This window comes from Pilosibacter rotomagensis, from assembly GCF_045062245.2.
Lineage (GTDB): Bacteria > Bacillota > Clostridia > Lachnospirales > Lachnospiraceae > Pilosibacter.
In genome coordinates this window covers 15,001-130,343 of record NZ_CM170323.1, presented here as the reverse complement: position 1 = coordinate 130,343, position 115,343 = coordinate 15,001, and the positions used below count along the sequence as shown (strand labels likewise).

At 49.7% G+C, this 115,343-nt stretch carries 94 protein-coding genes, 7 tRNA genes, 1 rRNA gene and 2 other annotated features (2 of these 104 only partly in view); of the genes, 15 read left to right on the top strand and 87 right to left on the bottom strand.

Annotation, left to right across the window (positions count from 1 at the left end; genetic code table 11):
- The 16 genes from ACI3EW_RS00575 to ACI3EW_RS00500 all read right to left on the bottom strand — a co-directional run.
- On the bottom strand, nt 1-1,361 hold the 5' portion of the coding sequence (locus ACI3EW_RS00575; protein WP_463668444.1) for an LPD25 domain-containing protein. 5,032 nt of this gene lie to the left of the window's left edge; the window shows 1,361 of its 6,393 coding nt (coding positions 1-1,361); its start codon is at nt 1,359-1,361; the stop codon falls past the left edge of the window.
- 13 nt (nt 1,362-1,374) lie between these two features.
- The gene (locus tag ACI3EW_RS00570; RefSeq protein ID WP_405580531.1) at nt 1,375-1,833 is read right to left on the bottom strand and encodes a hypothetical protein; all 459 of its coding nucleotides are present in this window, start codon (nt 1,831-1,833) and stop codon (nt 1,375-1,377) included.
- Nucleotides 1,830-2,036, bottom strand: coding sequence for a hypothetical protein (locus ACI3EW_RS00565; RefSeq protein ID WP_066578318.1), 207 nt, complete (start codon nt 2,034-2,036; stop codon nt 1,830-1,832). The genes ACI3EW_RS00570 and ACI3EW_RS00565 overlap by 4 nt, the downstream gene beginning before the upstream one ends.
- A 14-nt stretch (nt 2,037-2,050) precedes the next feature.
- Nucleotides 2,051-2,743 (bottom strand): hypothetical protein, encoded by a 693-nt coding sequence (locus ACI3EW_RS00560; protein WP_405580534.1) that lies wholly within the window; start codon nt 2,741-2,743, stop codon nt 2,051-2,053.
- A 1-nt stretch (nt 2,744) separates the two neighbouring features.
- Nucleotides 2,745-3,353 carry a hypothetical protein gene (locus tag ACI3EW_RS00555; protein ID WP_405580537.1) on the bottom strand — a complete coding sequence of 203 codons (609 nt, stop codon included), beginning with the start codon at nt 3,351-3,353 and terminating at the stop codon, nt 2,745-2,747.
- 143 nt (nt 3,354-3,496) lie between these two features.
- Nucleotides 3,497-3,772: a hypothetical protein gene (locus ACI3EW_RS00550; RefSeq protein WP_405580540.1), complete on the bottom strand. Its 276-nt coding sequence runs from the start codon at nt 3,770-3,772 to the stop codon at nt 3,497-3,499.
- Nucleotides 3,773-3,781: 9 nt separating this feature from the next.
- The gene (locus ACI3EW_RS00545) at nt 3,782-4,084 is read right to left on the bottom strand and encodes a hypothetical protein (RefSeq protein ID WP_405580543.1); all 303 of its coding nucleotides are present in this window, start codon (nt 4,082-4,084) and stop codon (nt 3,782-3,784) included.
- 270 nt (nt 4,085-4,354) lie between these two features.
- On the bottom strand, nt 4,355-8,503 hold the full coding sequence (locus tag ACI3EW_RS00540; RefSeq protein WP_405580546.1) for a SpaA isopeptide-forming pilin-related protein: 4,149 nt from the start codon (nt 8,501-8,503) through the stop codon (nt 4,355-4,357).
- Between the two features lie 185 nt (nt 8,504-8,688).
- Entirely contained in the window at nt 8,689-9,636 is a 948-nt protein-coding gene (locus tag ACI3EW_RS00535) for a ParB/RepB/Spo0J family partition protein (RefSeq protein ID WP_405580549.1), read from the bottom strand.
- Nucleotides 9,590-10,417 carry a ParA family protein gene (locus tag ACI3EW_RS00530; RefSeq protein WP_405580553.1) on the bottom strand — a complete coding sequence of 276 codons (828 nt, stop codon included), beginning with the start codon at nt 10,415-10,417 and terminating at the stop codon, nt 9,590-9,592. The genes ACI3EW_RS00535 and ACI3EW_RS00530 overlap by 47 nt, the downstream gene beginning before the upstream one ends.
- A gap of 119 nt (nt 10,418-10,536) precedes the next feature.
- The gene (locus ACI3EW_RS00525) at nt 10,537-10,875 is read right to left on the bottom strand and encodes a hypothetical protein (RefSeq protein WP_405580556.1); all 339 of its coding nucleotides are present in this window, start codon (nt 10,873-10,875) and stop codon (nt 10,537-10,539) included.
- Between the two features lie 11 nt (nt 10,876-10,886).
- The gene (locus tag ACI3EW_RS00520; protein WP_066578341.1) at nt 10,887-11,066 is read right to left on the bottom strand and encodes a hypothetical protein; all 180 of its coding nucleotides are present in this window, start codon (nt 11,064-11,066) and stop codon (nt 10,887-10,889) included.
- Between the two features lie 333 nt (nt 11,067-11,399).
- Nucleotides 11,400-12,818, bottom strand: a complete 1,419-nt coding sequence (gene rlmD, locus ACI3EW_RS00515) for a 23S rRNA (uracil(1939)-C(5))-methyltransferase RlmD (RefSeq protein WP_485663248.1) — start codon at nt 12,816-12,818, stop codon at nt 11,400-11,402.
- A 471-nt stretch (nt 12,819-13,289) separates the two neighbouring features.
- Complete coding sequence (locus tag ACI3EW_RS00510) at nt 13,290-14,990, bottom strand: carbon starvation CstA family protein (protein WP_405580562.1); 1,701 nt, start codon at nt 14,988-14,990, stop codon at nt 13,290-13,292.
- Between the two features lie 162 nt (nt 14,991-15,152).
- Nucleotides 15,153-15,424 (bottom strand) — a binding site (T-box leader).
- 261 nt (nt 15,425-15,685) lie between these two features.
- Complete coding sequence (locus ACI3EW_RS00505) at nt 15,686-16,630, bottom strand: 3'-5' exoribonuclease YhaM family protein (RefSeq protein WP_118321794.1); 945 nt, start codon at nt 16,628-16,630, stop codon at nt 15,686-15,688.
- A 56-nt stretch (nt 16,631-16,686) separates the two neighbouring features.
- Nucleotides 16,687-18,012 (bottom strand): S1C family serine protease, encoded by a 1,326-nt coding sequence (locus tag ACI3EW_RS00500; RefSeq protein WP_215702017.1) that lies wholly within the window; start codon nt 18,010-18,012, stop codon nt 16,687-16,689.
- A 391-nt stretch (nt 18,013-18,403) separates the two neighbouring features.
- Between ACI3EW_RS00500 and ACI3EW_RS00495 the strand changes: the two genes are divergently transcribed.
- From ACI3EW_RS00495 to ACI3EW_RS00485, 3 genes are all read left to right on the top strand, one after another.
- Complete coding sequence (locus tag ACI3EW_RS00495; protein WP_405580567.1) at nt 18,404-20,800, top strand: endonuclease MutS2; 2,397 nt, start codon at nt 18,404-18,406, stop codon at nt 20,798-20,800.
- A 168-nt stretch (nt 20,801-20,968) separates the two neighbouring features.
- Nucleotides 20,969-21,679, top strand: coding sequence for a response regulator transcription factor (locus ACI3EW_RS00490; RefSeq protein ID WP_118298216.1), 711 nt, complete (start codon nt 20,969-20,971; stop codon nt 21,677-21,679).
- A complete protein-coding gene (locus ACI3EW_RS00485) occupies nt 21,676-23,082 on the top strand; it encodes a HAMP domain-containing sensor histidine kinase (RefSeq protein WP_405580570.1) in 1,407 nt (468 codons plus the stop codon). The genes ACI3EW_RS00490 and ACI3EW_RS00485 overlap by 4 nt, the downstream gene beginning before the upstream one ends.
- Nucleotides 23,083-23,321: 239 nt before the next feature.
- Here ACI3EW_RS00485 and ACI3EW_RS00480 read toward each other — a convergent pair whose 3' ends face one another.
- Nucleotides 23,322-24,464 (bottom strand): M20 family metallopeptidase, encoded by a 1,143-nt coding sequence (locus tag ACI3EW_RS00480; RefSeq protein ID WP_485663247.1) that lies wholly within the window; start codon nt 24,462-24,464, stop codon nt 23,322-23,324.
- A gap of 202 nt (nt 24,465-24,666) precedes the next feature.
- Between ACI3EW_RS00480 and ACI3EW_RS00475 the strand changes: the two genes are divergently transcribed.
- From ACI3EW_RS00475 to ACI3EW_RS00455, 5 genes are all read left to right on the top strand, one after another.
- Nucleotides 24,667-25,287 (top strand): MBL fold metallo-hydrolase, encoded by a 621-nt coding sequence (locus ACI3EW_RS00475; RefSeq protein ID WP_405580579.1) that lies wholly within the window; start codon nt 24,667-24,669, stop codon nt 25,285-25,287.
- Nucleotides 25,288-25,602: 315 nt separating this feature from the next.
- Nucleotides 25,603-26,085 carry a LeuD/DmdB family oxidoreductase small subunit gene (locus tag ACI3EW_RS00470; protein ID WP_405580582.1) on the top strand — a complete coding sequence of 161 codons (483 nt, stop codon included), beginning with the start codon at nt 25,603-25,605 and terminating at the stop codon, nt 26,083-26,085.
- Nucleotides 26,086-26,089: 4 nt separating this feature from the next.
- A complete protein-coding gene (locus tag ACI3EW_RS00465; RefSeq protein WP_405580585.1) occupies nt 26,090-27,340 on the top strand; it encodes a 3-isopropylmalate dehydratase large subunit in 1,251 nt (416 codons plus the stop codon).
- 325 nt (nt 27,341-27,665) lie between these two features.
- On the top strand, nt 27,666-28,157 hold the full coding sequence (locus ACI3EW_RS00460) for a LeuD/DmdB family oxidoreductase small subunit (protein WP_405580588.1): 492 nt from the start codon (nt 27,666-27,668) through the stop codon (nt 28,155-28,157).
- Nucleotides 28,158-28,173: 16 nt separating this feature from the next.
- Nucleotides 28,174-29,418 carry a 3-isopropylmalate dehydratase large subunit gene (locus tag ACI3EW_RS00455; protein ID WP_405580591.1) on the top strand — a complete coding sequence of 415 codons (1,245 nt, stop codon included), beginning with the start codon at nt 28,174-28,176 and terminating at the stop codon, nt 29,416-29,418.
- A 143-nt stretch (nt 29,419-29,561) separates the two neighbouring features.
- On the opposite strand, the gene ACI3EW_RS00450 is transcribed toward ACI3EW_RS00455, so the two are convergent.
- From ACI3EW_RS00450 to metG, 16 genes are all read right to left on the bottom strand, one after another.
- A complete protein-coding gene (locus tag ACI3EW_RS00450; protein WP_405580594.1) occupies nt 29,562-30,926 on the bottom strand; it encodes an MATE family efflux transporter in 1,365 nt (454 codons plus the stop codon).
- Nucleotides 30,913-31,359 carry a MarR family winged helix-turn-helix transcriptional regulator gene (locus ACI3EW_RS00445; protein ID WP_021903993.1) on the bottom strand — a complete coding sequence of 149 codons (447 nt, stop codon included), beginning with the start codon at nt 31,357-31,359 and terminating at the stop codon, nt 30,913-30,915. Before ACI3EW_RS00445 ends, ACI3EW_RS00450 begins: the two co-directional genes overlap by 14 nt.
- Before the next feature lie 319 nt (nt 31,360-31,678).
- Nucleotides 31,679-32,230, bottom strand: coding sequence for an anaerobic ribonucleoside-triphosphate reductase activating protein (gene nrdG / locus ACI3EW_RS00440; protein ID WP_118532219.1), 552 nt, complete (start codon nt 32,228-32,230; stop codon nt 31,679-31,681).
- The gene (gene nrdD / locus ACI3EW_RS00435) at nt 32,230-34,419 is read right to left on the bottom strand and encodes an anaerobic ribonucleoside-triphosphate reductase (protein WP_117503797.1); all 2,190 of its coding nucleotides are present in this window, start codon (nt 34,417-34,419) and stop codon (nt 32,230-32,232) included. Before nrdD ends, nrdG begins: the two co-directional genes overlap by 1 nt.
- A gap of 581 nt (nt 34,420-35,000) precedes the next feature.
- Nucleotides 35,001-35,873 carry a B12-binding domain-containing radical SAM protein gene (locus ACI3EW_RS00430; RefSeq protein WP_117469974.1) on the bottom strand — a complete coding sequence of 291 codons (873 nt, stop codon included), beginning with the start codon at nt 35,871-35,873 and terminating at the stop codon, nt 35,001-35,003.
- Nucleotides 35,874-35,995: 122 nt separating this feature from the next.
- The gene (locus ACI3EW_RS00425; RefSeq protein ID WP_329752232.1) at nt 35,996-37,543 is read right to left on the bottom strand and encodes an ATP-binding protein; all 1,548 of its coding nucleotides are present in this window, start codon (nt 37,541-37,543) and stop codon (nt 35,996-35,998) included.
- A 195-nt stretch (nt 37,544-37,738) separates the two neighbouring features.
- Nucleotides 37,739-39,103, bottom strand: a complete 1,365-nt coding sequence (locus ACI3EW_RS00420) for a vWA domain-containing protein (RefSeq protein ID WP_405580600.1) — start codon at nt 39,101-39,103, stop codon at nt 37,739-37,741.
- Nucleotides 39,104-39,120: 17 nt separating this feature from the next.
- Complete coding sequence (locus ACI3EW_RS00415; RefSeq protein ID WP_405580603.1) at nt 39,121-40,056, bottom strand: leucine-rich repeat protein; 936 nt, start codon at nt 40,054-40,056, stop codon at nt 39,121-39,123.
- A gap of 118 nt (nt 40,057-40,174) precedes the next feature.
- On the bottom strand, nt 40,175-41,551 hold the full coding sequence (locus ACI3EW_RS00410; protein ID WP_405580605.1) for an MATE family efflux transporter: 1,377 nt from the start codon (nt 41,549-41,551) through the stop codon (nt 40,175-40,177).
- Nucleotides 41,552-41,718: 167 nt separating this feature from the next.
- Nucleotides 41,719-42,705, bottom strand: coding sequence for a diaminopimelate dehydrogenase (locus ACI3EW_RS00405; RefSeq protein ID WP_405580608.1), 987 nt, complete (start codon nt 42,703-42,705; stop codon nt 41,719-41,721).
- Nucleotides 42,706-43,082: 377 nt separating this feature from the next.
- A complete protein-coding gene (locus tag ACI3EW_RS00400; protein WP_117503785.1) occupies nt 43,083-44,396 on the bottom strand; it encodes an MATE family efflux transporter in 1,314 nt (437 codons plus the stop codon).
- Nucleotides 44,397-44,627: 231 nt separating this feature from the next.
- Nucleotides 44,628-45,332 carry an L-2-amino-thiazoline-4-carboxylic acid hydrolase gene (locus ACI3EW_RS00395; RefSeq protein WP_405580612.1) on the bottom strand — a complete coding sequence of 235 codons (705 nt, stop codon included), beginning with the start codon at nt 45,330-45,332 and terminating at the stop codon, nt 44,628-44,630.
- Between the two features lie 149 nt (nt 45,333-45,481).
- Nucleotides 45,482-46,348 (bottom strand): 16S rRNA (adenine(1518)-N(6)/adenine(1519)-N(6))-dimethyltransferase RsmA, encoded by an 867-nt coding sequence (rsmA, locus tag ACI3EW_RS00390; protein ID WP_405580615.1) that lies wholly within the window; start codon nt 46,346-46,348, stop codon nt 45,482-45,484.
- 123 nt (nt 46,349-46,471) lie between these two features.
- Complete coding sequence (locus tag ACI3EW_RS00385) at nt 46,472-47,248, bottom strand: TatD family hydrolase (RefSeq protein ID WP_405580618.1); 777 nt, start codon at nt 47,246-47,248, stop codon at nt 46,472-46,474.
- A gap of 81 nt (nt 47,249-47,329) precedes the next feature.
- A complete protein-coding gene (locus ACI3EW_RS00380) occupies nt 47,330-48,118 on the bottom strand; it encodes a TraX family protein (RefSeq protein ID WP_405580621.1) in 789 nt (262 codons plus the stop codon).
- Nucleotides 48,119-50,083 (bottom strand): methionine--tRNA ligase, encoded by a 1,965-nt coding sequence (gene metG, locus ACI3EW_RS00375; RefSeq protein WP_405580624.1) that lies wholly within the window; start codon nt 50,081-50,083, stop codon nt 48,119-48,121.
- 213 nt (nt 50,084-50,296) lie between these two features.
- Nucleotides 50,297-50,539, bottom strand: a binding site (T-box leader).
- A gap of 167 nt (nt 50,540-50,706) precedes the next feature.
- Here metG and ACI3EW_RS00370 point away from each other — a divergent pair.
- Both ACI3EW_RS00370 and ACI3EW_RS00365 read left to right on the top strand, forming a co-directional pair.
- A complete protein-coding gene (locus ACI3EW_RS00370) occupies nt 50,707-52,425 on the top strand; it encodes a bifunctional lysylphosphatidylglycerol flippase/synthetase MprF (protein ID WP_405580627.1) in 1,719 nt (572 codons plus the stop codon).
- Entirely contained in the window at nt 52,413-53,288 is an 876-nt protein-coding gene (locus tag ACI3EW_RS00365; protein ID WP_405580630.1) for an alpha/beta fold hydrolase, read from the top strand. Before ACI3EW_RS00370 ends, ACI3EW_RS00365 begins: the two co-directional genes overlap by 13 nt.
- 72 nt (nt 53,289-53,360) lie before the next feature.
- Here ACI3EW_RS00365 and ACI3EW_RS00360 read toward each other — a convergent pair whose 3' ends face one another.
- Nucleotides 53,361-53,840, bottom strand: coding sequence for an acyl-CoA thioesterase (locus tag ACI3EW_RS00360; RefSeq protein WP_118298237.1), 480 nt, complete (start codon nt 53,838-53,840; stop codon nt 53,361-53,363).
- A 285-nt stretch (nt 53,841-54,125) separates the two neighbouring features.
- Between ACI3EW_RS00360 and ACI3EW_RS00355 the strand changes: the two genes are divergently transcribed.
- Entirely contained in the window at nt 54,126-55,958 is a 1,833-nt protein-coding gene (locus ACI3EW_RS00355; protein WP_405580633.1) for a DUF885 domain-containing protein, read from the top strand.
- Nucleotides 55,959-56,030: 72 nt separating this feature from the next.
- Here the strand turns inward: ACI3EW_RS00355 and ACI3EW_RS00350 are convergent, their stop codons facing one another.
- The 5 genes from ACI3EW_RS00350 to ACI3EW_RS00330 all read right to left on the bottom strand — a co-directional run bounded on the left by ACI3EW_RS00350 (nt 56,031) and on the right by ACI3EW_RS00330 (nt 60,385).
- Nucleotides 56,031-56,387: a DUF1667 domain-containing protein gene (locus tag ACI3EW_RS00350; protein ID WP_405580636.1), complete on the bottom strand. Its 357-nt coding sequence runs from the start codon at nt 56,385-56,387 to the stop codon at nt 56,031-56,033.
- A gap of 16 nt (nt 56,388-56,403) precedes the next feature.
- Nucleotides 56,404-57,330 (bottom strand): NAD(P)/FAD-dependent oxidoreductase, encoded by a 927-nt coding sequence (locus ACI3EW_RS00345; protein ID WP_405580639.1) that lies wholly within the window; start codon nt 57,328-57,330, stop codon nt 56,404-56,406.
- Nucleotides 57,331-57,341: 11 nt separating this feature from the next.
- Nucleotides 57,342-57,860 (bottom strand): (2Fe-2S)-binding protein, encoded by a 519-nt coding sequence (locus tag ACI3EW_RS00340; protein ID WP_405580642.1) that lies wholly within the window; start codon nt 57,858-57,860, stop codon nt 57,342-57,344.
- Entirely contained in the window at nt 57,802-58,923 is a 1,122-nt protein-coding gene (locus tag ACI3EW_RS00335; protein WP_405580645.1) for a gamma-glutamyltransferase family protein, read from the bottom strand. Before ACI3EW_RS00335 ends, ACI3EW_RS00340 begins: the two co-directional genes overlap by 59 nt.
- An 85-nt stretch (nt 58,924-59,008) precedes the next feature.
- A complete protein-coding gene (locus ACI3EW_RS00330) occupies nt 59,009-60,385 on the bottom strand; it encodes a sodium:solute symporter family protein (protein WP_405580648.1) in 1,377 nt (458 codons plus the stop codon).
- Nucleotides 60,386-60,617: 232 nt separating this feature from the next.
- On the opposite strand from ACI3EW_RS00330, the gene ACI3EW_RS00325 reads away from it, so the two are divergent.
- The gene (locus tag ACI3EW_RS00325; RefSeq protein ID WP_118532180.1) at nt 60,618-61,139 is read left to right on the top strand and encodes a nitroreductase family protein; all 522 of its coding nucleotides are present in this window, start codon (nt 60,618-60,620) and stop codon (nt 61,137-61,139) included.
- Nucleotides 61,140-61,273: 134 nt separating this feature from the next.
- Here ACI3EW_RS00325 and ACI3EW_RS00320 read toward each other — a convergent pair whose 3' ends face one another.
- The 4 genes from ACI3EW_RS00320 to ACI3EW_RS00305 all read right to left on the bottom strand — a co-directional run bounded on the left by ACI3EW_RS00320 (nt 61,274) and on the right by ACI3EW_RS00305 (nt 63,447).
- The gene (locus ACI3EW_RS00320; protein WP_405580652.1) at nt 61,274-61,567 is read right to left on the bottom strand and encodes a hypothetical protein; all 294 of its coding nucleotides are present in this window, start codon (nt 61,565-61,567) and stop codon (nt 61,274-61,276) included.
- 30 nt (nt 61,568-61,597) lie between these two features.
- Complete coding sequence (locus ACI3EW_RS00315; RefSeq protein WP_405580655.1) at nt 61,598-62,062, bottom strand: ABC transporter substrate-binding protein; 465 nt, start codon at nt 62,060-62,062, stop codon at nt 61,598-61,600.
- 160 nt (nt 62,063-62,222) lie between these two features.
- A complete protein-coding gene (locus ACI3EW_RS00310; protein WP_346011198.1) occupies nt 62,223-62,684 on the bottom strand; it encodes a MarR family winged helix-turn-helix transcriptional regulator in 462 nt (153 codons plus the stop codon).
- 229 nt (nt 62,685-62,913) lie between these two features.
- Entirely contained in the window at nt 62,914-63,447 is a 534-nt protein-coding gene (locus tag ACI3EW_RS00305) for a spore maturation protein (RefSeq protein WP_118532174.1), read from the bottom strand.
- Nucleotides 63,448-63,536: 89 nt separating this feature from the next.
- Here ACI3EW_RS00305 and ACI3EW_RS00300 point away from each other — a divergent pair, with 89 nt between their 5' ends.
- Nucleotides 63,537-63,893, top strand: coding sequence for an arsenate reductase family protein (locus ACI3EW_RS00300; protein ID WP_118298251.1), 357 nt, complete (start codon nt 63,537-63,539; stop codon nt 63,891-63,893).
- On the opposite strand, the gene ACI3EW_RS00295 is transcribed toward ACI3EW_RS00300, so the two are convergent.
- The 27 genes from ACI3EW_RS00295 to ACI3EW_RS00165 form a co-directional block, all read right to left on the bottom strand.
- Nucleotides 63,885-64,943, bottom strand: a complete 1,059-nt coding sequence (locus ACI3EW_RS00295; RefSeq protein ID WP_185911826.1) for a hypothetical protein — start codon at nt 64,941-64,943, stop codon at nt 63,885-63,887. The genes ACI3EW_RS00300 and ACI3EW_RS00295 overlap by 9 nt on opposite strands.
- Complete coding sequence (locus ACI3EW_RS00290; protein ID WP_485663246.1) at nt 64,927-75,021, bottom strand: MSCRAMM family protein; 10,095 nt, start codon at nt 75,019-75,021, stop codon at nt 64,927-64,929. Before ACI3EW_RS00290 ends, ACI3EW_RS00295 begins: the two co-directional genes overlap by 17 nt.
- 15 nt (nt 75,022-75,036) lie before the next feature.
- Nucleotides 75,037-78,732 (bottom strand): N-acetylmuramoyl-L-alanine amidase family protein, encoded by a 3,696-nt coding sequence (locus ACI3EW_RS00285; protein WP_405582411.1) that lies wholly within the window; start codon nt 78,730-78,732, stop codon nt 75,037-75,039.
- Between the two features lie 12 nt (nt 78,733-78,744).
- On the bottom strand, nt 78,745-79,809 hold the full coding sequence (locus tag ACI3EW_RS00280; RefSeq protein WP_215701995.1) for a DUF6273 domain-containing protein: 1,065 nt from the start codon (nt 79,807-79,809) through the stop codon (nt 78,745-78,747).
- 421 nt (nt 79,810-80,230) lie between these two features.
- Nucleotides 80,231-81,463, bottom strand: coding sequence for a GspE/PulE family protein (locus ACI3EW_RS00275; protein WP_405582408.1), 1,233 nt, complete (start codon nt 81,461-81,463; stop codon nt 80,231-80,233).
- A gap of 90 nt (nt 81,464-81,553) precedes the next feature.
- Nucleotides 81,554-81,940, bottom strand: a complete 387-nt coding sequence (locus ACI3EW_RS00270; RefSeq protein ID WP_329752215.1) for a type II secretion system protein — start codon at nt 81,938-81,940, stop codon at nt 81,554-81,556.
- Entirely contained in the window at nt 81,930-82,283 is a 354-nt protein-coding gene (locus tag ACI3EW_RS00265) for a type II secretion system protein (RefSeq protein WP_118298258.1), read from the bottom strand. The genes ACI3EW_RS00270 and ACI3EW_RS00265 overlap by 11 nt, the downstream gene beginning before the upstream one ends.
- Nucleotides 82,280-82,747 carry a type II secretion system protein gene (locus ACI3EW_RS00260; RefSeq protein WP_329752213.1) on the bottom strand — a complete coding sequence of 156 codons (468 nt, stop codon included), beginning with the start codon at nt 82,745-82,747 and terminating at the stop codon, nt 82,280-82,282. Before ACI3EW_RS00260 ends, ACI3EW_RS00265 begins: the two co-directional genes overlap by 4 nt.
- Before the next feature lie 14 nt (nt 82,748-82,761).
- Nucleotides 82,762-83,805 (bottom strand): type II secretion system F family protein, encoded by a 1,044-nt coding sequence (locus ACI3EW_RS00255; RefSeq protein ID WP_329752211.1) that lies wholly within the window; start codon nt 83,803-83,805, stop codon nt 82,762-82,764.
- A gap of 32 nt (nt 83,806-83,837) precedes the next feature.
- Nucleotides 83,838-84,308 carry a prepilin peptidase gene (locus ACI3EW_RS00250; RefSeq protein ID WP_182426825.1) on the bottom strand — a complete coding sequence of 157 codons (471 nt, stop codon included), beginning with the start codon at nt 84,306-84,308 and terminating at the stop codon, nt 83,838-83,840.
- A 164-nt stretch (nt 84,309-84,472) separates the two neighbouring features.
- Complete coding sequence (locus ACI3EW_RS00245) at nt 84,473-85,111, bottom strand: ABC transporter ATP-binding protein (protein ID WP_118651121.1); 639 nt, start codon at nt 85,109-85,111, stop codon at nt 84,473-84,475.
- Nucleotides 85,108-85,947 carry an ATP-binding cassette domain-containing protein gene (locus ACI3EW_RS00240; RefSeq protein ID WP_485663245.1) on the bottom strand — a complete coding sequence of 280 codons (840 nt, stop codon included), beginning with the start codon at nt 85,945-85,947 and terminating at the stop codon, nt 85,108-85,110. The genes ACI3EW_RS00245 and ACI3EW_RS00240 overlap by 4 nt, the downstream gene beginning before the upstream one ends.
- A 12-nt stretch (nt 85,948-85,959) precedes the next feature.
- Entirely contained in the window at nt 85,960-86,781 is an 822-nt protein-coding gene (locus tag ACI3EW_RS00235; RefSeq protein ID WP_405582011.1) for an ABC transporter permease, read from the bottom strand.
- Nucleotides 86,778-87,776, bottom strand: coding sequence for an ABC transporter permease (locus ACI3EW_RS00230; protein ID WP_405582008.1), 999 nt, complete (start codon nt 87,774-87,776; stop codon nt 86,778-86,780). Before ACI3EW_RS00230 ends, ACI3EW_RS00235 begins: the two co-directional genes overlap by 4 nt.
- Entirely contained in the window at nt 87,767-89,428 is a 1,662-nt protein-coding gene (locus tag ACI3EW_RS00225; protein WP_215701986.1) for an ABC transporter substrate-binding protein, read from the bottom strand. Before ACI3EW_RS00225 ends, ACI3EW_RS00230 begins: the two co-directional genes overlap by 10 nt.
- A gap of 278 nt (nt 89,429-89,706) precedes the next feature.
- Complete coding sequence (locus ACI3EW_RS00220; protein ID WP_405582002.1) at nt 89,707-90,423, bottom strand: nucleoside recognition protein; 717 nt, start codon at nt 90,421-90,423, stop codon at nt 89,707-89,709.
- A 155-nt stretch (nt 90,424-90,578) separates the two neighbouring features.
- Nucleotides 90,579-91,718 (bottom strand): nitronate monooxygenase family protein, encoded by a 1,140-nt coding sequence (locus tag ACI3EW_RS00215; protein ID WP_329752204.1) that lies wholly within the window; start codon nt 91,716-91,718, stop codon nt 90,579-90,581.
- Between the two features lie 8 nt (nt 91,719-91,726).
- Nucleotides 91,727-93,502, bottom strand: coding sequence for an acetyl-CoA carboxylase carboxyltransferase subunit alpha (locus tag ACI3EW_RS00210; RefSeq protein WP_118321832.1), 1,776 nt, complete (start codon nt 93,500-93,502; stop codon nt 91,727-91,729).
- A 38-nt stretch (nt 93,503-93,540) separates the two neighbouring features.
- On the bottom strand, nt 93,541-94,896 hold the full coding sequence (locus tag ACI3EW_RS00205; RefSeq protein ID WP_405581999.1) for an acetyl-CoA carboxylase biotin carboxylase subunit: 1,356 nt from the start codon (nt 94,894-94,896) through the stop codon (nt 93,541-93,543).
- Nucleotides 94,897-94,909: 13 nt separating this feature from the next.
- Entirely contained in the window at nt 94,910-95,332 is a 423-nt protein-coding gene (gene fabZ / locus ACI3EW_RS00200) for a 3-hydroxyacyl-ACP dehydratase FabZ (protein WP_117513024.1), read from the bottom strand.
- A gap of 104 nt (nt 95,333-95,436) precedes the next feature.
- Nucleotides 95,437-95,913, bottom strand: a complete 477-nt coding sequence (gene accB / locus ACI3EW_RS00195) for an acetyl-CoA carboxylase biotin carboxyl carrier protein (protein WP_118298271.1) — start codon at nt 95,911-95,913, stop codon at nt 95,437-95,439.
- A gap of 11 nt (nt 95,914-95,924) precedes the next feature.
- On the bottom strand, nt 95,925-97,160 hold the full coding sequence (gene fabF, locus ACI3EW_RS00190; protein WP_405581994.1) for a beta-ketoacyl-ACP synthase II: 1,236 nt from the start codon (nt 97,158-97,160) through the stop codon (nt 95,925-95,927).
- A gap of 113 nt (nt 97,161-97,273) precedes the next feature.
- The gene (fabG, locus tag ACI3EW_RS00185) at nt 97,274-98,017 is read right to left on the bottom strand and encodes a 3-oxoacyl-[acyl-carrier-protein] reductase (RefSeq protein WP_405581991.1); all 744 of its coding nucleotides are present in this window, start codon (nt 98,015-98,017) and stop codon (nt 97,274-97,276) included.
- An 80-nt stretch (nt 98,018-98,097) separates the two neighbouring features.
- Nucleotides 98,098-99,006: an ACP S-malonyltransferase gene (fabD, locus tag ACI3EW_RS00180; RefSeq protein WP_405581988.1), complete on the bottom strand. Its 909-nt coding sequence runs from the start codon at nt 99,004-99,006 to the stop codon at nt 98,098-98,100.
- Between the two features lie 8 nt (nt 99,007-99,014).
- Nucleotides 99,015-99,962, bottom strand: coding sequence for an enoyl-[acyl-carrier-protein] reductase FabK (gene fabK / locus ACI3EW_RS00175; RefSeq protein WP_405581986.1), 948 nt, complete (start codon nt 99,960-99,962; stop codon nt 99,015-99,017).
- A gap of 95 nt (nt 99,963-100,057) precedes the next feature.
- Nucleotides 100,058-100,291 (bottom strand): acyl carrier protein, encoded by a 234-nt coding sequence (gene acpP / locus ACI3EW_RS00170; RefSeq protein WP_015553932.1) that lies wholly within the window; start codon nt 100,289-100,291, stop codon nt 100,058-100,060.
- A gap of 122 nt (nt 100,292-100,413) precedes the next feature.
- A complete protein-coding gene (locus ACI3EW_RS00165; RefSeq protein WP_405581982.1) occupies nt 100,414-101,379 on the bottom strand; it encodes a beta-ketoacyl-ACP synthase III in 966 nt (321 codons plus the stop codon).
- Nucleotides 101,380-101,462: 83 nt separating this feature from the next.
- Between ACI3EW_RS00165 and ACI3EW_RS00160 the strand changes: the two genes are divergently transcribed.
- Nucleotides 101,463-102,038: an ECF transporter S component gene (locus ACI3EW_RS00160; RefSeq protein ID WP_405581979.1), complete on the top strand. Its 576-nt coding sequence runs from the start codon at nt 101,463-101,465 to the stop codon at nt 102,036-102,038.
- Nucleotides 102,039-102,131: 93 nt separating this feature from the next.
- On the opposite strand, the gene ACI3EW_RS00155 is transcribed toward ACI3EW_RS00160, so the two are convergent.
- The 9 genes from ACI3EW_RS00155 to ACI3EW_RS00115 all read right to left on the bottom strand — a co-directional run bounded on the left by ACI3EW_RS00155 (nt 102,132) and on the right by ACI3EW_RS00115 (nt 111,023).
- Nucleotides 102,132-102,407, bottom strand: a complete 276-nt coding sequence (locus ACI3EW_RS00155) for a hypothetical protein (protein ID WP_142410767.1) — start codon at nt 102,405-102,407, stop codon at nt 102,132-102,134.
- Nucleotides 102,408-102,622: 215 nt separating this feature from the next.
- Nucleotides 102,623-103,471: a 16S rRNA (cytidine(1402)-2'-O)-methyltransferase gene (gene rsmI, locus ACI3EW_RS00150; protein WP_405581976.1), complete on the bottom strand. Its 849-nt coding sequence runs from the start codon at nt 103,469-103,471 to the stop codon at nt 102,623-102,625.
- Between the two features lie 197 nt (nt 103,472-103,668).
- Nucleotides 103,669-104,406, bottom strand: a complete 738-nt coding sequence (locus ACI3EW_RS00145; RefSeq protein WP_118321839.1) for a tRNA1(Val) (adenine(37)-N6)-methyltransferase — start codon at nt 104,404-104,406, stop codon at nt 103,669-103,671.
- Complete coding sequence (locus ACI3EW_RS00140) at nt 104,396-105,307, bottom strand: PSP1 domain-containing protein (protein ID WP_117483866.1); 912 nt, start codon at nt 105,305-105,307, stop codon at nt 104,396-104,398. The genes ACI3EW_RS00145 and ACI3EW_RS00140 overlap by 11 nt, the downstream gene beginning before the upstream one ends.
- Before the next feature lie 10 nt (nt 105,308-105,317).
- Nucleotides 105,318-106,325 carry a DNA polymerase III subunit delta' gene (gene holB, locus ACI3EW_RS00135; protein ID WP_252197347.1) on the bottom strand — a complete coding sequence of 336 codons (1,008 nt, stop codon included), beginning with the start codon at nt 106,323-106,325 and terminating at the stop codon, nt 105,318-105,320.
- Nucleotides 106,326-106,461: 136 nt separating this feature from the next.
- Nucleotides 106,462-107,043, bottom strand: a complete 582-nt coding sequence (locus tag ACI3EW_RS00130) for a nucleoside/nucleotide kinase family protein (protein WP_405581972.1) — start codon at nt 107,041-107,043, stop codon at nt 106,462-106,464.
- A 272-nt stretch (nt 107,044-107,315) separates the two neighbouring features.
- Nucleotides 107,316-108,908 carry an aminotransferase class I/II-fold pyridoxal phosphate-dependent enzyme gene (locus ACI3EW_RS00125; RefSeq protein ID WP_405581969.1) on the bottom strand — a complete coding sequence of 531 codons (1,593 nt, stop codon included), beginning with the start codon at nt 108,906-108,908 and terminating at the stop codon, nt 107,316-107,318.
- Nucleotides 108,909-108,982: 74 nt separating this feature from the next.
- Nucleotides 108,983-109,489, bottom strand: a complete 507-nt coding sequence (locus ACI3EW_RS00120; RefSeq protein ID WP_142410761.1) for a DUF1003 domain-containing protein — start codon at nt 109,487-109,489, stop codon at nt 108,983-108,985.
- A gap of 250 nt (nt 109,490-109,739) precedes the next feature.
- A complete protein-coding gene (locus tag ACI3EW_RS00115) occupies nt 109,740-111,023 on the bottom strand; it encodes a hypothetical protein (RefSeq protein ID WP_405581966.1) in 1,284 nt (427 codons plus the stop codon).
- A gap of 296 nt (nt 111,024-111,319) precedes the next feature.
- Here ACI3EW_RS00115 and ACI3EW_RS00110 point away from each other — a divergent pair, with 296 nt between their 5' ends.
- Nucleotides 111,320-112,006, top strand: coding sequence for a TIGR00266 family protein (locus ACI3EW_RS00110; RefSeq protein ID WP_118532130.1), 687 nt, complete (start codon nt 111,320-111,322; stop codon nt 112,004-112,006).
- 126 nt (nt 112,007-112,132) lie between these two features.
- On the opposite strand, the gene ACI3EW_RS00105 is transcribed toward ACI3EW_RS00110, so the two are convergent.
- The 8 genes from ACI3EW_RS00105 to ACI3EW_RS00070 all read right to left on the bottom strand — a co-directional run.
- A tRNA-Lys gene (locus ACI3EW_RS00105) sits at nt 112,133-112,205 on the bottom strand.
- 20 nt (nt 112,206-112,225) lie between these two features.
- Nucleotides 112,226-112,298: transfer RNA gene (locus tag ACI3EW_RS00100), tRNA-Phe, on the bottom strand.
- A gap of 4 nt (nt 112,299-112,302) precedes the next feature.
- Nucleotides 112,303-112,376, bottom strand: a tRNA-Met gene (locus tag ACI3EW_RS00095).
- 51 nt (nt 112,377-112,427) lie between these two features.
- A tRNA-Tyr gene (locus ACI3EW_RS00090) sits at nt 112,428-112,509 on the bottom strand.
- Between the two features lie 29 nt (nt 112,510-112,538).
- Nucleotides 112,539-112,611: transfer RNA gene (locus tag ACI3EW_RS00085), tRNA-Thr, on the bottom strand.
- Between the two features lie 13 nt (nt 112,612-112,624).
- Nucleotides 112,625-112,697: transfer RNA gene (locus ACI3EW_RS00080), tRNA-Val, on the bottom strand.
- 37 nt (nt 112,698-112,734) lie between these two features.
- Nucleotides 112,735-112,808: transfer RNA gene (locus ACI3EW_RS00075), tRNA-Asp, on the bottom strand.
- Between the two features lie 73 nt (nt 112,809-112,881).
- Nucleotides 112,882-115,343, bottom strand: a 23S ribosomal RNA gene (locus ACI3EW_RS00070); it runs 426 nt beyond the window's last position.

Here is a 115,343-nt window from a genome sequence, read left to right as displayed (position 1 = left end):
ACAGCGTCAATATCTTCCTGAGAAACGGAAAAAGCAGAGGATTTTTCGTCCTCTGCTTCTGCTATCATTTCTATCTGTTCCTCTACGGTAGGAAGATTGGCTGTAACTTCTTCCTCGGTGGCAACGCTGCTTTTTTCTTCAGCAGGCTGTGGCTCGGATTCTTTGGATGTCAGTTGTAAATCAGTTCGCTCAGGATGACTTCCTCCGCTTGGCTGCGGATATTGTTCATCAGACCTACCCACTGCATCGGAGCCTTCTCTTTCAGCTCCTCCGTCACGCCCTGTTCCCTTAAAAGCTGCTTCGTCAGAAGCTCTAACCTCTGTAACGCCGCCTGCTCTGTCTGGTGCAGATGTTCGTTCAGCCTGCCTGTTGTCAGCAGGTTGAGATAGGTCACTCTCTTGTACTGTTCCAGATAATCCCTGTGCATCATAGCGTATCTGCCAAGCGGAATATCTGGCTCCGTCGGTAATGTGAGGTCGGGAATAAGATAATCTCCCTGTTTCGTGTAAGTGATTTCGCTCATTATCTTCGCTCCTTTCGGGTTGTTCTCTGCCTACATCATAGCGGTTTGCAGGTTGCTGTGCAAAGGTGCGTTTTTGTGCTTTTTCCGCCATTTGCACATTTCGTATGGAAAAAGAGATTTCCCTTAACGCCATCTCCGCAATATCGCTTGTGGCAATACCGATAGCGTTCAAGGTCTGCGGCGTATTAAAATTGATAATATCCGCAAAGTCCTCACGCTCAAAATGGGCTTGTGCTTCTATCCCACATCGGCTCATCAGCATGAAGGCTACGCTGTTTACGGCAAGCCGCTTATACATGACTTCGATATTCAAGTCATCCAGTTCCTCTAAGAAACTGTCCTTGATACAATCTTTAAGCTGTGTGGTATAGTCCTGCAAATTATCCTCCACAGCGTTTTTTGCCGTTTCCATAAGCACATCGGCAAGCCCGCCATTTCCCACCTCGCCAAACCTGTCCAAAAGCCGTTCCGTAACTGCCTGCTCGTATCGCTCGCTCATCTGCCATATCGGAACGGGTTGGCTGCCATAGTAGCCTTCGTGGGTATCCGACACATCAAAGTAATATTTGAGTGTGTTCCTGCGCCCTTTCATATCAAAGACGGCAATCCCCTTGCTGTCTTTATTGACCCAACGCTTAAACCGCTTATTCCAAGTTTCAAGCCTTGCCACGGCAACCGCATCGGGTCGTTGGGCGTAAATCAAAATCTGTTCGTCAAAGCGGCATTTATAATTTCGGCAGGCAGAGGCTAAAAAGCCCTGCCACGCCTGCGGGTTTTTCGTGACCGCCCTGCCTGTCCGCTGATACAGCTCTGTGATTAGCTGATACTTCGCAGCCATTTTCCTGCACCTCCTATCGTTCTAAATCTCGTTTTTTATGCTTTCTGTCATACTCGCCGCACCTTGCGGAAATTTCTCCATACATCCTATCCCGCATCTCACGTTCATAAATGCGGTATGCTTCTGCCTGCTCGGTAGGCTGATACCATACACTCTTTTTATCCGCTTCCCCCAGACTTTCATAGCGTTCATTTATCAGGTCTATATATTTCTGGTAAATTGCACGGGCTTCGGGGAAATTCATCGCATAGCGATAACGGGCGAGGCTCTTATGGGAGCCACGAAGTTGTGCGTATTCATAAAGCATACGGATAATTTCTCGGTCAAGCCCTGACCGACCTTCAGCAGCGTAAATTTCTGACAGCCCCTCACATCTCCATGAGTGGAACGGAGCTGCGTCATTGGAGCTGTGGGAAGATACATATACACCGTCTTTCTTCACAGTGATACGGTTAATAAGCTCCGTACTCATTCCCCACCCCCGCCTAAAAAGGAAATAACCTTATTTGCTTTAATACTCTTTTGCAGGTCGTTGATAAGTGCAATATCCGCCACCGTAACCCCCTGTAAAGAAAGAATATCGTCCATCGTCATAGCAGCAATCGCTTTTTCATCGGTAAAGCCTGCGTCCAGAATCTTGTTGATGACTTTGATTGCTTTCTGGTTCACTGCCATATCCAAACTCCTCCTTATCGTTCATAATCTTTATGCTTTGCCGCCTTTTGGGGCGGCTCTGCGGGTTTCGGTTCATAGGTGTGTCCATTTCTCTCCATCAGCTCGGCAAATTGGCAGATATGATAAAGGTCATTCCCAATCTCCGTATGGTACTCGTCAATAAAACGGCAGGAGCGTTCCATCTTTTCTCCCCACGCATAGTGGATGACGATTTTCCCGCCGTCTGGGATACGGAATAGTTCTCTATAATTAGAGTCGATAAAGCGGATGCCTTTTTGGGCATTCCCGATATGCCTGTCAAGCCATTCCTTTACATAGCAGTAACAGTAAAAGTTATAGTCGCCCCTTGTGGGATTGCATCGGAACAGAAAAGCGTGTTTCTCTGTATCTGCCCGAAACCCATATTCCATACAATAATTCCCCTGAAAAGCACTCTCAGGATAACGCCTTGCAAGAGCCTTCATATCATAACGGTTATGCAAAAGTCCCTTATCTTCCCGCAATACGTTGATAACCTCGTCCAGTTCCGTCTTAAATTCTTCCGTTTTCCACTGCGCTCTGGTATCAAACCAAGTCGTGTAAAAGCCATAGCCTGAGTCGGCAAAATCTCCACGCAGATGCCCGATGCTGCCAGTCTGCCCCTCAAGCTGCGTACTTGCGGCATAGGTGTATTTCTGTTCTTCGGGCAGTAAAGGTCGCATTTCCATATCAGCGTTCCTCCCTGTTTCTTTGTTTTTTCTCTTTTTCCTGTGCCTTGATTTTTATAAGGGCTTCCTTCGCCCATTGGGGCATTTTCTCTGGCTTGATTTCTCCCAGAACATCGTACCTTTCCCATCTGTGACGTTCTCCCGTAGCAAGACAAATACCAAACACCGCCTGACCTCTGCCGCCAACTGCACCGTTCCCGCCGTCCGCCAGTATGAGCTGATAGGCGGCGTGCTGATATTCGTATCTTTTCGGCTCTGCATTGATGACCACAACCTTACCGACAATGTTTTTCCCCCTGTCGTCTGGGATACAGTCAGCAACGGTAAACGGCGTTTTATCAAAACGGTACTGTTCCTGTTCCTTTCGCACAAGCTCTGCCTGTGCCTGCGCTCGGTCAAGAAATACCTGCATGGCTTCCAGATAATCATCCGTACCAACAGCATCCGCCGCCCACGGGATTCCTAACGGATTATCATAGGAACAGTAGCAGACCATAAACCGATGCTCCTGTGTATGCTGCTCGTCAACGCCCAACAGCACCTCCTTGCTGCCTACAAAAATACTCTGTTCCACGGTATAATCACAAAATATTCTTTTTTCTTCACTCACTTGGCTGCTCCTTTCTCTGCTTTTTCTTTTCCTTTAAAATCTTCTGCATACACACATCGCAGAAAATGATGTGACCGCACCTGTATCGGGGATAAGGGCAGGTCATACAGTCATATTTTTTCTCGCCGCCAACGGCGGCTTTCCTACCGTTCACGGTCATCACCAGTTTTCTGTTTCGGGACAGGGAGATTGTTATAGGGCATACGGCACTCCCTTTGGTATCTCTCACTGAGATTTTCCCTTGCCGCTTCTATCGTATTGCAGTAAGTTCCCCAGAAATAATTGTCGCCGCCCTTACAATACCAACACACATAAGGATTTACGGCTTTCGGGTTGTGACCGATGACAAGTTCCGTACTCCCGACAGTACAGCTCTCTATGATTTCATAGCCCTGATTCGAGCGTTTCTCATTTTCCATAAGCACCTCTCATTCTTTGGCATACTTCCGATATGCCTTTTCTCCAGTCGCCCGCCGCTTCTGTGCAGGGCGGCTTCCCGCCAGTTCTGGATGCTTCGCCTGTAACTTGCGGCGTGTCCTGCTGACACTCTCATAGCTCGGCAAACCGAGATATTTATGCTGTGTCATTATCTCCGCAAGGGGCATCGCCCCCGCATCTTTTAAGCAGGCATTACAAAGGGCAAGGTACAACACCATATCGTCGTTTCTGGCGTCTTTATCCTTTTCCAGAATAGCTTTGACTTTCTTTTCAATGGTTTTTAAATTTCGCATATCTTCCTCCAGAAATGGAAAGAGGGCGGCACGTCGTCGCAAACTTCATATCACTCGCTTCGCCACAAGCAGCAAAGCTCGTTCATTCCGTTGCTCCTCCTTTCCCCACGAAGTCCATATGACTTCGTGGGATTCCCCGACATAAATCGCCCTCTGTTCCCAAGACTTCATGGGTTACTTATTCTTTTTATTGCGGATATTCAGCCAGAGTGCCGCACCGCCGATAAACACGACAAGCACAATGGCGATAATTGTTTTCACATCCATCCTTTAGTCCTCCTTTTTCTTTTTTCTGCCCTTATAGGCAGCCACGCCGAGAATACCTGCACCAATCGCACACGCTGCCGCAAGTCCTCCCCAGAAGTCAGGGTTGAAGTCGTCGCCTGTTTTCGGGGTGTCACGCAGCTCATTGTGCATGGTTACGGTCACGCTTTCTCCCGTCCTGACCGTTACTTTCTGGTCGGCAGGCAGGACATATCCTGAGGACGCCTTATCGCTGACCTCCGATACGGTATATTCCCCGATACGCAATCCCTCAATAAAGATTTCTCCGTTTTTATCGGTGGTAAAGGTCTGGTCGTAGCCATTGTTTCCAATGACACGGAAAGAGAAGCCCTCCACCTTACCGTCAGAGGAAGTCTTAACGATTTTAAGGCTGCCTTTCTGCACTTCGTTCAAGAAGCCTTTGCCCACTTCATTTTCCACCACACAGGTCTTGCCGTTTTCCTCAATGGATACGGGATAAACATTCCCGTCTAAAACAAATCCTTCTGGGGCTTTCTTTTCACGGACAAAATATTTCCCGTAACGAAGCTCTTTCATCTGATAGATACCACCGTCAAGCTCGGTCATTTCGCCAAGCAGCTCATCCTCCTTATCAAACTCGCCGTTCCCGTTGGTATCGGCAAATACTTCAAAGACAGCTCCTGAGAGCTTATTGTCTGGATAATCCTTATCCGCCTTAGTCAGCTCGATATTTCCCTTAATGAAGTAGTTGACAAGCTCGATTTCCACAACTTCCTCTGCCCTGCCGATAGTTACAGGGATTTCTTCTTTGGAGAGTACAAAACCTTTCGGGCTTTCAATCTCACGGATAACCCAAGTTCCATACGGCACTTTGGCAAAAGAAAAACTACCGTCATCTTTCGATGTGGTAGTCTGGATAGCATTTTCCTTTGTAAATTCCTCTGTCCCTGTTTTAAAGATACCGATGACTGCGCCGCCTAATGCCTTGCCGTCCTCATCAGATTTCTTACCGCTGACAGAACCGTAGATGATTTTATTTTTAATCGCTTCGCCGTCATTCGCTGTGATGTGGACAGTTGCGGTATCCTGTCCTGCATATTCAAAAATTACGGGATATTTCTGGTTGCTGACGATATATGCCGAGTTCGTAGCGACTTCCCTGACATAATAGCTGCCAAACGGTAAATCGGCTGCCGCTTTGCCATAGCCATTCTCGTCAAGAGAGAGAATCTCAATCAGACCGTCGGCAGGGAGTACCGTACCGTCTGCGGCAGTCAAATCCTCTGCGGCATACAAGCCAAAGGTTACATCAAAGATTTCCCCATTGTTGCCGATACCGTACTCTTTATCCACACCAAGGCTCTTTTTCAGGTCAATTTCCACATGCTGTCTTTCATTGTAAAAGCTTGTTGCGGTTTCGGTCACAGACACCTCCTGACCTGCATACACAAGCTCGACAGCGTGGGATTCCCCATTCAGCACCATTCCAGACGGCGCTTTGATTTCCCTGACCTCATATTTCCCCAGATACAGCTCTTTGGATTTTGCCGTACCGTCCGCACCTGTGGTAACGGTATCTACGACCTCGCCTTTTTCGGCTCTCAGTGTACCATCCAGAGTGTAAATATCCTCGGCTGCGGTAATTTCATAAACCGCACCCTCAAGACCGCTGACATCATAAACAGGCTGATACAGACCGTTGTTCTCAGATACGGAGCTGAACACCTCCCCAGACTTGGAAACGGTAATCGTACCTTTCTGCGCCATATTCTCACGCACGACCTCAATCAAGGTAATTCCGCTTTCTTCCTCGGAGTTTTCCTGCGCCACATCAAAATAGACAGGCTTGGAATCTAACACATAACCATAAGGGGCTTGCACCTCAACAAGAGAATAACCCTTGCCGTATTCCAACGCCTGCGGTGTGATAAGTTCGCCGTCCGCCGTAGTGTAGAAAGTATCAATCGTCGTCACTTCTGGATAAGTGTAGGTCATTGTTACAAGTTCGCCGTTCGGGTCATAAATCTGGAATCCTGCACCTGCATACGGAATGGTCTTACCCGTTTCCGCATCTTTTTTCACGATTTTGATATAGCTCTCAAAATTAGCGTTATTGATAAGATAGCGGTAGGTCTGACCATCCTTGTTGATGAATACATCAAAAGGCTTCATCAGTTCACGCCCCTCCCATCCAGAAGTCTGCTTCACGGTATAAATGCCGTAAGGCATATCCTTTGTCTGTGCAAAGCCGTCTTCGTCACAGGTCAGCATATCCCTCTCCGTTTCTTTTGCGTTTTCATAGCTGCCTGCAGATTTTAGGAATACCTCAAATACTGCGCCTTCTTCGGGTGTTTCAATCTGGGTGTCTCCATTATCGGTATGCTTGATGATGGCGATATTTCCCTTGATGACCTGCTCGTTTACATCATTTTTTGTAGAATTGTATTCCACTGTATAAAGTTCTGGCTCCGCCCCTACATAGTGGATGGTTTCATCAAGCAGATAGCCCTCGGACGGACTGATTTCACGGATGCTCCAGTCATCGCCGCAAACATAATACTTGGTCGTAAACTGACCATTCTCGTCTGTGGTATAGGTGTCAATGAGTTCTTCCCCTTTGTAAATGCCGTAAACCGCACCTGCAAGGGAAGCGTCGCCCTGTGCCGTTCCTGTTTCTGCATCGGATTTCGTTACGGTCACATTGAATTTCTTTAAGATATTGGAAAAGCTGCGGTTTGTGACCTTGTTCCATTCAATCGGGGCGGTCTGGCTTTCGGGAACGACATAGCGGTCTGCCGTATCCACCTCCTCAAGCACATACGGGGTGTTGCCGCTGATAAGGACATTTTCAAACCTTGCCACGCCTTTTTCGTCCGTTACAGCATACTCGTCAACAGGCAAACCACTGAGAGAAGTTCCGTAAAGGTGGAATTTCACACCCTCCACCAGATTATCCTCGGAAGTCTTAACCACCTCCAGACTGCCACGTTTTAAAGTATTATTGAAATTGACCGTCGTCGTCTTTCCCCCGATGAGCGTGACCGTCTGGGTCTGCTGCGGCTCATAGCGGTCAATGGACTGCTCTGTAATCGTGTAGGTCGCAGGGAATAAGCCCTCCACGGTAATGTTGCCGTTTTCATCAGTCTTTACGGTCTTGTCAAAGCCATCGCCCTTGATGTGGAAGGAAATCCCCGCCACAACACCGTCCTCGGAAGTCTTTTTCAGGGCAATCGTACCTGTGGGCGTTTCCACATTGATATATGCCTTTACGCTGTCAGCGTTCTCCACACCCGTTACCACATCCTGTAAATTCGGGTCGCCGTAAGCAATTATCTTTGCGCTGCTGCTGACTGTCGGCACATTGTTCCTCGTTGCCGTGATACGGACAGAACCGTTAACCGCCTTTGCAGAACTGATGGTCAGCTTATTCCCATTTTTTGAAACGGATACGTTGGCGTCGGAGCTTGTAAAGGAATATTCGGAAAGAACATTATTTTTATCCGTAAGCGTCATACTGTATTTCCCGTCCTTATAAACAAGCTCCTTTGTAATATCGCCCGCACCGCCTGACATAAAGCTCGGTATGGTATTGTGCTTACTTATCAAAGAAACAATCTGGTTATAAACCTCCACTGAGCCGCTGTTGGGATAATTTGAACCAAAATTGACATTGTAAATCTTCTTGCTTGTCTGCCTGTAAGAGCCTGTGGCTTCCCTGCATCCCGTAACAAACTCCCACACAAGCGTCTGAGTGGCAACCCATTTTTCATCATCGCTTCCAGACAGGTTACCTCTGTTACCCTGATACCCATAGAGCAGGGCAAGCCCTACCGCCTTTTTCTGGTTAGCGGAAAGGGCGTTCCATGTTTCCGATGAATTTTTCTTCAGCGTATTTCCTGTCTTTAAAGGAACCCCTGGCTGAATACAAAACGCAGTATCGCCGTCCACATACATACGGTAGTGGTACTTTCCTGCGCCGCCTGCGGTATATCCGTTGAATACATCACTGGAATTGTATCGTATGGCATTCCCGTTCCTGTCATAAGTGTGGGTAAAGCTGATTGTGCCGATGTCGCCTGCGGCAAATGCCGTTGTTGCGGGCATGACCGAAAATGCCGTCACCGCAGCCATCAATAGAGCCGCAGCCTTTTTAAATAATTTAGGGATTTTCATAAATACCTCCTGTAATCTAAATAACTCTTGCCTGACTGACCGAAAAAAGCCGCCCACTATCGGCAGCTTATAATGTTTCTTTTTTCGGATAGTTACTGGCAGTAATCAGGGGGTGAGGTGTGGAGAGGGGGAGCAAAAAAATGTGGCTATCCCCCAATGGACAGACCTCGCCCTTAATGTGTGGCTTACCGTTCGTGAGCTTTATTCCGCTGTAAATGGCGGTTGTAAAACTCTAACGCCTTTACCACAAAATCTGTTTCCCTGCCTCTGGGAACAGACTTTGGTATGAGCTTGGTTATCCGTTCATCACGGAAAGCGGGCTTTTCCTTCTGGTTTGGCTTTTCCTCCTCCATAATGCTCTGGATAACCTCGTCTGTGAGTTTTCCGTCTTGGTTAAACTTTTTCATCTTAATCGCCTGCGCCAGTGACGGAGTAGCGTCATTGTACTGCATGGCTTCAAGCAGGGTGTATTGCTGTTCTTCGGATAGATAGGAAATTTCCACCGCAGGGCGGAAAGCAATCTGCCTGTCATCTACCATTTGCAGGATTTCGGGTACAAGTTCGGTCAGACGGATATAGCGACGGATTTGGTCTTTACTTTCTCCAACAAGTTCGCCTAATTCAGTATCAGACCGTCCTTTTGATAAATTAGTCGCCAATGGCGACGCATTTTCTTTCGGGGGTCTGCCTGCTTGTCGCTTCATCGCTTCAAGCCGCATTTTGTAGGCAAAGGCTTTTTCACTCGGCAGAATGACTGACCTCTGCAAGTTGCTCTCCACCATGACAATAATCGCTTCGTCACGGGTCAGCTCCTTGACCTCGCATTTCAGCGTTTCCAATCCTGCAAGCTCACAAGCCTTCTTTCTCCTGTGACCGCTGATAAGCTCATACCGCCCGTCCTCTTTGAAACGAACAGTAGCAGGCGTCATTACGCCGTTTCGCTTAATGCTATCGACAAGCTGCTCCATATCCCCGTCCATGAGAACCTTGAATGGATGGTCTGGAAACTCGTCAATTTCAGACAGGGGAATATCCCGTATCTTACTTAGCTTTGCTTCTTCACGGCTTTCGTCCGTCTGGAACAGGTCATCGTAAGCGGTCAGCTCGATTTTGTTTCCTCTGCTTCTCGCCAAGCTCTGCCACCTCCTTTCCAAACTGCTCATAAGCAGCGGCGACCTTGCCGCTTTTGTCATAGGCAAAAATGCTCTTACCCTCTGCGGTGGCTTCCACCGCACGGATAGAAAATGGTATCTGCGTATCAAATATCCTGATATTGCGACCATAGGCATTTTTCACGGTTGAGATTACCGTCTGCGTAATTTTTGTACGGGGCATTACCATCGTCATCAGAATACCGTCAATCCGCAGATTAGGGTTGATTTGCCGCTTTACCTTTGATACAGAGCGCAGCAACTGCTCCAGACCTTTAATGGAAAAGTAGTGCGGCTGATTCGGGATAATCACGCTGTCTGCCGCCGCCAATCCGTTAATCGTCAGCATACCGAGCGCAGGCATACAATCAATCAGAACATAGTCGTAATTCTTTTTGATTTTACTGATACAGGCTTTCAAAACACTCTCCCGATTTCTTGTATCAATCAAAGTCGTTTCTACACCTGCTAATTCCACGCAAGAGGGAAGTAAATCAACACCCTCATCGGTATGCAGGATACTGCTTGGAACATCCGCAGATTTTCCCTCTATGATGTCGTACATCACATCGGAAAGGGTGTTCGGCAGGCTGTCGGGTTTTGTATATCCCAACGCCATTGTGAGATTTGCCTGTGCATCGGCATCGACAAGCAATACCGTCTTACCTTGTTTTATCAAGCTAATCCCCAGATTGACCGCTGTTGTAGTCTTGCCGACGCCGCCTTTCTGGTTCGTCAGAGCAATCACTTTGCAATTTGACATAGTAGCGTCCTCCTTTCTCATAAATTTAGCCACCTTGTCAGAGTGGCTATGTAACGTCCTTTAAAACGTAAAAAACCGACTGGCTGTGATACCAATCGGCTATGTAAAATTTTCTTTATTCAGTTGTCCTTTTGTAAAGCAGGCAGCTCCCATATCTCATCCATATCCCATTTATCAGGAAATAATACCGCCATAATACGGAAAGCATCATACAGTCCTGCGATATATGCGTAGGCGGCATACTCTGTATTCTGCTTATCCCTGCATGAAAGCAGACAGTCGCAGACCTTTCTTTGTCTATCTGTTAAATCCAGTTGGAGATATTTCGTTTCTGCAATCCCTTCCTTTTCAATATCCGCCTGATAATCTTTATCTGCTTCAAGCAGTTCATAGATAGTTTTTTCCCTTATTCTATCTATGCTTATCTTAAACAGTTCTTTTAATTCCGTACCGTCCATTATCCTCTCCCTCAATTACACTGTACTTTCAGCTTTTTTATCGGTGCGCTCATAACTTTGATAATCAGCTCATCCACACAATCCGCATATCTGCCTTGCTGTATAAGCTGATTTTTTAATTCAACAAGGCTATGCAGCAACAGACTTCTTTCTTGGCTATCCAGATATAAATGGGTTTTCTTCTCTCTCATATTCAGCACCATCCTTTCTTGGCTTCATTATATATAAGGTAGGAAAATAGCTCAAAGGTACAAAAGGGGCAAAAAAATAAGCGTACCACTATTTCTAATGATACGCCTATCCGCTATTCATTTTCTAATGGCTGTCGTCTGCATTACATTGGCAGGGTGGACGCTACATAGATAAGTGAAGTCCAAAAAACCTTTAATTTCCGTTTGTGTTCCCACACCCGATATCTACCACCACAGAAACGTCAAAGTAATTTTTCAGGCTCTTATTTCGCATTTTTTTACCCTCAGACATAAACACAAAATGCTTCGCAAAGTGCCTAAAATTAAGGATTTCTACGAGTTTTTCCTTTGTAGCAACACAATAGTCTCCACATGCCCCGACATTCCAAACATGTCAACTGTCCGGACTCGCTTCACCTCGTATCCATGTTCCCCAAGATACTTCACATCCCGCGCCAGAGTCGAGGAATCGCAGCTCACATAGACAACTTTCTCTGGTGCCATTTTTACGATCGTCTCGAGGCAGAGTTCGTCGCAGCCTTTTCTCGGCGGATCGACAACGATGACATCGGCTTTAATGTGGTTCTTTTCATACTGTTCCGGGAGAACTTCCTCGGCTTTTCCGACGAAGAATTCTACGTTATCCAGGCCGTTGCGCTTCGCATTTTCTCTTGCGTCCTCGATGGCTGCCGGAATAATCTCGACTCCGCAGACTTTTCCCGCTTTCTGGGCGAGGAATGAGGAGATCGTTCCGATCCCGCAGTAGAGATCCCAGACAGTCTCACCGCCGTTCAGGTCAGCAAATTCCAGCGCTGTTCCGTAGAGGCGTTCCGTCTGTACCGGATTTACCTGGTAGAAGGATAACGGAGAAATCCGGTATTCGATGTTTCCGATTTTATCTCTGATGTAGCCAGGTCCGTAGAGATTTTTGATCTCCGTTCCGAGGATCACGTTCGTCTTTTCCATATTAAAGGAGAGAGAAATACTGTCCGCGCCAACTTCCCGCATCCGCTCGATGAACTCTTTCTCGTGCGGCAGTTTCTTTCCGTTGATCACAAGGCATACCATGTGCTCGCCGCTGGCGAATCCTTTTCTCAGGAGAACATGGCGGACAAGACCTTTATGCCCCGTCTCATCATACGGCTCAACGCCGAAATCTTCCATAAATTTCAGTACTGCCGCCAGATAATCCTTATTTTCTCCGCAGCCAAGCAGGCAGTCCAGCTCCGGTACCGAGATCAGGGAGTGGGTCCGTCCGGCAAAGAATCCGGCCGTCGGTTTTCCGTCCTTTCCGCGTCCGATCGGATACTGCGCTTTGTTGCGGTATCTCCACGGGTCTTCCATTCCGATGATCGGTTCCATGATGACTGCGTCCGGCACTCCTGCTGCCTGGTCCGCCTCTTCCGGCAGGAACAGGTTTTCCATGCCGCCGATGCGTTTTAAATGATTGTATACTTTCTTTTCCTTGAATTTTAACTGTTCTTTATAGTCCAGTTCCTGAAGCTGGCATCCGCCGCAAGCTCTCGCCACCGGACATTTCGCCTCCACGCGGCCTTTTGCCGGGGTGATGACGCGCACGAGGCGGGCAAAGCCGTAATTTTTTTTCATTTTCATGGCTGACGCCTCGATCGTATCCCCGATCAGGGCGTCCTTCACGAACCAGATATATCCGTCCACGCGGCCGATCCCTGCACCGTCCTCTCCCATGTCCTCGATGGTCACTGTAAATTTATCGTTCTTCTTGATTTCCATATTGCGTTCCTTCTATATAAATATTCTTGTTGTACATTTTTATCGCTGAGCCCACTCTGTCCTTTTACCTCACTAAGCCAAACTAATAGCGTACATCCCGTACTGAGAATATACCGAATACACAAAATACAGAACAGACCTAAAAATGAGTCTCAATGCTCAGTTTTTCTTAAGTATACAAGAACTACTCCCGCATTTGCAACCCCCATCATATAAACGAATGTGAAAATCTCTGCTCTATACCGCATACAGGCAAAACGACAGCGAAAAATGAATCCGATCCGCACTTTCAAATGAGTCACATTTTTGCGTCAATACAAAAACCGGCTCCCCGCGCCCCGAAAACTCCCATTCAGAAGTCCCCAGAACCGGAAAACCGGTCTTAACATATCAACTCTATACGTTAAACATTATGTAAATCGCAATGTCCAGTGGGTATTCGCAATCCACTTTGCTGCTTACCTGATTCGATTATGCTCTTGCCTCAGAACCTGCCTTCTTGCTTAACAGCTCCTTACCGGATGTAACAACGATGATCACACCGAGAACCATAAGAAGGATCGCAACGATCAGCTGAAGTCCTTCAACCATAAATACTGCGGTACCTGCGCTGAATGCGTTTACAAGAGCAAGCGTTCTCTGAACCAGTGCTGTGAAGGTTACGCAGAGCATGATCACGCACGGTACGATCAGGGTCTTGTTCTGTCTGCCTGTTACTTTTAAGAATACGCAGAGAGTGATCAGAACAAGTGCGCTTAACAGCTGGTTTGCGCTTCCGAATAACGGCCAGATGTTGGAGTAGCCAACTCTTGTAAGGATGTAGCCGAATGCAAGTGTGATGATCGTGGATACATACTTGTTGCAGAGGAATTTTCTCCAGCCCTCTGCGTGCTCCATATCGTCTACGGAGAAGAGTTCCTGGAAGGACATACGACCGATACGTGCTACTGCATCAAGGCTTGTAAGAGCAAGTGCAGATACACACATAGTCATGAAGCACTGTGCGATGTAGATCGGAAGACCGAACATCTCAAGAAGTCCTGCAACACCTGCAGAGAAGATCTGGAACGGAGTTCCTGCAGCTGCAGTACCGTCAGCAGCTGCGGCGGCGCCTGCTACGCAGAGTGCAAGTACGGCTAAGAGGCTCTCAAGAACCATTGCGCCGTAACCAACTTTTAACATATCCTTCTCGTTCTCAACGGTCTTGGAGGAAGTACCGGAAGAGACGAGGCTGTGGAAACCGGAAACGGCTCCGCAGGCTACGGTTACGAAAAGGATCGGGAACATGTTTCCGAGCTTCTCATTTGTGAAGCCTGTGTACATCGGAAGGTTCATGTTCGGATGCGCAACAACAATACCGACAACAGCGCCGAGGATCATTCCTGCAAACATGAATGTTGTCATGTAGTCACGCGGCTGCTTTAAGAGCCACATCGGAAGAACAGATGCAAAGAAGATATACGCAAATGTGAATCCTGTCCATGCGTCCTTACCGCCGATCAACGGAAATGCCATACCGATCGCAAGAGATGCAACTGTGCAGGCAAGTCCTACAAAGAACTCGCTCTTTCCTTCCAGGTTGAGCTTCTTCTGAAGAACGCCGAAGAACATTGCAAATACGATGAATGCGATGGAGATGGAACCTGCAGCTCCGTTTGTCTGGGCTGCTGCCGCAAGCTCTGTAACGCCGTCCTTAACGGTGTAAGCGTTGAATGTGCCTGCAACCATATCTGCGAAAGCAGCGATTACGATCAAAGTGAAGAGCCAGCAGAAGATCAGGAATAATCTCTTACCTGTCTTACCGATGTACTTTTCGATCAGAAGTCCCATGGACTTACCTTCGTTCTTTACACTTGCGTAAAGAGCTCCGAAGTCTGTGACAGCTCCGAAGAAGATACCGCCGACAAGGATCCAGAGAAGAACCGGAACCCAGCCGAATGCAGCCGCCTGGATGGCACCCGTTACAGGGCCGGCACCTGCGATAGAAGAAAACTGGTGTGAGAAAACGATCCAGCCGTTTGTCGGTACATAGTCCTGTCCATCTTCATGTGTATAGGCAGGTGTTTTTGCCTTCGGGTCGATGCCCCAGGTCTTTGCCAGCCAGCGTCCGTATACCATATATCCGCATAACAGACACACAGCTGCGATGAGAACGATTACTAATGTGTTCATGTCATTTCGCTCCTTTGTAAATTCATTTTGTCATACCGGAATGTCGCAAGTTCCGGTCCCTGTAGTCCATCCATATTCAAACGATCCTGAAAATACGGCAGAAATCGCTGTGGAATCTACGTACAAAACAAAAAATCCCTCGTCTCCACAGGGATCGCTCCCTTAGAAGACGAAGGATCTAACATTCTCCGCGTTACCACTTCTGTTGCCGGAAAACCGGCCTCTCAGTCCCATCCTCCTCAAGTATCTGCAGTACTTTCAGATGAATCGGTCCCCTTTTAACGGTGAGGTTTCCGTCCGGGATTACTAAAACGTTTTGTTCACCCCGGCTGCTTGCAGGTGATAACTTCCACCCTTCTTACCTGCCTCGCACCATCCGGCAGTTCTCTGAATAAGATTTCGATTGAAAGTCCTGTCCCGTTCATCGCATTTGAATATGAACAACAATCATTTTAGTCAGAAAATTGATTTTGTCAACCGCTTCTTTTTTATCTTTGCACGTTCTTATCGCTTTCCAGCGCACATAAGTCTTTGTATAGCGGACATACTTTCTTATGTGTCCGTCTCTAGCAAATTCACAGTGAAATTTTGCACGATTTATCGAATTGGACGGACCAATTTTTCTACAACTTACAAAACCTGCCGTCTGCATCTTTTTCAGTGCATAACGGCAGGTTCTCTCTATTCTCTATCTTCTATTCTTCGCTCGTACGGCGAACATTTGTCTCCATGAAGCGGTTATAACCGAGCCATCCCATGTTGTCACCGGCTCCTCTTAACACCTCTGTCATCGTCTCCATTCTCGCGTCCGCATTGTCCGCAAGGTTCAGCGCCATCGCCTCGATCAGCGCCGGTTTCTTCGGAGAACCGTATTCCAGCTCGCCATGGTGGGCAAGAATGCAGTGGATCAACTCACTCTCCAGTTTTTTCGGGAATCCCGGCATCGCATCGATCCGTTCCTTTACCATCTGGGAACCAATGATGATATGTCCGAGAAGCTGTCCGTCATCCGTATAATCATTGGCCGGGAATGCAGAAAGTTCCTTTGTCTTTCCGATATCATGGAACATCGCTGCTGTTAGAAGAAGATCGCGGTTGATCAGCGGATACTGTTTGCTGAAATAGTCGCACATCTTCACGACACTTAACGTATGCTCTAAAAGTCCGCCGACAAAACCGTGGTGAACACTCTTTGCCGCTGAGTGGAAGGAAAATGCCTTCATAAATTCCGGATCATTAAAATAACCGGATGCAAGTTTTCTCAGATATTCATTTTTGATCGTCGTAATGTACTGAATCAGTTCATGCTGCATCGCAGGGATATCCTTCGTCGTCACCGGAAGATAATCTGCCGGATGGTACTCACCTTCGTCTGCCTTGCGGATCCTCTTTACGTTTAACTGGTTCTGTCCCTGGAACAGGGTCACATCCGCATCGACATATACATAATCCAAAGCGGAAAACTCATTGATCCCCGGAGAACTCAGCTCCCAGATCTTCGCGTCAACGGTTCCCGTCTTATCCTGAAGTACAAGAGATCCGTACTCTTTTCCATTTTTTGTAAGTGCGATCTGTTTTGTTTTGCACAGATATACATCCGAAATGTGATTTCCTTCCCGGAATGTTTCAATAAATCTCATAATTTCTCCTTTTCTGATCGGTCATACTTCTCACACAATCGCTGAGCCAGGTATGTTTACCTGGCTCCGATCGTTACCTGATACTCTATTTCTTTATATTCATCAATAGACTTCCGTTTTACTGTAACTTTCACGGTATCCCCGGTCTTTGTCTCCTCCAGCCGGTTCTGGAAGTCCCGGATCGTCTGGATCTCCAGATCATCAAACTTTGTCAGGATATCCCCGTTCTGGATTCCCACATTATAAGCCGGCCCATCTGCAATGGAATCTGTAATATACACACCGCTCGGGATCCCGCTCTCCATCATCGCGGAGGTCACATCCTGGCCGCGGATTCCAAAATACGGAGCGGACTGTCCGTTTGTGAGTTTCTGGAGCACGCCCTTGTACTCCGAGATCGGCATTGCCATCGTCCTATCTTCCGCCTGTGTGTTGTCCCCGGCCTGATAAATGGACGTCGCCCAACCCACAAGCTGACCGGAAAGATTTATAAGGAATGTTCCCTCATCCGCATGACTCTCAAATTCTGTATACAGGATACGGGTCTGACCGTCCACTGCCTGGACACCTTTCGCCACATAGGAGATCAGTCCCTGTTTGACGGAATGGACATGTCCGGACGGACTTCCCACTGCGAGGACCATGTCCCCGGTGCGGACGGAATAGGAATTTCCAAGCTCCACCGCCTTCATCCAGTTTACCGTCTGTTCTTCAATATCAGCGATCTTCGCACTGACAACCGCCATCCCGGCTGTTGAATCCTGGGATTTTAATTCCACTGCCGCTATTGATCCATCCCCGAAGGTCACACGCAGGGAATCAGCTCCCGCCACTGCGCTCTGTTCTGTTAAGATCAGCGCTTCGCTTGGGTTTACCGCGATAATGATCCCGGCGTACTGTCCCGTCGTCTCGATAGGGTTGTCAAACCAGTCCACATCGTTTTTCACCGCCGAGACTGTCACGATGCTTTTTTCTGATTCCAGGTAGATGTTCCGGAACGCATCGTTGAACTCGGTCAGGTTTTTCGTCGTCCAGGGGAATTTTTCCATGGCATCCCCAACGATCTTTTCCACCTCGTCCTTCAGGTCTTCCGAGCGGATCCCCTCTCCTGTGGTCTCCGCCATCGTCTCCACCGGTGTCGGCTCGCCGGACGGATCCTGATCGCGCTCGATCGTGATCGGCGCGGATGTTGCCGGCTGGTCTTTTCCCAGGATTTTTTTTGCTGTCGGAAGGGATACCACAAAGCTTACCGCCGCAACGCCGCCGAAAACAACCGCAAAAAGAACATAGCACAGGATCCGGCCTGCGGCCCTGCGCTTATCGATCGGGGGTTTTACGATCTTTTCTCTCATAAAATTTTTTTCGTTAGGTGTATCTGACATGAAAAAATCTCCTTTTCATATCTCGCAGCAATCCGGAATTCTTTCTGCTGCGGGCAAATATCCATCAAGATCCTGTCACATTTGCGGATTCTTTGCTTTTAGCCTATCTTTTTTCCATTATAATTTTTTTCTACTTATTATGCAAGAAAAACTTGGCATCCACGGGTCCTGAGTGAGAGCATCCCTGTTACTTTTCACAGGAAAAAATCCCTATGATATTTGAACTGTTTGTGTTATACTTTTTCTGTGCAGACAGGCATCTTCGCCTGAAATCTCTGCATATTCCATAAAAAGGAATCTTGTTACCGGACACGGGCGTCCCTGCCCGCGCACTGTAACTGGCAGTGAATGAAATCAAATATCTGCCATTGAAAGGAAAAAGGATCGACCTATGAATCAGAAAGTATTAAAAACACTTGAATATTATAAAATCATTGAACGCCTGACTGACTGTGCGGCGTCTGAACCCGGAAAGAAGATGTGCCGGGAACTGACCCCGTCCTCAGATTTCAACGAGATCGTTCAGGCGCAGACCGAGACTGCGGACGCTGTGACCCGTGTCCGCCAGAAAGGAAGTCTCTCACTGGCCGGAGTCCGGGATGTGAGAGATTCTTTAAAACGCCTGGAGATCGGCAGTTCCTTAAGCATTATGGAACTCCTCTCCGTCAGCGGACTTCTGACATGCGCGGCGCGTGCGAAAAACTACGGCCGTCACCCGGAAAATACAGAGCTGCCTGACGATTCTCTTGATGAGATGTTCCGGACACTGGAACCGCTGACAAATATCAACAGTGAGATCACCCGCTGTATTCTCGGAGAAGATGAGATCGCCGATGACGCAAGTCCGGGACTCCACCATGTCCGCCGCCAGATGAAGATCACCGCGGACAAAGTCCACACTCAGCTGAACGCGATCTTAAATTCCAGCCGGACCATGCTGCAGGACGCCGTAATTACGATGCGCGACGGGCGTTACTGTCTCCCGGTCCGCGCGGAGTACAAGAGCCAGTTTGCCGGAATGGTCCACGACCAGTCCTCCACCGGTTCCACACTCTTTATCGAGCCGATGGCGATCATCAAATTGAACAATGAGCTGCGTGAACTGGAATTAAAAGAGCAGAAAGAGATCGAGATGATCCTGGCTGCCCTGAGTACCGAACTTGTTCCGTATATCGAGCCGATCACAACAGATTTTGAGATCCTGACAAAGCTGGATTTCATCTTCGCGAAGGCGGCCCTGGCCAGGATCTACAACTGTTCCATGCCGAAATTCAACCGGAAAGGTTACATCCATATCAAAGACGGCCGTCATCCGCTCCTCGACCCGAAAAAGGTCGTTCCGATCAATATCTGGATGGGAAGAGATTTCGACCTGCTGATCGTGACCGGACCGAATACCGGCGGTAAGACCGTCTCCCTAAAGACGGTCGGCCTGTTTACCCTGATGGGACAGTCCGGACTTCAGATCCCGGCTTTTGACGGATCAGAACTTTCCGTCTTCGATGAAGTCTTCGCGGATATCGGCGACGAGCAGAGCATCGAGCAGAGTTTAAGTACCTTCTCCGCCCATATGACGAATATCGTGAAGATCTTAAATCAGGCAGACAGCCACTCTCTCTGTCTTTTCGATGAGCTGTGTGCCGGAACAGACCCGACGGAAGGTGCCGCACTGGCGATCTCCATCCTGTCCTTCCTTCACAATATGAAGTGCCGGACCATGGCGACCACCCACTACAGTGAGTTAAAGGTATTTGCCCTGTCTACTCCGGGTGTCGAAAATGCATGCTGCGAGTTCAATGTCGAGACACTTCGTCCGACCTACAAGCTCCTCATCGGAATTCCGGGAAAGAGCAACGCGTTCGCGATCTCCAAGCAGCTCGGTCTGCCGGATTATATTATCGACGACGCGAAAACACACCTCGAATCCAATGATGAGGCATTTGAGGATCTTCTCGCGAACCTCGAACAGAGCCGCGTGACGATCGAGAAAGAGCGTGAAGAGATTGCAAGCTATAAAGAAGAAATCTCCCGCTTAAAGAAGAATATCGAGCAGAAGGAAGAGCGTCTTGACGAGCGGAAAGAAAAGCTCTTAAAGAATGCCAACGAGGAAGCACAGCGGATCCTGCGCGAAGCAAAGGAGACCGCTGACCAGACGATCCGGAATATCAACAAGCTCGCCGCAAGTTCCGGTGTCGGAAAAGAACTGGAAGCCGAACGGACAAAGCTCCGCGAAAAGTTGGACAAAGTCGATAAAAACTTAAGTCTCAAGAACAATAAGGGACCGAAAAAGACGATCTCGCCGAAGAAATTAAAGATCGGCGACGGTGTCAAAGTTCTCACGATGAACTTAAAGGGAACTGTCAGCACACTGCCGAACGCAAAAGGCGATCTCTATGTGCAGATGGGGATCCTGCGCTCCCTTGTGAATATCAAAGATCTGGAACTTTTAGACGAGGCATCCGTATCCGGACCGGGACTCGATCCGGCTGCCATGAAGCGGAACAACACGGGAAGCGGAAAGATCAAGATGGCGAAGTCCTTCTCTGTCTCCCCGGAAGTCAATCTGATCGGAATGACCACGGACGAGGCGATGCCTGTCCTCGACAAATATCTGGATGACGCTTACCTCGCCCATCTTCCGCAGGTCCGCGTTGTACACGGACGGGGAACCGGTGCTCTGAGAGCTGCGGTCCATAAGCATCTGAAAAAGCTCAAATATGTGAAAGAATTCCGGCTCGGTGAGTTCGGAGAAGGTGATACGGGAGTTACTATTGTGACCTTCAAGTAACTTTTAATCGAAACTACCTTGGATTTTGCCAGAGCGATGCTGCTTTGAAGTTATGTCAACCGCAAAGGTTTCGATTTTACCTGAAATCATATAGGAAATGGAAACCTGCCCTGCTTTACAGGCAAAAATCTCAATCTTTACGATAAACTTTAGAAGGAGGAGACCTCCATGGTCGATAAACAGAGAATTCTCATCGTTGATGATGACGAGAATATTGCAGAGTTAATTTCCCTCTACCTGATGAAAGAATGTTATGATACAAAGATCGTCGGGGACGGAGAATCCGCCCTGAAGGAGGTTCCGGTCTTTAAGCCGAACCTGATCCTTCTCGACCTGATGCTGCCGGGCATGGATGGCTATCAGGTCTGCCGGGAGATCCGAACGACCTCCCAGGTACCGATCATCATGCTGTCCGCAAAGGGCGAGGTCTTCGACAAAGTTTTAGGTCTGGAGCTCGGTGCTGACGACTATATGATCAAGCCCTTCGATTCAAAAGAACTTGTCGCCAGAGTCAAGGCTGTTCTCCGCCGTTATCAGGCGGCTCCGGTCAGCATATCCGCTGCGACAAAACAGCAGGGCGAATATGTGGAGTATCCGAACCTGATCGTCAACCTGACGAACTATTCAGTCCTCTATAAAGGCCATTCGGTCGACATGCCGCCAAAGGAGCTGGAACTCTTATATTTCCTTGCTTCCTCCCCGAATCAGGTCTTCACCCGTGAGCAGCTGCTGGACCATATCTGGGGATATGAGTATATCGGCGATACCCGGACCGTAGACGTCCACATCAAACGCCTTCGCGAGAAGATCCGCGACGATGAAAACTGGGCGCTGTCCACCGTCTGGGGGATCGGTTATAAATTCGAGGTAAGACGATGACCCGTTCTCTTTACAGTAAATTCCTTCTGGGATATCTCGTCTTCGGTCTTCTGGGATTCATTTTTATCGCGACCATGTCCTCCGAGATCACTTACCGGTATCTTCTGGAGGAACGATCCGAATCCCTCTATGATGAGGCAAATCTTCTCGCCTCCACCTACAGCGATATCTATCAGGGAAAAAATATCAGTCTTTCGACAGCCAACCCGCAGCTACAGGCTGTCGCCACTTACTTAAAGGCCCAGGCCTGGGTCATCAACCAGAAAGGCAGCGTCGTTGCGGAGACATCTCCTGCCTCCCACATCGGCACCTCCATCGATGGTTTTGACCCCACAGCGGCGGGAAACCGCTCGTACATGACCGGCAGATTTTTCGGCATGTTTGATGAGGACATGCTGTCTGTCATCGCACCGATCACAGGAAATTTTAACACGTATGGATACGTGATGATCCACATGCCTATCGAACAGATCGTTCATGGGGAAGACCGTATTCTGAACATTGTATACATTACGGCACTGGTCATCTTCATCCTGTCCCTGATTATTCTCCTCGTCTTCACAAAAACCGTTTTCTTCCCTTTAAAGAAGATCACGGAAGGCGCAAAAGAATATGCGGCCGGGAACTTAAATCACACGATCAAGGTAACTTCCGCCGACGAGATGGGATATCTTGCTAATACTTTAAATTATATGTCCAGTGAGTTAAATAAAATGGAGGAATACCAACACTCCTTCATCGCGAACGTCTCCCATGACTTCCGCTCCCCGCTGACCTCGATCAAAGGATACCTCGAGGCGATCAAGGACGGAACGATCCCGCCGGAACTTTACGACAAATACCTCGGCATTCTGATCTCTGAAACCGAGCGTCTGAACAAGCTCACGCAGGGCATGCTGACGTTAAACTCTCTCGACAGCAAAGGATTCCTGACCCGCAGCAACTTCGACATCAACCGCGTTATTAAAGATACTGCGGCAACCTTTGAAGGAACCTGCAATGCAAAGGATATCGTTCTCGATCTCACCTTCGCTGCGGATATCCAGATGGTGTATGCAGACCTCGGTAAGATCCAGCAGGTGCTCTACAATCTGATCGACAACGCCATCAAATTCAGCCGTGAGAACTCTGTAATCTATATCCAGACTTCGCTGAAGTACGAGAAAGTCTTTGTTTCCGTGAAGGATACGGGAATCGGTATTCCGAAAGAGAGTATCAAGAAGATCTGGGACCGTTTCTATAAGTCGGATCTCTCCAGAGGTAAGGATAAGAAGGGAACAGGACTCGGTCTGGCAATCGTAAAAGAGATCATACAGGCACATGGGGAAAATATTGATGTGATCAGCACCCAGGGGGTCGGATCGGAATTTATCTTTACGCTGCCGAAGGCGACGGCACTGTAATACAGCCAAACATCCGGACACAGAAATATCTATTCTGTGTCCGTTTTTTGTTACTCGCATCTCGCGCGGTCGTTTGCGACAATCTATATTTTCGCACAGTGCACAAAAAATCTCTGTCTGGACACACCTCGACGTGTCCGGGCAGAGATTTTTATTTCTGTCAATTTCTTTAGTTTCCTTAGATTTCTTTCATCTTCGTCCTGGTCGCATGAACAACCACCTTCATGCTTTGTTATTTTTTATGATCGGCCGGACATCATATCAAGTCCTGTCATTGCCAGCACCTTTACTGCGGCAGTGAGAGCACGTCTTCCTGCTTCGCCTCCTGCAGCGTCCGCAAATGCTGCTGTATGGGTTCCTAATCCTTCGCCCACACCGATATAGAACTGGGCTGCAGGGAGTGCCTGAGTTACATTGCCGACATCCGTGGATCCGATTCCCTGAGTCAGATCCCGCGGAATGTGGTGTTCTCCGATCAGATCCATATTTTTCTCCACTGCCGTCACAAGTTCCCGGTTGTTGCGCACATCCTTAATGAGATAACCGTCCTGTTTGATCTCAACCTCTACACCAGCGCAAATCGCCGCACCCTTTGCACAGCGGTCAATGACTGCAATCACTTCTTCTAAATAGCCTGCGTCTAATGCCCGGATATTAAACCGGCATACAGCTTTCTCCGGAACAATATTCACAACGGTTCCGCCCTCCAGGATAATTCCATGAACCCTCGTGTAATCCTTAAAATGAAGTCTCTGGGAATCTACCGCATGGAACATCTGGAGAACTCCGTTTAATGCACTGGCCCCCATCCACGGGCACGCTGCGGTATGTGCCGGTTTTCCGGTGAAGGTATATGTCTTATTTACGGCTGCAAATGAGATATCATCTGCCATGGACATATCACTCGGATGCATGATCAGCGCCATATCCACACCATCGAAGATTCCTTCGTCCAGCATCGTGATCTTTCCGCTTCCGTTTTCCTCTGCCGGTGTTCCAAGAACCTTCAGGGTTCCGCCGATCCCGTATTTTTCCATGATCTCTTTTAATATCACACCGGCGCCGGCTCCGCTGGTGCCGATCAGATTGTGTCCGCATGCATGTCCAATTTCAGGGAGTGCGTCGTACTCGCACATAAACGCAAAGGTCATTCCCGGCTTTCCGCTCCGGTATTCTGCCACAAATGCGGTCTCCAGAGAGCCGGCTCCCCGCTGTACTTTAAAACCATGCTTTTCCAACAGCCCGCATAGCTGATCCTGCGCCAGCGTTTCATGGTATGCCAGCTCCGGATGAGCAAATATGTATGCACTGACCGTCTCAAACTCATCCCGGTGTTTCTCCGCCAATGTTTCGATCTCGTGCTTTACCTGTGTAAGCTCCATCGTCATTTCCTCCTGTTATTCCCGATATTATATCCACTATTATACCGCGGCTGCTCTTGATTTCTCAAGCACTGATCACATAAATTTCCCACTCTGGCACAGATGGGACCTTGCTTTTCGTCCATTGAATCTCCTTGCGTTTCATGATAAAATATAGTCATCTGCTCAATCATTTCTAACTGCTCGAGAGGAGGACATAATTATGAATTCTATTTCTATCACCTGGAATGGTCATTCCTGTTTTACCGTTGAAAAAGATGGGTTTTCCATTGTTTTTGATCCATATGGCCCAAATACGGTACCGGGACTCGCGCCGCTTTCCCTCACCGCAGACATGGTACTCTGCAGCCACGAACATAGTGACCACGGGTACACGGACGCAGTGACCTTAAAGCACAGCGGGACAAAGAACCCGTTTTCCATCACGAAAATTGACACCTGGCATGACCCGGAACAGGGAGCCCTCCGTGGACCGAACCGGATCCACATTTTAGAATCAGATGGACTTAAAATTGCCCATATGGGTGACATCGGATGTCCTCTTACCAGAGAACAAAAGGATCTGTTAAAGCATCTCGACGCGATCCTGATCCCAGTCGGCGGCTACTACACCATCGACGCGGCGCAGGCGAAGGCTGTGGTGGATGACCTCGCTCCCCGCGTTGTGATCCCGATGCATTACCGCTCCGACCACTTTGGCTATCCGGTGATCGGACGGCTGGAGGAATTTACGGGACTCTGCCGGAATGTAGTGGAGTACGATTCCAATGCACTGCTCCTGACGGCTGAGACAAGACCGCAGACAGCGGTTTTAAAGCTGTAATAAACCGATAAGTTCCATTTTTGCTGCAGTTTTCCGTGATGATCCGACCGGCAGTGTAAAAATACAGCTGTCATGTCCGTTCAAATACAGAGTTTAACTGCAGCAATTTTTATGGCCTTTTCCCGGCGTTGGAAAGCATCATAATTTTATAACTTTAAGTTATGTGCCATATCAATACGCGCCATTTTATTTATGCCTAATCCTATGCTATAATGAGGAAACGAAAGAATTCATGAACTGTTAAGGCGGCTGACGGTCTGGATTTTTGCAGCTGTCTTTTAATATTTCTTAGATAAGAAAGGAACATATAAAGTCATGGCAGAAGGAACGATCTTTAAATTTCATAATGACCTTGATACCGATCAGATCATTGCATCCCAGTATCTGCTCTTACCAAATCTGGAAGAGATGAAAGAGCACACATTCGAGTCTCTTGACCCGGATTTCCCGAAAAAAGTAAGACCTGGTGATTTTGTTGTCGGCGGCGAGAACTTCGGCTGCGGTTCTTCCAGAGAACAGGCACCGGGCGTCTTAAAAGCTCTCGGCGTACAGGCTGTTGTTGCGAAATCCTTCGCGAGGATCTTCTACAGAAATGCCATCAACATCGGACTTCCGGTCATCGTCTGTAAAGACCTGCCGGATGATGTAAAGACCGGTGACACCATGGAACTTTCCATGTCTGACGGAACTGCCCACGCAAACGGAAAGACATATTCCTGCACAAAGCTGCCGGAATACATGCAGAACATCTTAAATCAGGGCGGACTGATCGCTTCTTTAAACCGTGAGGAGGACTAAGACAATGGGAATGACGATTGCAGAAAAGATCATTGCGGCGGCAGCCGGAGTTGACTACGTAAAACCGGGAGATATCCATACTGTAACATTAGACCGTATGATGAGTAACGACGGAACTACCCATCTGACCGTTGACATGTACCGCAATAAATTAAAACATCCGCATATCGCGGACACAAAGAAGATGGTATTCATTGTAGACCACAATGTTCCGTCCGACTGCCCGAAGACAGCGGCATCCCAGAAGAAGATGCGCGACTTCGCGAAGGAAAACAACATTGATTTCTGGGAGGGAAAAGGCGTCTGCCACCAGGTTATGATGGAACATTATGTCTGCCCGGGCGAGCTGATCTTCGGTGCTGACAGCCACACCTGCTCTTACGGCGCTCTCGGTGCCTTCGGTACCGGCGTTGGCTGTACCGACCTTCTCTACGGCATGGTGACAGGCAAATCCTGGGTTCTCGTTCCGGAGACTGTAAAATTCAACCTCGTCGGAAAGCTGCCGGAAGGCGTTTACGCGAGAGACCTGATCTTGACCATCATCGGCACCATCGGCGCAAACGGCTGCAACTACCAGGTTATGGAGTTCACCGGTGACGGTGCAAAGAGCTTAAGCATCAGTGAGCGTATGGTCCTCTGCAACATGGCTGTCGAGGCAGGTGCAAAGACCGGTATCTTTGAGCCGGACGAGAAAGCCATCGAATATCTGGAAGCTCACGGAAGAAAGCCGAAGGCACTCTTCACAAGCGACCCGGACGCAGTCTACGCAAGAGAATATACCTTTGACCTCTCCAAGATCCGTCCGGTAGTGGCGAAACCAGACTTCGTTGATAATCTGGTTCCGGCTGAGGAAGTCCGCGGCGTGAAGATCGACGAGGCATTCTTAGGTTCCTGCAACAACGGACGTATCGAGGATCTGAGAGTCGGCGCTTCCATCTTAAAGGGCAGACATGTTGCAGAAAAGGTTCGTTTTCTTGTCGTTCCGGCAAGTCAGACCGTTTATCTTCAGGCATTGAAGGAAGGGCTGATCGACACCTTTATTGAGGGCGGCGCGATCGTCATGAACCCGAACTGCAGCGTATGCTGGGGCAGCTGCCAGGGTGTGATCGGCGAGAACGAAGTCCTGATCAGCACCGGTACGAGAAACTTCAAGGGCCGCGCAGGTCATCCGAGCTCCAAGGTATATCTTGGATCCGCTGCGACGGTTACGGCATCTGCTATTAAAGGCGAAATTGCATTAGCGAGTGATTTATAATCTGCACCGATTTGTAAAGACTATTTTCACTTCTGCCTGTACTTTTATACAGGCAGAAGTGTCGTTCCACCAGTAATGCCCCTATACATAGAATAAATGTAACTATTCAGTACCTTCATAGTTACGTGCAAAAATCCATTCCAGATCAGCTTCGCTGATGGGATTTTTGCCTTCCAGCCTATGTTTTCTTACGGTCAGCGCAGCAAGTGCGCAGACCTACTGAACAGTTACGGATAAATTACTTATTGGTATTTGCCAGAATGATACGGCAATATGCATTTTTGAATATGATCACTATATTTGTATAGAAATCGAGGATATTTACATGGAAAAAATGACTGGAAAGGTCTGGGTTCTGGGCGATGACATCGACACCGATATCATCATCCCGACCGAGTACCTTGCATTAAAGACCATTGACGATATGAAACAGTATGGATTTTCCCCGCTCCGCCCGGAGCTGGCTGCCCAGATCAAGCCCGGTGACATCATCGTTGCTGGAAAAAACTTCGGCTGCGGTTCTTCCAGAGAACAGGCACCGGAGATCATCAAAGCGTTGGGAATCCAGTGCGTGATCGCGAAATCCTTCGCGAGGATCTTCTTCCGCAACTCCATCAACAACGGCCTGCTCCTCATCGAACAGCCGACACTCTACGATGACATCAAAGAGGGCGATACCGTATCCGTTGTGATGAACGAGCACATCGACTACAACGGAAACGAGTACCCGATTGCGTCTCTTCCTGAGAATCTGATGGACATTATCCGCGCAGGCGGCCTTGTCAAGGCCATGCGCAAGCTGAATGGTTTGGACTGAACGGGAGGAAAACGAAATGGGAAAGACTGTAATTGAGAAGATCGTTGAACATAACACCGGCAGGTCCGTAAAGCCGGGTGATATCGTGACCGTAAATGTTGACCGCGTCATGATCCACGACATTTTTATTCCGTTCGTGGCAGAGAAATTTAAAGAGATGGGCTTTGAAAAACTGTGGGATCCGGATAAGGTCGTTCTGATCTACGACCACCTTGTTCCGGCAAGCCAGCTTGACGATACAAGACATTTCCATGTCGGCGATGCGTTTGCCGCAAAATACGGCATGACCCACGTCCACAGAAGCGACGGAATCTGCCACCAGTTGATGACAGAAGCCGGATATGTAAAACCGGGCGATGTTTCCTTCGGTACAGACAGCCACACAACGACCTACGGCTGTGTCGGCGCATTCTCCTCCGGAATCGGATATACGGAGATGGCCAGCATCCTGGGAACCGGAACCATGTGGATCCGTGTGCCGGAGACCATCAAAGTCGTCATCAACGGAAAACTGCCGGAGAATGTTATGTCCAAGGACGTAATTCTCCGTCTCATCGGTGATCTCGGTGCGGACGGCGCTACTTATAAGGCTCTGGAGTTCTCCGGAAGCGCAGTGGAGAGCATGACAGTCGCAAGCCGTATGACGATCTCCAACATGGCCATTGAGGCCGGCGCAAAGTGCGCTCTGTTCACACCGGACAAGAAGACGGCGGAATACTGCAATGTTACCTTAAATGACTACCAGAAGAGTCTTTTCGGCGACGCAGACGCAAATTACTGCCGCGTGATGGAATACAACGCCGAGGACTTCGTTCCGGTTATGGCATGTCCGTCCCAGGTCGACAAGATCCGCAATGTCAGCGAACTTGAGGGCACAGAGATCGATCAGGTATTTATCGGTTCCTGCACAAACGGACGTCTTGAGGATCTGGCTGCGGCTGCGGAAGTTTTAAAGGGCAGACAGGTTGCAAAATTTGTAAAGCTCATCGTGACTCCGGCAAGCCGCAAGATCTACAAACAGGCTGCTGATCTCGGAATCCTCGAGACTCTGGCCGAGGCAGGCGCTATGATCACCCACCCGGGCTGCGGCCTCTGCTGCGGACGCGCGGGCGGTATCCTGACTGACGGTGAACGTGTTGTCGCTACCAACAACCGCAACTTCCTTGGACGTATGGGAACATCCAAAGTCCAGATCTATCTCGCCTCCCCGAGAACGGCTGCGGCATGCGCGGTGGCCGGTAAGATCGTTTGTCCGGAATAGGAAAAAACGCGTCGGCAACTGTAAGCAAATCGAGCATCTGTCGGTATCATCCCATTGAAATACAAAAATCCGGTAATCAGAATATCACGCAGCCATACATTGCGGTTATCTCTGATTACCGGATTTTTATTATATAATTTTTATCACGCTTTCTCCAGCTTTCTGAGTGCTTTCCTGAACTGGATCGAGAACAAAATCGCCGTGAATGTCACTGCAATCGCATCTGCGATCGGCTCCGCCATGTAGACGCCCATGGTCTTGTTGCTGACAAACATCGGAACGATGAAGATTAACGGAAGCAGAAGCACGAATTTACGCACAACCGCCACAATAATTGAGCATACCGCATATCCGATGGCAACGAAGGTCATCTGGCAGGCGAGCTGGATTCCAAAGAGGAACATCGCACCGCAGTAGATCCGCAGAGCGCCTGCGGTGAAGGAAACGAGTTCTGGATCGGAGCTGAAGATTCCCGCGAAGGTTGCCGGGAAAAGCTGAACAAAGAGCCAGAACAACGTGGAATAGATCAGGGAGATCACGAGATGGAGCTTGAATGTCTTCTTCATACGGTCGATATTTCTCGCTCCGTAGTTATAGCTCATGATCGGCTGTGCGCCCTGTCCGATTCCCTGAAGCGGCAGCATTGCAAACTGCATCGTACTTGTAAGGATCGTCATGGCACCGACTGCCAGATCTCCGCCGTACTTTAACAGGGAAGAGTTAAAGCATACCGAGATAACACTCTCACTGGACTGCATCACAAATGTGGAAAGTCCCAGCGCAAGACACGGAAAAACGATAGACGGAACCGGCTTTAAATACTCCTTTTTGATCCGTAAGAAGGTCTTCTTTCCGGTCAGGAACGCGAGAACCCATCCGCAGGATACCGCCTGAGAGATGATCGTCGCAAGAGCCGCACCCTTTACGCCCATGCCAAACCCGAAGATAAAGATCGGGTCCAGAATGATGTTGCAGACAGCTCCGATGGTAACCGTCAGCATACTGGTCTTTGAAAATCCCTGGGCCGTGATGAACATGTTCATGCCTAACGTCATCTGGACAAAGATCGTTCCGACAGCGTAAATACTCATGTAATCAGCGGCATAGTCGATGGTGTTTTCACTGGCTCCAAAAGTCAAGAGCATGGAGCGGCCAAACAACAGTAAGACTGCTGTCAGGATCGCAGAAATGATGATCTGAACCGTAAAACAGCCGCTGAGAATCTTTTCCGCGGAATCCATATCGTCTTTTCCCATAAAGATCGACGCTCTCGGTGCACCGCCGGAGCCGACGAGAGCCGCAAAGGCGGAGACCACCATGATGATCGGCAGGCAGACACCGACACCGGTCAGGGCGAGACTTCCACTTCCCGGGATATGTCCAATGTAGATCCGGTCAACGATATTGTACAGCATGTTGACGATCTGTGCGATGACAGATGGAACGGCAAGCTTAAAGAGGAGTTTTCCGATCGGCTCTGTCCCAAGAAATTCTTTACTGTTGTTCATGCAGTTTTCCTTCTTTCCTGTAATCTGAGATGTTTGAATTGATCCGGTTCATAAGTTCGAACAGCATCCGGTGCTCTTCCGGGGTGAATCCTCGGCAGATGATCTCGGCGGCCCGTTTCTGGACGTTTTTCCCGTCAGAGACCATCGGCGCAGCAGCGTCCGTGAGTTTCAGATGGATCGTCCGCCGGTCCGTCCCATAATATTCCCCGGTGAGCAGTCCGCGCTCTTCCAATGAGCGGACAGACATGGAGACATGGGACTTTGTGAACGCCCGCTTCTTGATGATCTGGGCGGCGGTGTCGCACTCCGGATTGTTGGCGAGAAACAGCAGGATATTGAATTCCATCTGGGTCAGCCCGTATTTTTTGCAGACCGGATCAATGAGCCCCGTATAGAAATCCCGGCTGTCCGCCATAAAATCAACAAATTTCATGTGTATCACCTCTGGTTCAAAAGTGAACTGTTCTATTTAGAACTATATTAGTATACAGGACTATTCTTAAAAAGTCAAGATCAGCGGCAGTTCTAAGCCTATCCAGATGCCATAGCCAGACTTCATTTTTCACATGATGTCCTTACCTGTACTACAGATTTTATAAAAAAAGAAGTGCCTTTTGTGAGACAGGGAATTTCTCGGAATTTCCTATTACATCAAAAAAATCCGGCAGTCAAGTTGTCTTACAGAATCAAAAATCCCTGTAAAACAACCCAACTGCCGGATCTTTCCTTTATATTCGATCTGTCTTCATATTTTAATTAAACTTCATCGAGATCCCCCGGCTCATCAGAGCATGCCAGACGATCTCCCCTGTTTCCAGAGACTTTTTCACGTCGATGATCCTCTGGTTCTCCGAACCGCGGAATGCCAGTGCCACGCTGTAGAGCTCCTGAACAAACTCGCCGTCCACGAGGACATCGATCAGGCTTAACATCTCATCCGTACACTCACATCTCGCCCGGCTCTCACCGAGAAGCTCTTTATCGAAAAGATAACCGGTATAGCACCAGATATTTTTCTTCGGGAATCTCTCGCGCACTTTCTTTAAGAACGGGAGAAGTGCCCGCTGGTTCTCCGGCTCAAAGGGTTCTCCACCGAGAAGCGATAATCCATCCACAAAATCCGGCTCCAGCGCCTTTAATAACATTTCTTCCGTCTCTTCCGTAAACGGCTTTCCATATCCGAAATCCCACGCCACATCATTAAAGCAATTTTTACAGTGATGTGTACAGCCGGACACGAAGAGAGATACGCGTACTCCCTCACCGTTTGCAATATCACATGTTTTGATCTCTCCGTAATTCATTACAGGTGCAGTACCCTTTCCTTAATTTCCTGTGTTCTGCCCTGATTCCAGAACTGTGTTCCGATGTATCCGCAGGTACGTCTTGCAACGTTGAGCTTGCTCTGGTCACGGTTTCCGCAATGCGGGCATTCCCATACGAGCTTTCCGTCATCCTCGATGATCTTGATCTCGCCGTCGTAGCCGCATACCTGACAGTAATCGCTCTTCGTATTTAACTCCGCGTACATGATATTGTCATAGATGTAGCGGATGACCTGAAGAACAGCCGGGATATTATCCTGCATGTTCGGAACTTCCACGTAGCTGATCGCTCCGCCCGGGGACAGTGCCTGAAATTCAGACTCTAATTTTAACTTACTGAAGGCGTCGATCGGTTCCGTTACATGCACATGGTAGCTGTTCGTGATGTAGTTTCTGTCGGTTACGCCCTTTACGATGCCGAAACGTCTCTGGAGACTCTTCGCAAAAGAGTAGGTTGTGGATTCCAGCGGGGTTCCGTAGATGCTGTAATCGATATTCTCCGCCTCTTTCCACTTCGTGCAGTAGTCATTTAACTTCTGCATGATCTCAAGACCAAGTTTCTTTCCTTCCGGCTCAGTTAATTTCTTCTCAATTAAGCTGTATACACATTCCCACAGGCCTGCATATCCCAGAGAAAGTGTGGAATATCCGTCATAGAGGAGCTTGTCGATGGTCTCACCTTTCTTTAAGCGGGCAAGCGCGCCATACTGCCAGAGGATCGGAGCCGCGTCGGATAAGGTTCCTTTTAATCTCTCGTGGCGGCAGCGCATTGCGCGGTGGCAGAGTTCCATTCTCTCATCAAAGATCTCCCAGAACCTGTTCATGTCTTTTCTTGCGCTGAGTCCGATATCAACAAGGTTTACCGTCACAACGCCCTGATTGAAGCGCCCATAATACTTGCGCTCGCCTTCCCGGTAGTTTCCTGCATTCGCAAGGTTTCCTTTTACGTAGGAACGGTCCGGAGTCAGGAAGGAACGGCAGCCCATGCATGTATACACATCGCCCTTTAATTCCCGCATCTTCTTCGCGGAGATGTAGTCCGGAACCATGCGCTTTGCGGTACATTTTGCCGCAAGCTCTGTTAAATAGTAATACGGCGCATCCGGAGTGATATTGTCCTCATCGAGAACATAGATCAGCTTCGGGAATGCCGGTGTGATCCATACGCCGGCTTCATTTTTAACGCCGAGATATCTCTGTTTTAAGGTCTCCTCGATGATCATCGCAAGGTCTTTTTTCTCCTGCGGATTCTTTGCCTCGTCGAGGTACATGTAAACGGTAACGAACGGTGCCTGTCCGTTTGTGGTAAGGAGTGTTACGACCTGATACTGGATCGTCTGGATTCCCTTCGTGATCTCTCTGCGGAGACGCTCCTCCGTGAGCTTATCGATCTGATCCTCTGTCACAGCAATTCCAAGATCCTTCATCTCGCCAATCACTTCCTGACGGATCTTCACTCTCGATACCTGAACGAACGGAGCGAGATGCGCAAGGCTGATGCTCTGTCCGCCGTACTGGTTGCTGGCAACCTGCGCGATGATCTGGGTCGCAATGTTGCAGGCTGTGGAGAAGCTATGCGGGCGCTCGATCAGTGTCTCGCTGATCACGGTGCCGTTCTGCAACATATCCTCCAGATTTACAAGATCGCAGTTGTGCATATGCTGTGCAAAATAGTCGGAGTCATGGAAGTGGATGATTCCCTGCTTATCCGCCTCTACAATATCTTCCGGAAGAAGAAGTCTTCTCGTGAGATCCTTGCTGACCTCTCCGGCCATATAGTCACGCTGTACGCTGTTGACCGTCGGATTCTTGTTGGAATTTTCCTGCATAACCTCTTCGTTGTTGCACTCGATCAGGGACAGGATCCGGTTGTCCGTCGTGTTTGCTTTCCGCACCAGAGAGCGGTCATAGCGGTAGCGCACATAGTTTTTTGCGATCGCAAAAGCACCGATGGCCATCAACTGGTTCTCGACCATATCCTGAATCTCCTCTACAGACACAGCACGTCCCAGCTTATTGCACTTGTACTCTACATAATCTGCGATATCCGTAAGCTGTTCCGGTGCCAGATAGGCATTTTCTGTGGCGTTGCACGCCTTCTGGACCGCATTTACGATCTTGAGCGTGTCAAAACTTTCCTCCGCTCCGTTTCTTTTGATGATCTTCATCCCTGATTCCCCGTTTCATTTCATTGTGTTGGCAGAATTGTCCGCTTTACGCACAACTGCCGTTGCCTGTTTTTCTCTTCTGTCTATTCTGCTAAAAAACACAGCTGACCTACAGGTCCGCGCATTTACCGGCCGACCTCAGGCATGTACATTTCAATTGCTGATAGTTTTCTTGGTTGTATATACAGTTTGTTTTTTTCAGAATTATACAGAAATTTTATCTGATTTAGATATTTTATGATTGATCTGTCGGACCTGCCGCCACGAGTCTCCTAAGGCGGTCATGTCATATTCCCGCCATGTTATTTTTAGTCACTCACGCGAGAACGATTCTATTATAACTGTATTGTTCCCGGATTGCAAGGAGTACTGCTATATAAATATGATATACCAAAACCATATATATGGTGAAAAATTCATGATTCAAAACTATATATTGTTGTTTTTTGAATACAATCTACAAGAAGAGTCCCCTCCGGGATCGTCCCGGAAAGCCCTGAAAAGGCATATCCCGCGAGCCATTTTTCTGCCGTTTTAAGCGTCCAGAAAGCCCGCGGGACTGTTTTCTCTGCTCTTCTTACTTAAATATGTCTGCGCCATTCTTCAAGGCGGTAACGCTGTCTTTTCTTTGCGTCCTCCAGTTGTGCCAGCATTTTCGGAATATCTTCGTTAAAAGTTCCCGCAAGCACTACATAGTTGGACGCGTGGTTTGTCCGGAAGATCGTTCCGGGAGAATCAATGTGTGTTAAAAACAGCTCCATTTCCTCCACGATCTCGTCCGGGGTGATAAGCTCCATCTCCCCGCGTTTTACTTCCTCATTCATCTGGGTTCCCTCATAGAGGCGCAATGTCAGGAAGGAGGCATACTCCGGATTCATCTGATTGATCAGCTCCGCCGACTTGATGGCATGTTCCCGGATCCCTTTTCTTCCGCCGAGGCCGGAGATCAGCGTCACAGAGGTCTTGATGCCGCAGCGCTTCAATTTCTGTCCCGCCGCCGCAATCTGGGCCGCCGTCACATCCTTATGGATATGCTCCAGAACACGGTCATCACCGGATTCCGCTCCGATATAGACCATCTCGAGTCCTGCTGCCGCTAAGGCTTTTAAATCTTCCTCAGACTTTGCCAGAACATCCTTTGCAGTCCCGTAAGAGGTGATCCGCTCCACATACGGGAAATTTTTGTGGACATAGGCTAAAAGCTCTAAAAGAAGTTCTGTCTTTACCACCAGTGCATCACCGTCCGCAAAGAATACACGGCTGACATACGGTCCGTAATAATCGCGGCATTCGTCCAGATCCTTCATGATCTCTTCTTTTGTCCGCACTCGGAATTTTTTCACCCGGTACATGTTGCAGAAGGTGCACCGGTTATGGGCACAGCCCACAGTCACCTGAATAATTAAGCTTCTCGCCTCGCTCGGCGGGCGGTATACGGTTCCTTCGTATTCCATATGATAATTTTCCTTTCCAATTTCTCTTTAACACATGCTCACATGATTCCGTAAGCACAACCCTATTTTATATACTTATTTTGCAAATCCTGTCTTTAAGGATTTTTCAGCTCCACATTTCTTTAAAAGAATGCTCCCAATCTGTCCAACCGGCTCAAAATATCTGCCCGTTTTTCATCAAACAATAGATTTTTATTGTATTCATAATACCGTTCGCACTCATTCTCCTGTAAGAACCGCACTGCCGAGGCACTGGAGTTGAGTTCCGTGATAAACACCACCATCTCCTGACTGCTGCCGAACGTTCCTTCCATGAAATCAAAGGCATACTCCAGTGTCTGTCCGGCATGAGCGCACAGATCCTCAAGTTCTGTCCGTTCGTCACCAAACATCTCCCGGAACCGGTCAAATATCTCACCGCCATCAAATAACAGTTCTGCTTTCACAGTCTGTAGATACCGGTTCATGGCCGCTGTGACATCGGCACAGCGATATTTTTCCGACCTCGTGAGGAGTCCGGCTTTCTGTTTCTGCTCGGATACCGCAGTGAATGCCTCGATCTGCTGGGAAAAGATGGCGATCGGAGTCTGCGGCACTGTCTCTATCGTTTCTCCGGCCTCCGCTTTACCTTCCAAGCTTCTCTTGAATGCTTTCAGCTCTCCAAACAGCACTTCCAGATAATCCTCTTTCTGCGCATAAGCCTTGAACTCCACATCGAGCTTCGCTAAAATCAGGCTGATGATGGAAAGCTTCTCATCAAACGGCGCTTTCGCCGCCTGTTCCATCAGGTGCTCGTCCCGCTTTCCTTCCAGGATCTCGTCGATCTGGTATCTCGCCTGATACTTCTTATATAATTCCAGATAGTTCGCAAAATCTTTCGCGATCCGCGGGTGCTCGATATACTGTACCACAACCTCCCGGTCGCAGGTAAGCCCCACCTTCTCGCAGACCTTCAAAAATCCGGAGAGGTCTTCCCATCCACGAGGTGTCGCGAACACTTTTCCGTCCACGGTGGTCTCCACCTGGTAAAAATACTGCGGCTTTGCGGTGAGGAACGACAGGATCGCCGGATGGATATCCGCCTGTTTCGCGTATTCCTTCCAGACCTCAAAATCCGCCTCCACATCGATCTTTTTGATGCGGTCTAAGGTCGCGATATCGAATTCCCGCACGGATTTATTGTATTCCGGCGGGTTTCCTGCTGCCACGATGATCCAGCCATCCGGGATCTTATGATTTCCGAAAGTCTTATACTGCAAAAACTGCAGCATGGCCGGGGCCAGCGTCTCGGAAACGCAGTTGATCTCATCGATGAAGAGAAGTCCCTCGGAGAGTCCTGTGTCTTCGATCTTATTGTAGATCGCCGCGACGATCTCACTCATGGTATATTCCGTCACATGGACATTCTTCCCACTGTAAGTCTTCTCCGAGATAAACGGGAGACCGATGGCACTCTGTCTCGTATGGTGTGTGATCGTGTAGGAGACGAGACCGATCCCACACTCCCGCGCCACCTGCTCCATGATCTGGGTCTTTCCGATTCCTGGCGGACCGATGAGCAGCACCGGGCGCTGCCGCATGGACGGGATCTCGTATTCCCCGTGTTCGTTCTTCGTCAGATACACCTGTATCGTATTTTTAATTTCCTGTTTTGCACGCTTGATGTTCATATCTTTTTACTCCGGTATAATTTTTACAGTCCGTGAACCAGCCTATCAAACCTTTTACTTTCCGTAACTGTTCAGCACCCCCACAGTTACGCGCAAAAATCCATTCCAAATCGGCTATGCCGATAGGATTTTTGCCTTCCATTCTAAGTTTTCTTACGGTCAGCGCAGTAAATGCGCAGACCTACTGAACAGTTACTATTTTCCATCTAATATTTTCCCCACGTCCTCCATCGACTCCGGGTCCAGAATCACCTTCATCGCCCAAGGCGGAACGTCCGCGTCAGTATAATTATCCCGCATAAACACGAAGGCCGTGTCATATGGCGGCATTTTCACCGGAAATGTCCCATATCCGTCCGTAAAATAGAGAAGTCCCCGCAGCCTGCTGAACTTTCCCGCCTTGATCATCTGGTCCACATGCAGGAATGCCGGGCGGAAATCAGTCCCGCCCATGCCATGGAGCTCCATGTGGTCCATGTAATTCCGAAGGTCCTCCTCGCTCTCGATCTTCACATCCTGCCGTACTTTATCGTCGCACTGCAAAATGTGGATATTGACCTTCTTAAAGAAGCTCTCCGACTGAGCCAGCACCCCGTAGGTCTCTTCCAGGAATTTCTTCACCAGCTCCCCGGAACATGACATCGAAGTGTCGATAACGACCACAAAATCCTCGATCCGCCGGACTTCCTTCGTCTCAAGGGGCTCGATCAACGGCATATTTCCGTATAACTGCATGCCATAATTGTAGAATACATAGTCGAACGCATCCGGATCGATCTGGACTGTCTCCTTCAGCACCGAAAATTTCTGCAAAAATTCCCGGTAATCGTACCGCTCCCGGTTCTCCACCGCCAGCTGATCCATCAGCTCCCTGGAGTCATCCGCCGCCTCGTTGGAAAACGCCTCCATCTCCGCCTGCATCTTCTCCCGCTTGTCATCCCAATCGTTTTTTCGGTTCCGGTTGGGATTCGGAGATTTCTTCTCGTCCTCTTTCTCCCATCTGGAATGATCGTCCCGGCAGAATTCCCGGCAGAGCCGCTCATATTCGATCTCCGAAAGCTCCATCTCCTGCATAGTGTGATAGATGCTCTCCGCGTTCAGTACCTTGATCTTTTTCCTCAGACGTCCGTAAAATTCCGCCCGCACCGGGGACATCGGCAGATGGACGCACGGCTTGTGGATCCCGTCGATCAAGGACTCCACAGCGATATCGCATGCCAGATTCCAGTATTCCTCTGTCCGCTTTTTTCTCGACCATGGGTGGACAAAGAGACAGTGGAAAGTCTCGTGCAGGATCATGCGGTTTACATAAACAGGATTTCTCCGGTACCAGCCGCAGATGTATCCTGTCTCAAATGATAATAAGGTTCCGTCCGTTCCGATTCCCTTGATGCTGTTGTCCGCCACCGGGAACAGACCATTTAAGACCACGTCGAGAAACCGCATGGAAAGATACAGCTCATTCCTCGCGTTCCGTATGATCTCAACGCCGATCGCCGCCAGTTCTTCCAGCGCGCCCTGCTCTCTCAGGATCGGCGACCATGCCGCATCTTCTCTCATGACGATTTCTGACCTCCTCACAAATCAAAATCAAACTTTTTCTTCTTTACGCCAAACTTCTTCCTCTGGATCTCCATAAACATCCCCAAAAGCTCCGGCAGATGCTTTTTCGAGATCTCCGTGATCAGCCCCGACATCTTATCCGCCGTCAGCGGATTCTTTTCCGGTGTTAAATACTGTCCCGCAATCCATTTTATGGTCTCCGGGTCCTCAAGAGTTCCAAGAAGTACCTCATAAAGATTCTCCATAAGAAACTTTTCATATTCCTTTTTCGCACTCTCCCACAGTCCTTTCGGATACTGCAGCCGGGTCACCGCGATCTTCGATGCCATGAGAACCGATTCCTCTGCTTTTTCATACACAAACATTTTATCATACCTGTCAAATCGGAATTTTCGTCCCTCAAAACAGTAGCGATACTTCTGCCCTGCACCGTGGATATTGGATACCGTGATCCTGGCGGGCGTATTTTCCACCGCCTCGTCGTAGTATTCTGGGAAGATCACACGCGCAGTCTCTGTCTCCCCGTTCTCTTCCTCAAAAGTACTTGAAGCCAGCGATATTCGTGCAGAGTCCGTGTCTCTCTCGTCCTGCATTCGATTTTGTCCGCCCTGTATAAATACATGCACTGTGACTCTCTCATTGATCTCCGTCACAAAATCCCCGAGTGCCGACTCTTCATCCACCCCCATATGCACAGTCAGACTCCTGATATTCCGGCAGCCCGTAAACACACCGCCGCCGACTTCCCGGAGCGCCCCGTAAAAATGGATCTCTTGAAGCTTCTCACATCCATAAAATTCATATCTTCCGATCCGGGTGAGTGTCCGCGGTAGATAGACTTTCTCCACCGTGCTCCCCGAAAATACCTTGTCTGCCAGCTCTGTCACCGGAAGTCCGCCCAGACTTTCCGGTACCACGCAGACGGCGCCTGGTGCCAAAAGCTTTGTCACACAAGCGCCCCCATTTTTCTCTTTAAATTCAAATTCAACATCCATATTCCAGTTACACTTATTATAATTGTTCAGCAGACCAGAACAATTAGTTCACAGACCTGCCGAACAGTTATGCTTATTCTTCAATCAGTTTATTTAACTTTCTCATCGCACTAAACCGGTAATAGTATACCAGGAATGCCAGCGAAGTGATAGTCCAGCTTAACGGATAACTCGTCAGCGTTGTATACAGCCCCGGATGAACCGCGCCCGCGCCGAATACCCAGAGCACACGCAGGATACAGGTTCCAACACAGATGATCAGCATTGGGATCAGGGCATCGCCCACGCCGCGCAGCGTACACGGATATACGTTGACGCAGATGTAGCAGAACCAGAACGGCACCAGGAAGCGGATAATACTCATGCTCTCCGCCATGACATCCGCATCATTCGTAAAGAGACTGATGAGTACCGGACCTGCCGTAAACATAAACAGACCGAGTGCCGCCGTGATGATCGTCGACATGAGAAGTCCCACGTAGGTTCCCTTCTTTAAACGTCTGATCTTGCCCGCACCGAAGTTCTGACCCGCAAAGGTCGTCACGGAGATTCCCATGGCATCCATGGTCATCCAGAAGATACCGTCAATCTTTCCATAAACTGCCCAGGACGCGATCGTATTCGTTCCGTATCCATTGATGTTTGCCTGAATCAGGATATTGGAGATCGAGTACATCATGGACTGGAGTCCCGCCGGAAGACCGATCTTTATGATCCTCTTTAATAATACCGGCTCCACACGGAGTTCCTTCGGGATAAAACGGTAAGATTCTTTTGTCCGGATCAGCGTTATCATAACGAGTACTGCCGATAAAAGCTGGGACATGATCGTCGCAAGCGCCGCCCCGGCAACTTCCATATGAAAACAGACTACAAACAGGAGATCCAGAGCAATATTGGTCAGGCAGCTCGCCACAAGGAAATAGAGCGGTCTCTTCGAATCTCCCACAGCTCTCAGGATCGCAGCGCCCATGTTATAGACCAGATTTCCTATGATGCCCAGAAAATAGATCCTGAGATATGTCACAGAATATCCAAGGATCTCTTCGGGAGCACCCATGGCCCGGATTGCAGCCGGAGTGAAAATCTCACCGATCACTAAGAGTGCCACACCGCCGGCCAGCGCCAGACAGAACGATGTGTGGACCGATTTCTGCACCTGCTGGTCTTCCTTTGCCCCATAGAACTGGGATACAACAACGGCCGCGCCGGAGGACATTCCGACGAAGAAACCAACTAACAGGTTGATCAACGTTCCTGTCGTACCCCCTACCGCGGAAAGTGCCTCTTTTCCCACAAACTTTCCAACGATCATGGCATCCGCCGTGTTGTAAAGCTGCTGGAAAAATGTCCCGAACAGGATCGGAAAGAAAAAGAGCAGGAGCTGCTGCCAGATCACGCCGTCCGTGATCCCGTTGTAGCCTGCCGGATGATTCTTCTTAAGTGTCATATCTTCACCCTCTACAAAATCCGCCATGCATGGATCCCGTTTGCGGTCTTTTCTGAATGCATGGCAATTGATACTTCCGCCCTGTATCTGTCGGCTGCGGACACAGGGCGGAGGTATGATTGATCAAAGGCCGGCTCTTTCTCCGCCTTTAAAGGTTCTTTTTATGATTACAGGAGATTCTTTCTGAGTTCCTCGCCGCTCTTTGCGGAAAGGTATGCCGGCGGAATGTCAAGAATGGTCTTGCATCCGCTCATTCCCTCCTGTTTCATGCGGAATGCGGCGCGGGCACAGCAAACGATCACGGATGAAGTGAACTCCGGGTTGGAATCCAGTTTCAGACGATACTCGATCACATGTGTATTCTCCTGATTCCATCCAGTCTTTCCGTTTCTGATCACGAAACCGCCGTGCGGAAGCGTGGAATGGTCGCGCTTCATCTCTTCCTCGCTGATGAAATGAACCGTTGTATCATAGTCGGAGAAGTAGTTCGGCATCGTTACGATCTCTTTTTCGATGCGTGCAAGATCAGCGCCCTCTTCGGCAACAACATAGCATTCTCTTGTGTGTTTCTCTCTTATTGTGAGTTCCGGAGTCTCGCCGTTTCTGATTCTCTCCAGCACGCTCTCAACCGGGACTGTATACTGTCTTGCGTCCTTCACGCCATCAATGCGGCGGATTGCGTCGGAATGCCCCTGGCTTACACCTTTGCCCCAGAATGTATAGTCTTTACCATCCGGGAGAATTGCATTTGCGTATACACGATTTAAGGAGAACATACCCGGATCCCAGCCTGCGGAGATCACTGCTACATTTCCTGCTTCCTTTGCCGCTGCATCGACAGCTGCAAAATGCTCCGGAATTCTCGCGTGTGTGTCAAAGCTGTCCACTACGGTGAAATATTTCGCATACTCCGGTGTCTGCACCGGAAGATCTGTCGCACTTCCGCCGCAAAGGATCAGGACATCGATCTTATCTGTCATATGTTTCGCTTCGTCCGCATGGTAAACCTTTGCGCCTTCGGTCAGGATCCTGACATTTTTCGGATCTCTTCTTGTAAATACTGCCGCAAGCTCCATATCCGGATTCTGTTTGATGGCGCACTCAACGCCGCGTCCAAGATTTCCATAACCCATAATTCCGATTCTGATCGTCATATTGTTCTCCTCTTCTTTCTTTATTTAACGTCGCTATCTCCATTTTACCAATAGGCCGTTATAGTGTCAATTGAAATAAGTTTAACGAATTTGTCTCCTGTTTCTTCCAGATACACCTGCAAAACCTTCCACCGGAAGGTTCTTCTGGGAACACGGCAATGAAAAAAGAAACAACGGAATCCGAAATCCTTTTTCTCAAAGATCCCTGAGTCCGTTGTTTACATATTTTGTAACTATTCAGTACCTTCATAGTTACACGCAAAAATCCATTCCAGATCAGCTTCGCTGATGGGATTTTTGCCCTCCAGCCTATGTTTTCTTACGGTCAGCGCAGCAAGTGCGCAGACCTACTGAACAGTTACCATATTTTTTTTATATTAATGTTTTTCCCTTTTCATAAGCACAAACGCAACGCCCGCCGTGATGAACTCTGATACAGTCACCGTAAGCCAGATTCCGTCTACACCAAAGAGTGCCGGGAGAAGGAACACGAACACGCTGTTTAAGATCACTCCGCGGAGCAGTGTGATCGTTAAAGAAAACCGCGGTCTCACAGTAGACTGGAAATACATTCCGCTGATGATGTTCCACTCGCTGACTAAGAAGCAGAGGAAATACAGCCGGATCGCCGGGACCGCCATTGTGAGGATCTCCGGTGTCGGGTCCAGAAACAGATAGGACAACTGTACCGGGATCAGCATGCCGATCGCAGTGAATATGAAGCCTGCGGCAAATCCGGTCCGGACTCCCAGTTTTCTCGCCTCGCCGACTCTCTTCAGGTTTCCCGCGCCAAAGTTCGCGGAAAGCAGCGGCTGTACTGCCTGAGCGATACCGTTGGAAATGGACGATGCCACAAGCGCGGTGTTTGTGATGATTCCATAGACCGTGATTCCCATCTCTCCCACGTAAGCGAGGAGCTGGCGGTTAAACAGCAGCATCACGAAGCCGTTGGAGATCTCCAGAATAAAGCTTGCGAGCCCATTTCCGAGCACCTCCGGCACCCGTCTCCACACATCGCTAAATTCCAGCTTCAAGTGGTTATCTTTCGAGAAAAAATGGCTTGCGAGGATCAGCACCGTGAGTGTCGTTCCGGTGGCTGTCGCCAGCGCCGCACCTCCCATTCCCCATTTCATGATAAAAATGTATACATAATCCAGGATCACATTGGTGACACCTCCGCTGATCACGCCCGCCATGGCAAGCTTCGGCGCACCATCGTTTCGGACGAATGCCTGAAGGAATGAAGACAGGGCAAACATGGGGGCCGCTGTTGTGAGCACAGTTCCGTAAGGCACGGTGTATTCATTTAAGAGTGGGGTATTTCCCATAAAAGTAATCAGAGGGTTGAAAAAGATTCTTCCCAATATTAGAAAGACTGCTGACAGAGCAAGCACCACACAGAGTGCCGCCGTAAAATAACTTCTGGCGCGTTTTTCATCGCCGCGTCCTCTGGAAAACCCAAAGAGAACGCTGCCGCCGACTCCGCACATCATTCCGATCCCGAAATATGTGTTGTAGAGCGGCAGTAAAATATTCATCGCCGCAATACCGGAACCACCGACTCCGCGTCCGATCATCATCGTGTCCGCCAGAATATAAATGGAGGTCACGAGTGTTGCGCTGATGGACGGCACCAGGTAACTGAAAAATACCTGGCGGACCGGGGATTCCAGCATGTTGATCTGTTTCATAAGTGTTGCTCCTCAATATTCTTCAAAATGTATTTCGATATACCTTGTTCTTCTTTCTAACAGCAATATTTCAGCAGCTCTTTTTGCAAAGCTGCTGATTTCTTAGTCTGCGCGTAACTGTTCAGTACCCTCGCAGTTACGCGCAAAAATCCATTCTAAATCGGCTGTGCCGATAGGATTTTTGCCTTCTAGTCTAAGTTTTCTTACGGTCAGCGCAGTAAATGCGCAGACCTACTGAATAGTTACGTCTGCGATGTTAAAATTCGTCCTTGCATATCCTGCCAGCGTGTCTGCCATCTTTTTTCCATACTCTGCGGCAAAATCATCAAGGACTCTTTCAGCGATCCGTGTCCCCTCTTCCCCGAAGATTGCTTCACAAACTTCCCGGTATGCCCAGTAGGAGTGAGCGCAGTGGTACTCGAAAGATCTGAGGCCTGCCGGATTTTTTGCCATATTGGACTCCGGCGTCAAACCGGCGTTCCGGATCGTCTGTATACAATAATCATGGTCATGGAGTGTCTGGGAGACCTCATAGCGAATCTCCGGGTTGAAACCTCGGGAAATAGACGCATCCAGGTCCTTACAATAGAGAAGTCCCGCTTCCGGGAGTCCCATATTCTTAAACTGGGTGTGCCACGGACAGACATGGATGTGGATCTGAAAGTCCGGGCTTAAACTTGTCGTCTCGGACTGGTTTCCGAGTCCTTGTGCTTTCACCTCTTCCGTGTTGACCCATTCACCGTACTGGCAGTATGTCTCATAAGTCAGAGGTTTTCCGTCCCGGATCGCCCGCTGTGCCATCCGACGTCCACGCTGTTCGCCGTAATATCGGGTGGCATGCAAAAATGCCGCCTCGCCGCGGTCACCGAAGATTTCCTTCAGGTAAACATAATATTTTGCCGCGATAAACGCGTGTGACAGTTCTGTAAATCCCATAATGCTTCCTCCCGTCCTACATTCTATTCTTCTGCTTCACCATAGCGCTCTGGCTTGTATACAAAGTCCATGCTGCGGACAGACTCGTTTTCCACATGACCAGAATCATGCGCCAAGTCTCACGGACGTTCGACTTGAATCTGTGCTTCTTATTTCATCGCCCCAAGAATATCCGACAACTGCGCAAACTGTGCAAGGCTTAACGCCTCGCCGCGGATCGTCGGAGTGAGTCCCATCTCTGCGATCGCTGCCGCGATCTGTTCCTTTGTATACGGAAGTTCAGGCGCATTTCCGAGACCGTTCTGCAGCGTCTTTCTTCTCTGATTGAAGGACGCGCGGATGATCTTAAACATCAGGGCAGGATTCTTCACCTCCACCGGCATCTCCTTATGTCTTGTAAGCCGGATCACCGCTGATCCCACATTCGGGCGCGGGATAAAGCAGTTCGGCGGTACGTTCGCTACGATCTCCGGCTCCGCGTAATACTGGACAGCCAGGGACAGAGCGCCGTAATCCTTGGACCCCGGTCCTTCCTTCATGCGGTCCGCAACTTCCTTCTGGACCATAACGGTAATATTGTCGATCGGCACTCCGCTCTCAAAGAGCCCCATGATGATTGGGGTCGTGATATAGTACGGCAGGTTCGCAACGACCTTGATCGGCTTTCCGCCGTTGTATTCCTCGGCCAGTGCCTTGATATCGACTCTTAAGATATCCTCGTTGATGACGGTCACGTTGTCGTAATCCGCCAGTGTCTCCTTTAAGATCGGGATCAGGTTCCGGTCGATCTCAACGGCTACAACATGTCCGGCATTCTCCGCAAGGTACTGGGTCATGGTTCCGATTCCCGGGCCGATCTCAAGGACGCAGTCATTCTTTGTGATCCCGGCTGCGGAGATGATCTTCTCCAGTACATGGGTATCGATCAAAAAGTTCTGACCAAACTTTTTCTGAAACATGAATTCATACTTCTGTATGATCTCTATGGTATTCTTTGGGTTTCCCAGATTTGCCATTTATTTCTCTCTTTCTATTTTTGACTGCGCTTTTGCGCAGGTACTTTTGTTGCATGAATTGCATCTTGTATACAAAATCCGGTAAATGCGTTCCGCTGCTGCGGTACTATTGTCCCGAAAATTCTACTCCGTGATCCGGTACATCTCCCTCGCGTTTTTCGTTGTCTCCCGGATGATCTCTTCCTTGGAAACACCCTTGATCTCTGCCAGCTTTTCCACTACATACGGAAGATTTCCAGAGAAATTTCGTTTTCCCCGGTTTGGCACCGGGGCCAGATACGGACAGTCCGTTTCCAGAACGATCCGGTCGAGCGGCGCATATTCTGCCACTTCGATCAGTTTTTTCGCGTTTTTAAAGGTCAGCACTCCGCCGATCCCGATATAATATCCCATATTCAGGTATTCTCTCGCCATCTCCACTCCGTAGGAAAAGCAGTGGATCACGCCGCCGGTGGCACCGTTGTGTTCCACCTTCATAATATCTAACGTGTCCTTCGCCGCGTCCCGGCTGTGGATGATCACCGGGAGTCCCGTCTTCTTTGCGACCTCAAGCTGCACCGAAAACCAGTGTTTCTGGATCTCCCGCTCCGGCTCGTCCCAGTAGTAGTCAAGACCGATCTCACCGATCGCCACAACCTTCGGGTTTTCTGCCAGAGATTCCAGCCATTTCATGTCCGCATCCGTAAGCTCCGCCGTCTCGTTCGGATGCACGCCCACCGCCGCATACATGAAGGGATGCGCCTCGGCCAGTGCCAGCGTTGTCTTTGTTGACGCGATGCTCGCTCCGACATTCACAACGGTTCCGATTCCCTGTTCTTTCAGTCCCGTGAGCACTTCCTCCCGGTCCGCGTCAAATGCCTCATCGTCGTAATGGGCATGTGTGTCAAAAATATAGTCCATTCTTTCTGTCCTCAAGTCATATGTCGTTTTCTTTTTCATCCGGTGCCGGCATCTGTATGACATTTTACACAATCTCATTTTCTACAGTCCCACAGCCATCTTAATTCCCCGGATCACCAGCAGATGCAACGGATAAAACAGATAGAAAATTCTTCCGCTCCCACTGCCTTTTTCTCCATTGTAACGGTTTATCAGGAAAATTGCAACGCAAGCCGCAGCGCCATAGAAATCCATATACATACAAAATAAAAACACAATGCAGACAGCCGTGCGAAACTGTGGTTCCGTGCGCAATGTATACAATATAACGATCAACAGCACGCCCATAAACCCATAATCCGTCTTCAGATAATAGGCTGCCAGTCCGAAAGGAACCGCCGCCAGAACCCGGATATACCGCTCATATTCCAACGGAAATCTCCTCTGGCCTACCGCCTTCCTGCCGCCATCTCCTGTTTTTTCCCGGTTTCCGTATGACACTCCAGATCCGGTCCCACAGATCAGATCTCCAGCCCAGACTGCCAGAAGTCCCAGAAGTAATGTGAACACCGTATTCTGGTCCGCCGGAAAAAGCCATGTTCCCCCCGCCACAAGATCAAAGGGGATCTCCGAAATAACCGCCAGCAGAAGCAGCCTCAGCGCATACCATCTCCGGTCCCGCGTATGCGCTGCGCCCTCTGCGATCATAAACGCAAAGAGAGGAAAAGCCACACGCCCCACAAGGCGCATGGCTGTCCCACAGAGACTCCAGGCAGCGCCCGAAGCCAGTTCTGACTGTTCAATAAGCCCAACGGCAGCATGGTCGATGACCATGCTGACCAGGGCAATGTTTTTTAGCTGTTCCGCCGAAAAGCAAAAGCGTACCTTCACTTAGCAGACCTCAGAACCGGACTTGATATCCTTTGCCGGTGTCATTAATGCGAGGTTGCCCTCATCATCCTCTGCGCAGAGGATCATGCCTTCCGATAACATACCTGCGAGCTTCGCCGGTTTTAAGTTCGTAACGACCATAACCTTTCTGCCGACCATATCTTCCGGTTTATACCATGCCTTGATTCCGCTTAAGATCTGTCTTGTCTCAGAACCGATCTTAACCTGGGAGCAAAGTAATTTTTTGGACTTCGGAACCTCTTCACACTTCACGATCTCACCGATCTGGAACTGAAGCTTTGCGAAATCATCATATGTGATCTCCGGCTTCTTCTCAACGTCCATGCCCGGCTTCTCTTCTTCCTGTTTCTCTGCTGCGGCTGCTGCCTTCATGGCCTCAACCTTCTCCATAACGTCCTTGATGTCCATACGGGCAAACAGGATCTCCGGCTTCTCTGTAACCTTGTTTCCGTTCGGGTACAGACCGAAGGTATTCATGTTCTCCAGCGATCTCTTCTCTGTGTTTAACTGAGCGAGGATCTTCTCAGAAGTTTCCGGCATGAAGGAGAATAACAGGGACGCACCGATGGTGATCGCCTCTGTGAGATTGTAAAGAACGGTTGCAAGACGATCCTTCTTTGCCTCATCCTTTGCGAGTGTCCACGGAGTTGTCTCATCGATATATTTGTTGCTGCGGCGGAAGATATTGAAGATCTCTGTGATCGCGTCTGCAACGCGGAGCTTATTCATCTTCTCGTCTACTTTCTTGACCGTCTCAAGAACGGTTGCCTTTAACTCTTCATCCACCGGCTCTGCAACGCCCTTGTTCTCGACAATTCCGCCAAAATATTTATTTGTCATGGAAACGGTACGGTTTACAAGGTTTCCAAGGATGTTGGCAAGGTCAGAGTTCATGCGCTCAACCATAAGATCCCAGGAGATCACGCCATCGTTCTCAAACGGCATCTCATGAAGTACGAAGTAGCGGACTGCATCTACACCGAAGAAGTCAACGAGCGTATCTGCATAGAGTACGTTTCCTTTGGACTTACTCATCTTGCCATCGCCCTGTAACAGCCACGGATGTCCGAATACCTGCTTCGGAAGCGGAAGACCGAGAGCCATTAAGAAGATCGGCCAGTAAATGGTATGGAAGCGGATAATATCTTTACCGATCAGGTGAAGGTCTGCCGGCCAGTATTTCTTAAACTTCTCGTCGCTGTTTCCGTCACAGTCATATCCGATTCCCGTGATATAGTTGGTCAGCGCGTCAAGCCATACATAGGTAACGTGCTTCGGATCAAAAGTGACCGGAATTCCCCACTTGAAGGAGGTTCTGGATACGCAAAGATCCTGAAGTCCCGGAAGCAGGAAGTTGTTCATCATCTCGTTCTTTCTGGATACCGGCTGGATAAACTCCGGATGCTCGTTGATATATTCGATGAGCTTCGGAGCATATTTACTCATACGGAAGAAATATGCCTCTTCCTTTGCCGGCTGTACCGGACGTCCGCAGTCCGGGCATTTTCCGTCAACGACCTGGGACGGAGTCCAGAAGGACTCACACGGTGTGCAGTAAAGTCCCTCATAATGTCCTTTGTAGATATCGCCCTGATCATATAATTTCTTGAAGATCTTCTGGACCTGTTTCTCATGGTAATCATCTGTGGTACGGATGAATTTATCATAGGAAGTGTTCATGAGGTCCCAGATCTCCTTGATCTGTCCTGCTACGTTGTCAACGAACTCCTTCGGAGTCACGCCTGCGTCCGCAGCCTTTAACTCGATCTTCTGACCGTGCTCGTCGGTTCCTGTCTGGAAGTAAACGTCATAGCCCTGTTCTCTCTTGTAGCGTGCGATCGCGTCTGCCAATACGATCTCGTAAGTGTTTCCGATATGCGGTTTGCCGGATGTATAGGCGATCGCTGTGGAAATGTAGTATGGTTTCTTACAGTTTGTACACATGGATTGATTCCTCCTATTTTTATCTCTTTTACGGCTTTTCTCCTGCCGGTCGTTTTTATTGCACAATGACATAAAAAAGAATGTGCTTTGGCACGTTCAGAGCTCTCGCGCAGTCTCTTGCGACAACCTGCCTCCTCGCGCAAGTGTGCGTTTTTGTTTAACAGGACGTTCCTTCAAAGTTTCCTGTCAAATAAAAAAAGCCCGTCTTTAATTATTAAAGACGAGTCTCCCCGTGTTACCACTTTAAATTCGGCGGTGCCTCACGGTCATCGCCCTCACCGGCTGTCAAAAACAGCCTGACGCGCTAACGGGCGCTTCCGGCACAGGCTAACACGGTTTCCGCTTTCACCTGCACAGCTCCAGGACCATCTTCTGCCGCCTCTTTGCTCCCCTTTCTCACCAACCGGGGTCTCTGAAAGCTTCCTTTCGGCATACTCTTCCCTTCCAAGCTTTTTCCATATGATGTCTTTAGTCTATCCTGTTCAAATAAATTTGTCAAGGCATCCCGTCGGTTTCTGCGGGAACTTTACTTCCTTTAGTTGATTTTTCACACAAAAAAGACTACACTTTGTGTTACCATAAAACAGATCGTATTCATGATTTTTGCTTCGGAGGAATGACTTATGAATGAATCACAAAAAAGACTGGATGAAAAGCGGCAGCTCCGGATCCGTCTGGAGAACATCTCGATCGTTCTGCTCGCCGTATTTTCTTTTTTCCTGTTTCTGCTGACTTTTTTCCCGTTTTCAAGGATCTCCCAGTCCATGCAGGCCTCTTTTGAGATGGGGCGCATGGTCCAGCGTGCCTTTTCCATTGTTCTTTTCGTGCTGTCGCTGCAGTTATGGAAGAGAAAGCGGAATGCATGGATGATCGCGATGGGGATCTTCACACTCAACTTTCTGCGCGGTCTCATCGGGATGGGACATCCGCTGCACAACGGAGTCATGATCTTTGACCTCGTTCTGTTTCTTCTGTTTTTTGCCCTGCGGAAGGATTTCTGTATCCCGGCCGGACGCGAGAACCGGAAGCAGACCGTAACACTTGCTTTTCTTGCCATTGCAGGTGTCCTGATCAATGTCGGGATCACCTGGCATTACATGCAGGTTGGAACCGCTGCCGGATCCTCCGTCTCCTTTGCGGACAGTTTCGCCCAGGGCATCGGCATGATCTTCGGAATGGGCGATCTTCCTGCTTCCATGGCAGACCGTCATGGAACAGAATTTGTCCTTTTCTGGTTCAGCTGGGGCTGCATCCTCGCCGCCATCCTCTGCGCACTGCGTCCATGGCTTCAGGAACAAGCTCATGGAGCCCAGGAGATCCAGCATGCCAGAACACTTTTAAACCTGTACAGCCAGAATCCATGTTCCTACCTGGCGTTGGAAGATGACAAATGTCTGTATTTCGGGCATTCTGTTGACGGAGTTCTGCCTTATGGGACCGTCGGCGATACCATCGTTGTAAACGGCGATCCGGTCTGTAAGGATGAAGATTTTCCTGCACTTCTCGCTGAGTTCCGCGAGTTCTGCCAGAACAGTGCCCACAATATTTTCTTTCTCGGTCTGACCGACTACTACCTGTCGGAATATGAAAAGCAGGGATTCGGTCTCGTAAAAAGCGGGGAGGAAGCGCGGTTTAAGCTTTCTGACTATGAGATCAGCGGCAAGAAGGGCGCCAAGATGCGCATGAACATCAACCATGCGACAAAAGCCGGCGTCACGGTCCACGAATACAAAGTGCTGGAGAAACGGGATCCTGATCTCGACCGCGAATTTGACCGGATCACGGACGAATGGCTCGAAGGGAAGAAGAGCGGAATGCTTCAGTTTACGATGGGAACCGTCGGACTCGATGATCCGATGGACAAGCGTTACTTCTACGCCCTGAATTCGGATGGAAAAATGGTTGCCTTTATCGTTTTTGTTCCTTTCCTTGGAAAGAACGGCTACATGGCCGATGTGACGAGACACGGAAAAGATGCGCCGAGCGGTGTCATGGAGACGATCATCTACGAGGCGTTCCAGGTATTTAAAGAAGAGGGGATCGGCTACGGCAGTCTCGGAGTCGCCCCGCTTGCCGGTCTGAACGCAGAGAGTAAAAATCCGATGGAACGCCTGCTCCAGTTTATCTATGACCATTTAAACGCGTGCTACGGTTTCCGGGATCTTTACCGGGCAAAAGAAAAATACAGCCCGACGGAATGGGTTCCGTCTTACTATGTGTACCTTCCGAAATATCCGACGCCGAGCATGCTGTATGCCGCTGTTGAGATCCAGAATCCTCATGGGATCCGCGGGTATATTCTCACGCTTTTAAAAGGGGAACTTCACAAATGGAAAAAATGATCTGTCGTCAGGGTATGGCGGATACGCCCAAAGCTTGGATTTATTATAAAGAAAGCGGGCACGGAGTTCCGATCCTGATGCTCCACGGGAACGCGGAGACGCATATGATCTTTGACTTCTACGAGAAAAAATTGTCTGCAAACTACCGGGTGATCCTGATGGACAGCCGTGCCCACGGACGTTCCCGGATCAAGCCAGACAATGCAGATGCTGAGTTTACGACTGCCGATATGGCAAAGGATGCGGCGGCGCTTCTGGATGTTCTCCGGATCCCGTCGTGTATCCTCTTTGGATTCAGTGACGGGGCGAACATCGCACTGGAGTTCGCTTCTCTTTTTCCGGAGCAGACGCTTTCTGTGATCGCTGTCAGCGGAAATATCACGCCTGACGGACTGATCTTTCCCGTCCGGATGTTCTGCATTGGGAAGTATTATTTTTATCGGATCTTGTCCACGCTTTTCCGCACATGTTTTCTTTCACAGAAACGTCCGCACCGTGTGGACTCACCAGCTTCCCATCCGCAGAAAAAAGGGCATGCATTTGCTGACATGGTCTATTCTCATGTTTTCCGCTGCCAGCAGCTCGCCTCCCTGCTCTGCAACTCGCCGCTGATGACAAAAGAACAGCTGCATGCGATACAGGCGCCGGTCCTTCTTCTTGCGGGGACAAGAGATCTCGTGAAAACCTCCCACTCCCGGCTGATGGCGCGGCTGATCCCGCGTGCGCAGCTCGTCCTTGTGAACGGTGCTACCCATACTTCCATGTTTGGAAGAAAGCAGTTTTATCTGAACGTCATTCTGGACTTTTTGAAAGGGTGCCCGGCAGCGCCTTTCGGATGCATGGCAGCAAAAAAGGACCTTTGATCTATTTAAGGTCCTTTTTTGTTGGCTGTGTGTTTCACAGTCCTTTATTTATGCGGATATATACGCACTGTTTTAATAATTCTCGATCCGTCTCTGCTTTCTCAGCGCGTTTCTGCGCTCTCCGGCTGCCCATGCAGCTTTTTCTTCCTCGGTTTCCACGATCAGTCCCGGAACGGTTGTCGGATGATCATTCTTGTCGAGTGCTACCATTACAAAATATGCGGTATTTACAAGTTTTCTCGTTCCGTCGAGTGCCTCCACATAGGTATCGACCTGAACCTCCATGGAAGTATGACCCACATAAGTAAGTTTTCCGAATAAGATCAGCGTATCATTCATATACACTGCTTCCTTAAACTGAAGGCTGTCCACAGAAGCCGTTGTCTGGTTGCAATGGGAATGTCTTCTCGCTACAACACCCGCAACGATATCGATCCACTCCATCAGCTGTCCGCCGAAAAGTCGGCCGGCACCGTTGATATGGCTCGCAAGAACGATCTGTGTCTGTTCTACTGCTGATTCTGATACATGACGCATTAATCTTTCACACATAATTCTGTTCCCCTCTCCTCATTCTTAGATGATCCCCGTCTGCTGGGTCTTCCATCCGCAGACGCTGGTGCCAAATGTGCATTTTGTTCTTGTGTGTCGCACATTTGTCTTTCTGTCACGATACTACTCAGTATATCCTCTTCCGCGCTTCTTTTCAACCTTGAAAAGAAAAGTTCCTGTATTTGTAAGTAAAAAAAGTTCTGTATTCCCTCATCTGATTCATATATTGAACCAGTCAGCTTCCGTATTGATCCTATTGGCAGCTGCATCCGGGAGGTTCTTTTTATGAAATGGAAACACATTTGGGCAGCTGCTCTGGCACTCTTTTTCCTGTTCATTCTCACTGCCTGCGGAAATGAGCGGATTTTCTCTGCCAGTCCGGCGGAGACCGGGGAATCTTACTCTTCCAATGACTTTTCATCCGGCAATCCCGCTACTTCTGAAAAAGCTTTAAAGCTCCAGGCAGATTTCGACTCATTCTGCTCTGACCTCTTTCACACCGAGATGGAGTCTTCCAGCACTCTGGATCTCCACTACACGCTGCTCCACCCGGAAAATTACGGAATTGATGCGGGGGATGCCTCCCTTGACACTTACCGCCTGTCCGAGCTCATCACAAATCACCATGACCTCCATGATCTCCGAAAAAAACTCAACGACTTTGATCCTGGCTCCTTATCAGCAGACCAGCAGATCCTTTATGATTCCCTTTCCGCGATGACTGATACTTCTCTGATGGCGGAAGGTCTCGAGCTCTACGAACAGCCGCTTGCCCCCACCATCGGGATCCAGGCGCAGCTCCCGATCCTGCTGTCGGAGTATTCTTTCCATTCTATCCAGGATGTCGAAGACTATCTCTCTCTGCTTTCCCAGCTCGACTCCTATTACGGTGATATTCTTTTCTTCGAGCAGCAAAAATCTGATGCCGGACTCGGTCTGTCCGACGCTTCGATCGACCGGATCATCGAATCCTGTGAAAGTTATCTCATTGACCCGGAAGACAATTTCCTGACGGAGACCTTTGAAAGCCGCCTGAAATTTCTGGAACATGAGATCACTCTGACAGAACAGCAGAAAACTGACTTTCGTTCCCGTCATCTTGACATGATCAAAAACGCGTTTTTGCCCGCTTATCGCCATCTGATCGACGGGCTTTCAAGCTTAAAAGGGCGCGGGATCAACGAAAGCGGTCTCGCCGGATTCCGGGACGGAAAGCAGTACTATGAATATCTTGTAAGATCAGGTCCCGGTCTCTCCTATCGTACGATCGAAGAGTTGAAAACTGCGCTGTCTTACCGGATGCAGAAAGACCTGGAGACGATCTCCTCTTTTTCCAAAACTGCCGCTTCCGATCTCACTTTTTCCTGTACACAGCCTGACCAGATCCTTACAGATCTTCAGGATCAGATGAATTCTGACTTTCCGGCGCTCTCTGATGCTGCCAGGCAGTACGAGATCCGCTATGTCCCGGCCCAGCTGGAAGCGGCGTTGAGTCCTGCATTTTATCTCACCGCGCCGCTCGATGATCCCGCTCAGAATGTGATCTATATCAATAGCGGCAGTACCGGCGTAGAGGATGAACTTTATCCCACGCTCGCCCATGAAGGTTTCCCCGGACATCTCTACCAGACAGTCTATTTCCGGGAACATGCGAAACATCCGCTGTCCGCCCTGCTGACCTGTTCCGGCGCAGCGGAAGGCTGGGCGACTTACGTGGAAAATCTGGCCTGGTCCTATGATAATGGTGTTTCCACAGAAACCAGCGCCTATCATGCCGCCATGCGGTCCTTTTCGCTCTGTTTTCACTCCCTTTTGGACATCGGGATCAACTACGACGGCTGGTCCAAAGATCAGTCCGCCGCGTTTATCCGCACCTGTTTTGACGCAGACGATGATCTGGTAGAAGAGCTCTGGCAGACAATGATTGACAGTCCCACGAACTATCTCGAATACGCTGGGGGATACGTGGAGATCATGGAAATGCGGGAAGAGGCGGAAAAAGCACTCGGGAACCGGTTCTCCGCAAAAGAATTTCACAGATTTCTTCTAGATCTCGGACCCATGCCGTTTTCTGTCATCAGGAAATATTTCAGACTATGGCTTGAGAAGAATGCATGAAAAAACGGCTGTCCGGAGAATCCTTTTATCATTCTCCGGAGCAGCCGTCTCACTTTTCCTTATATATTTTTCCTAGCCGACGCTGTCAGATGCCACGATATTGACACCGCAGCCGCAGATGTTCTCAACGATCACATCATATCTCTTCACCGGTGCTTTCACATCCACTGCTTTTAACACTTTCATACAGTCCGCAAGCAGCTCCTTCGGAACCGGTTTTTTGGAGCGTACCGGAAGAAGCGGCTGATCTGCGCCCTCTAATTTCACAGTGCTTGTGAGGATCCTTACCGGATGTGCAAATTCCTGCTTCCCGTACTCCTCTCCACGCTTACATGTATATCCAGTGATCGAATCCACCCGGTCGCCTTCGCCTGTTACAGTGATATGACATCCCATCGGGCAGACAGTACAGATAATCTCTTTCTCCATCTTGTCTCCATCCTTCCTATTTCACTACTTCTACCGTTACGTCATCTCCGGTGATTTCAGCTGTTTTTACTTCTACATGGCACATCTCACCAGGATTTACACGCTTCTCCTTCTTCTCAGAGAGTACCTTATCTCCGCTCTTTACACGGATCACAACATCCAGTTCCGGATGAAGGACACGGAAGAACAGACGGACGGTCTCATTTTCTTCACCGATCTTTACACGCTGCGGGCAGAGATAGCGGACATTTTCACCTGTCACAGACGGAACCTCGCGGTTTGCCTCCGGGAGTTTGTGCATCGCATAACGGGCTGCAGATGCACCTGCATTCATACTCTCAACGGTTACATTGTCAACAAGATCGTTTACATGAACAACATTTCCACATGCAAATACGTTATCCCAGGATGTCTGCATATACTGGTTTACTTCCGGTCCATTTGTGATACGGGAGATCTTCACATCAGCACCGCGGCTCAGTTCATTCTCCGGGATCAGACCAACTGACAGAAGCAGCGTGTCACACGGAATAAACTCTTCTGTTTCCGGGATCATGATGCCCGCACGTGTTCTCTCACGGCATCCCATCGCAAGAACGATGCTTCCGGCTTTTACCTTTGTCATTCCGTATTCGGAGTTTACACAGATCACTGCGCTCTCTTCCGGAATAACCTCCAGCACCATGGAATTTAATAATACTTCCGCGCCAAGTGCCAGCGCCTCTTCTTTGAAATGTCCCGCATACTCCGGACCTGTCAGCTCTTTATGGAAATAAGTAAGTCCGAATCCCGGATGGATACACTGCTGTAAGATGCCACCTAGTTTTTCATCTCTTTCGATGATCAGGACTTTCTCCGCTCCTTCTTTTTTTGCTGCCACAGCGGCAGATAAGCCTGCCGGGCCTCCTCCTACAATTACCACATCAGTCTGAATCTCGTACATAGTATCCTCCCCTATCTCGTTTTCCCGGCAACCATATAGGAACCCGCATTGTTTTTATTGACTTCTTCCACCGGAATACCCAGTTCTCTTGCTAAGATCTCGATGACCTTTGGTCCGCAGAAACCGCCCTGACAACTACCCATTCCTGCTCTTACACGGCGTTTTACCGCATCTACGCTTCTTGCACCCAGCGGTCTGTGGATCGCATCCAGGATTTCTCCTTCTGTGATCGTCTCACAGCGGCAGATGACTCTTCCATACGCCGGATTTTCCTTTACGATCTCATCCTGTTCTTCACGGCTCAGTTCATGGAAACGGATGATTCCTTTTCTCGTTGAGATGAAGTTCTCCTTAAATACCATCGGTGCGCCCATCTCTCTCATAACATCCGCAACATATACACCCATCGCTACGGAGAGTGTAAGACCTGTGGAGCGAACGCCTGACAGGTTGATATAACCCTTTAAGTCGTCAAAAGTTAGATGTGCAGCCGCGGTACTCTTTTGCCTCGATCCCGTCCGTTGGGGCATATTCTTTTGCATGATCCATATCGATCTTTGCAGCCAGCTCTTTCGCATACTCTTTCGAGAGCAGTTTATCAACCTTTACGTCAACGAAGTCCGGATCACCCATTGCCACGGATCGATCAGCAAACATCATCTTCATGGTCTCTGCAATTACATGTGTACTGTCAGCAGAATGGAATCCCATTCCTTTTAAATCGAAGTTTTCCAGAATATTTAACATCTGGATGATATGGGTTCCGCCTGAAGACGGCGGTGCCATGGAGATGATATCATATCCACGATAATTTCCGCGAACCGGGATCCGTTCCTTCGGCTTGCAGTTTATGAGATCTTCCTTGCAGAAGAGTCCTTTATTTTTGTTGATATGCTCTACCATCTCGTCTGCGATCGGTCCATTATAGAACCAGTCCACACCATTCTTCGCAACGCCTTCCATGGTGTCTGCCAGGTCCGGATTTTTAATGATCTCACCAAACTGACGCGGCTTTCCATGATTCAGATAAAGCTCCTCAAAACCTTCATATTCTGCTTTATTGTGCTCTGCCTCCGGGGTATCCGTGATCCTGGCGTACGCGAAGCCGCATGCAAAGCCATCACGGCAAAGCTTGATCGCAGGCGCTGAAACCTGTTCCCATGTCATCGTGCCGTGTTTCTTCAGCAAATTATCCATTGCGCGATAGAACGACGGTACCGATACAGATCTTCCGGAATATTCGGTAAGGTTCAGATCTACATCACCGTTCTCATCCAGCATCATATCCTGGTATGCATTCTTCGGAGCAATTCCCCGGGCATCCACGCAGTAGAACTCATTTGTATTTTTATCATAGAATGTATGGAAGCATCCGCCGCCAATTCCACAATGGTACGGTTCCACAACGCCGAGAACAAGAGACACTGCAACTGCTGCATCAAAGGCATTTCCGCCCTGTTTCATGATCTCAAGACCAGCCTGTGTCGCATATGGGCTGTTCGAGCTGACCGCGCCTTCTGTTCCCGATACATGCGGTTTATACATCGCGATCGTATCATCAACGGTCCTTCCAAGATAAGGTCTGTTCGGCATATCAAAATCCTCCTTTTTCTGTCATTTCGCTGCGTTTTACAGATCTTCTTTCTGTAAAACGCAGCTCATATCTTCCAAGTTTCTGTTATGCTGTCTTTTCAGCAGGAGAAGTTGCCAGTGTAACAATAATACCAACGACATAGCTGACAACGATCGTCGGATATACAACGTTTAATGTTCCGTTTAATCCAAGCACTACCCATGCAATCGCGGTTACGATACCTGCGATAACGCTTGCGAACGATGCTTTCGCGTTCACTCTCTTCCAGAAAAGTCCTACAACTACAGAATAGCTGAACGGAGAAGTTACACAGTATGTAAGTGTTAAGAACATATTTGTCATCTGTGCGGACGGAATGAAGAAACCAACTAACAGAGAAACATACGCAACTGCGATCGTTCCGAAACGGGAAACCTTGAGGATCTGATGGTCATCCGCACTCTTGTTGATCTGTTTCTTGTAGATATTGGTAAGGATCGTACCGGTTGCCATCATCATGGTAGCCATTGTCGCAGCAATGATCATCGTGCAGACTGCAAAGATGATACCTGCCATGACCGGTGTGTTCATATCACGGATTGCCCATGCGAATGCTGTTGCGCCGTCACCGAGACCGTCATTTGCTGCGCGCGCCATCATACCAACGATTGCTGTCAGGATACAGATCGGAGCTGCAAGAATATAACCGATGATGCAGCCTGCGCATGCTGTCTTGTCGTCTTTCGCTGCTAACATCGGCTGAAGAGCGGACTGAAGAACTACAGAGCTTAAGAGACCGCCGACTGCCCACGCGATGATCTGCTGGGTCGGCATTGCGCTTAACTTGTCATAACCTTCCGGAAGTGATGCGATCAGTCCGGAATATCCGCCGAAATCTCCAATGTGTGTTCCCACAAAGAAAATAAGAAGTACATATGTTGCGATACAAACGACACGACCGATTGCTGCAGAACCTTTCATTCCTGCGAATCCAGTATAGATTGCTGCGATCGTAACACCGATAAACATCGCAAGACCGGTATTTAATCCCGGAAGAACGATCTGGATGATCGATGAGATCGTCTTTAACTGGATCGGAATATAGATGATTCCGAAAATGATCCATACGTAGGACTGAAGTCTTGCAACGCCCGGCGAGAAGCGGGATTCCAGATAATCCGGAAGCGCCTCTGTCTTTAAGTTTTTACGAAGCGGACCAGCCAGAAGTCCTAAGAAAAGGATGTAGACGCCGCTTGCGATCGAGTACCAGCATCCCGCGATACCCATCGTATAACCATTCTGTGCGGCACCAACAACGCTCATGCCTCCGATCTGCCATGCACCTAACATCGCGCCAACCGCAAATGCACTCATTGACCGGTCACTGCCGGACCACTGATTTGCATGTGCGATTTTTGTTCCTGCATAGATTCCGACAGCAATGATCAGAATAAAAGTCACGATCCATGTAGCAATTAACATACAATTACCCCTTTCTGTTTGGAAATTTATTATTATGGGCATATGATATCACCAGTAGTGAAAATGTGATAGGAAAAATCGGAATTGATATTTAATTTTGTTTATTATTTCTATTTTTTCTTTCAATTTTCTCTTAAGGTCTCTGGAGTTTTGACGACTAATATGATAAAATAAATCGGTATATGTTTCCCGAAACTTTTTACATTCTGATTTTGACAGGAGGAACATCTCAATGAACGAAGTCATGAACAATATCCTTACAAGAAGAAGCATCCGTAAATTCACCGACACTCCAATCTCCAGAGAGATCCTTGATGATCTGGTACAGGCAGCTCTCCACGCGCCGAGCGGTATGGGAAAACAGACCTGGAAATTTACGGTGGTGACAAATAAGAATGCCATCAAACGTCTGGCTGAGGCGATCAAAACCACATTAAACCGCCCGGGATATGATCTGTACTGCCCGGCTGCCATCATCATACCGTCCAATCTGCGCGACAGTAACTGGGGAAAAGAAGATGATGCCTGCGCTCTCGAAAATATCTTTTTAGCTGCCAATTCCTACGGAGTCGGCTCTGTCTGGATCAACCAGCTCCAGAATATCTGCGATACTCCGGCAATCCGTGACATCTTAAATGATTTTGGTGTTCCAGCCAATCATGTAGTCTATGGGATGGCTGCGTTAGGCTATCCGGATCCGGATACTGTGATCCAGCCGAAAGAGCGGATCGGAAAAGTTGCCTATATCGAATAATCGAAAGCTTTCCGGCGCTGCTGTTTACCGCGGTACCAGTCTTTATACACATACAGTTACAGACACATAAATACCTGGTCAGAGTGAAGCGATCCATCTCTGCCAGGTATTTTTATCCGGATCTTTGTGCTGATCTACTCTACGTATCCCGCATTCCAGAAGTAGAGTCCGCTGTAATTTAAGCCTTTTACATGATCATTCCATGCATAATTTGCAATATAATGACCAAAGTTGAGAACTGCCAGATACTGCCAGGAATATTCCTGAACTTTATCCCATGCTGCTTTCGCATCGTCCATGTTTGTTGCCGTGTTCATGTCATTTAAAAGGCTCTGAAGCGTCTCATCATCATTCCAGCCAGCGTAGTTCGGTCCAAAATAGAGTTTCAAGGACGGGATCGGCACCTGGGAGAATGTGCAGATATACATATCATATGCTGTCGGATCGGTGCTCTGCGCCTAGAGTGTCGGCCAGTCTACGATATTCAGTTCCACCGGGATGCCGACTTCTTCCAGCTCCGACTGCATGGCCACTGCCATATAATCCATCTTATTCAGGGTCGCTGCTGTCAGTCTCAGCGGAGTTCCATCATATCCATGTTCCTTCAGGATCTCTTTCGCCTTTTCCGGATCGTGTACATTGTATTCCTCAGATCCGGCATCCGTGTACCAGAACGGCTGTGCTTCATCCATGTAGCAAGCCCCCATCGTAAAGCCATTGGCCCCATAGGTTGCCGTCATGACTTCCTCATAATCAAGTGCATAACTGACCGCCTGACGGAACCACTGATTCGCGCAGAGCCCTTCTTTATGATTGATGATCGGTGCAATGGTCCCCTGCTGTGTGGAGTAAACCGTGACATCGTCCAGACCGGAAACCCGGTCCACATCATCCGCCGGAAGATTAAATATTGTTTTTATCAACTTTGCTTAATATTTTTAAGTTATATTTATATATGCTTTACTTTTTTAATTCAACTTTTTATTGCTTTCTCTCTGCTATCACGACAGTCGCCAAGGTCTCGCGCAAATTAAAAATACGCACCTGACTTCTCGCTGAAACAGCGATCGTGCAGTGCGCATTTTATTCACGTCCTGTTTTGTTCTCCTCTTCCTTATCCCGAAACCAGTTGTCCAGCTTCGTGAGTCCACGGATCAGGATCTTTTTCTCATCCTCGTCAAATTCATCCAGGATCGAGGTGATCATTTCTTTATGGAATCTCGCATGGTGGATAAACGCTTTCTTTCCCTTATCCGAAAGCGAGATATATACGACCCTGCGGTCTTCCTCCCCGCGTTCCCTCTTCACATACCCTTTTTTTACCAGGCTGTTCATCGCGATCGTCAGGGTGCCTACCGTGACAGAGAGTTCTTTTGCGATCGATGACATGTTTTTCGGTGTTCCCATACCGATGGCCTCGATCACATGCATATCATTGTTTGTTATATCCTGGAACTCCTGGGTAATGATCGCCTTCTCTTCAACGTCCATGATGCTGCGGAACAGTCTCACCAGGATCTCGTTCAATACTTTATAATCGTCCAACCGTGGAATCCTCTTCCTCTCTGGGCTGTCCAACCGCAATATCCGATCTTCCTGACGCCCCGGATCTTTTGTTTTTTACGGCTTTTATTATAAACGATTCCAATTCACGACACAACCGATTTTCTCCGGTTTTCCGCTTTTTCTGTGAAAATACACTACAGTACACGGACGCCCCACCGCCGGGCTGTAACAAGATTATGCCGATGCTTCGCATTCCGACCCGGCTGTATCAGGTATGGAATAATTGCCCCGTCAAAAAGATACTTGCAGCGATCCCAGCCGCTGTTGCAGCAAGAGCTCCAGGCAATGTCCAGCGTGTCTTTCGGATATGTGCAGACATAAAATACACACTCATGGTATAAAACACTGTCTCCGTACACCCCATCATGATAGAAACCATATTTCCGACCAGAGAATCCGGCCCATATTCTTTAAAGATGTCAAGGATCAGACCAACGGCTGCAGAGCTGGATACGATCCTCACCAGAATGATCGGGATTACCGGAACAGGGATATGGCAGAGTGCGGCGGGAATCTTCAGAAGTTCCGATACTGCTTCAAGAATCCCCGAAGCTCTTAAAACTCCCACCGCTGTCATCAGTCCGATCAGAGTCGGAAGTACATCCGCCACAGTGTGCATTCCTTCCTTTGCGCCATCCAGAAAATCATCGAACACCGGTCGTTTTGCAAGGATTCCGGAACCGACGATATAAAATACCGTGAGCGGTACCATAAACTCTGAAAGAAAGATCAGAATATCCATATTTCTTTCCGCCCGATCAACATCTTCTCCTTTTCATTGTATTCTCCGGAAAAATCCATTATACTAAGCACATGGAGGTGTTTTTCACTATGAATATTCTTTTTCTCGAATATCCGCCGTGTTCCACCTGTCAAAAGGCAAAGCGCTGGCTCGATGAGCACCAGGTATCTTATACCAGCCGCCATATCAAGGAAAATAATCCCAGTGTGGCAGAACTGACAGAATGGTACAAAATGAGCGGACTTCCGTTAAAAAAATTCTTTAACACCAGCGGACTTCTCTATAAATCCATGGGACTGAAAGATAAACTCCCGACTATGAGCGAGGAAGAACAGATTGCCCTTCTGGCAACTGACGGCATGCTCGTAAAACGTCCGTTAGTGATCGGTGACTCCTTTGTTCTCACCGGTTTTAAGGAAAAAGACTGGCAGGAAAAGCTAGGGTGACTGACGCCCTGGCTTTTTTCCGCTTTTCACAAACAGCCAGATTCCCGCTGCCAGTAAAAGTACACTTACAAAACTCACCGTTATCGTCGTGATATGGCTCTCCAGCCATTCAATGATCCGCTCTGCGAGACTTGCCTGTACAGTTTCTTCGGAAGTATCCGGGATCGTTTCCGGCTGGCTCATGATCTCCGGCTCTGGTTCGATCCCTGTCTCATCTTCCGTTTCCGGGAGAACTTCCTCATAAATTCCAATATACTGCTTTCCTTCCAGATCCGGTGTCCGGATCTGACCGCCGTACTTCGCTTTTACGTTTCGGACCAGTTTGCTTCCAACTGCGGCTGCGTTTCTGCATATCACCTCCCCATCTTCATAAGGTTCGCCGTCCCACTCCACGCGGTCTACCCGGTAATACTCCCGGGACAGTCCGGCGAGATCCAGAAGTTTTTCTCCGTAGTCAGCAAGATCCGCATTCCCGGGGATCTCCATATCTCCCAGATAAAATGAGTCTGCTCCATACCCGGAAACCGTGACCGAAAAAGAAAAGGTATCTGACCATTCTCTCGATATTTCTTCCACATCCACAAGAGAAAGCTCCCGCTCAAACTCTGTGCCGGACTCCTCATCGATCAGGGGAACATCCGCTGTCTCCGGCACTGTATCATCTCCTTCCAGATCATATGGGATTGTCACCTGGGCATACGTCATTTCTCCTGTTTTCTTTGCGTTTCGGATTCGCGTTGATACCAGACGGTATTCTTTTTCGCCCTCGGTCCTTGTCTCTTCCGGTAGAAATTCCTCTCCCCCACCCGTAAATATGGGGCTTTCATACGTCAGAGTCTCTTTTTCTTCTCTTTTTTTCTCCGCAGGCGATGTCTCTTCTCCGGACAGAGTTTCTTCCACCTGCAGCTTTCTTTCCTCTGACGGCAATTTTTCCGCGAATGCAGGCATGAAAAAAGATACACATAAGAGAACTGCCTCCATTCCTAAAAATCCGAATATTTTTCTGACCGGAAGCCGGATTTTCCGGCTTCCATCATTTTTCATCCTCATGTTCATTGTTCCTTTCTTCTCTCTCCTTTTTTATGTGAAGATACCAGAGTCCAAGGAATCCGACAAACAGACCGGTTACTGCAAGCTCTGGTCTTCCCGCATCTCCCGTTTCCGGGGTTCTGAGATCTGTCCTGCCTTTTTGGTGGACGTGCCCCTTTCCGCTGCCTGAAAATTCCCGTTCATAGCGTACCGTGATCGTCCCATATGTTTTTTTCCGTTCCGGTTCCGGTTCTGTCTCAGGCTCTGTCCACTCCGCTTCCACCGGTTTCTTTGGCTTCTCACCAGGAACAGATGGCGTCGGACGTTCCGGCTCCGTTGGTGTTTCCGGCGTCTCCGGCATTTCCGGTTCCGTCGGTGTTTCCGGAAAAGTCGGGATATCGGGTTCTGTCGGCTGTTCCGGCTCCGTCGGTGTTTCCGGTTCCTCCGGCGGCTTTCTTCGATCCGTCATCTCGATCTTCACGAAATTTCCGTTCTCCGGCACTGTAAAGGAAATGGATTCCGCGAGCTCGTACCCGTCAGGAGCGGATATTTCTGTCAGAATATAGTTCTCACCTGCCGTCAGCTTTCCTTTTACAAGATGCGGAGTCTTCCCGGATATCCAGGAATCAACAAGCCTTCCATCAGAAGTTTTTAACTCCAGGGAAGCTCCTGGAAGTTCTTCCCCTGTCGTGAGATCCAGTTTACTGAATCCGGCTCTTGTCGTTTTATTTTCGACAGAAAGTTCATACAGCTGGATCAGATCCTCTTTTTCCCTGTCAAACACGACCGAAAAGGTTTCTTCACAGCGTCCGTATCCCGGAGGCGGCATGAGCTCCCGAACTGTATATTCATACATGATCCAGGCTCCATGATCCAGATATCCGATTGAAAGTTCCGGCGATAACGCGATCCCATCTTCACCAGTCGCAAACACAGTTTTCTCCCCTGTCTGTACACAGACAGCTTCAAACCAGGCACCGGAAAGCCGCAGATCTTTATCATCCGCATCCGTCTTCCTGATCCTGATGCGCCCAAATGCTGCCCGTTCCTCCGGTTTCCGTTTATTTTCCACTTCATAACGGATAACGGTTCCGGACTGATCCACTGTGATCAGCATCGGATCTGCTCCCTGATATCCATCCGGAACCTTACTCTCCAGAAGCACATATTTTCCTTCCGGAAGCCGGTCGATCCGGTGCAGACCGCCTCTTGTATCGTAGCTGGTCACTTCCGGGAAGCTGCCGGAAAATCCGGAACGGTAACGGAACTGATACTCAAATGCCGGTGACGGCTGACCATTCTGCGTTAATTTTTCCGGATTTCCATTTGCGGATACAGAAACCTGCATTCTGCTTCCATCCGATAGCTCCCAGAGCTGCAGGATGATCCCCTGATCCTCTGTTTCTTTATTCTCCAGAAGTCTGGCCTCTCCGGAGATCACTCGTCCCGTGATTTCTTTTCTCCATGAAAACTGTTCAAATCCATTTCCATACTCGCCAAACATCTTTTCATACGCCTCCGGGACCGCCGGAAGGTACTCTGACAGGTCATCTGCCTTCCAACTGTCTGCAATCCGGTCTTTCCGGTACCCATAAGTACCGTTCTCCATCTTCACCTCCCCGTTTTCATCAAGATCCGCTTCACAGAGAACAAATTCGGGAGACGCCGGCCAGGACAGCGCTTCTTTCTCGCCGGACGTATTTCTCTCAAACTTAAGGATCTCCAGTTTTGTATGGTCATCCTTCAGGACAAAGCTCTGCAGCTCTTTTGTCTCTTCCACTGTGATCTCCATCGAAGCAGGAAGATAACCAGGCGGAGTCTCCAGCTCCTCCAGGATATAGTTTCCCACCGGAATTCCCTCAAAATACTTTGGTTTTCCATCCGTAATCCACAGCGCCGTCACCGGAACTTTGTGATTGTCCAACGGGTCTTCTGAGCTCCACACAGCAGGCGTCTCTTCTGCCTTCACAAGGTAGTATCCTTTGGGGTATTTCTCATGATCCGCAGAATTCACACGCTTCGCTTTAAAGAGCGCAAGTTTTGCTCCTTTGACAAACTTCTGATCGTATGATCCGCGGATCTCCGTCCCGTTTTCTTTATTCTGGCTGTCCGTCCCGTTTTCGATATTCTGAACATAGCTTTCTGTCCCATCTGTCTTTGCAATCTCCACCTTCGTCTTCTCATCTGACAGGACGACTCTCTGGATTTCTTTTGTCTCATTCACCTCCACTGCTGCCGGAAGCGCACGCACATACCCATCCGGCGCCTCCAGTTCCTCAAGAATGTAGCTTCCCGGGATCACACGTCTTAAAAGATCCGGCTGTCCATCCGTCTCCTCATCCGTGCTGCCGTCCTGGATCGTTTTCTCACCGCTGACCCATACATTCGGAATGATCCATACCTCTCCCTTTCTGTGTTTTAAAGGTACATCATCCGCCTCATCCTCCGGATCCCCTACATCAAGAAGATCCTCTCTCCTGTTCAAGTGGTATGCCGCACGGTTCTCCATTTCCAGAAGATCTTCATACCGGTATGTCACATAATCCCCATCCCGGTCATAGACCGATTCTCCTTTCTTGTACACGGCGCCGCTTTCCGGATAATATTTTACCAGTCCAAACTCATCGAGAACTGGTTCCATCTTTTTTTCGAAACGACCTGTTTTCGGGTTCCATGTCCCAGTAATATAGGCATTCTCAGTTTCTTCTGCGATTTCTGCCGGTCTTCCGGTCAATATTTTCCGTCTTCCGATCAAATTCCCCGATGAATCCGTCTCTTTTACCACCGGCCACACGTAAAAGACCGGTCGTTCCCTTCCATACCTTCCAATCTCCATCTTCCTCACATATGCCAGTCCCGTATAGGGATCTGTTTCCGCGTCCCTGCACAGGAATGAGTCAAGATGAAACAGCGTAGTCTCCGGATCCATCGAGGTAAACGCCTTCGACTTCCGATCATATACAAGTTTTGAGAAATCGCCTCCAGATACTTCAAATACAGGTTTTCCATTTTTCAGCGCGTAGATCGATCTCGTATCAAAGGTGATCTTCTGCCGCCGCCCTTCCCGGTCATAGCCGTAAAGAGTTCCATCTTTTCCTTTCGTTATCACATCAAGATTCCCGAGATCGTAGAGCAGGACCGGGGTATCCGGTCTCTTCACGGTCCTGAGTTTCCAGATTCCTTCGCCCCGGGTATCATTTTCCGATCCTGGTTCACGAGAGAATTCCTGTTTTTCTCCTGCATATCCCTCCTTTACGACAATATCTGTCACATTTCCGTTTCTGTCCCTTGTGACCTCCACACCTTCAAATGCGTAATCCTCGGAATCTCCGGTCGTTTCTACCCGGATCGCGTCATAAAGCGCAAGTTTCGCTCCGGTTACATATGGGTTCTCATGATCTGCCGTTTCAAGCCTTTTTGTCACATAGCCGTATCCCTGAAAGACACCGTTCTCATAAACGAGCTCCACCCTCTCTCCGGCATGTTTCCGCTCTTCCAGTATCTCCAGTGTCCCTTTCTTCCAGCCAAATCCCTGGTATATCCCTGCATGATCATAGGCAAGGTCGAGATTCTCCAGTCCATACTGTGCGCGAAGTTCAGAGATCGTACCTTCCACGCGGCCTGATACCTTCATTCCACGAGTTGTATCTATTGTCTTTGTTTTTGAAACTTCCAGAATTGTTGCGGTATTTTCCGCGTAGATTCTGGCTGTATCCGTGACATTCTTCGGATGGATCCCCTTCGGATCCTGCTCATATCCATAAACGGATGCTGCCGTTTTCTCTTCCGTCCAGCCACCGGAATACAGGATCCTGTCACTGTAGATTTCCACCGCCACAGGTCCTGAACGTACATATCCAGACGGCGCCTTTATCTCTGCCAGCACATAGACTCCTGCCGGAAGAGGATTTGGCGTTTTCGCGTAACCTGTTGCCTGAAGAATCCCCTTTTCCGCAATATCCCGGATTGTTGGGATCGCCAGGAGCGTTCCCGCCTGCAGTCCATCTCTGTCCGTAAAGCTTACAAGATCTTCCTCATGACAGACCGGCGTTCCCGCAGGAACCGTTCCGTAAAAGAGTTCTCCGGCTCCAGGCGCTTTCCGCGCAAACGGCCGGATCTCCTTCGCTCCCATCGCTTCCAGAAAATATCTGCTTCCCAGGATCATCGTATCAGCCGTGTAACACGTTACAGCTCCATCACCATTCTCTGCCTCATTTCTCTCTGCACGGTAGATCCCGAATACTGCGTCATCGTAAAGGATCGGTTCCCCTGTTTCCGCATCAAGCTTTTCAATTCTCACATCAGCATAATATTTCCGGTCCAGAAATGATTTTTCTCCATATCCTGTCCAGCTCTTGTCATCTTTCTGCTCATTCGGATCTACAATGCTCCATGGAACCAGCATCGGCGCATATTCTCCGTTACGAGCTGTTTTTACCCCTGTCATCGTCTCCTTTCCATCCGTTTTCGCTCCGTATTCGCTGTCTGACCGATAGTGATAATATCGCCCCACCTTCCCGTTTCCATAAGGTTCATAATGGCCGGTCTTTGCTTTTTCTGAGAGGCCATATGGATAAACTTCAAAATCCCCGTCATTGCTGTGGGCACTGATCACATACTCCCGCAGCTCCTGCTGCTGATTTTTGTCCCACTCCTCATTGAAGCGGATCAGGTACTTTTTCGCAAGATCCCATGGGGAATACGCTCTCTTATAAATATAGTTTTCTCTCTGATCATCCCCGGACTGTCCTGCTGCCTCCGGAAGGAAGATCTCCTTCGGCGCATCAATCTCATAATGCCTGTTCTTAAAGTCCAGTAATTCAGGTGCATATGGCTGTTCCTCTGCGATCACATACTCTCCGTATGGGAGATATTCAGAAACTGCCGCAGCTGCCTCTTCCTTTGTCTCCCCATTTTTCTTTTGAACGGTCAGAGTTGTCTGATCTCCGTCAGAACCACCGTCCTCCTCGCTGTCCCATGCGATCGCGTAGATCTTTCCAAGATCATATCGGAAAAATGGCTGCAGATACTCCTCCGCCTTTTGGATCGCAAGAAAAAAGGCATGGTCGTACTGCTCATCCGGATATTTGCTCTCTTTATACTGCAGATTTTCCATCTCCTCTTTCAGATACCAGTCGATGGCGAACTGCCGGACCGCATCCGAGCGCTTTGTGTTTTCTTTCGCATATTCTGAAGTATTGATCTCATTTTTCTTTCCGCTGATAAGGCTGGACGCAAATGGTTTAAATGACGTATTCCACAGTTTTCCCTTTCTCTTCCAGCGATCTGTATCCGCCGTTCGGATAGCCGCGAAGAACTTTTCATAGTTATACTCGTGAATCGTTCCTTCACCCTGGTCAGAATCTTTCCTCCGCGCCACCGTCTCCAGTACCTGTCGGATTTCCTTTCTCGTATAGATCTTCTGCACCAGCTCTGGAAAATGTTCCCGGTATTCTTCGATCTGCACCGGATTTCCGTTTTTATCTGCCCAGGAAATCTCTCCGTCTTTTGTACAGAAAATTCGTTCCAGATTGGACTTCAGGTAGATCTTAAAGCGGAAATTCCCGATATTTTCTCCGTCGTCCGTCTTTTTTTCCACGCGTATTTTCTGTTTCACAGGCCGCTCAAGAACAATTGCCGGTGTCAGTCCCGTATCCCCGTCCTCGCTGATCTTATCCTGCCCGCGATAGATCAGCCGCTTTGCGATAATATAGGTATCGGAAAGATCCCGGTTCTTCGAAACAGACGCTGCAAGAGCTGCACCCGAAAACCTTACAAGGTATTCCGCATAGCCGATCCGGTCTCCCGCCCGATATCCCCGGACATTCGCATTTCCAAGCATCCGGATCTCTTTTTCCGTCAGAACATGGCTTTTTTCCGGAAGTTTTGCAGTAAAGTTTAAAGTAAGACTCGTCTTTTTATCATTGAATTCTTTTCCAAAAGAATCCTTCCCCGCGGTCTTTATATGGATCCTGTATACACCGTTTTTCTCCTCTCTCACCACATCCGGAAGTTCCACGTCTTTTTCCACGACTTCTTTTTCTGTCGTGATCTCGATCTTATCTTCCGTCTTTGTAAGTGGAACGCGGTATCCATGTGCCGGATCTCCAGACAGGTAATCGATCACGTCTTCCCCTTTTTTATGGTAAACCATGACCTGATGCATGATCTCCGTCAGTTTTCCATCCGTTCCCGGCATCATGACCGGGGTCAGTGTCGCGTCAAGATAATATCTTCTGCCTCTGCCGTTCCCGAGCATGTACTGTCTGTCCACCTGAAACCGATACTTTCCACTGTTTTTATATTCCTGGTAGACCCAGCGAAGATTTACCGGATCCTCGTATACGGCATACACGCAGTCCACCGTTTTCCTTCCATTTTCCGTTTTCGATGTGAAAAATCTTCGATTCCCGATCGAGGATGCCCCGGCGTACAGGGTGATCTGATAGTGGTCTCCTTCTCTTCTGATCATGTCGATCCCACCAAAATTCCACTGGGGATGTTCCTGATACCAGGTGAAAATATTCTGCATGAGATCCAGGATACTGTCATTCTTTTTGCATGTGACAGAGATTTCCTGTACTGCTGCCCCATATACTGTTTTTTTCGCTGTTTCTCCTGGTTCCGTCGTCATACCCCAGACATCTGTCTGACCTTTTTTCACTCCCCGGTTGTAAATCGGTGCAGTTTCCATAGAACGGATCCCTCCTGCAGTAACCGGGACATCATATCCGTTCTTTCCGAGGATTTCCTCCGTCTGCGCTTTCAAAAAGAGAAACGCGTCTGCTGTTTCGTCTGAAAGATCACATTCCTCCAGTTTTGCCTGAAAACGTTCATCGTCCTCATCGACAGACAGATTTTCAAGGCGCATCGGTATTTTCTCCGGGATCTGCTCCACCTTTAAAATCTGCGGTTCCATTCGGATCACCGGTTCCTGCCCGGTGATCTTTCCCGCTGCGTTACGTTCCGGCTGATAGAGAAGGTCACTGGAATCGCTTTCCGCCTGCTTCCATATCGTTCTTCCTGCCGCATCTTTCACGATCACGGTCTCTGTTCCCGTCACATGAGGTCCTGTGACCAGCTCTTCTCCTGTATCGACACGATAAAACTTTGTCCCTTCCGGGAAGCCGCAGGCGAGGATCTCATATCCTCCATCTCCGTTTTCCCCGGCAGTTCCCGAGGAACTCACCGCAAATGCAAGTTCATCGTATCCTTTTCCGCTTCCATCATCGCCTTCCATCGCAGCCGCAAGCTCCGGCATCGTAACCACCGCAGTTCCATTGGCATCTGTCACAGAATCCGGCACATCATATCCGCTTCCCCGGTTTGTAATCTGCTGCTCCATTCCATTTACAGAGAGTTCATATCCCTCGCTTCTTGAGAGCTCCTTTATATAATATTTTCCAAGGATCAGCGGGCGTCCGATCCAGCAGTTTCCGTTCTTTTCTGTATTCTTCTGATAAAGATTTTCCGGTCCGTTCCAGGAAATATCATTTCTTTTGCTGATCTTCCCTTCCCCGTAATCGTATTCCATCCCCGGTTTTACGGTATAACACAGGAAATCTGCATTTCCGTCCTGATCTGTCGATGCCGCAGCCACAAGATCATTCTTCCTGTAGACGATCCCTGTATTTGTCAGGGTCCCGTTTCCCGCTACTTCTGCGTCCGGATGGATAATGTCTTCCGCCGCGAAAAGACCGTAAACAGCCCCCTGAAGTGTTCCGTCCCCTTCTGTATCCCCGTAGGATGAATACTTATCAGATTCTCCCCGGAAAAGGTCCAGATCTTTTTTTGTAATATGGATCCGTCCTTCCGTCCGGTGGTCATAGACATGCCATGCATCCCCACAGTTTTCCGCTCCGTTACAATGCGAATATTTTCCGGGATCCCCGGTATTCAGATGCCGGATCCCATCTTCCTCTGCATCTGCCAGGATATCCGCAAAATCTCCAACACCTTCAAACTCACCCCAACCGTCTGATCCTCCATTTTCCTCTTCCTCATCCTGATCTTTTCCCCGGAACAAGTCATAAAGCATCCGGAAAATACTTTTCTTTTCTGCATTGGACTCCGTCGCCCTGACAGCCGCAGCTTCTGAGTCGGAAGCAGTTCTCCTCAGAACATTTCCCATCGTGCTTTCCACCATCGGTATTTTTCTTTCTGAAACACTGTTCTCACCCATACTTCCATTTCCCGAATACCAGATGTTTTCCGCGATCTCGCGGCTGCTTCCGGACACCTTCTCCGCATTCGCTCCTGCCTCGGAAGAATCCGTCATGATCATCTCCACCGGAATATCATCCTGATGCAGATCATGGAGTATATACCCACTTCTCGCCTGGATTTCTTTCCAGGTATAAGTAAAACGCAGTCCGATAAATTTCCGGTAAGTCTCTTCACAATCTGCTTTACAGCCGGATCCTTCAAATGCATCCTGAGACGCGGCACGGTTCTTTCGCATCATCCCGGCGCCTTCCCGGCTTCTTCCGTCTGCTTCTCCGCTCTCCAATACCTCCTTCACTTCGTCATAGACACTCTCATCTGCAAGCCAGTGGAAGTGGCATCCGCCGTCCGCCTCTGCCTCGCAGGCCTCTGCTAACTCCAGCCACTGTTTTGCCGCCGCCCGGTTATTGTCCCGCGTCTGTTCTGCCGCCTCCTCATAGGCATCGCTTTTCCCATCACCTTTTCCCTGTTCTTCAGGCATATTTGCCCAGGATGGAGCGGCATGTCCGTCGCAATATGTCTTTTCATAGGCATACTTTCTGGTATCGCGATAAGTAATTTCACCCTTTTCATTCGTGGTTCCTTCAGAAAACACCTGGAAGTCTCTCCATGGACGAAAACTTAAATTTTTTTCCGCAAGTTTTCCCTCTCCATCCGCCTTTGAGATCTTATCCTGATCCTCAAATCTTTCATACAGATAGAACTGGCTTCCCTTTAACGGCATTCCCGTCTCATCATCATGTTTTACGAGTCTGACATTATAATCCGCCGAAAAAGTCTCTTTATGGCGATAGATCTGAAATTCCAGTGTCGGCGTCTCTGCTCCGTATTCCTGCCTTTCGTCTTTTTCTCCTCCGTCCTGGCTGATCACAAGATAAAATACCATATCCGACGGAATGATCCTCATATCCGCTTTGTAGAGTCTCTGGTGTTCCGGTGCGTTGATGCAGACCTTAAAATCCATCCACTCCCGGAGATATTCCGGATTCCAGCTGCCTTCCGTGTACCAGCCGGAATTTCCTCTCATCGTGATCTTATAACGAACCGTAGTCTTATTATATTTTTCTTCATCTGTCATACTGCTGCCGACCGCATTTTCGTTTGCAGTCGCCGAGCCGTTATTATGGATGCGGATCGCGTCTCCGCTCCAGGTCACCTCATACAGATTTGTACCCATCACAGATTTTGCAATATTTTTATCCTGGGAGGCATCCAGCCAGCCCACATTTCCCCCTGTCGATCCATTGTCCCAGACACTCTGAGGTTCGATCTTCGCAATATCGCGGATAAACTCCTTTCCGAGCACAAATTCTGTATCCAGTGCCCCCGGTCCGTCGGAAAAAGGCAGTACCTGGAATGGCACTGCCGTATCTTCTGAAGTCGCTCCCCGGATCGCGTCCGGTGCTTCTTTCCCCGCCGCCAGTCCGACCGATGACGCCTGCTCCATTGCAGCGATCGCGCGATCTTCGATTTCCGGATTGTCAGCCACCCAGGCAAATTTTGTTCCGGCATCGTCTTTCACATATTTTACGATATTGGCACTCGATGTTGTGGAGGCAATTTCCGCATAGAGGCCCGGATCAAATTTTTTTGCCGCGTCCTTTAACGCTGACCAGTTATCCGGATACGCCCAGAATAGCCGTTTCGCCTGCGTCTCCGTAAGGGGAGACGGCATCGTATCAAATTTATACATGTCATACCGGTCGACTTTTTTCCATCCTTTTCCTCCATCGAGGCAGTAGAACGGTGCCGTCGATTTCTGCGGCCATATATCCGATGCCTCGGACGGGAACGGGAGTGGAATCCCCACTCCCGTGATCGTCATGATAACCGCCAGAAAACCGGCTATCCATCGCCTTCTTTTCTTCTTTTCCATCCTGATCCCCCGCCATTATTTCTTTCCAAATGTCTGCACAACCCCGTGAACACACCATGCACCTGTATCATCCACGGTATATCCGTCCGGTGTCATACAGCCCGCCAGCATATGTCCGTTTTTCTGGTCCATATAGTAACATTTTCCGTCGATCCAGTTCCATCCCTTTGTCATTCGTCCCGTCGGTCCAAGGTAATACCATTTTTCTCCCTCTTTCAGCCATCCGGTCTGCATTTTTCCCTGGTTTCCGTCGCTCGTCTTCCGGAGGTAATACCAGCTGCCATCCTTTTCGTCGAGAAACCAGCCGGTCTGCATCCTGCCGTCACTTGCGAAATGAAACCAGGAAGTTTTTTCCTGACCTTCTTTTGCGTATGGATTGTAGATCCAGGCCCATTCACCGGCATAAGTTTTTCCGCCGGAAACAAACCGCCAGCTTCCGTCTGCTTCTTTTCTCCATTCACCGGCAATACTTCCTTTCGGCTGTTCTCCTGTATTCTGCAGCTTTTTCAATACACTTCCCGTACTTCCGCTGCCAGAAGAATGTCCTCCGGAACTTCCTGACCATGTCCGGTCTACAAGTTTAAACGTCAATTTTACCGGGATCTTTTTTTCAATAGTTCCTGCCTTCACCGTGATCTCATCCGTGGTTTCCGCCGTATACGGGTATTTCTTCATCGCCTCCGTGATCCAGGATGCGCCTGTATCTGCCGATATCACTCCGTTTTCCGCTTTCACAGCTCCGGATCGAGATCTCCATTCAAGTACAAAATTTCCGTCTCCATTCCCTTTGAGCGCCGCTTCGGGAACAAGTTCTGCCGTGATCTTCTGAGCATCCGAGCCCTCCCAGCTAAGTACCGGGTTGTATCTTGATCCGCTTTTCGTAAGTGTCAGCGCAAAGGTCAGCGTATCCTGATCCGCCCTGATCTCCTCAGGCATCACCACCGTCTGGTCATCCGTCACAAAGTCCACTTTCACACTGCAGGCTGCCGACTGGATATTTCCAAGCGCATCCTTTGCTGCCATGATCACATCCGTGCTTCGGGTCCCATATCCGGTGCGTTTTTCATAAATATGTTCCGCATGAGCCGCGTCATCTGCTTCCATGAGATCCAGGATCCATCTTGTATCCTTTTTGGCGCTCACCTTCGCGTTCCGGTAATCGCCGTCCGCGATCCCTTCTTCCACAAAACCGGCATCCATCTGGATGATCGCATGATCACCGACTGTCCAATTGATATCTTTTTTGTCAAAATAATCCGGTGCAAAGGTCCCCGAAAGGATCTGTGGTGCTGATACTGTGAGTGTCTCCTGCGGATTTTTCCGGTCACCGGTCAGTTTTCTGGTGACTGTAAAATTTAAAGCCGTCTTATTGAGAGATGCTCCTTCCGCCGCGACCTTCGTCCGGTCTTTGATCTGGAAGGTTACCGGGATCCTGCAGTTTGCCGTCACAGACTTCTCCTCGAAACTGGATACAGGTCTCGTTTTTGCCGTCAGGACAGCAAGTCCACCCTGAATTCCGTTTCCGTAAATCGTATCCTCGATCGGATACCGGTACTGTTTCTTTGCCTGCTCTGCCTCAGCCTTCCCGACGATGTCCTTAAAAAATCCGGCATTCAGATTCAGCTCGATCGAAGCGCTCTTTTTCGTATATCCGGACTCATCCTCATCATCATTTTTCTTTAAAAGGATCAGTTCATCATCGTCCACGCTCCATCTCACCGCCTCATCAGCGACATCATTATTCTTATCGACTACCGCCTGGATCTTCACATCCTGGACCTTTGTCCCTGCTTCCGGCTTTCCGTTCAGATATCTCGCCAAAAGTTTTCCCGCGCTGTCCCGCACTTCCGTTGTGATCGACGGGTTCATCCGGTCGCCGGTGCGCTCCTCTGTGACCCTGAAAGCAAATTCCTGAGGCTCCACCCGCACGCCTGCAGCCACCTTCTTATAGACAGCAGATACTTCCGTGTCATGCTCCGGCATCACAAACTGGTAGGAACCGCCTGTCTGATAGCTCGTCTTCCTTCTTCGCCCCAGAGAGTCCGTATAAGTCGGCACACCGTCCATCTGGAATTTTTCCGTCTCCGTATTCCTGGGCGCTGTGAGGACTGTCACCGTGTCCCCGGCCACCACTGCACCCCGGTAAGCTTTATGAAATTCTTTACTGTACGCGGACGGACCTTTTGCTGTGAGAACTGCGACATCGTAGAAATTCTCTGAATTTGCCGCCGTATCCACCTGGAGAACCGAAAGCAGATATCCCCGCACTGGCCGTCCCACGGAATTTGGTGCGAAATGGTCCGGAGTATACAGGCCCTGTCTCGCCGCATCCTCCGTATCCACGACATGGAGGACTCCGTTTTCGAGTTCCTCGTAGAAATAGAGCTCATCCTCTTTCTTTACATTCTGTCCCTGGACTAATGTGTAGAAATTATCGCCCTTGTTCCAGAAGCCGATATGGGCATCATATGAAAACCGGTTATCATCCGAAACTCCGGAACCACAGACTCCGGCCGCGATCTTTTCCTCCGTGTCTGCGAACAGATACGCTGCGTCCGCGCCAGCCTCCGCACCATAGCGGAAATGGAACCCAGTATCGTGCGTTCCGATGAAGGTTCCCTCCCGCGCCGCACTTCCGAGTCCAGAGGACGCGATCGTTCCCTCAAATCTCGCCACTTTGATCTTTCCGGAGGCATATTTTCCGGTAATTCCGCCGATAGACTGGGCACCGCTTCCGCCGATGGTCCCCATCACATGCGAATTAAAGATATCTGCAGAATTCTGAAAGCCCGCAATTCCGCCAACATAACCACCGCCCTGGATCCTGGCGCTCAGGCTGTCCCCGGTATTCACTTCACAATCCGCGATCAGTGACTCGGAGGCCCGCCCGGCAATTCCGCCAATGAAGATCCCCTTTCCGCTTCCCGCGTCGATCGCCACATGGTCGGAAACACAGTTTTCCACCACAGAATCTTCCAGAACATCCGCGGTCACTCCGCCAACGGTGCCGGTAGTCCTCAGTGTCCCATTTACCGTCACATTCCGGATCACCGAATGCTTTGCCCGGCCCGCAAGAATTCCTCCATTTTCCTTCACTGTGATCACATGTCCCGGCTTTACTTTAAGATCCGTGATCTCCGCGTTCTCCACCATTCCGAACAGTCCTCCAAAGTCCCAGGACGGCTGGTACATGCGAAAATTCGAGACAGTCTTCCCATTTCCGTCAAAATGACCTTCAAACGGACTCACTTTTCCCGCCCGCATATCCGCACCGGTTCGGTAAAAACCGATCGGGATCCAGTTCATGCCGCCGAGATCGATATTTTTCCCCAGTTCAAACCAGGCACCTCTATAATTACCCGGGTACGTTCCCTCCCCGCTTCCAATTTCCATTCCCATGGACGCGAGAACCGCAAGTCCGATCAGATGCTCTTTTGTCGTGAGCTGGTAAGGTTTTTCTTTGCTTCCGTCTCCGGATCTTCCACTCAGGAAGCTCATATCACCTACATCCGCACCCCAGATCTCATCGTCCGCCGCGAATACAGCGATCTTCCCGGACGCATCCGACGCAGTCGCGATTTTCCCCTCCGCCGTCTCCACGCTTCTTAAAACTGCCATTCCCTTTACCGGTGTTCCGAGCGCCATGCAGACTCCTAATCCCGCTAACATCATCCGGCTCTTTCTTCCTCTGTTTTTTCTGCTCTTTTTCATATTTTCTCCCCTCTATGCCTGCGGCAGACAGAACGCCGGACAGATTCCGATCCCGCTATCCGACACATCCGCCTGTCTGAGGCATCCGTTTTCCAGATCTACAACATATTCCCTGTTTCCGTATACAAAATTTCCATACTCGTCTGTCTCATAAGCCGGTGTGCGGAGCCAGAATCCCCTGCTGTAAGAACTTCCCTTTCCTTCCGGGTTCCAGATCTCCTCCCGGTACCGGTACGCCTCCTCAAGAGACAGCAGAAAGAAGCGGTCCCGGCATTCCTGATACGAAAGCCGGCAGCTCCGAAGCCCATCCATCCGGGTCTGCGCAAAATCTCCGGTTTCCGTCCTTCCTGTAAATGCGGTTACTGTTCCCGTGTATACAAAGTCCGCATCCGGAACCGTATTCTCCTCCTGTTCTCCCAGCCACTTTCTTACCCGGGATTTCTTATAATTATTATTCTCCCCGAACGAAAGCAGGACCCGTTCCTCATATGTGCTCTCCACGTCAGACCGGATCACACACTCCGCCAGAAACAGCGCGCGTTTTCCATAGTTTCCGCTTCCATCCTGATAATCATCATCAATGCAGCGGAATCTGCAGACTTTTCCCGCGACATTCCGCAGGATCACATCGCCGATCTTCCAGGACGCCCGGTCTTTTTCATCCCCGAACTGATCTCCTGTTCCGGGCACTTTCTCTTCTCCGGGATCCGGCGCCCGCCCCCGCCACTCAAAACCGATCCGGCAGTCCGAAAACAGCTCACCGTTCACACTTCTCGTTCCAAGATCTGTCTTTGAAATATTGATCACATCCGGAAACATCTGCGCGATCACCAGCGTATCAAATGCACTTTCTCTTCCTGTTACCGTGATCTCCTGTCTTCCTTCCCGGTCTGCAGCAGACACGGATTCCATAAAGAATCTTCTGCCTGCTTCCCGGTCCTGCAGGATCACCTGCTCCGCTGCCGAGATCTCTATCGGTCTCTCCGCCGCATAGGGGACAAGTTCCCCGCTGCAGCCTGCGAGTGCGCCAAAAGAACCTGCAGCAGCAAGCCACTTTACCATTTTCCTTCGATTCATTTTTCCTCCTGGATATTCCGGCTAAAGCCGCCGGCGGCTTTTCGATGAAGCAGACACCATCTGCTTCCGGAGATTTTTAAGACTTTAAAAAGATCTGTCATGATTTGACTGGAATGTCCCGGACGGTTCATTCCTCTGTTTGTCCATAACTATATCACAGGACCTTTCCGGAATCCATATCGGATCCGTAAAACCATGCCCCTGTTATTTGGTCAGTTTCACGAAAATATTTTTCTATTTTCGTCATTTTTGCCAATCCGTTTTCATAAAAATCCCTGCAAAGTCAGTGTTTACAGGCATTTGATAATGTAAAAAAGAGTGTGCACCATTGGCACGGAGTGCCTTTGGATTTCACCGGAAGTTCCTTTTAAGAAAAAACGGGACACGCCGCGCGCATCCCGTTTTCTTCTCCATATTGTATTTACCGAACTTCCACCGTCCGCAGGAACTCCTCCATCGGGATCACACCGTCACACACCAGATCTGCCAGCTCTTCCCGCATGGTCCGCATTCCCTGTGTCTTCACTATATATTCCTCGATCTCCCATGCAGGCCGGTTCTCCGCTGTCATCCGCTTTAATTCCCGGTCCATCACAAAGATCTCATGGACCGCAGTTCTCCCTTTGTATCCTGTATTCAGGCAGTGTTCACATCCGCGCCCGCGTTTTGCACTTTTCACCGTTCTTCCAAGCAAACGCTGTTCCTCCTCCGTGAGTTCCACCGCCTCCGCGCAGTGCGGACACACCTTTCTCACCAGTCTCTGTGCCGCCATGCCGCACAGACTGTCCGCCGTGAGGTATGGCTCCACGCCCATATCCGCCATTCTTGTGATCCCGCCCACTGCACTTTTCGTGTGCAGAGTCGAGAGCACCAGATGACCGGTGATCGCCGCGCGGACACTGATCTTCGCAGTCTCCGGATCTCTCGTCTCGCCGACCATGATGATATCAGGATCCTGTCTCAAAACCGCGCGGAGTCCCGATTCAAAGGTAAGTCCCGCCTGTTCATTCACCTGGATCTGGCTGATCCCCGGAAGATATCGCTCCACGGGATCCTCGATCGTCACGATATTTACCGGCTGTCTCAACAGATATTCCAGGATCAGGTACAATGTCGTGGTCTTTCCGCATCCTGTCGGTCCGGTAAGATACAGGATCCCGCCCGGACTCCTCAGGATCTGTATCATCTTCTTATAATTTTCTTCATTCATGCCAAATGTCCCGCAATGATCGATCTCCGTCTTTCTGTCCAGAAATCTCAGCACCATCTTTTCCCCGAAGATCGTCGGGATCACGCTCGTTCTCATATCCAGCCGGATCCCTTTGATCGTCTCCCGGAAATGTCCGTCCTGCGGAACTCTCTTTTTTGCGATATCCATCCCGCTGATGACCTTCGCTCTCGTCACGAGCGGCTGGTACATGGATTTGTCAAACTCCCGGACCATCGTCATCATTCCATCGATCCTCATCCGGATCACAAACCGGTCCTCCCACGGTTCCATGTGAATATCGCTGGCATTTTTCCGGTATCCGAAGATCAGAAGTTCTTCCAGGATCTTCACCGCCGATTCTGTCTCTCTTCCAACCCGTTCCGTTTTTTCCACGCTCTCTTCCCTGTTTCCATTTCTTCCGTCTCCACCTAATGCAAGCAGCATTTTCACTTCCCCCTATCTCAAAATTTCACTGTCTGGACTGCGGTACCGCCACCGCATAAAAACCAATTCTTTATCATCGGCATCCCTTATTTAAGGCTGCTGTCCGGGGCTCCCACAAAAAATATTTCCAGATCTCTCATAAAGGACCCGTGCCCCCTCAGACACCGTGATCCTGATAAATACGCGGGATTCACTCGAATCCTCCACTGAAATTTCCGGCACGAGATCATCCTCACAAAACGTATCCAGTGAAAGCTCGTCCAGCTCCCCGACCCGGATCGCACCTGTCTGCAATCCGTCCGTCACATGCCGGAAAACGGCATCACCGATCATTTCCGCATGTTCCTGATCCCCTGTCCGCTCCAGAACGCGAACCATCATCCGCCTCATCGGAAAAATAAGAAGCATCAGCATTCCAAACAGCAGGATCGCCGTCATGACTTCCACCAGGGTAAAACCGCCTCTTTTATTCTCCATCTGCAAAAATCTCCTCCATGACCGCCTGATCCGCCCAAAAACCGGTTACCGGACGATCACTATCTTTCACCGTCTCTTCCACATAGGATCCGGATTCCACAAACTCCTCCCCGCCGATCTCCAGATGGATCTCTGCGGCTGCTGCATATTCCGCATCCCCTGTCAGGCGTTCCACTTCTGTGCCTGCTGCGGAAAGTTCCCGGCTCTTTTCGATCACGCGGGAATACCCTGAAATACAGGAAACGACAGCCTTTGACGCCAGCATCAGAATAAAGAACGCTGTCAATATCTCCACAAGCGTCATTCCGCTGTGATCTGAAAGTATTTTCTTTCTCTTTTTCATGGCGCGTTCTCCTCCTTCCGATCCGCTGTGGATGGTGTATACACGGATAGGCGTTCCCGCCCGAGAACGATCGATGCACTTTCTGTCTGCTCCCGCACCGTACACTCCGCATGCAGCACCAGTTCAGAGCCATCCTCTCGCCAGAAAGATGTCACGACAGTCCTGATCTTTTCTGACTCTCCATTCTCCGTATCCGCCCAGACCACGCCCTCGGTCACCGGAAGACCGTGTCTGGAGACAAGTTTTTCGATCACCTCCGATGACTCTTCTTTCAGGATCTTCCCTGCCAGCACCTGCACGACCGATTCCGCAGCCAGTCTCGCCTCCATTTTCGCGATATTCCGCTCTGCCCGCACATATCTTCTCGATGCTGAAGAAAACAGTAAAGTCCCAAAGACCATGACGATCATGACTGTGATCAGAACTTCTGCCATAACAAAGCCTTCATGTCCGTTCTTTTTCAATCGGTTTCCTCCTCTCAACTGCCAATACTCCCATACATGTTCCACATCGGTTCCATGATCCCAAGGATCAGAAGACCGGTGAGTGAGCCGATGACCAGGATCATCGCCGGTTCCAGGAGATTCATCAGTTTCGTGAGTGCCAGATCCGCCTCATGTTCATAATTTTCCGCCAGCCTTTTTAACATATCTTCCAGGCATCCCGCTTCCTCACCGGTGACGATCACCGCCGCCAGTTTCTTATCGAAACTGCCGCTCGCCCGGATTGCCTCGCTGAGCAGCATTCCGTTTTTCACGTCTTCCATGATCAACCGGAGTTTCCCATCCAGATAGCGGTTTCCGATGGTCCCGATTGTATACATTAAACAGGATGGGATCGGCAGTCCGCTGGAATAGAGACTCGACATGTTTTCACAGAATCTCGCCGTGCAGATCGTTCTCACCTGTCTTCCCAGGACCGGCAGTGCACACAGCATCCTGTCGTACAAAAGCCTGACCACAGGTCTCGTGATCAGAAATTTCCAGACCGTGAAAAGGATCAGTGCTGCTGCCGGAAGAAAATATCGGTATCGATACAGAAAATGGCTGATCTCCATCAGTGTTCTCGTAAGAAGCGGAAGCTTCACACCTTTAAGGAGTGGTTCCAGCGTCGGAAGGATCGCTAGAAAGACAAACAAGACCAGGAATATCATCATAAAGATAAGGATCTTCGGGTACAGCATAGCACTGCGGATCTTTCCTTCCGTGCGATGTTCTTTTTCATAATGCTCCGAGAGCTTCATAGTCGTTTTCCCGAGATGACCTCCGATCTCCGCCGACCGGATCATCTGGACTGCCAGCTCCGGAAATGCCCCTGTCTCCTCCATGGCATCCCCGATCGCCATTCCATCGGTCATCCGCTGCTTGAAAAGCCGGCATGCCCGGGAAAATCTCTGATCTGTTTCATCCGTTTCCATGATCTCAAGTGCCCCGGCAACCGGAAGTCCCGAGCTTACCAGGACCGAAAACTGTCGGAAAAAATCAGCTAATCCTGCCGTCCCAAGTTTCTTTTGCTTTTTCATGACATATCCCACCTTTTATTACTCTGGATCCCCTACCATGTTCCCCAGAAGAACAGGGAGACGATCTGATCCTCAAAAAGTCTTGCGGCAAATAGTCCCATACAGAGCGCCGGAGCAAACGGGATCCTCGCCCGCTCTCCGAATCTCACCTTTCCAAGTGCCAGCAGGACCACTGACTGAAGTCCTCCAAGAAAAAGTCCCGTGATCGTCCCGATCAGGCATGTTTTCCATCCGAGACAGAATCCTGCGGCTGCCAGCAGCCTGATATCACCGCCACCAAATGCCCCGTCCACAAAAAGATTTGCAAGGTACATGGGAAGTGCTGTGCAGAAGATCCCGATGAGCCGGGCAGTAAATGGAATTTCCGGCTCCGTAAATACCGAAAGTCCCGCCAGGATCATCAGCGGAACCAGCACCCGGTCCGGTATCATCATCGTGCGGATATCGGTCCATGCAATCTGGATCAGGACCACCGCAAGGCACAGATCCATACAAAATCTCATCTTTTCCTCCATCGTTTGTAAAAATATTCTTTGAAATTTTCTGTCGAAAAGCAAAACGGCGCAGTTGTCCACTGCACCGCATCAAAAAACCATATTTTTATGTCCCCATTTTACGGAATCTCATAAAGCTTGTCAATTCATTGCCCACATATGGGCTATAAATATCACCCGCGAAGATCAGCCTGCGGATACCGCACCACACGGTCACACACCTTCTCAAGGAGCTCCGGCGAGTGGCTGACCGCGATCATTCCCATCTCCCGCCGTTTCAGTTCCTTCAAAACGAAATCCCAGATCTGTCCCTGCGTGATCAAATCCAGCATTGTCGTCATCTCATCCGCGATCAGAAGTTTCGTCTTTCGCCCCAATGCTCTCGCGATACAGAACCTCTGAAGCTCCCCGCCGGAAACCTCCACCGGAAACCGTTCTTTCCATTCATCCCGGATCCCGAGGCCTTCCTCGATCCGCGCCCGTTCGCCCGGATCCTCAAACGTCCAGTCCCCTTCCGCAAGAACCGTACTCAGGCGCCTTTTCGGATTCACTGAGAGCTCCGGATGCTGCCAGACCATCTGCACCGGGCAGTAACCGCGGATCTTCAGGATCGGCATTCCATCGACCAGGACTTTCCCCTGATCCGGTCTCTCATACCCGGCAAGGATCTTACAAAGCGTTGTCTTTCCATATCCGCTCGGTGCCATGATCCCCACCTTTTCGCCTGGTTCCACCGAAAGATTTACATGATCCAGGATCTGTCTGCTCCCTTTCCCGTATTTAAAAGAAATGTCGATCGCTTCCAGCTTCATCTTCCGTATTCCTTTCGCATGATCTCCAGGATCTCTCCTGTGTCGCAGAGGTTTTCTCCGTCCTTTTTCCAGTTCTTCGGCATGGATCGGAACAGCGCCTTTGTGTACGGATGTTTCAGGTTCTCCTCATTCTGAAAAGCAGCCGCGTCCGTCTCCTCGATGACTCTGCCTCCATAGAGCACGACGACCCGGTCTGCTGTCAAAAGCGCCAGCTCCAGATCGTGGGTGATGAGAAGAACTCCTGCCCCGTCATCCGCCATCTCCCGGAAATGCCCCATAACGCGCGTTGCCGCCTCCATGTGAAGTCCAGGTGTCGGCTCGTCCGCAATGACGAATTTCGGTGTTTCCATCACCGCTGTGGAGATCAGAACGCGCCGCGTCATGCCGCCGGATAGCTGAAACGGATATTTTTCCCGGATATCCGGAGCCAGACCATAGCGCTTTAACACCGCCAGACATTTCTCCTTCACGGAATAATCCTTTTTCCCGTTCCGGATCTGATCCCCGATCTTCATGAGCGGATCAAGATATGACACACTCTGGGGCACAAAAACGATCTCATGTCCACGGAGCTTTTTTACCCGTTCCGCCGTCAGCGGTGTTCCAAGAAACCGGATCTCCCCGTCCATCGCGCTGTTGTAGGGCAGGATTCCCATGATCGCATGGGCTAACAGACTCTTGCCGGATCCGCTTGATCCCACGACCGCCACGATCTCGCCCGCACGTACCGAGAGGTCCATCTTCTCCACCGCATGGAGCGTCCGTCTCGAAAAACCGCGGTCATACTGTGTAAAGGTGACGGAGAGATCCTTCACTTCCAAAATCGTATCCTTCATCTTCTCCGCCTCCTATTCATGAACACTGCCCGGATCCAGAAGCCTGCACAGCGCCTGACCGATATAATGGAACAGCAGGACCGTTCCCACGAGGAAAAGTCCCGGAAACAGCGCCAGCCACCATTTTCCCATCGCAAGGTACTTCATGCTCTCCGACAGGATCACCCCGATCGCCGGACTTTCCGAGGAAAGCCCAAAGCCCAAAAATGTGATGCTGGCTTCATGAAGGATCGCATGCGGAAACAGGAGGACAAGTCCCGTAATAAACTGCGGGATCAGGTTCGGCGCCATATGGCAGAATGCGATATAAAAATTTCCTTTTCCGAGCTTCTCCGCGATCTTCACATACTGGCTCTGTTTTAGCTGCAGGACCTCCCCGCGGATGAGTCTCGCGAGCGATGCCCAGTGCGTGAACGCGATCCCCCAGACAACACCCCAGAATCCCCGCCCGCAGGCGAAGGAGATCAGGATCAGAAGCAGCATATGTGGAATTCCCATCACGATATCGATGAGCATCTGCACAATGCTGTCCGCCGCTTTTCCGCACACAGCCGCGCAGAGTCCCATAAGAAATGCCGCAGCTGCGCTGACCGCCGCCGTCAGGAGTCCGATCCGGATGCTTAAAGAAAGTCCGGCGATCGTCCGAACAAACATGTCCCGGCCCATCCAGTCTGTTCCGAATGGATACTGGATACAAGGCGCAAGATTTTTTCGCGTAAAATCGGTCTGGATCGCAGCTTCCTTCCAGAAGCTCCCGAGAACCGCAACGAGCACCAAAAGTCCAGCTGCCAGGATCAGCAGTGCGAAGCTTTTTCTTCTGCGATTTTTCATCATCTCTGCTTCGCCCCCTCCCGGATCCTCGGATCGATCACACCGTACAAAATGTTTGCCGCAAGATTTCCCACGGCGACGATGACCGCCGTCACGACTGTGATCCCTAAAAGTAACGGAACATCACTTCCGAGTCCCGCCGTCACTGCCGCCTGTCCCAGTCCCGGGTAGGAAAATACCTGTTCCACAAGGACAGAGCCGCCGATGATCTCACTCACCGACGAGAACTGAAGTGTCATGGCCGGGAGAAGAATGTTCCGGAGTCCATGACGTCTTAAGATCGCCCAGTCCGACTCTCCCCTTGCTCTTGCAAACAAAACGTAATCACTTTCCATGACCTCGATGAGTTTTTCCCTCGTATGAAGGGCGATGGATGAGATTCCCGTGATGCTTAAAGCCGCAGCCGGAAGAACCGCATGCCGGATCCTGTCCGCAATGGAGATTGCCCCTGCATCCATTCCGATCGGAACGCTGAATCCGATCGGGAACCAGTGAAGCTTCACCGCAAATACCATGAGCAGCACCATGGCCACCCAGAACGACGGCGTACTCGCCACAAACAGCGAATATCCCGTCACGATCCGGTCCATGACTCCTCCGCGCTTTTTTCCTGCGAGAACGCCAAGGAAAAAGCCGAGAATGCCAGATAACAGCCATGCCGTAAATAAAAGCCATACGGAGCTTAAGACCTTCTCACCGATGACTTCCGCCACCGGTCTCCGGTACAGAAGCGAGGTTCCCATGTTTCCATGAAGGAAGTCTTTCAGCCAGTTCAGATACCGCTCCACCGGCGGAAGATCCGTTCCCCAGTAGCTTCTGAGTCTTGCGATCTGTTCCGGACTCATGGAGCCGAGCGCGGTCTGACCGACGTTTGTCTGGAGCGGATCTATGGGCGAGGCCGCCAGGAGCCCAAACGCCAGAATACTCACAAGGAGTACCATCAGACACATCCGCGCTGCCTGTCTGCCGATCCACAGACCCGTTCTCTTTATTTCCATGTCCACTGGTCAACGTTGTTTACGATCGACCAGCCATGTCCGTGCGGATGAAGTTTCTGCTCCGCAACCTGCAGTCCGTCCTTCACCCAGTATAAATGATCAATATTCACAAGCCAGATCCACGGAAGATCCCCATCCTGGGTGATCCCTGTCGTCCCGTCCCACTGGGCATCTTTCCAGAGTTCATAGGACTTTTCAAGGTCGCTCTCCGCCAGAGCGGCATCCATGTACTTGTCCACTTTCACATTTGCATACGGGGAATATTCCGCATATTTCTTTCCCGGAGCCGTATGGTAAATGTTGTAGAGCTCCATCGGCGTGTGCGCGCCCCATCCCCACATGAGCGGAGTGGACTGTGCGCGGTCGTAGGCGGTATCCCAGCCGACTCCCTCGGTCGTCACGTTGATCCCGAATGCTTTTAACTGGTTTGCCGTGTCCTCCGCAAGTGCCTGGCGGACAGAATCACCGGTCGGATACATCAGGGTGAACTCGGCGCGGACTCCGTCTTTTGTGAGGATCCCGTCTTCTCCGGCTTCCCAGCCATCCTCTTTCAGGATCGCCTTCGCCATATCCGGATCATAATCCGTCTCCGCCGCCGGGTTATACCACGGCATCTGGTCGCAGACGCTGTATGCCACTGTCCCGTACCCGTTTAATACGTGGTCGATCATCTCTTCCCGATTGATCGCAAGGTTGATCGCGCGGCGCACACTTACATCACTTGTAAAATCGTTTCCAAGCGCCACGCCGTTCTCATCGGTCTCCCCCGCCGGGATCACCGGAAGGTTGAAGCCGCGGTTATCGACCGTCTTGCAGTCAAAAAGGGAAAATCCATCGACCGTCTGGTCAGAGTATGCCGCCGATGTGTAAGCAAGATCCACCTGTCCGGAAAGAGCCGCCGCATACGCTGCGTCCTCATCCATAAATAAGACCGTCACGGTCTTCATTTTCGGCGCATCCCCATAATAATCCGGGTTTGCCTCAAAGATCACCTGCTGCCCTTTGTCCCACTGTTTCATGATATAGCGGCCGGAACCGATCGGGTTCGTTCCATAGTCCGGACCATAAGCGTGTTCCGGGACAATCCCCGTGATCGCCATCGTGTACGGCCAGATCGAATACGGACGGTTCATATCAAACTCGACCGTGGTATCATCCAGCGCTCTCGCCTCTTTTAACATCGTAAAGTCATTGACCGAGCTGTTGTCCCGCAGTGTATTGTAAGTGAATGCCACGTCCTCCGCCGTGAGTTTCTCCCCATCGGTAAACTTTACGTCATCGCGGATCGTCACGGTCCATGTCATCCCGTCATCACTGACATTCATATCTGTCGCCAGGTCATAACCGATCGTCATATCTGCCTTTGTGACGGTCAGCGTGCTCTGGATCAGCGGCTCATGGACATGTTCTCCAGCTCCCCAGCCGTAAGCCGGATCAAATCCTGCCTCCGGCTCGGAGGACGGTCCCATGACAACGATGACGGAGTCTTTCCCGTTTTCTGCTGCCGCGCCTGTGTTCTCCGCAGCAGCGGAGGAGCCGGATGCGGAGCTTTCCGCTGTCCCCGCGTCCTTTCCGGAACAGCCGGCCATGGAACATACCATGGCGGCTGCCGTCAGAGCTGCCAGTATTGTTTTTATTGTTCGTTTTTTCATGAATTTATCCCCTTTTCTGTTCTGAAACCATGTGCAATGACACACTTTTACTCCAGACACGAGTGCAAAAAAATACCAGAAAGAAGCATACATTCTGTATGCGTCAACCTTCCTGGTATTGTTTTATCGATTCTTTTTATGATCTGTATGTCATCTCGCTCTGATGACGTACAGATACGAATATTTTTATCGTGTTCTGTTTGCAAACCGCCTTGGGCGGGCTCTTTTCCGAGTATGGGCTTCAGCCGCATAATAGTAACATTATAGTAAACTTTTTTTCAAAAATCAATGTTTTTCCTGTCCATGACTTTGCAGAACACTACCCCCGCCGCCGTACTCGCGATCGTCGCGAGCAGCGCCGGTCCCGCGATCGCTGCCGGATCGACGCTGCCGTACTGGCTGCGGTAGGCGATCATGTTGATGGGGATCAGCTGCAGGGACGAGATGTTGATGATCAGAAATGTACACATCTCGTTGCTGGCGGTCCCGGCCGGGCGCTTCCATCTGTACAGTTTTTCTTTTGACTTCGGCTTATCCGGAGTCTCCTCGTATGACCGTCTCCGCTCCCCGGATATTCCGCAATCTTCTTCCCGGTCCTCTCTCCAGCAAATCCCGCCTCTTCTCTCATCCTCCAGCTTTCCCAGCTCCTCCATCGCCTTCAATCCCGCCGGGGTTGCCGCCCAGCCGAGTCCCAGCATATTTGCGATCATATTTGTCGCGATATACTGCCCTGCCGGATGTCCGTCGGGGAGATTTGGGAAGAGGAATCTGATCACCGGGCGCATTTTTTTCGTGAGCGCCTCAATGAGACCGGCTCGCTCCCCGATCTTTAAGATCCCGCACCAGAACGACATGATCCCGAGCATGGTGACTCCCAGAGTCACCGCCTCTTTCGCCGAATCCAGCAGCCCGTTCGTCACTTCCCCCATATTTCCATGAAACGCCGCCCAGAAGATCCCGGCGGCCATCATCCCAGCCCACAGCGCATTTAACATAAAAAGATCCCGCATTTCTGTCTGAAGAGGTGAAATCCCCGAAAATCCGGTAAAAGACCGGATCCATCGGGTTATCACCTGAGTTTCTTCATTCTATGACAGAAATGCAGGATCTATGAATCTCCGCAACTTTACAATACTTTGTGGATTATGAGCTATTCTCCGCACAGCGCCGCCATGACTTCCGGCACCGTCTCGATCTTCTCGCAGCGGTACGCGTTGCTCCCGCAGAACAGCAGCGCGTCATCGATCTTTCCTTCCGCGGCATTGATAAGCGCCTTCGTGATGCAGTACGGCGTTGTCGCCGGATCACAATGCTCCAGGCACCTGAAACAGTGCTCGACCTTGACCGGGCCTTTCGCGACACGCTCTAAGAACTTGTTTTTGATCGCACGCCCCGGCATTCCGACCGGACTCTTCACGATCACGATGTCTTCCTCTTTTGCGTTAATGTATGCCTCTTTGTAAGCGATATCCGCGTCACATTCCTCGGTGGTCACAAATCTCGTCGCCGCCTGGACTCCTTCTGCTCCAAGTTCAAACTGATGCAGAACGTCCTTATAGTCGAAAATTCCGCCCGCCGTGATGACCGGGATATGCTTTTTATACTTCTCGGCAAAGCTTTTCACCGTCTCGATGATCCCGCGGACCTCCTTGTCGTATGCCGGCTCATCATATGTCTCCGCCACATGATCCGTATCGGCTCCAAGCTCCGTAAGCTGTTCCCTGGAAAATCCAAGGTGACCGCCCGCGCAGGGACCTTCCACCACGATGAAATCCGGTGCCGTATGGTACTTTCTGTCCCACATCCGGCAGATGACAAGTGCCGATTTCACAGAAGAAACGATCGGCGCGATCATCGTGCGGCGCTCTTTTTTTTCTCCGCCGTCCGCTTCGCTCTCCGCCTCCGCGACAAATTTCGGCATGTCGATCGGGAGACCGGCTCCTGAGATGATCACGTCCGCTCCGGCCTTTACGGCCTCTTTTACATAGGATGCGTACTCTTTTGTCGCGACCATGATATTAAAGCCGAGAACGCCCTGCGGCGCTTTCTCTCTGGCTTTTTTAAGCTCTGAATGGATCGCTCTCAAGTTCGCTGCCATCGGATTTTTTCCGAAGTCATGATCCTTAAATCCGATCTGCGCTGTGGAAATGATCCCGATGCCGCCCGCTTTTGCAACGGCTCCGGCGAGCGAAGAAAGACTGATGCCGACCCCCATTCCTCCCTGGATCACCGGGCGCTTCGCCACAAGGTTTCCTATTTTTAATGGTTTCAGGATGTTTGTTTTCTCCATTCTGCCTCCTAGAACTTCCGGAATCTCTCGTAACGGCGTTCTGCTAACGTCTTCCCACCGAGCGGTGTCCATGTTTCAAAGAATTCCTCCATGGCATCTTCCATAGTCTTTGCGATCTCCGGAAGTGTTTCCGGGTCTGCCGGTTCCGGCTCCGGGATAACCCGTTCAATGATTCCAAGTTCTTTTAATTCTTTTGCAGTCATCTTCATGACACGTGCCGCCTCATCGGCGCGTTTGCTGTCTTTCCAGAGGATCGAAGCAAAACCTTCCGGGGAAAGGACGGAATAGACTGCATTTTCCATCATCCAGACCTCATTGGCAACCGCCATGGCGAGTGCTCCGCCGCTTCCGCCTTCCCCGATCACGATCGAGAGGACCGGAACGGTGAGATCGGACATCTCAAAGAGGTTTCTCGCGATCGCCTCGCCCTGTCCGCGCTCCTCGGCTTCCAGACCGCAGAACGCCCCTGGTGTATCCACAAAGCATACCACCGGACGTCCGAAGGTCTCCGCCTGTTTCATGAGACGGAGCGCTTTCCGGTATCCGTCCGGGGACGGCATGCCGAAATTGCGCTTAATGTTTTCTTTTGTATTCTTTCCTTTTTCCTGGCCGATCACTGTCACAGGCATTCCGTGGAAGGACGCGATCCCGCCGACAATGGCGCCGTCGTCCTTGCAGTAGCGGTCTCCGTGAAACTCCATAAAGTCATCAAAGATCGCATGGATATAGTCGGTCGCTACCGGGCGATCCGACTTTCTGGAAAGCAGGACGGAATCCCACGCGCTGCGGATCATTCCGGCGGCTTTTTCCGATGCATGGCGGACTTTCTTTCCACGGGACCGGTTCTCCTCTGAAGCACCTTCCCCGGAATGTTCTCTCTCCCAGGCCGCCAGACATCCGCTCTCCGGCTTTTTATGAAGCTTTAAGATCATCGCCAGCGTTTCCTTTAATTCCTCACGCTTTACGATCTTATCGACAAAACCGTGCTCTACGAGGAACTCGGCTCTCTGGAAACCTTCCGGGAGCTTCTGCCCGATCGTCTGCTCGATGACACGCGGTCCGGCAAATCCGATGAGTGCCCCCGGCTCCGCAAGGATGATATCTCCGAGCATCGCGAAACTTGCCGTCACGCCGCCCGTCGTCGGATCGGTCAGAACACTCACATAGAGCTGTCCGGCCTCATGATGTCTCTTTAACGCAGCGGACGTCTTTGCCATCTGCATCAGGGAGACCATGCCTTCCTGCATTCTCGCGCCGCCGGAGCAGGCGAAGAGGATCACCGGAAGTTTTTCCGCTGTGGCGCGCTCGACCGCCCGTGTGATCTTTTCTCCTACATTGTGGCCCATGCTGCTCATTAAAAATCTCGCATCGCAGACGCCGACAACCGTCTCTTCCCCGTGGATCCGGCATTTTCCGGTGACGATCGCCTCGTTGAGTCTCGATTTTTCTCTTGCCGCCGCAAGTTTCTTCTCGTATCCCGGGAAATTTAACGGGTTGGAGACTTCCATCTCCTTGTCCCACTCCTCAAAGCTTCCCTCGTCAGCGATCATCTCGATCCTGCGGTACGCATGGACACGGAAATATCCGCCGCATTTCGGACAGATATAAAAGTTCGCGCGGACATCATCCGTATAGATCGGTTTTCCGCACTTATTACATTTTTTCCACAGACCGGCAGGAATTACCGGTGCGTCTTCCTGCTCTGCTTTCGCAGATTCCTTTTCTTCCGCGCGGTATCTCATATCGATCTTTGTATATGTTTTCTTAAACATATCCCTTAACATACAAAAAAGCTCCTTTCCAGTCTATGGAAACACAATTTTTATTCTTTACAATACTCCGGAAAATGGGACGGGATAAAGTTTGTATCCACCTCGCCCGCCTGGAAATCCGGATCACTGATGATGTCATACTGGAAATCCAGATTTGTGTTGATCCCCTCGATAACAAGCTCTCCGAGTGCGCTGCGCATCTTCGCGATCGCAGACGCGCGGTCCTTGTCGCGGACGATCAGCTTTAAGATCATGGAGTCATAGTTCGGCGGGATCCGGTAATTATTGTAAACAGCCGTATCGACACGGACTCCGCGTCCGCCCGGAAGATGAATGTCTGTGATCATGCCCGGGCACGGCATAAAGTTCTTCTCCGGATTCTCCGCGTTGATCCTGCACTCGATCGCATGCCCGGAGATCCTGATATCTTCCTGGCGCACAGAGAGCGGCTCACCGGAGGCGATCCTGATCTGCTCCTTGATGAGATCCATATCGGTGACAGACTCCGTTACCGGGTGTTCCACCTGGATCCTCGTGTTCATTTCCATGAAATAGAAATTTTTCTGTTTATCCAAAAGGAACTCGATGGTTCCCGCATTCTCATATCCGACTGCTTTCGCCGCCCGGACCGCCGTCTCCCCCATCTTTTTGCGGAGTTCATCGGAGATCGCCGCAGACGGGGATTCCTCAAGAACCTTCTGGTGTCTCCTCTGGATCGAGCAGTCGCGCTCACCGAGATGGACCACATTTCCGTAACGGTCGCCTAAGATCTGGAACTCGATGTGGCGCGGATTCTCCACAAACCGCTCGATATACATGGTATTATCGGAAAATCCCTTGACGGATTCCATCTGGGCATTTAAGAAGTTCGCCTCGAAATCTTCCTCCGACCTCGAAACACGCATTCCCTTTCCGCCGCCGCCGCTGGACGCCTTGATCATCACCGGAAAGCCGACCTCTTTCGCGGTCTTAAGGCCTTCCTCCACAGTGTAGACCGGCTCTTTGCTTCCCGGAACCACAGGAACGCCCGCCGCCATCATAGTTTTTCTCGCCTCGGACTTATTTCCCATCTTGTTAATGATCTCAGCTGACGGTCCGATAAAGCGGATATTGCACTTTTCACAGAGCTCCGCGAAGCGGGCATTCTCGGACAAAAATCCGAAGCCCGGATGGATAGCATCTGCCTTCATGACAACGCATGCGGTTAAGATCCGCTCCATATCGAGATAACTCTCCGTGGACGGCGCCGGTCCGATACAGATCGCCTCGTCCGCAAGAAGTGTGTGCAGTGCGTCCCGGTCTGCCTCGGAGTAGACGGCAACCGTCTTGATCCCCATCTCCCGGCATGCCCGGATGATCCGAACGGCGATCTCGCCGCGGTTTGCGATTAAAATCTTCTGAAACATCTCTTCACCAGTCCTAACCGATCATAAATGTGAGTTCCGCAGATACCGCGACTTTGCCGTCCACAGTAGCGACCGCCTTTCCAACACCGACCGGTCCTTTCTGCTTGATGATCTCGCATTCCAGACGGAGCTTGTCGCCCGGAACTACTTTCTTCTTAAACTTTACATTATTCATTGCGCCGAAATACGCAGTCTTTCCTTTGTTTCCCTCAACGCTTAAGATCGCGACAGCGCCTGTCTGTGCCAGCGCCTCAACGATCAGGACGCCCGGCATGACCGGCTCCTGCGGGAAATGGCCGGCAAAATACGGCTCGTTATATGTTACAGATTTATATCCGACCGCTCTCACGCCCGGTTCCAGCTCCTCGACGCAGTCCACGAGAAGAAACGGATGTCTGTGCGGAATGATCTCCTGAATTTCCTTGATTCCTAACATTTTTCCTCCTGTCGCAGATGATCTGAACCGGTGTTTTCTTCCGGCTGGATCAGACCATCTGCCTGAAACATTTATTACCGTTCGGCCATGCCGAATGCCAGCGCCTACCGGATCCGGAATAACGGCTGACCATACTCGACGGTCTCCTCATTCTTCACGAGGATTTCCTCCACGATCCCGTCGTACTCACTCTCGATCTCGTTCATCAGCTTCATGGCTTCCACGATCCCGATGACCTGACCTTTTTTCACGGTATCTCCAACTTTTACATAATCCTCAGCATCTGGAGCCGGGGAAGAGTAGAAGGTTCCGACGAGCGGGCAGGTGATCACTTTCTCAGAGATCCCGGAAACTTTCTTCTCTTCCTTGTCTCCGGAGACAGACTCTACAGCCGTCACATCAGCCGTCTGGAGCAGTGTTCCCTGGCCTGCGCCCTGCACGATGACCGGAGTCTGAGCCGCCGCAACGATCTTTTTTTCTCTCTTCATCGTCAGCTTCCAGTCGCCTTCTTCCAGCTCGAAGCCGGTCATGCCGTTGTCCGACATTGCTTTCATTAACTCAATGATCTCTTTTACTTCCATTACCGTTCTCCTTACTCCTCAAACTTTCTGACAAGCAGGCACGCGTTGTGTCCGCCGAATCCAAGAGAGTTTGTTAAGACTGCCTTCACATCCATGGAAACGCCCTCGCCCTTTGTGTAGTCAAGATCGCATTCCGGATCGTCCACTTTTAATCCTGCTGTGGCATGAACGAAGCCGTCCTGGATGGATTTTACACAGTCGATGAACTCAACGCCGCCGGCAGCGCCTAAGAGGTGGCCGATCATGGATTTTGTGGAGTTGATCTTTACTTTATATGCATGGTCGCCAAGCGCAAGCTTGATGGCCTTTGTCTCGAATAAATCGTTGTGGTGGGTCGCTGTTCCGTGGGCATTGATGTAATCGATGTCCTCCGGCTTCATTCCCGCGTCAGCAATTGCGTATTCCATTGCCTTTGCGGCACCGCTTCCGTCCTCTGCCGGAGAAGTAATGTGATAAGCATCGCCTGTCGCTCCGTATCCGGCTAACTCCGCGTAGATCTTCGCTCCGCGGGCTTTTGCATGTTCTAATTCTTCTAAGACAACGACACCTGCGCCCTCGCCCATGACGAAACCGTTTCTCTCAAGATCGAACGGAATGGAGGCGCGCTCCGGATCCTCAGAGGTGGAAAGAGCGGTAAGTCCGGAGAATCCCGCAACGCCTAACGGTGTGATGCAGCTCTCAGTTCCGCCTGCGACCATGACCTCCGCCTCGCCGTGCTGGATCGCACGCATCGCCTCACCGATGGAGTTCGTACCGGACGCGCACGCTGTCACGACGTTGATGTTCTTTCCCTTTAAGCCAAACTGGATGGACACGTTTCCTGCTGCCATGTTGCTGATCATGAGCGGCACCAGAAGCGGGTTTACGCGGTTCGGTCCTTTTTCCAGAAGCTTCTTATATTCCTTCTCGATGATCTGTAAGCTTCCGATACCGGAGCTCACGCAGACACCGACACGGAACGGATCTTCCTTTGTCATGTCGAGGGAAGAATCCTCCAGCGCCTGGCGGGCTGCCGCTACCGCAAACTGTGCGAAGCGCTCCATTCTTCTTGCCGCCTTCGGATCCATATAGTCCTTCGGCTCGAAGTCCTTGACCTCTGCCGCGAGCTTTGCTTTATAATCGGTCGTGTCAAAATAGGTGATCGGTCCAAATCCGAGTTTCTTCTCTTTTAATCCGTTCCAAAATGTCTCAACATCGTTTCCGATCGGGGTGATCGCGCCCATTCCTGTTACTACAACTCTTCTCATGCTTTTCGTTCTCCTGTTCTAATTATGCTATCATCCACGCCCCGCGCAGATGATAACCGAAACATCCGCTGTCCGGCTGTGTGGCCGGAACAGGCGCTTTTTCCAACTGTCTTTTACATCGCCATGCCGCCGTCCACATGAAGAACCTGGCCGGTAATATAAGCTGCCTCATCGGAAGCGAGAAATGCGACTGCCTCCGCAATGTCCTTTGTCTCACCGAAACGCTTTAACGGGATCTGCTCGCCCATGGCTTTCTTTACCTCTTCCGGAAGCACATCTGTCATCTCTGTACGGATAAATCCCGGTGCGACTGCGTTTGCTGTGATCCCGCGGCTTCCAAGCTCCCTCGCAACGGATTTTGTGAGTCCGATGATGCCCGCCTTTGACGCGCAGTAGTTTGCCTGTCCGGCATTTCCCATCACTCCGGAAACGGAGGAGATATTGATGATCCGTCCGCCTCTCTGTTTTAACATCTGGCGGGAAACATGCTTGATACAGTTGAACGCACCCTTCAAGTTTGTGGCAATAACCGCGTCAAAATCGTCCTCGGACATCTTCATGATCAGATTGTCTTTCGTGATCCCGGCATTGTTCACCAGAATGTCAAGATGACCGTATTTTTTTACGATCCCATCGATCATTTCTTTGGATTTCTCAAAATCACTGATGCTGCACTGCATGCTCTCCGCCATTCCGCCGTTTGCTGTGATCTCGTTTACGACTTCCTCTGCCTTTGCTGCGGAACCGTTATAGTTGACAATGACGGTCGCGCCGTATCCAGCCAGTGTCAGAGCGATCTGACGGCCGATTCCGCGGCTTGCGCCTGTCACAAGAGCGATTTTTCCTGTTAAATTCATGTTTCCCTCCGTGTTTCTATCTGTCAGCCGTCAGGGGTTTATCTCTGACGACATTATTTACTAATTTCTCTTTCGATCACTTAGTTCAGCTTCTCCAGATCCTCAAATTTCTCAATGTTGATGACCGTCGCTTCCCTGTTGATCTTTCTGATAAATCCAGCTAACGTCTTTCCCGGTCCGATCTCGATAAACCGGTCAACACCGTCCGCCAGCATGGTCTCCACGCTCTGCTGCCATCTGACAGAAGAAGATACCTGACGTGTCAAAAGCGGCTTTACGTCCTCTGCCTTTGTCACATAAGCGGCTGTCACGTTCGCCACATACGGGATCACCGGCTCAGATACCGGAATATTTTCCAGGAATTTTCCAAGCTTCTCTCCGGCTTCCTCTAAAAGATAGGAGTGGAACGGACCGCTTACATTGAGCGGGATCACGCGTCTTGCGCCCGCCTCTTTTAACTTCACCGCCGCAATCTCCACTGCCTCCTTGAGACCGGAGATCACAATCTGGCCCGGGCAGTTGTAGTTTGCGACCTGCACGTTCGGGATCTCGTCCACAACTGCATTGATCTCATCTGCCGTCATGCCGAGGACAGCGCTCATTCCGCCGACTCCCGCCGGAACTGCCTCCTGCATGAGGATTCCTCTCTCCCGAACCGTGCGGATCGCGTCGTCCGCCGTCATAACGCCTGCTGCCACCAGTGCGCAGTACTCGCCAAGGCTTAAGCCAGCCGCCACATCCGCATGGATGCCCCGCTCCTCCATCACCTTCATCATGGCAACGCTCGTGGTCACCATTGCCGCCTGCGTATACTCCGTGATGTCCAGACGGTCATTTTTCTCAAAACATAACTCCGGAACGGAAAAGCCTAAAAGCTCCGTCGCACGGTCAAATACTGCCTTTGCCGTCTCCGAATTTTCATAAAAATCCTGGCCCATGCCGCATACCTGCGCGCCCTGTCCCGGAAAAATAAATGCTGTCTTTCCCATGATTCTCCTTACTTCTGACATCCGCCAAGCAGCTTGTCTGCCTGCTCCATCATCTCATCGATCATTTCCTTACATGTCTGCTCTTTCGTTACAAGACCTGCGATCTGGCCTGCCATGACGGTTCCATTTGTAGTATCGCCTTCCTGAACGGCTTTCCTGAGGGTTCCAAGTGTCAGATACTCAAGCTCCTCAAAGGATTTTCCTTCTGCCTCAAGTCGGTTATACTCTCTTGTCATCTGGTTTCTCAGGCAGCGGACCGGATGTCCGTGGGTTCTTCCTGTCACAGCGGAATCGATATCTTTTGCCTTAATGATTCTCTGCTTATAATTTTCATGAACGATGGATTCCTTTGCGACAACAAATCTTGTTCCCATCTGGACTGCCTCAGCGCCCAGCATGAAGGCCGCCGCGATTCCTCTTCCATCGCCGATGCCGCCTGCCGCGATGACCGGGATAGATACCGCGTCAACGACCTGCGGAACGAGAGTCATGGTGGTCGCCTCACCGATATGTCCGCCGGATTCGGTTCCCTCAGCAACGACAGCATCAGCGCCGCCGCGCTCCATAAGCTTCGCAAGAGCCACAGAAGCAACGACCGGGATTACGATGATTCCTGCTTCCTTCCACATCTTCATGTACTTTGCAGGATTTCCGGCTCCTGTCGTAACGACCTTCACGCCCTCTTCAACAACCACCTTCGCCACATCATCCGCATACGGACTCATTAGCATCACATTGACACCGAACGGCTTCTTTGTCAGTGCTTTCGCCTTACGGATCTCTTCACGGACAACCTCTCCCGGTGCATTTGCGCCGCCGATGAGGCCAAGACCGCCTGCCTCGGAAACAGCGGCAGCAAGATGATGCTCAGCGACCCAGGCCATACCGCCCTGAATGATCGGATATTCGATTCCCAGCATTTCTGTAATTCTTGTCTTCATTTTTATTGCTCTCACTTCCTGAAATCTATCTGTCGGGTATTGCCCGGAATTATCTTTATATCAGTAAAACGCGTCATAGACGCGTTTTTACTCTGGTTTATTCGGTTTGATTATTCCTCAACACCTTTATCTTTTAAGTACTTCATAACATCGCCGACCGTTGCAAGATTCTGAAGGTCCTCAGCCGGGATCTCTACGGAATACTCATCCTCAAGAGCCATAACAAGCTCAAATAAGTCAAGGGAATCTGCACCAAGGTCATCCTTGAAGGAAGTTGCCTCTGTGATGCTGTCTGCGTCTGTGCTTAACTGCTCTGCGATGATTTCTTTCATTTTTTCTAACATGATTTGATCTCCTTTAAATGTTCTTATTATTTGTATTTTATGAGTTTTTGCATTTTTTTGTTTTTTTAAATTATTTCTTATTATGTAGATAATTTCTCCTGCTTTCCGGATGAATCAGATATCTACCACTCCATGAGCACTGCACCCCAGGTCATTCCGGCTCCGAAGCCTGACATGATGATCTTGTCGCCCCGCTTCAGCATGTCCTTCTGGATCATATCGTTTAACAGTAACGGAATCGATGCCGTTGATGTATTTCCAAACTGACCGATCGTCATCGGGAATTTCTCCATCGGCTCCTTCAGACGTCTGGCCGCTGCCTCAATGATCCGCTCATTCGCCTGATGAAGAACATAATATTTAATGTCTTCCTTTTTTGTCCCGGTCCGCTGTAAAAGCTCCATAACACTCTCCGGCACCTTCCGCACTGCGAATTTGAAAACTTCCTGTCCATCCATGGTCATAAATCCGAGCTCCGGCTTTGTCCCTGTGAGAAAGTTTCCGACGGTTCTCGAGGTGCAGGCAAGAACATCACCCTTTGTTCCGTCCGCTCCCATCATCATGTCGATGATTCCGGTCTCTTCCGCTTTTAAAACGGCTGCCCCTGCTCCGTCTCCAAAGAGGACACAGGTGCCGCGGTCACTCCAGTCTGTCACTTTGCTGAGGGTTTCTGCCCCGATGATCAGCGCCGTCTTGTAAATTCCGGCTTTAAAAAATCCTTCCACGATATTCATGGCGAAAATAAATCCCGCGCATGCCGCCGAGATATCGAAGGCAACTGCATTCACTGCCCCGATGGCCGCCTGAACACTGCAGGCATCGCTGGGATAATTCCGGTCCGGGGACGAAGTCCCGAGAATGATGATATCCAGCTCTTCCGGGGCAACTCCTGCTGCCGCAAGCGCCCGCTCAGCCGCCTTCGCCGCCAGATGGCGCGTTCCCTCTCCGGAGGAGATCCGGCGTTCCCGGATTCCGGTCCGTGTCCGGATCCACTCGTCATTCGTGTCCACGATCTTCGCCAGATCGTCGTTTGTAATCAAATTCTCCGGCACATACGCGCCGATTCCAGCAATTCTGGCTGTCATCATCTTCTAAATCCTGCCATTTCATTGATGCGAAGAAATTCTTTTCCCCGCAGTAGTTTTTGATTTCAAATAGTTTGATATTCAAAATGTTTGATTCTAATGGTAATAGATGTCTGCTGTTTTGTCAAGTGAATTTTTTTAATCCGGCCCTGACGTCCCGTTCCATGATATATTTCTGCTTTCTGCAACCATTTTTCTCCTCTTCTGGACTGGTCAAATTATTTAAAATTCCTTCCGCCTTTGGCTACACCCACCTCGGCGACTGCATGATCATCCTGACCGTCTGCTTATTTGGCACAAGACGCGGCGTCCTCACCGGTGCCATCGGCGCAGGTCTCTCCGATTTTCTCGGCGGCTACGCGGTATGGGTTCTCCCGACCATGGTATTAAAAGGTCTCCGGGCGTTCATCGCCGGAACTATCGCCTACAAACTTCTGCCAAACTTTAAATATTCCTGGCTCGTCGGTGCTATCGTCGGCGGCATCGCCCATATTATCGGCTACACGCTCGTAAAGATCCCGCTCTACGGCACCGTTGTTGCCTTCGGTGAAATGTTCACCCTGTCCATGCAGACCATCGCAGGAATCGTCCTCGGAGGCGTGGTCTACACGATCCTTGTACAGTCCCCGGCGATCCGAACATTAAAGGCAAAATTTGCGTAAAAGAAAAGGTGCAAAAATGCTCCGTTCTCCTAAAACAATCATGTAATTGGGAGAACGGAGCATTTTATATTACAACTATTATTTCAATCGCTGTCATTTAAACCCATTGCGCCACACTGCTATTGCCAAAATAATAGCGCAAGCATATCTTAATATTTCAGATACATAATAAATCTTATTTCCATTTACCTCAGCGGCCTCCTGTGCAAATTTCTGCTCAATAAACCCTCTTACACCTAGTTCTATAAGAAGTGCCATTACTAATCCCAGCGAAAACATTCTCATACCCTTTGTATAGCTATATAACGATAATAAAAACACTACTGAAACGCCTAAGTTACATAATGTTAACCACATTTTTTTCTTCATATAGATCGCCCCCCGCTATGCTGATTGTTTCCGTTTCATCTACTTGAATTATATCATTCCCCCCCCCACTATTTTCAATCAATATTTATCTTCTTATCGTATTATTAAGACATTTGTTATTTTTTTGTTATTTGTCTGTAATTTTTCATAAAAAAGAAGACGTACCACCCGTCATCTCACTCAATAACCAGCGACACATCTTCTTCTCGAATTCCCTATTCCTGCTCATCCAAAAGCATCTGATACACATCCCGCTTTCCAATCCCGCGGTCCTTCGCCACAAGCTTCATCGCCTCTTTTTTCTCGATCCCCTGTGACAGATAAACATCCATGTGTTCAGCGATCGACATGGATTCCCATGTCTGTTCCTTCTCTTTTTTGATCTCCTCCGGGCTCTTTCCCTCGACCACGATGACACATTCGCCCCGCGGTTCCTCCGTCTCAAAGTGATCTAATGCCCCCTGAAACGTAGTTCGGAATGCCGTCTCATACTTCTTTGTGAGTTCCCGGCAGATCGTGATCCTCCGGTCCCCTAACGCCTCAAGAAGCTCTTCCAAGGTCCGTACCAGACGGTGCGGCGCCTCATAGAGGATGATCGTCCGTGTCTCAGACTTTAATTCTTCCAAAATTCTCTGCTTTTCCTTCTTATCCGACGGCAGAAACGCCTCAAACGCAAACCGTCTCGTCGCCATTCCGGAGATCGTGAGTGCCGTGATGCATGCCGCCGGCCCCGGAAGAGAAGTCAGCTCGATTCCGGCCTCATAGCACTGCTTTACAAGCTCCTCGCCCGGATCCGAGATCCCCGGTGTCCCGGCATCCGTGATCAGTGCGATATTGGTGCCTTCCTTCATCTTCTCGACGAGATATCTCGCCTTTTCCACCTTGTTGAACTCATGATAACTGGTCATCGGCGTTTTGATGTCAAAATGGTTTAAGAGCTTGATGCTGTGTCTCGTATCCTCCGCAGCGATCAGATCGACCTCTTTCAACGTATTTAACACCCGCAGCGTGATATCGTCCAGATTCCCGATGGGCGTTGCACATAAATATAATTTTCCCTGCATGACCAATTCCTCCTGCTGCCCGATGCTGCTTTTTCACCGACAGCTTTTTATCTCAACATTTCCGTAACGCGAGTTTACAGATGATTCCATTCCGGCTTGGCAAGATCCGCGACTATTCCTACATTATCCGGATCTTTTCGTTTAGAAAATTCCTGTCATTTTTCCGTCTCATCCGCCTAAAAAACCCTCACAACAATTTAATACCCGTAAATCGAATAGATCTCATCCGTATACACGCCCGGCTCCTTATAAACAATCACCGGCGCCTCGACCTTCATCCAGGCTCCGCCGCCGCGGACCGCCTCGATGAGGACCATGTTCGCGTCCTTATCCTTGAACGGATGGACCATTTTCATCCGCTTCGGCTCCAGCTTATACTGCTTCATCGTCCCGAAGATCTCGATCAGACGGTGCGGCCGGTGGACCATATACATCCTTCCGCCCGGTTTCAGGACCTTCGCGCCTTCCCGCACAACATCCTCCAGCGTGCAGAGGACCTCATGTCTCGAGATCGCCTTCACTTCCGTCGGGTTCTTTAACCCATGAGCGTCATTCATATACGGCGGATTTGTCGTAACGACATCAAAGGAAGCCGCTCCGAAAATCCGGCTGGCTTCCTTGATATCTCCATGTACGATCTCGATTTTTTCTTCCAGATGGTTCAGTTTCACACTCCGCTCTGCCATCTCGGCGATCTCATCCTGGATCTCAAGTGCCGAAAAATGTTCTCCCTGCGTTTTTGCGGAGAGAAGAAGCGGGATGATCCCCGTTCCTGTTCCGAGATCCAGCGCCCGCTCTCCCGGTTTCACCGCCGCAAATCCGGAAAGCAGCACCGCATCCATTCCAAAGCAGAATCCATCTGTCTTCTGGATGATCTGCAGACCATTTCTCTGAAGATCATCCAGCCGTTCATTTTCCTTTAACTCAATCGCCATCGAGTTTCGATTTCCCTTCTTTTTTCTCCAGTGCCTCTAACTGCTTTAACTCCGCATCGTTGGATGACTGTTTTTCCCGTCTCTTTTTCGGCCGGAATTTCAGCTGATCCACCTTATACTCACGGATCTCCTTCTCATCGTTATTTACCGTCACGATGACCTTCACGAGCTGGCGCAGGATGCTGACGCTGTGGACTTCACCCTTTAAACCGTCGTCCGTCGTCACATAGTCACCGATATTCGGAAGTCTTCCGTTCAACTCCTCGTATGTGTCCTCCTCGTACTTTAAGCAGCACATCAGTCTGCCGCAGACGCCGGAGATCTTCGTCGGATTTAAGGACAGGTTCTGCTCCTTCGCCATCTTGATCGATACCGGGATAAACTCGGAAAGATACGACGCACAGCAGAGCGGTCTTCCGCAGATCCCGATCCCGCCGACGATCTTTGTCTCATCGCGGACACCGATCTGTCGGAGCTCGATCCTCGTCTTAAACACGGACGCCAGATCCTTTACCAGCTCACGGAAGTCGATCCTTCCATCTGCCGTAAAGTAGAACAATACTTTATTGTTGTCAAACGTATACTCCGTGTCAATGAGTTTCATGCTGAGGTTGTGTTTCTTGATCTTCTCAACGCAGACCTTGAACGCCTCTTTTTCTTTCTCCTTGTTGCGGCGCTCCGTCTCCTCATCCGCCGGTGTTGCCATGCGGATCACGGATTTCAGCGGCTGGATCACCTTTTTATCGTCCACCTCGTGAGTTCCGAGCACCACATATCCGTACTCCACGCCTCTGGCCGTCTCGACGATCACATGATCGCCTGTTTTGATCTCATTTTCACCAGGGCTGAAATAATATACTTTTCCCGCTTTCCGGAAGCGGATCCCGATTACTTTCGTCATTCTTTGCTCCTTATGACGGGTTCTTCATGGTCAGCAGGAGTAATTCCATCGCCAATTCCATATTTACGTTTGCGTTCAAACGTGTTCTCGCTGTGTCGATCGCCGCAAGGATCGCTTCCAGACCGGCATAGTCGACTTTTTCTCCCGTCTCATTGATCATTTTATATTCATCTTTGAAGATCAGCAGGTTCATGTCCTTTGTGACCTTGAACATGAGCACGTCCCGGTACCAGAGCTGCATCAGATCCAGCACCTCGCCGATATCAAAGTTCTGCTCTTTCATCTCGCGGATGCAATCTAAAAGCATGGAAATGTCCATCGTCCTGACATTCTTTACGAGGACCATGACCTTCTGGAAAAGCTCCTTAAACTCATCAGAAGATGCCAGATGGATCGCTTTCCCGAGATTTCCCCTTGCAAACGCGGTGCAGATATCTGCGTCCTTCTCCGGAACATGGAGATTCTGCGTCAGATAGCTCTTGATCGTAAAATCCTTCAGCGGCTTTAATTTCATCTGCACACACCTGGAGAGGATCGTCGGAAGAAACGCCTCCTGGTTCGTCGTGATCAGAATGATGACCGCGTAGGACGGCGGCTCCTCGATCGTCTTTAACAGGGCATTCTGCGCCTGGACCGTCATTTTTTCCGCCTCATCCACGATATAGATCTTATAATAGCTGCTGTACGGACGGATCATGATCGTATCATTGATCTGTTCCCGCACATCATCCACGCCGATACTTCCCGGCTTTTCATGCGTCACATAGATGAGATCCGGATGATTTCCGCTCATCACCTGCTTGCAGGAATGGCATATCATACACGGCTCACTTCCGCCTTTCTCGCACAGGAGCGTCATCGCAAACGCATTCGCGATCGATTTTCTTCCCATGCCGGCTTCTCCCGTCAGGATATAAGCATGTGAGATCTTATGGTTCTGGATCGCCTTTTTAAAGTGATCTTTCACCATCTCATTCCCGAGGATCTCTTCAAATCCCATGATCTTTTCTTCTGACATAGCCGCATCCCTCCTCATCCTGTTGGTTCCGGCAGTGCTTTTTACGCCGGAGCTTCCCGGTTCGAACAGAACATTTAACTGTTCCCGCTAACGGTGTTTCCATTTTATCTTACCACAAAATAACGCCTATAAAAAGTTATTTATCCAAATCCCTTAGGATTTCTTCCACGCACATTTCCATATCCGTATTCTGATATCTCTTCGTAATTCCCAGGCGTTCCAGATTTTCCTCTGAAAAATCTTTTTCGTCTGCAAGGTATCTCCGGCAGACTTCCCGATAATTCGGCTTTTTCTGGTTTTCCTCGCGTTTGACGGCCCTGAGAAGCCGGATCCCATCCGGGACCTCGATATAGACCGGAACCATCTTTCCCGCTTCAAAATAGGCACACATCTTCTCGTAAGATTCCAGTGTCCCGATCATAAGACAGGACTCGTCGTCGGCAACATCAAACTGCCCGTCATCCACTGTATAGTAAGTCCACGGACCGGCGATCGTCTGATAAGTTCTCGACTCGATCACCTTTCCGGAAGCCAGCTGCCGCTCCAGCTCCTCGCGGTCGGTAAAGAAATATTCCACTCCGTCCGTCTCGCCTTCCCGGATCGGTCTTGTTGTATACATCGTCACCGTCCGCAGCTTTGGTCTCCATTTCAGGATTTCCTTATACAGTGTATCTTTTCCTGTCGCGCTCTTTCCAAGAAGATAATATATCCTGCCCATTTGTTTCTCTCAGCCTTCTGTATTATAATTTTTATCCCAGTCAGATAAGACTTTTCGATCGAACTTTTACAACCATTTTTCAGGTTCTATCTTTTCATTGTATCAAAATCAGAGGTCTCGTGCAACCGTTGTTTCCATCCTCGCTCGATAATTCTTATCCTTTTAAAGTAACAAAAATTTGTCTCCTGGGAAATATTCTTGCCTGATAAGCCTCTTCATTTCGGATGCAGCCACCTCTTATGCACTTGAATTACTAACGTTTTCCTTTTTCCTCAGCATCCTTTATGAACAAGCCCTGGCGTCTGACATGTTAAGATCACGTCCGTATCCGGATCAGCCGGCCCCTGGACAAGAAGTCCTGCTGCCTTGTACGCCACGATCTTCTCCACGATCGCATCCGTGAAGACCTCTCCCGGCGCGATGATCGGGATTCCCGGCGGATACAGATACACAAACTCCGCAGATACCTTTCCGACCGTATCCTGAAGCGCTGTGCGCTCCGTATCGGCATTCATCGCCTCGCAGATGAGCATTCTCCTGACTGGGTGCAAAACTTTGGATTCCGTGACTTCTGGAGTCTCACATCTTTCTTTTTCCTTTGACTCACCTTTTTCTTTTTGCTGTTCATGCTCCACGCAGTGTCTCAATGCCCCGTCAATCTCCAGCAGCGCCGTTCCAAGCCGCTCAAATCCTTCTTCCGTGTCCATCAGCGACGTCATCGCGATCACATACTCCGGCGCTGTCATCTCCATCTCAAGATGGTATTTTCTCCTCAGTGTCTCCGCCAGCTCTTCCCCGTGAAACTCCTCTGCGCGCATCGTGGAAACCACGATCTTCGACGGATCCCATCCGATCACCGTCCGATATTTCCCACAGATTTCCCGGTCCAGGATCTCAAGTACCTGAAGTCCTTCCATCCGCTCCATAAAGTGCTCCAGTCTTTCCTCATACCGGACCATCTCATTTCTTCCGTCCCCGTCCATATACCAGATGCACCGCTCCATCCCAGCCATAAAAAGGTATGACGGGCTGGACGTCTGAAACATGGACAAATACCTCGAAACTCTGTCCTGATCCACAAGTTTTCCCTTCACATGCAGGATTGCCGTCTGGGTAAAGGACGGCAGCGTTTTATGAAGGCTCTGGATCACAAGATCCGCCCCGTATTCCAGCGCCGATTTCGGAAAGCCGTGACACTGATCTGCATACTCCAGATGCGCCCCATGCGCCTCATCGACGATCAACGGGATCCCGTATTCATGAGCCGCATCCGCGATCGCCCGGATATCCGACACCACGCCTTCATAGGTTGGAGATGTGATGAGCACTGCCTGGATTTTCGTGATTTTTCCTCTCACATCCCCCGAATTTCCCGCACAGCGCATCGCATCCTTTTCAAGCGCTTTTCTCACGTCCTCCGCACAGATTCCTCCATTGATCCCGAATTCCGTGATCTCCTCCGGATACAGATATTCAGCCTCCAGCCGGTTCAGGCAGATCGCATGGTACACCGCCTTATGACAGTTTCTCGCTGTCAGGATCTTTCCGCCGTTTTCCGTAGTCGCAAAAACTGCACTTAAAATCCCGCATGTACTCCCATTCACAAGATACCAGGACCGGTCCGCCCCGTAGATCGCAGCCGCCTCATCCATGGCGTCCTTCAAAATTCCTTCCGCATGATGCAGGTTGTCAAACCCATCGATCTCCGTGATATCGATCCCATACGGGTCCGGAAATCCCCCCGGGATCCCATCCGGAATCTCCCGTCTTTTATGTCCCGGCATATGAAATGGATACGCATCCGATCCCGCATATTCTGTCAGCCGTTCTAAAAGTCCCGGCTGTTTTTCTTTTCTGTAATTCAAAATTTTTATTCTCCTGTTTCCCATCTGACTGCAAACGAACTGGAAATTGCCCGTCAAATTCGAATCCACATTCGTTATAAAGTATTTTTCTCTTTTTGCTCCGAGAGAAGTTTCTCGATCTGCGACTGTCTGATAAGAATCGCATTCACCTTATCATGGAGGTCTTCAATCATGATCTCGGTTTTCAGGTTTACCTTATAATCGTTTTCAGCACGCCGGCGGTCTTTTTCCTCCTGTCGGTTCTGACTCATCATGATCAGCGGTGCCTGAATGGCTGCAACGCAGGACAGGACAAGGTTCAGCAGGATAAACGGATATGCGTCAAACGCTTTTGACGCAAGAATCGTGTTGATGACCATCCACAGGATCAGCCCACCTGTAAAGGAAAATATAAACGCCCAACTGCCTGCAAATTTTGCGATCGTGTCAGCTGCCCGCTGCCCGAGTGTGTACTTTTCTTTCTCTTTTTCAGGACTGACTGAAATCTTACTGTCTGCTAAAAGGTTCAAAACTTCCTCATCCGTCATATCGTGCCGGATGTCCTTCAGCACTTCTTTCAATAATTTTCTGTTCTCTTTCATGATGATACTCCTTCCAATTCGATCAATTGGTAAAATTTATTTGCGCAGCCCCCCCCCGGAACAGTTCCCTGATTTTTTGTTTATAAATCTGACAAGTAGCGCATTTGACAACAGCATAACAACCACATATATACCCAACGGCAGAAACATGAACGGTACTACATCCAATAATGCACTCCAGTCTTCTTTGTTCACCCAGTCTAATATCTGTCTGTATTCCATAAGAAGTGTCAATGCTACAAATGCCGGCTTACTTTACAAGCTCCGCTTTTACCTCCGGAAACATATACCAAATTTCCGCGACTTCATCCCCGGCTGCCTGATAAAAACTGTAGCTGCCGTAAACCATCGAATCGCATCCGTCCGATGCCAGTCTCACCGTTATCTGTGTCCCATCCGCCTTTGTAAGCGTCAGGATCCCGTTATACGGACATTCTTTCGCTTCATCAAAAGATGCCCCCGACAGGATCTCCTCCAGCCTTTTTAACAATTCCGGATCCTGCAGCGTCTCGGATATTCCCACGACTTCCGAGTCAGCTTCCACGTCAGCAGAATCTTTGCTCTCCAAGCCTTTCTCTTTCTCCAGCTCTTTGGAAATCGGGATTACCTCAAGTTCCGCACTCGTAATTTCTTTCATGTCTTCCGTTCCTACCGTCTGAAATTCACATTTTTCCTCAGCAATTCTTAATGCCGGAACCGTGATCTCATCCGGATCCGGGTTTTCTGACTCATAAATTTCCTGGCTTGCCGTATATGTGATCCCATCTATTCCATACATTACCGGATCAATGATCTCATCCGAGCCGGTGATCTCTTTCTCCTGATCCTCAGTCAAAGGAATATATTCCTCCAGTACCTCTGCATCTTCAAATCTTCGGACGGTAAGATATCCGCCGTCCTCCGGTGGTGACATCCGCACGCCGCGCTCCTTTACAGTCTCCAGATACCGGACCCCCTCGTCACCGTCACAGAGGCTGTATGTAAATGCTTTTCTGAGTTCTTCCGATTCTTCCATTCCGCTCGGAACAAAAAACAGAACATCCTTTGCTTCCGTGTAATACATTTCATAAACATTTTCAAAAGTATATACTTTTTCAAAAATACTTTCGTCCTCGTTCCACTTTTCAGCCTCGATCACATCATCAATGCTGTAAATGCTGAGATCTTGTAATGGATCCTCCTTGCCTTTTCGAAATCCCAGGACATACCCGTAACCATTTTCCGTCTCCCGTCCAACAAAATCATACGCATCCCGGATCTCTCCGCCGCAGGATGCTGCCTTTTCCGGATCCATATCCGAAAATTTATGATCTCCATCAAAGGATTCCAATTCTGTTACGATCCACCGACGTTCTTCCTCCGAAAGTGGCTGAAAGGCCAGATCTTCCCTCTGATCATCTTTTTCCATTTCAGGACTATTTCGTTCCTCTGTCTGTGGCTCACTCGGATCTTCTACCGGAACAAAAGCCGGCGAACACCCTGTCAGCCAGATTCCCAGTCCTAAAGCTGCCGCCATCATCCAAATCTTTTTCACCTTGCCACCTTCTTTTCAAAAAACTGAACTCGCCTGTCACTGAACTTGTTACCGATATTCTATCATCCATAATTTTTTCACACAAGCGAGCACCCCCATATTTAAGGAAACTGTAAACATGTTATCATTTTGTTATTTTCATAAACAGGATTTTTCATCGTAAATTTCATTCCAGTATCTCTTCTGTAACTATCGGCAGAGTATGATATAATATATTTGTTCACCCTTGTGTATCTTTTGGATACAGCAATACAAGCGTATTTTCATCGTTCAATACGCCAGAAAGAGAGGATTCTATGAAATACAGAATTATTGGCACAACTATCCCTGCAGTTGAGATCAAATTTGATGCTCCAGGCGAAACTATGTACACACAGTCCGGCGGAATGTCCTGGATGTCTGAAGGGATTTCCATGTCCACAAACACACGCGGCGGATTTATGAAAGGTCTTGGCCGCATGTTTGCCGGTGAATCCATGTTTATGGCTACCTACCGTGCGGATGCTCCGGGTGCCACGATCGCATTTGCGTCAACTGTACCTGGTCAGGTTCTTCCGATCGACGCGGCAGAAAACGGCGGCATGATCTGCCAGAAAGGTGCATTCCTCTGCGCACAGGATTCTGTAAATCTTGATGTCACCTTCACAAAGAAATTTACTTCCGGACTGTTTGGCGGCGAAGGCTTCATCCTTGAATCCATCTCCGGTTCCGGAATGGCCTTTCTCGAAATCGACGGCGATGTTGTCGAGAAACAGCTCGCACCGGGCGAAGTGATCAAAGTTGATACAGGAAATATCGTTGCGTTCGAGAAAACCTTAAAATATGAAGTTGAGACGATCAAAGGCCTTGGAAACATCTTCTTCGGCGGCGAAGGTCTCTTCCTCACAAAGCTTACCGGTCCTGGCCGTGTGATCCTTCAGACTCAGAATATCGCTGATTTCGCCGGACGCATTGCACAGTTCATTCCGACAAAATCAAACTGATCTTCGACTTTCAACAACATATACTTTAACCTAAAAAAGAGGTTGCTGTGTGAATGTGCAGCAACCTCTTTTTTAGCAAACTTTAGAATACGAAAAAACGGAAACCTCTCGGCTTCCGCAACTTAATGAGACATCGGGGATTCGAACCCCGGACAACTTGATTAAAAGTCAAGTGCTCTACCGACTGAGCTAATATCCCATACAACTATTAAGTTGTAATGCCCAAAGCTGGAATCGAACCAGCGACACGAGGATTTTCAGTCCTCTGCTCTACCAACTGAGCTATCTGGGCATAATTGCGGGGGCAGGATTTGAACCTACGACCTTCGGGTTATGAGCCCGACGAGCTTCCAGACTGCTCCACCCCGCGATACCTTATTATTATACACAATAAATATCGAAAAATCAATACCTATTTTAATGGGCGGAGGTGGATTCGAACCACCGAAGCAAGTTGCAGCAGATTTACAGTCTGTCCCCTTTGGCCACTCGGGAATCCGCCCATAAGAATTATTTAGTTTTTGAAACTAAAAGCCGATGATCGGACTCGAACCGATAACCTGCTGATTACAAATCAGCTGCTCTGCCAATTGAGCCACATCGGCATATCTTTAAAAGTGGGACCTATAGGGCTCGAACCTATGACCCTCTGCTTGTAAGGCAGATGCTCTCCCAGCTGAGCTAAGATCCCATATTTAAAAATAAATACATACAAAACCATGTATGCGCGACCCGGATGGGATTCGAACCCACGACCTCCGCCGTGACAGGGCGGCGCTCTAACCAGCTGAGCCACCGGGCCATACAAGGTATTTAACATACCTTCAAAATCACATACTGAACTCCATCAACCTTCGAATCTTCACTTGACCTTTCTGGATAAGCCCTCGACCGATTAGTAACAGTCAGCTCCATGCATTGCTGCACTTCCACCTCTGCCCTATCTACCTCGTCGTCTTCAAGGGGTCTTACTTCTTAACGAATGGGATATCTCATCTTGAGGGGGGCTTCACGCTTAGATGCCTTCAGCGTTTATCCCTGCCAGACTTGGCTACCCGGCCATGAGCTTAGCAGCTCAACCGGTACACCAGCGGTCCGTCCATCCCGGTCCTCTCGTACTAAGGACAGCTCCTCTCAAATATCCTCCGCCTGCGCCGGATAGGGACCGAACTGTCTCACGACGTTCTGAACCCAGCTCGCGTACCGCTTTAATGGGCGAACAGCCCAACCCTTGGGACCTACTTCAGCCCCAGGATGCGATGAGCCGACATCGAGGTGCCAAACCACTCCGTCGATGTGAACTCTTGGGAGTGATAAGCCTGTTATCCCCAGGGTAGCTTTTATCCGTTGAGCGATGGCAATCCCACTTTCATACCACCGGATCACTAAGTCCTAGTTTCCTACCTGCTCGACCCGTCGGTCTCGCAGTCAAGCTCCCTTCTGCCTTTGCACTCTTCGAATGGTTTCCAACCATTCTGAGGGAACCTTTGAGCGCCTCCGATACCCTTTCGGAGGCGACCGCCCCAGTCAAACTCCCCACCTGACATTGTCCCCGATCCAGATCATGGACCATGGTTAGAAACCCAGTAACGCAAGGGTGGTATCCCAACAGCGGCTCATACGAAACCGGAGTTCCGTACTCGTAGCCTCCCACCTATCCTGTGCATGCATTACCGAATCCCAGTATCAAGCTGGAGTAAAGCTCCATGGGGTCTTTCCGTCCTGGCGCAGGTAACCAGCATCTTCACTGGTATTTCAATTTCACCGGGTGCATTGTCGAGACAGCGCTCAAATCATTACGCCTTTCGTGCGGGTCGGAACTTACCCGACAAGGAATTTCGCTACCTTAGGACCGTTATAGTTACGGCCGCCGTTTACTGGGGCTTCAATTCAAAGCTTCGATTGCTCTAACCTCTCCTCTTAACCTTCCAGCACCGGGCAGGCGTCAGCCCATATACATCACCTTACGGTTTCGCATAGACCTGTGTTTTTGCTAAACAGTTGCTTGAGCCTATTCTCTGCGGCCAGATCTCTCTGGCACCCCTTATCCCGAAGTTACGGGGTCATTTTGCCGAGTTCCTTAACAATGCTTCTCCCGCCGGCCTTAGGATTCTCTCCTCATCCACCTGTGTCGGTTTACGGTACGGGCACATGATACACAATAGCGGCTTTTCTCGGCAGCTGGAATCAGATGCTTCCCTACTTTGGTTCGGTCCGCGTCACGTCTTTGGCTTGTCAGGCGGATTTGCCTGCCTGACACCTCCTACGCTTGCCCGGAGTTCTGTTCCCCGGTCATCTTATCCCTCTGCGTCCCCACAGTTCTGATATCATGTGGTACAGGAATCTAAACCTGTTGTCCATCAGCTACGCTTCTCAGCCTTGCCTTAGGCCCCGACTTACCCAGGGCAGATCAGCTTTACCCTGGAAACCTTAGATATTCGGCCTGGAGGATTCCCACCTCCATCTCGCTACTCATTCCGGCATTCTCTCTTCCTAAAAGTCCACAGCTCCTTATCGGTACTGCTTCGCCCCTTTAAGAATGCTCCTCTACCAATGACCTAAGTCATTCCTGAGCTTCGGTGTTGTGTTTCAGCCCCGGACATTTTCGGCGCAGGACCTCTCGACTAGTGAGCTATTACGCACTCTTTGAATGTGTGGCTGCTTCTGAGCCAACATCCTAGTTGTCTTTGAAATCCCACATCCTTTTCCACTTAACACACACTTTGGGACCTTAGCTGCAGGTCTGGGCTCTTTCCCTTTTGACGACCCAACTTATCTCGTGCCGTCTGACTCCCGTACATCATCTGTATGGCATTCGGAGTTTGATATTCTTCGGTAGGCTTTGACGCCCCCTAGGAAATTCAGTGCTCTACCTCCACCAGACTAATACGAGGCTAGCCCTAAAGCTATTTCGAGGAGAACCAGCTATCTCCGGGTTCGATTGGAATTTCTCCCCTATCCACACCTCATCGCCACCCTTTTCAACGGATGTGCGTTCGGTCCTCCACGAAATTTTACTTTCGCTTCAACCTGGACATGGATAGATCACCCGGTTTCGGGTCTGCACATGCTGACTTGACGCCCTATTCAGACTTGCTCTCGCTTCGGCTCCGCACCTTTAGTGCTTAACCTTGCCAGCATCCGCAACTCGCCGGACCGTTCTACAAAAAGTACGCGGTTGCACCTTAACGTGCTTCCACAGCTTGTAAACACAGGGTTTCAGGTTCTCTTTCACTCCCCTCCCGGGGTCCTTTTCACCTTTCCTTCACAGTACTATGCGCTATCGGTCACTAAGGAGTATTTAGCCTTGGGGGGTGGTCCCCCCGACTTCCTGCAA

Excerpts from the sequence above, each read along its gene's own strand:
- ACI3EW_RS00570 (WP_405580531.1), bottom strand. The coding sequence starts at position 1,833 with ATGAGTACGGAGCTTATTAACCGTATCACTGTGAAGAAAGACGGTGTA.
- ACI3EW_RS00565 (WP_066578318.1), bottom strand. The coding sequence starts at position 2,036 with ATGGCAGTGAACCAGAAAGCAATCAAAGTCATCAACAAGATTCTGGAC.
- ACI3EW_RS00560 (WP_405580534.1), bottom strand. The coding sequence starts at position 2,743 with ATGGAAATGCGACCTTTACTGCCCGAAGAACAGAAATACACCTATGCC.
- ACI3EW_RS00550 (WP_405580540.1), bottom strand. The coding sequence starts at position 3,772 with ATGGAAAATGAGAAACGCTCGAATCAGGGCTATGAAATCATAGAGAGC.
- ACI3EW_RS00545 (WP_405580543.1), bottom strand. The coding sequence starts at position 4,084 with ATGCGAAATTTAAAAACCATTGAAAAGAAAGTCAAAGCTATTCTGGAA.
- ACI3EW_RS00540 (WP_405580546.1), bottom strand. The coding sequence starts at position 8,503 with ATGAAAATCCCTAAATTATTTAAAAAGGCTGCGGCTCTATTGATGGCT.
- ACI3EW_RS00530 (WP_405580553.1), bottom strand. The coding sequence starts at position 10,417 with ATGTCAAATTGCAAAGTGATTGCTCTGACGAACCAGAAAGGCGGCGTC.
- ACI3EW_RS00525 (WP_405580556.1), bottom strand. The coding sequence starts at position 10,875 with ATGGACGGTACGGAATTAAAAGAACTGTTTAAGATAAGCATAGATAGA.
- ACI3EW_RS00520 (WP_066578341.1), bottom strand. The coding sequence starts at position 11,066 with ATGAGAGAGAAGAAAACCCATTTATATCTGGATAGCCAAGAAAGAAGT.
- rlmD (WP_485663248.1), bottom strand. The coding sequence starts at position 12,818 with ATGGAAATCAAGAAGAACGATAAATTTACAGTGACCATCGAGGACATG.
- ACI3EW_RS00510 (WP_405580562.1), bottom strand. The coding sequence starts at position 14,990 with ATGAACACATTAGTAATCGTTCTCATCGCAGCTGTGTGTCTGTTATGC.
- ACI3EW_RS00505 (WP_118321794.1), bottom strand. The coding sequence starts at position 16,630 with ATGAGATTTATTGAAACATTCCGGGAAGGAAATCACATTTCGGATGTA.
- ACI3EW_RS00500 (WP_215702017.1), bottom strand. The coding sequence starts at position 18,012 with ATGTCAGATACACCTAACGAAAAAAATTTTATGAGAGAAAAGATCGTA.
- ACI3EW_RS00495 (WP_405580567.1), top strand. The coding sequence starts at position 18,404 with ATGAATCAGAAAGTATTAAAAACACTTGAATATTATAAAATCATTGAA.
- ACI3EW_RS00490 (WP_118298216.1), top strand. The coding sequence starts at position 20,969 with ATGGTCGATAAACAGAGAATTCTCATCGTTGATGATGACGAGAATATT.
- ACI3EW_RS00485 (WP_405580570.1), top strand. The coding sequence starts at position 21,676 with ATGACCCGTTCTCTTTACAGTAAATTCCTTCTGGGATATCTCGTCTTC.
- ACI3EW_RS00480 (WP_485663247.1), bottom strand. The coding sequence starts at position 24,464 with ATGGAGCTTACACAGGTAAAGCACGAGATCGAAACATTGGCGGAGAAA.
- ACI3EW_RS00475 (WP_405580579.1), top strand. The coding sequence starts at position 24,667 with ATGAATTCTATTTCTATCACCTGGAATGGTCATTCCTGTTTTACCGTT.
- ACI3EW_RS00470 (WP_405580582.1), top strand. The coding sequence starts at position 25,603 with ATGGCAGAAGGAACGATCTTTAAATTTCATAATGACCTTGATACCGAT.
- ACI3EW_RS00465 (WP_405580585.1), top strand. The coding sequence starts at position 26,090 with ATGGGAATGACGATTGCAGAAAAGATCATTGCGGCGGCAGCCGGAGTT.
- ACI3EW_RS00460 (WP_405580588.1), top strand. The coding sequence starts at position 27,666 with ATGGAAAAAATGACTGGAAAGGTCTGGGTTCTGGGCGATGACATCGAC.
- ACI3EW_RS00455 (WP_405580591.1), top strand. The coding sequence starts at position 28,174 with ATGGGAAAGACTGTAATTGAGAAGATCGTTGAACATAACACCGGCAGG.
- ACI3EW_RS00450 (WP_405580594.1), bottom strand. The coding sequence starts at position 30,926 with ATGAACAACAGTAAAGAATTTCTTGGGACAGAGCCGATCGGAAAACTC.
- ACI3EW_RS00445 (WP_021903993.1), bottom strand. The coding sequence starts at position 31,359 with ATGAAATTTGTTGATTTTATGGCGGACAGCCGGGATTTCTATACGGGG.
- nrdG (WP_118532219.1), bottom strand. The coding sequence starts at position 32,230 with ATGAATTACGGAGAGATCAAAACATGTGATATTGCAAACGGTGAGGGA.
- nrdD (WP_117503797.1), bottom strand. The coding sequence starts at position 34,419 with ATGAAGATCATCAAAAGAAACGGAGCGGAGGAAAGTTTTGACACGCTC.
- ACI3EW_RS00430 (WP_117469974.1), bottom strand. The coding sequence starts at position 35,873 with ATGGAATACGAAGGAACCGTATACCGCCCGCCGAGCGAGGCGAGAAGC.
- ACI3EW_RS00425 (WP_329752232.1), bottom strand. The coding sequence starts at position 37,543 with ATGAACATCAAGCGTGCAAAACAGGAAATTAAAAATACGATACAGGTG.
- ACI3EW_RS00420 (WP_405580600.1), bottom strand. The coding sequence starts at position 39,103 with ATGAGAGAAGATGCGGCATGGTCGCCGATCCTGAGAGAGCAGGGCGCG.
- ACI3EW_RS00410 (WP_405580605.1), bottom strand. The coding sequence starts at position 41,551 with ATGACACTTAAGAAGAATCATCCGGCAGGCTACAACGGGATCACGGAC.
- ACI3EW_RS00405 (WP_405580608.1), bottom strand. The coding sequence starts at position 42,705 with ATGACGATCAGAATCGGAATTATGGGTTATGGAAATCTTGGACGCGGC.
- ACI3EW_RS00400 (WP_117503785.1), bottom strand. The coding sequence starts at position 44,396 with ATGAAACAGATCAACATGCTGGAATCCCCGGTCCGCCAGGTATTTTTC.
- ACI3EW_RS00395 (WP_405580612.1), bottom strand. The coding sequence starts at position 45,332 with ATGGGATTTACAGAACTGTCACACGCGTTTATCGCGGCAAAATATTAT.
- rsmA (WP_405580615.1), bottom strand. The coding sequence starts at position 46,348 with ATGGCAAATCTGGGAAACCCAAAGAATACCATAGAGATCATACAGAAG.
- ACI3EW_RS00385 (WP_405580618.1), bottom strand. The coding sequence starts at position 47,248 with ATGGACTATATTTTTGACACACATGCCCATTACGACGATGAGGCATTT.
- metG (WP_405580624.1), bottom strand. The coding sequence starts at position 50,083 with ATGTGTACAAACTGTAAGAAACCATACTACATTTCCACAGCGATCGCC.
- ACI3EW_RS00370 (WP_405580627.1), top strand. The coding sequence starts at position 50,707 with ATGAATGAATCACAAAAAAGACTGGATGAAAAGCGGCAGCTCCGGATC.
- ACI3EW_RS00365 (WP_405580630.1), top strand. The coding sequence starts at position 52,413 with ATGGAAAAAATGATCTGTCGTCAGGGTATGGCGGATACGCCCAAAGCT.
- ACI3EW_RS00360 (WP_118298237.1), bottom strand. The coding sequence starts at position 53,840 with ATGTGTGAAAGATTAATGCGTCATGTATCAGAATCAGCAGTAGAACAG.
- ACI3EW_RS00355 (WP_405580633.1), top strand. The coding sequence starts at position 54,126 with ATGAAATGGAAACACATTTGGGCAGCTGCTCTGGCACTCTTTTTCCTG.
- ACI3EW_RS00350 (WP_405580636.1), bottom strand. The coding sequence starts at position 56,387 with ATGGAGAAAGAGATTATCTGTACTGTCTGCCCGATGGGATGTCATATC.
- ACI3EW_RS00345 (WP_405580639.1), bottom strand. The coding sequence starts at position 57,330 with ATGTACGAGATTCAGACTGATGTGGTAATTGTAGGAGGAGGCCCGGCA.
- ACI3EW_RS00340 (WP_405580642.1), bottom strand. The coding sequence starts at position 57,860 with ATGCCCCAACGGACGGGATCGAGGCAAAAGAGTACCGCGGCTGCACAT.
- ACI3EW_RS00335 (WP_405580645.1), bottom strand. The coding sequence starts at position 58,923 with ATGCCGAACAGACCTTATCTTGGAAGGACCGTTGATGATACGATCGCG.
- ACI3EW_RS00330 (WP_405580648.1), bottom strand. The coding sequence starts at position 60,385 with ATGTTAATTGCTACATGGATCGTGACTTTTATTCTGATCATTGCTGTC.
- ACI3EW_RS00325 (WP_118532180.1), top strand. The coding sequence starts at position 60,618 with ATGAACGAAGTCATGAACAATATCCTTACAAGAAGAAGCATCCGTAAA.
- ACI3EW_RS00320 (WP_405580652.1), bottom strand. The coding sequence starts at position 61,567 with ATGTATATCTGCACATTCTCCCAGGTGCCGATCCCGTCCTTGAAACTC.
- ACI3EW_RS00305 (WP_118532174.1), bottom strand. The coding sequence starts at position 63,447 with ATGGATATTCTGATCTTTCTTTCAGAGTTTATGGTACCGCTCACGGTA.
- ACI3EW_RS00300 (WP_118298251.1), top strand. The coding sequence starts at position 63,537 with ATGAATATTCTTTTTCTCGAATATCCGCCGTGTTCCACCTGTCAAAAG.
- ACI3EW_RS00295 (WP_185911826.1), bottom strand. The coding sequence starts at position 64,943 with ATGAGGATGAAAAATGATGGAAGCCGGAAAATCCGGCTTCCGGTCAGA.
- ACI3EW_RS00290 (WP_485663246.1), bottom strand. The coding sequence starts at position 75,021 with ATGGAAAAGAAGAAAAGAAGGCGATGGATAGCCGGTTTTCTGGCGGTT.
- ACI3EW_RS00285 (WP_405582411.1), bottom strand. The coding sequence starts at position 78,732 with ATGAAAAAGAGCAGAAAAAACAGAGGAAGAAAGAGCCGGATGATGTTA.
- ACI3EW_RS00280 (WP_215701995.1), bottom strand. The coding sequence starts at position 79,809 with ATGAATCGAAGGAAAATGGTAAAGTGGCTTGCTGCTGCAGGTTCTTTT.
- ACI3EW_RS00275 (WP_405582408.1), bottom strand. The coding sequence starts at position 81,463 with ATGCTGCTTGCATTAGGTGGAGACGGAAGAAATGGAAACAGGGAAGAG.
- ACI3EW_RS00270 (WP_329752215.1), bottom strand. The coding sequence starts at position 81,940 with ATGGAGAATAAAAGAGGCGGTTTTACCCTGGTGGAAGTCATGACGGCG.
- ACI3EW_RS00265 (WP_118298258.1), bottom strand. The coding sequence starts at position 82,283 with ATGAAAAAGAGAAAGAAAATACTTTCAGATCACAGCGGAATGACGCTT.
- ACI3EW_RS00255 (WP_329752211.1), bottom strand. The coding sequence starts at position 83,805 with ATGAAAAAGCAAAAGAAACTTGGGACGGCAGGATTAGCTGATTTTTTC.
- ACI3EW_RS00250 (WP_182426825.1), bottom strand. The coding sequence starts at position 84,308 with ATGAGATTTTGTATGGATCTGTGCCTTGCGGTGGTCCTGATCCAGATT.
- ACI3EW_RS00245 (WP_118651121.1), bottom strand. The coding sequence starts at position 85,111 with ATGAAGCTGGAAGCGATCGACATTTCTTTTAAATACGGGAAAGGGAGC.
- ACI3EW_RS00240 (WP_485663245.1), bottom strand. The coding sequence starts at position 85,947 with ATGAAGGATACGATTTTGGAAGTGAAGGATCTCTCCGTCACCTTTACA.
- ACI3EW_RS00235 (WP_405582011.1), bottom strand. The coding sequence starts at position 86,781 with ATGATGAAAAATCGCAGAAGAAAAAGCTTCGCACTGCTGATCCTGGCA.
- ACI3EW_RS00230 (WP_405582008.1), bottom strand. The coding sequence starts at position 87,776 with ATGGAAATAAAGAGAACGGGTCTGTGGATCGGCAGACAGGCAGCGCGG.
- ACI3EW_RS00225 (WP_215701986.1), bottom strand. The coding sequence starts at position 89,428 with ATGAAAAAACGAACAATAAAAACAATACTGGCAGCTCTGACGGCAGCC.
- ACI3EW_RS00220 (WP_405582002.1), bottom strand. The coding sequence starts at position 90,423 with ATGTTAAATGCGCTGTGGGCTGGGATGATGGCCGCCGGGATCTTCTGG.
- ACI3EW_RS00215 (WP_329752204.1), bottom strand. The coding sequence starts at position 91,718 with ATGGAGAAAACAAACATCCTGAAACCATTAAAAATAGGAAACCTTGTG.
- ACI3EW_RS00210 (WP_118321832.1), bottom strand. The coding sequence starts at position 93,502 with ATGTTAAGGGATATGTTTAAGAAAACATATACAAAGATCGATATGAGA.
- ACI3EW_RS00205 (WP_405581999.1), bottom strand. The coding sequence starts at position 94,896 with ATGTTTCAGAAGATTTTAATCGCAAACCGCGGCGAGATCGCCGTTCGG.
- fabZ (WP_117513024.1), bottom strand. The coding sequence starts at position 95,332 with ATGTTAGGAATCAAGGAAATTCAGGAGATCATTCCGCACAGACATCCG.
- accB (WP_118298271.1), bottom strand. The coding sequence starts at position 95,913 with ATGGAAGTAAAAGAGATCATTGAGTTAATGAAAGCAATGTCGGACAAC.
- fabF (WP_405581994.1), bottom strand. The coding sequence starts at position 97,160 with ATGAGAAGAGTTGTAGTAACAGGAATGGGCGCGATCACCCCGATCGGA.
- fabG (WP_405581991.1), bottom strand. The coding sequence starts at position 98,017 with ATGAATTTAACAGGAAAAATCGCTCTTGTGACAGGCGCAAGCCGCGGA.
- fabD (WP_405581988.1), bottom strand. The coding sequence starts at position 99,006 with ATGGGAAAGACAGCATTTATTTTTCCGGGACAGGGCGCGCAGGTATGC.
- acpP (WP_015553932.1), bottom strand. The coding sequence starts at position 100,291 with ATGTTAGAAAAAATGAAAGAAATCATCGCAGAGCAGTTAAGCACAGAC.
- ACI3EW_RS00165 (WP_405581982.1), bottom strand. The coding sequence starts at position 101,379 with ATGATGACAGCCAGAATTGCTGGAATCGGCGCGTATGTGCCGGAGAAT.
- ACI3EW_RS00160 (WP_405581979.1), top strand. The coding sequence starts at position 101,463 with ATGTTTGATTCTAATGGTAATAGATGTCTGCTGTTTTGTCAAGTGAAT.
- ACI3EW_RS00155 (WP_142410767.1), bottom strand. The coding sequence starts at position 102,407 with ATGAAGAAAAAAATGTGGTTAACATTATGTAACTTAGGCGTTTCAGTA.
- rsmI (WP_405581976.1), bottom strand. The coding sequence starts at position 103,471 with ATGCAGGGAAAATTATATTTATGTGCAACGCCCATCGGGAATCTGGAC.
- ACI3EW_RS00145 (WP_118321839.1), bottom strand. The coding sequence starts at position 104,406 with ATGGCGATTGAGTTAAAGGAAAATGAACGGCTGGATGATCTTCAGAGA.
- ACI3EW_RS00140 (WP_117483866.1), bottom strand. The coding sequence starts at position 105,307 with ATGACGAAAGTAATCGGGATCCGCTTCCGGAAAGCGGGAAAAGTATAT.
- holB (WP_252197347.1), bottom strand. The coding sequence starts at position 106,325 with ATGTCAGAAGAAAAGATCATGGGATTTGAAGAGATCCTCGGGAATGAG.
- ACI3EW_RS00130 (WP_405581972.1), bottom strand. The coding sequence starts at position 107,043 with ATGGGCAGGATATATTATCTTCTTGGAAAGAGCGCGACAGGAAAAGAT.
- ACI3EW_RS00120 (WP_142410761.1), bottom strand. The coding sequence starts at position 109,489 with ATGAAAGAGAACAGAAAATTATTGAAAGAAGTGCTGAAGGACATCCGG.
- ACI3EW_RS00110 (WP_118532130.1), top strand. The coding sequence starts at position 111,320 with ATGAAATACAGAATTATTGGCACAACTATCCCTGCAGTTGAGATCAAA.